The sequence below is a fragment of the Bradyrhizobium sp. genome, assembly GCF_035935975.1.
Classification (GTDB): Bacteria; Pseudomonadota; Alphaproteobacteria; order Rhizobiales; family Xanthobacteraceae; genus Bradyrhizobium.
Genome location: NZ_DASYWN010000041.1, coordinates 340040 through 449292, shown reverse-complemented (window position 1 = coordinate 449292; position 109253 = coordinate 340040). Strand labels below are relative to the sequence as shown.

Sequence of the window (109253 nt, the reverse complement as noted above, 5' to 3'; positions counted from 1 at the left end):
CTCCTCCCGTTCCAAGGTCTTCGACTGGATCGAACGGCGCAAGCCGCAATGGCTCGATCCGTCCGCAGCCAAAAATGATCAATCATGACCGAATTCATCACCGCTGATGCGCTGACCGCGCTGCTTCAAGTCGTCCTGATCGACCTCGTCCTTGCCGGCGACAATGCCGTCGTCATCGGCCTTGCCGCCGCCGGCCTGCCGGCCGAGCAGCGCCGCCGCGCCATCATCGTCGGCATCATCGCCGCGACCGCGCTGCGTATCGTCTTTGCCGGCGTCGCGACCCAGATCTTGCAGGTGATCGGCCTGCTGCTCGCCGGCGGCATATTGCTACTCTGGGTGTGCTGGAAGATGTGGCGCGAGCTGCGCGAGCAGGCGGCGCATTCCAACCAGCTTGCCTTCGGCCATGGCGGTGGCAGCAACGCTGCGCCAGCACCGCGGAAAACCTTCGGGCAGGCGGCGCTGCAGATTGTCGCAGCCGACGTGTCGATGTCGCTGGACAACGTGCTGGCGGTCGCGGGCGCCGCGCGCGAGCACCCTTACATCCTGGCCTTCGGACTGCTGCTGTCGGTCGCTCTGATGGGCGTCGCCGCCGATCTGCTCGGCCGCGTGCTGCAAAAGCAGCGCTGGATCGCCTATGTCGGTCTCGCCATCATCGTTTACGTCGCCTTCGAGATGATCTATCGGGGCTCACTCGAGCTTGCGCCCGTCATCGCGAGTCTCTGAGGCCCAATTCTTAGGCGACGCATCCTGCCTGCAATCCGGAGTGACCCATGACGTCCGAACCCAAAGCACATTCGGTCGCGGCTTCGCCGCGGCCGCAAATCGGTCCGTTCGCCCAGTTGATCTTCGGCTCGCGCTGGCTGCAGGTGCCGCTCTATGTCGGCCTTATCGTCGCCCAGGGCGTGTACGTATTCCTGTTCCTCAAGGAGCTCTGGCACCTCGTCCTGCACTCCTTCGACGCCAGCGAGCAGCAGATCATGCTGGTCGTGCTCGGACTGATCGACGTCGTCATGATCTCCAACCTGCTGGTGATGGTGATCGTGGGCGGCTACGAGACCTTCGTCTCGCGCCTGAACCTGAACGGCCATCCGGACGAACCGGAATGGCTGAGCCACGTCAATGCCAGCGTGCTGAAGATCAAGCTCGCGATGGCGATCATCGGCATCTCCTCGATCTCGCTGCTCAGAACCTTCATCGAGGCCGGCAATCTCGGCACCTCGCGCAGCAATTTCACCGAGAGCGGCGTGATGTGGCAGGTCCTGATCCATTTGACCTTCATCATCTCCGCGATCGGCATCGCCTGGGTCGACCGCCTCAGCGAGAACGGCCACCGCAAGCAGAACGCTCACCACTGATGTGCGGGGGATCAGAGACGCCGGCTGCGCGCCAGCGTCTCTGACGGTGACTCGCCAAAAGTCATCTTGTAGCCCCGCGAGAAATCGCCGAGGTGCCAGAAGCCGTTGCCGAGGGCCGCGGACTTGACGCTCAACCCCGGGCGGCCGGTCATGAGCTGCATGCGGGTCGACCACAGCCGCTTCAGACGCAGATAGTGATGCAGGCTCACGCCGTGCACCGCGTGCGTCGCGGTCTGGAGCGTGCGCACGGACGCGCCGAGCGCACGTGAGAGGTCGTCGCTGTAAAGCGGCTTGCTGCCGAACAGCGCAGCGACTTCGTCGAGATGCGCGACCAGCTTGCGGTGCTTGTCGAACGATCCGCGCCGCGCGGCCAGCCCGTCGGCCGGCACCAGAGTGTCGTCGAGGCAGGCGAGCAGCGTCTCCTGGATCGGCCGGTTTTGTGCTTCGAACTGCCGGGGGTCGGCGGCGTCCGAGGCCAGGCAAAACATGTTCAGGATCGTCGCTCGCAGGCGCGCCATGGCCACGTCATGCGAGCGAAAGAAGCCGAGCCCGCTGTCGTAATCCGCCCAGCCGCGATGGCGCATGTCCGAGTTGAACCGCATCATCAGATAGGTATTGGGTTGGCGCTCGATGCACCTTACGGGCACCCTGCCGCGCGCGACGTTCACCGTCGAATTGTCGATCTCGCGCCCATTGGTGACGGAGTGAAACGCGAACGGGATCGTGAGGCCGACGCCATGGTCGGTGCCGACATCGACCTCGAGGCGGCGGGCGAAGGCGCGCTGGAGCACGAAGAGCCCGTCCTGGAGCGGCAGGATGGCGCGGGACAGCGAGAACTCGCGCGGATGAAGCGGCGTGGAGGTGCCGAGCCCGAGCACCTCATTGGCGCGAAATTCACCGAAGTCCGAGAAGCGCTCGATGCCGAGGACTCGCGAAGGCTTGAGCCGGCTTAGCGGCATCTTGGAATCCTCGGGCGTGAGCGGATTGAATCCGCCGAAGGTAACAGACGGCCGACCGTCACCCCTATTCCGGAAAACTACTGCCAGATTTCATCACGCGGTGAACGGATACGCCGCGTTCTCGCGCCGCTCTCGCTCGCCCAATTCGCGCACCAGCTCCTGGAGAAACGACTCCGTGTAGGCCGGCAGCGTGCGCTCGGCGCGGACATAGATGCCGAGATCCGACCAGACCGGGCTGCCGGCATTGTCGAGCGGCAGGAACACGAGCTGTGCGTCGCGTGACAGCCTGTTGATGCCGAGTTGGGTCTGGAAGGCGACGCCGACGCCACGCGCGGCGAGCTCGCGCATCAGGTCGATCGAATTGGCCTGGATCGCCGGCTCCGGCGTCTCGGAGAGCTGCGCGATCAGCGGCTGGAGCAGATGATAGATCGACAGCTCCGGCAGCGCGTGGATGACGGGGAAGGCGAGACACTGCGCCAGCGTGACGGTCTTGCGGCGCGCCAGCGGATGTTCGCGCGCAACGAGGGCACCGAGGCGAAAGCGCTTCAGGGCGACCTGGCGCAGGTCCGGCGGATGCTTGAGCGCGATGGCGATGCCGATGTCGGCCTCGCCGCGGCTCAGCGCCTCCAGCACGTCCGAGGATCCCTTGACCTCGGTGGTGAAGCTGACGCGGCGCGCCCGGCCGCGATGCGAGGCGATCAGGTCCGGCAGCACCGACTCGGTGAGCGACTCGATGCAGGCAATGCTGACCGTGCCGTGCCAGGCGCCTGAGAGCGACGCCACGTCCGAGCGGAAGCGGTCGAGGTCCTGCAGCACGTTCATAACGTGGCGGGCCAGCATCTCGCCGACCGTCGTCAGCGTCAGGCCGCGCGCATTGCGCTCGAATAGAGGCGATCCAACCTCTTGTTCAAGCTTGAGAATCTGGCGGCTGACGGCCGAGGAGGCAACGTTCAGGACGCGCGCTGCGGCCCGGATCGAGCCGGTGCGGCGGACCGCGTGGAAATATTGGATGGCCGGTGAATGAAAGCGCATGGGACCCCCAACGGCGACTATAGCCGTTGCCGAAACGGCATCAACATGTACGAAATTCTCTGCTTTTCGAGAGCGCTGCTCGCCCCTAGGTTCGCCGCCGGCTCGGACGGGCCCCGGTAGGGGCCGCGCCCGGCCTTGCGCAACGATGCGCCAGGGGATTTGGGGTGGACGAGAACATCGCTTGCGAGCTGGAGCCCGGGCCGGACACCCGGCTGGTCGATCGCCGCCGCGCGGCTGCCTATGTCGGCGTGACCGCGGGGCGCTTCGAGCAATTGGTGCGCGACAATGTCGTGCCGCCGCCGGTCATGGTGGACAACAAGCGGCGCTGGCCGATCGCATTGCTCGATGTCGCGAAGGACGCGGTCGTCAGCAGCATGCCGTGCCTGCCGCCTGTGATGGCCGAAGTCACGCCGGAGGCGCGCCCCTGCGAGCGGGATCCGGCGCCGGTCGCGCACGAACTGCCTGATCAAGCCTGGTTCGAGCAGCGCGCGCGGTTCGTGCAGCGCGTGCGCCGGTCGCTGCTCTCGGGCAACGAGATCCGTCTGCTCCGCGAGTTCAAGCTGCTCAAGCAGAGCCGCATCAGCATGTTTGGCTATTACGGCAGCTTCGAAGCGCTGATGGTGCGCGGCTACATCGTCGAGATCGATCGCAAGCCGCCGTCGAGCCGGCCGCTCGTGACCTATCGCCTGACCGACCGCGGCGAGCAGGTGGTGTCGGCGCTCAAGGACGAGCCGCTGATCTGAGCCTCTATTTGAGAATCTCGCACACCGTCGGATGCTCATCGACGATCGGATGCGCGTCCTGGTCCTGGGCCGAGACAGCGTGCCACCACGCGTCCAGCGCGCCGCGATCGCAACCGAGCTTGACGCTCATGCCGCCGGCGAACTTGATCCAGTCGGCGAAGTGATCCTTGCCGACCGCGATCACCACGGGAATGTCGGCGTCGAGCGCGCGCTCGATCAGATAGGACAGGCCCTTGCCGTCGCGCTCGCGCTTGCCGAAACGATTGATGATGACGAGATCGGCGCCGTAGGCGAGGGCGTCTGCGATCCGCACTCCGGCATTCTGCAGGCGCGCGAGATCGAGCCGGCAGCCTTGCGCGGCTGGATCGAAATCCTGCGCCAGCAGCAGCTTCTCGCCGTTGTGAAGCAGGATGGCGGAGAGGCTGGAGTCGGCGCACTGGCCGGCCTGCACCATGCCGACGACGCGCGCGCCGCGCGCGTTCAGGTCGGCGGCGAACTCGCAGGACCGCGTCGGGATCCTGATGCGGTGCGTAGACGAGGGCGGCGAGGTCGCATTGCGCATCGAACATGGTCCGCCTCCGTTTCCATCACACATGAAGAAGGGGCCGCGGCGGTTCTGCCGCGGCCCCGGTTTTCAGATCAGGCCGCCGGCGGGCCGTTGATGATCTGGAGCTGGGTGAATTCGGCGAGGCCTTCCTCGGCGAACTCGGTGCCGATGCCCGACTGCTTGGCGCCGCCGAACGGAATGTGCGGGGCCATGTCGAGATGCTTGTTGATCCAGACCGTGCCTGACTCGAGCTGGGTCGCGACTTCATGCGCGCGCTTGATGTCGGACGACCAGACCGAGGCGCCGAGGCCGTAGGTGGTGGCGTTGGCACGGCGGATCACGTCGTCCTTGTCGGAATATTTGATCAGCGGCAGCACCGGACCGAACTGCTCCTCGTCGACCAGCTTCGAGCCCTCCTGGATGTCGCGCACAATGGTCGGCTCGATGAAATAGCCGGGGCGGTCCATCGCGGCGCCGCCGGCAACCACCTTGCCGTTCTTGTGCGCGTCCTCAAGGAACGCCTTCACCTTCTCGTACTGCATCTTGTTCTGCAGCGGCCCGAGCTTGGTGCCCTGCTTGGAGCCGTCGTCGACCACCGTGTTCTTGGCGATCGCGACCAGCTCGTTGCAGAGCTCGTCATAGACGGACTCGTGCACATAGAGCCGCTTGATGGCGAGGCAGACCTGGCCGGAGTTCTGGAACGCGCCTTCGAAGATCCCGGGCGCGACCTTCTTCGGATCGACGTCGTCGAGCACGATGCCGGCATCGTTGCCGCCGAGCTCGAGCGTGATGCGCTTGAGCGTCTGCGCCGCGCTCGCCATCACCTTCTGCCCCGTCGCCGTCGAGCCGGTGAAGGAGATCTTGCGGATGTCAGGGTGCTTGGTCATCTCGCCGCCGAGATCGTTGGCGTCGGTGATGAAGTTGAGCACGCCCTTCGGCACCACGTCCTTGATCAGCTCGGCAAAGCGCAAGGTCGCCAGCGGCGTGGTCGGCGCCGGCTTGACCACGAGCGTGTTGCCGGCGAGCAGCGCGGACGGCAGCTTGAAGGCGAGGATCAGAAGCGGATAGTTCCAGGGGATGATGGCGCCGACGACGCCGAGCGGGCGGCGATAGGCCTCGACCTTGCGGTCGCCGGAATTCTCGATCACCTTCATCGACAGTTCGAGCGACCCGAGATAGCGGAAGAAGGCGGCCATGCCGAGCACTTCGCCGGTCGCATCCGCCAGTGGCTTGCCTTGTTCCGAGGTGAGCAGGCGCGCAAGCTCGCCCGAATTGGCCTCGATCACGTCAGCCATCTTGATCACGACCTTGCGGCGATCTTCCATCGGCGTCGCGGCCCAGGCGGGGTAGGCGGCCTTCGCCGCGGCCACGGCCGTATCGAGCTGCGACTTCGAGGCGCGCGGGCACTGGGCCAGCACCTCTTCGGTCGCGGGATTGAGAACCGGCATGGTCATGTCGCCGGGCACCATCTTGCCGTCGATGAGAAGATTGAAGTCACTCATTGGCTTTGCGCTCCCTTGCAGAAACGGGCCGTTCGGGCCTCGTTATATCGCACTATATATCACGCTTCCGGTTGGCCGGCCATGGCGGCCGGCTCGATCAATTCCAGAAAAGCGGGCTGGACGCGGGTGGACATATCGATATATCGTGATGGATATAGCGAATTGGGTTCCGGGACTGGCGATGGAAATCAAGGTGAGGCAGCTCACGACCTGCGAGGTGGCCCCCGACGGCGGCGCGATCTCGCTGGGCTTCGAGGACGTGGCGGGCAATCCCGCGGCCGTCAGCGTCTCGCTCAACCAGGTCGGCGCGCTGATCATGACGCTTCCGGGATTGCTGGAGGCGGCGCTCAAGGCCCGCTACGGCGATCAGAGCCTGCGCTACGCCTATCCGCTGGCATCCTGGGCGATCGAGCAGTCGACCGACACGACCCAGCGCATCATCACGCTCCAGACCGAGGACGGCTTCAAGGTCCGCTTTGCGATTCCGAGGGACGAGCAGAGCCTGCTGGGTGAAGCGCTGACCCAGCCGATGCCGGAAATGGTGCGGCCGAACTAGGCGGCTTAATCGGCCTTCGCGCGTTCAATTTCGCTCAAATAAGCGGCCCACTCGAATTCAAAGGGTCCGAGGTCGAGCTTAGAGGCCGCATCAAATCCATTTTCATACGCGAAATCAGACCACTGAACACCGCGCTCGGTTCGCGAAACACGAGCGGTAATGGCGCCACAAGCGACGTCGCCACACTCCGGGCAGACAAACAGAGCCACACGGTGCCCGCCGATAGGCACATCCGAAGTCAGCATAGCAGCCGTTCTTTGATTGACCCGCTGAGCTATCTCTCGTTCGAACAAAGGATTCGAGAGAGAGCCGCACATATCGTATTTGATAGCCTGGGTGGCTTCGAAGAGAGACGCCCCATTGACGACGAAATCAAACGAGTGCCGCTCCCGCTTCTGCGGATTTGCGCTATCGATCCGATGAAGGGCCACAAGCCCTATCTGATCCGCCAACTCAGCAATCCGTTCACGATTTGCGGGAACGGGCGATGTCGCTCTTGAGCGCTTCCAGTTCCTTGTGCACGGCGCGGGCGGCGTCGCGCTCGATCTTGCGGTAGCGGGCGACGAGTTTTTCGCCGAAGGGGGTGAGCATCGCGCCGCCGCCGTTCTTGCCGCCGGCCTGCGGCTCGACCACGGGGTTTCCGCAGATGCGGTTGACCTCGTCCACGAGGTCCCAGGCGCGCTTGTAGGACATGTCCATGGCGCGGCCGGCCGCCGAGATCGAGCCTTGCTCGCGGATCTGCTCCAACAGCTCGATCTTGCCGGGCCCGATCCGATCCTCGTTGTCGAGGTCGATCCGAAGGCTCAGTTGGGGAAGCGATTTGGCGCTCGCGCGCGACATGTTCGGATCTCTCGGGGCAATGGCGGCAGATTGCCACTCTTGCCTGTCGCGGACAAGGTGAAGCGGGCCGATATCCGGAATGCATCCGGCGCTGGGCGCGATCAGATATGATTCACGATCAGCTTGAGCGAGCCGGCGAAGGATGGCCGCTGCCGATAGTACCCGTAGCGCGCATCCCACCGGCCCGATGCGAGGTCGTTGCCGAGCCGGTCCTCGAAACGCCTGACAACGTCCTCGGCAACGAAGCTCCAGGCCGAGCAGGCGAGCCGCGCGGCCGGATCGAGCAGCATCTCGGGGCGGCCGTAATAGGCCTCGTTGAAGCCGTCGGTGCAATCAAGCGGGATCGGGACCGGCAGCACGTCGGTGGTGCCCCCTAACCCTTCCGCGATCGCCGGGATCGCGGGATACCTGACAGCCTCGACTGCGATCACCTCCGGGCAATAGGTATTGAGCCAGAAGCGATCGAGCTCGTCGGGGTCGCAGGTCATGATCGCGATCGGGCCGCGCGTCACCCGCCGCATTTCGGAGAGGCCCGCGCTCAGGTTCTTCCACTGATGCACCGAGAAGGTGGACATGGCAGCGCCGAACGTGGCGTCGGCGAAAGGCAGCTTTTCCGCGACCGCATCGATCGCTGGAGGCAGATGCGCCGGCCGCTGGGCGCGCATCGATTGCGACGGCTCGACCGGCGTCACCGTGCGGCCGACCGGCTCATAGGAGCCAGCGCCCGCGCCGACATTGAGGACCGTGCGGGCCTCGCTGAGCGCCGCGTCGATCAACTCCGCGATGCGCGGGTCGGGCCGGCGGAAGTTTGCGTAGCCCTTGCCGATCGTGCCGTAATTGGCATCGCCGGCGCTGCCGTCCCGGTGGCGTGGTGCGTTGTCCTGCATCATGAAGACTCTGCCCTTACCTTGCTTGCGCGGTCGTGCTTATTGCGGTGTCGAGCTGGCTCAGCCAGCTCGTGAAGATGCGGTCGGCTTGGCGCGCGACGATCTTCGAAACTTCTGCCGTCTTTGCTCGCAGCTCCCGCACCGAAATCCTGGCGGATGCAAGCTCGACGGCGTGGCCGACATACCATTCCTCGAGCTGCCGCGGGTCGGCCTCGAGGTGAAACTGCAGCGCCAGCGCATTGTTGCCGAAGGCGAAGGCCTGGTTCTCGTAATTGCCGTTCGAGGCGAGCCGCACGGCATGATCCGGCAGATCGAAGGTGTCGCCGTGCCAGTGCAGGACCGGCGATCCCGCGCCGAGCGGCATCAGGCTGGAGGCGCGGCCGGCATCCGGCAGCGCCACCGATCCCCAGCCGATCTCCTTGACGCCGCCGGCATAAACGCGCGCGCCGAGCGCCTTTGCCATGAGCTGCGCGCCAAGGCAGATGCCGAGAGTCGGCAGGCCCTGCGCGAGGCGGCGCTCCAGCAGGTCAATTTCGCGTATGAGGAACGGATAACTATCCGTCTCGTACACGCCGATCGGGCCGCCAAGCACGATCAGGAGGTCGGCATCCCGGATCGAGGAATGGCCGAGATCGTCGACCGGCGCCTCGCAGAACGACACGTTCCAGCCCTCGCGCTCCATGATCGGGGCGAGCAGGCCGAGATCCTCGAAGGCGACGTGACGAAGCGCGACGGCCGATCGGCGGCGTTGAAACATCCACAAAACCCTGTTGCGCGGCGCCATCCGGTATCCGCTATATTCGAGTTGATATAACGTATGCCGGGCCTCGTCCAGCCGGTTGCGCGGACGGCTTGTCCAGCATGCATGCCCCGCATGCGGCATCACCGCACGGCGTGCATCTCCAGGAATGCCTTCACGCCGGTGACTTCGCCCGTGTCCGATGCCGTGTAGCCGGGCAGGGTGGCGATCGCCGCGCGAAAATCGTGACTGCGGATGATCTCGAGGATGCGCCGCATCGGCTCCGTCTCGAGAAAGGCGCGCTTGCAGACGAAGAAATAGTCCTCGGTCAGAATCCGGATGAAATCGAGTCCGAACTGGCGGGCGGCCGCCTCGACGCCGAAGCACGCGTCGGCCATGCCACTGGCGACATAGGCGGCAACCGCTGCGTGGGTGAACTCGATCTGCTGTGCGCCGTTGATCCTGCTCTCGTCGATCCCATTCGCGGCGAGCAACTGGTCGAACAACAGGCGCGTGCCGGAATCGTTGTCGCGGTTGACGAAGCGGACCTTTGGTTTGGTAAGGTCGTCGAGCGAAGCGATCCGCAGCGGATTGCCGCGCGCGACCATCAGGCCCATCTCGCGGGTGACGAAACTGATGATGCGGTCCTCGCGCGGATCGAGCCATTCGCGCGCCGCCTTGATGCCTTGCGCCCGCAGCGCGCCGTGCGGCAGATGCAGGCCGGAGAGGTCGCAGGCGCCTTGCGCCAGCGACACCAGCGAATGCTGGTTGCTGACATAGCGCAGATCGACGCCGATGCCGGGCTCGCGGTCGAGAAATTCGCGCAGCTTGGCCACCGCAAAGCCATGGCTGGCATGGACGCGGATCACGGACGGCCGCTGTTCGAGGAACGGCTTGATCTCGCTCGCGAGCTCCTGCGCGAGGTTCTCGAGCTGCGGCCCGAGCCGGGCCTGCATGCGCTCGCCGGCCCACACCAAGCGCTCGCCGAACTGTGTGAGCTTCGAGCCCTTGCCGCGCTGGGTCTCGACCAGAGGCGTTCCGAAGAACTCCGACCATTGCTCGATCAGATTCCAGACATGCCGGTAGGACAAATGCGCGTCGCTGGCCGCGCTCGTGATCTTTCCGGTCTTCCGGATCTCATTGAGCACGCCGAGCATGATGACGGCGGTGCGCGGGCTGCCCTCCCGGCGAAACCGCCAGACGGCCTCGATCTCGATCTGGAGCATCGGCCTTCCTTATGAACTGCGCTTCATATATCGGACGTCCATTTGCAAACCATATCATATTTACTCCAGCCAATAGGCGCTTAGTCTGGTATACCAGAACAGGAGGAAATATGATGTCTGTTGCATATGACTTTGCGCATTCGCCGGCGACCGAGTTCATGGCCCGGCCGCAGCATCTCCTAATCGACGGCCGCCGCGTCCCCGCCGGTTCCGGCCGCACCTTCAAATCCCTCAATCCCGCCACCGGACAGGTCATCGCCACCATCGCCGAAGGCGGCGAGGCCGATGTCGAGCTTGCCGTGGCCGCCGCGCGCCGGGCGTTCGAAGGCCCGTGGCGCACGATACGCGCCTCCGAGCGTGGCCAGATCCTGATGCGCTGGGCCGACCTGCTCAAGCGCAACGCCGACGAGATCATCGAGCTGGAGTCGATCGACGCCGGCAAGCCGATCTCGGCGACAATGCGCCAGGACTTTCCGGCCGCGGTCGACACGCTGATCTATTACGCCGGCTGGGCCGACAAGATCAGCGGCGACGTCGTGCCGGTGCGTGACGATGCCCTGACCTATACCGTGCGCGAGCCGGTCGGCGTGGTCGCGGCGATCGTGCCGTGGAATTTCCCGCTGATGATCGGCATGTGGAAGCTTGCGCCTGCGCTCGCCTGCGGCTGCACCATCGTGATGAAGCCGGCTGAATTGACCTCGCTGTCGGCGCTGCGCATTGCCGAGCTTGCGCTAGAAGCGGGGCTGCCGGCGGGCGTCTTCAACGTCGTGACGGGACCCGGCCGCGTCGTCGGCGACGCGCTGGTCAATCACCCCGACGTGGACAAGGTCACCTTCACCGGTTCGCCCGGTGTGGGCCGCGGAATCATGAAGGGCGCGGCCAGCAACTTCAAGCGCGTCTCGCTCGAGCTCGGCGGCAAGTCGGCCAACGTGATTTTCGACGACGCCGACCTCGAAGCCGCCAGCAAGGCTGCGGCCTCCGGCATCTTCTTCAATGCCGGCCAGGTCTGCTCGGCCGGCTCCCGCGTGCTGGTACAGGAGAAGGCCTATGACGAGGTCGTCGAGCGGCTCGCCGCGCGCGCCAAGTCGATCAGAATCGGCGATCCGCTGGACCGCAAGACTGCGCTCGGCCCTGTCATCTCCGAGAAGCAGATGAAGTCGATCCTCGACTATGTCGATATCGGGCAGAAGGAAGGCGCGAGGCTCGTCACCGGCGGCGAACGCATCGGCGAGCGCGGCTATTTCATCAGCCCGACCGTCTTCGCCGATGTCGCGCACGAGATGCGGATCTCGCAGGAGGAGATCTTCGGCCCGGTCGTCAGCGTCATCAAGTTCAGGGACGAGGCCGATGCGCTGCGTATCGCCAACGGCACGGCCTACAGCCTCGCCGCCGGCGTCTGGAGCCGCGATATCGGCAAGCTGCAGCGCTTCGCCAAGCGGGCGCGCGCCGGCACGGTCTGGATGAACACCTATGGCTACACCGACGTGCGCCTTCCCTGGGGCGGCGAGCGCGACTCCGGCCTCGGCCGCGAACACGGCACCGCCGCGATCGACAATTTCACCGAGCCCAAGGCCGTGTGGATGAATCTGGCCGTCTGATAACCTCCCGATCGGCCAATCCTGGGCCCGCCTGATCCGGTCAGGCGGGCTCTTTTTTATGATCGATAAAATTGTCTGTAATCCGCTCAGCGGTGGCAAACCCTGCGGACAAGAAGGCCGTGGCCATAAACCTCGGCTTTGGAACCGGCATGCATCCTCACCGCAAAAGGTTGGGGCATTGTTATGTCAATTTTCAAGGAGATCGTCGTGGCGGTCGTGGGAGTCTATGCACTCCTGTTCGTCTGCGACGCATTGTTCGGCGTCGCCGAGACGCGCTTCGATGATTCCTATTACAGCGCCAGCTTCTACGCACCGAAGCCGAAGGAATTCCGCTTCGCCGACGGCACCACGCCGGCCGCACGCGTCAGCGATGCCTTCGCACAGTTTTCGGCCGGCGAAGCCAAACCCAACAAGCGCTACTCGTCGTTGACCACGATCATCCGGTAAGCCTCACTCGCCCTGGATCCATTCCGCCACGCCGCGCCAGAGCGTGTCGCGGTGATCGGGGCGGAAGAAGCCGAAATGGCCGATTGCCTTGGCGCCGACGTCTGATGGTTTCACCGTCAGCACCTCCGGCTTGGTCGCGGTGAAGCCGCTCGTGAGCAGTTCGACGGCGGGCCGCGTCGCCCAGGGATCGTCGGAGAAGCAGAGCGCGCGCAGCTCGCCCTTGAAGTTGGCGAAATTCTCCAGCGCCGGCAGCTTTGAATCGAACAGATAGCGCGGGCTCGACACCCAATCCGCCCATTGCAGGAACACGCCCTTGGGCAGGTCCTCGCCGATGCCGGCCCAGCCGGGCGCATAGCCGAGCGCGTGGACCAGCGGCACGCCGACAAAATTCATGAAGGCGTAGATGCGGTATTTTTCCGGTGAGGTCATCAGCCGCCAGGTCGCGGCCTGCGAGGCCACGAATGCGGCGCGCGCGATCTCATTGTTGTTCGCGATCAGCCCCAGCGCCTGGCCGCCATAGGAGTGGCCGACATAAGCGAGCGGCAGGCCATGATAGCGCTCACGCATCCAGCGCACCGCGGCGGTGACGTCGAGCGCGGCCCAGTCCGACATCGAGGCCTTGAAGCCGACCAGCGATTTCGGCTGGTTGTAGCCGACCATCGCGGGCAGGCGGGAGCCGCCGATGCCGCGATAGTCGTAGGTCAGCACCGCGCAGCCGCGATGGGCGAGGTAGGAGGCAAAGCCGCGATAGATCTTTCGCGGGACGGCTGTCGCCGAATTGATCAGCACGGCATGGCGCTTGGTCCCCCGTGGCAGGAACAGGGTGCCGCTCAGCGCATACCCGTCGGTCGCCGGGAAGCTGATCTCGTCGATGAAAACGTCGTCGCGCGCCGCGTCCATGGACGGAAGGTGTCCTGCCAGTTTCTTGCCTATCCTTAGCAAATGCGAATTTGGCTTTACCCGCAAGGGTTTGCAGTGCGAAAGGGATTTACAACTAGCGATGTCGCTTTAGCCTGTGTATAAGGCGGCCCTCTCAACCCACAGATCAGGTTGTGCTTTTTTGCTTCACGGAGAGATTGCGATGTCCGAGCGGTGGACGCCCGAGTCCTGGCGCAGCAAGCCGGTGCTACAGGTGCCCGAATATCCCGACGCCAAGGCCCTGGCCGACGTCGAGGCGCAGCTTGCGACCTTTCCGCCGCTGGTGTTCGCGGGCGAGGCGCGCAATCTGAAAAAGGCCCTGGGCCGGGTTGCGACCGGCGAGGCCTTCCTGCTCCAGGGCGGCGACTGCGCCGAGAGCTTTGCCGAGCATGGCGCCAACAACATCCGCGACTTCTTCCGCGTGCTGCTGCAGATGGCGGTGGTGCTGACCTATGCCGGCGCCGTGCCGGTGGTGAAGGTCGGCCGCATCGCCGGCCAGTTCGCCAAGCCGCGTTCCTCGCCGACCGAGAAGCTGAACGGCATCGAGCTGCCGAGCTATCGCGGCGACATCGTCAACGACATCGCCTTCACCAAGGAAGCGCGGGTGCCGGATCCGCAGCGCCAGCTGATGGCCTATCGCCAGTCGGCCGCGACGCTGAACCTGCTCCGCGCCTTTGCCACCGGCGGCTACGCCAATCTCGGCAGCGTGCATGAATGGATGCTCGGCTTCCTGAAGGACAGCCCGCAATCCCGCCGCTACAAGGAGCTGGCCGACCGCATCTCCGACGCGCTCAACTTCATGCGCGCGTGCGGCCTCGATCTGGAGAGCCATCCCGAGCTGCGCGCCACCGATTTCTACACCAGCCATGAGGCACTGCTGCTCGGCTACGAGCAGGCCATGACCCGCGTCGATTCCACGACCGGCGACTGGTATGCGACCTCGGGCCACATGATCTGGATCGGCGATCGCACCCGCCAGCTCGATCACGGCCACATCGAATATTTCCGCGGCATCAAGAACCCGATCGGTCTGAAGTGCGGCCCGTCGCTCAAGCCCGACGAGCTCCTGAGGCTGATCGACGTGCTCAATCCCGACAACGAGCCGGGCCGCCTGACGCTGATCGGCCGCTTCGGCTCGGACAAGGTCGGCGAGCATCTGCCGAACATGGTCCGCGCGGTGAAGCGCGAGGGCAGGGTGGTGGTCTGGTCGTGCGATCCCATGCACGGCAACACCATCACCTCGACGTCCGGCTACAAGACGCGGCCGTTCGACCGTATCCTGTCCGAAGTGAAGTCGTTCTTCGCGATCCATGCCGCCGAAGGCACCCATGCCGGCGGCGTGCATCTGGAGATGACCGGCAAGGACGTCACCGAGTGTCTCGGCGGCGCCCGCGCGATCACGGACGAGGATCTCAACGACCGCTATCACACGGTCTGCGATCCCCGCCTCAACGCCGAGCAATCCATCGATATGGCTTTCCTGGTCGCCGAGCTGCTCAAACAGGAACGCGCCGGCAAGGTCAAGCCGATGCCGGCCGCAGCGGGGCTCTAGGACCTTGCTGCGGATCTGGAAGGCCACGATCAACTCCCGTAACGGTCTGGCCTTTGCGTTCCGGTCGGAGCAGGCCGTCCGCGAGGAGATCTTTGCGCTCCTGCTGTCGCTGCCGCTGGCCTGGTTCGTCGGAGCGACGGCAATGCGCGCGGTCGAGCTGGTCTGCTCGGTGGCGTTCGTGCTGACGGTCGAGCTGCTCAACACCGCGATCGAGAAGCTCGCGGACCGCCTCACCATGGATCACGACAAGCAGATCGGGCGGGTCAAGGACATGGGATCCGCCGCGGTCGGTGTGGCGCTGCTGATGGCCGGCGCGTTCTGGATCATCGCCATCATCGAGCGATTGGGGTTCCTCTAAAGCGCGATGAGATTAGTTGAATCGTCATCGCGCTTCAGGTTGTTGTTTGAGCATGATCTCTTCGGAAAACCGCTGCGCTCTTTTCCGGATCATGCTCTAGCCCAGGGATAGGCGGCCATGACCGAACGTCTCAACGCATTCGCGGTCACGCTCGCCCAGCTCAATCCGACCATGGGCGACATCGCGGGCAATGCCGCCAAGGCACGGGCCGCGCGCGTGCAGGCGGTCGCCGACGGCGCCGACCTCGTGCTGTTTCCGGAATTGTTCATCGCCGGCTATCCGCCGGAAGACCTGGTGCAGAAGCCGGCGTTCCAGGCTGCCTGCCGTGCCGCGATCGAAAGCCTCGCGCGCGAGACCGCGGATGGCGGGCCGGCCATGCTGGTCGGCACGCCCTGGGTCGAGGAGGGCAGGCTCTATAATGCCTGCGCGCTGCTGGACGGCGGCCGCATCGCCGGGCTGCGCTTCAAATGCAATCTGCCGAATTACGGCGTGTTCGACGAGAAGCGGCTGTTTTCACGCGGGCCTGCGGCAGGCCCGGTGACCGTGCGCGGCGTGCGCATCGGCGTGCCGATCTGCGAGGACATCTGGCTGGAAGAGTCGGAAGACTACGAGAACGTGGTCGAGACGCTGGCCGAGACGGGCGCCGAGATCATCCTGGTGCCGAACGGCTCGCCTTATGCCCGCGACAAGAACGACGTGCGCCTGTCGGTGGCGGTGGCGCGCGTCACCGAGAGCGGCCTGCCATTGGTCTATCTCAATCAGGTCAGCGGGCAGGACGAGCTGGTGTTCGACGGCGCCTCCTTCGTGCTCAACGGCGATCTGTCGCTGGCGGCGCAATTGCCGGCGTTCGAGGAGAGCATCACGACGCTGCGTTTCACCCGCAACGGCGAGGACTGGCGCTGCGCGGGGCCGATCGCAGAGCTGCCCGAGGGCGACAAGGCCGACTACGCCGCCTGCGTGCTGGGCCTGCGCGACTACGTCGCCAAGAACGGCTTCCCCGGCGTGCTGCTCGGCATTTCCGGCGGGATCGATTCCGCGCTGTGCGCAGCGATCGCGGTCGACGCGCTCGGCGCCGATCAGGTGCATGGCGTGATGCTGCCTTATCGCTACACCGCCGCGCACTCGATCGCGGATGCCGGCGAGCTCGCCGGCCATCTCGGCATCCGTTACGAGGTGCTGCCGATCGCGGAAGCCGTGACCGGCTTCGAGACCATCCTGTCCGGCATCTTCAAGAACCTGCCGCCTGACATCACCGAGGAAAACCTGCAGGCCCGCACCCGCGGCACGCTGCTGATGGCGATCTCCAACAAGACCGGCCTGATGGTGGTCACCACGGGCAACAAGTCGGAAATGTCGGTCGGCTACGCCACGCTCTATGGCGACATGAACGGCGGCTTCAACCCGATCAAGGACATCTACAAGACGCAGGTGTTCCGGCTGGCAAGCTTACGCAATGGCTGGAAGCCCGAGGGCGCGCTCGGGCCTGCGGGCGAGGTGATCCCGCCCGATATCATCACGCGTCCGCCGAGCGCGGAGCTGCGCGAGAACCAGACCGACCAGGACTCGCTGCCGCCTTACGACGTGCTCGATTCCATCCTCGAACGCCTGGTCGAGCGCGAGGAGCCGCTCGACAAGATCATCGCGGCCGGCTTCGATCGCGAGACGGTCAGTCGCATCGACCATCTCCTCAACGTCGCCGAATACAAGCGCCGCCAGGCCGCGCCAGGCGTGAAGGTGACGCGCAAGAACTTTGGCCGCGACCGCCGCTATCCCATCACCAACCGTTTTCGCGACAAGGGCGAGACGTTGCCGTCGGCGGACGAGACGCTGGTCTCGCGCGGCAGCCGGGCATCGATCGACGCGTTCGAGGGCTGAATTTCAGTCTTGAGCGACGGCGGGCCCTATGACGGGGTTGCGAAGAATAGCACCCGAAGCAAATGAGTGTATTCGGATTCGAGAACCATGATGGTCACAAACACCAGCACCGCGATCGGTGGCAGCAGGATAGCATAGGCCAGCGCCAGCCGCTCCCAGGCCATGTGCATGAAGACGGCGACGATCAGGCCGGCCTTCAACATCATGAACAGCAGGATCAGCGACCACCTGAGATAGCCCTGTAGGCCAAAGTAGTCGACGAGGTAGGAGCACGTGCTGAGGACGAACAGCCAGCCCCAGACCACGAGGTAGAGCTTGATCGGGTGCTGTTGCCCCTTGGCATGCGCGGCTCCTGTTGCGGCTGCGCCGTGCGCCGGAGCGTGGAGCTGTCCTTCCACGTGTACTGTCGCGTTTGTCATGCGCCGACCTCACCAAAGATAGAAAAGCGCGAAGATGAACACCCACACCAGATCGACGAAGTGCCAGTACAGGCCCATGATCTCGACGATCTCGTAGTATCCTTTGCGGCTTGTGAAGAAGCCGCGCCTGCCGACGTCGAAGTCTCCGCGCGCGACCTTGCGTGCGATCGCGATCAGGAAGATCACGCCGATCGTCACGTGGGTGCCGTGGAAGCCGGTGATCATGAAGAAGCTCGAGCCAAACTGCGCCGCGCCCCATGGATTGCCCCAGGGCCGGACGCCCTCCATGATCAACTTGGTCCATTCGAAGGCCTGCATTCCGACGAAGGTTGCACCGAAGGCTGCGGTGACCAGCATCAAGGCTGCGGTTCTGGCGCGATCGCGGCGGTAGCCGAAATTGACGGCCATCGCCATGGTGCCGCTGCTGCTGATCAGGATGAACGTCATGATGGCGATCAGGATGAGCGGGATGTGCCTGCCGCCGAAGTTGAGTGCGAAGACTTCGCTGGGATTCGGCCACGGCACGGTCGTCGACATGCGCGCCGTCATGTAGGAGAGCAGGAAGCAACTGAAGATGAAGGTGTCGCTGAGGAGGAAGATCCACATCATGGCCTTGCCCCAGGACACGTTCTTGAAGGCGCGCTGATCGGACGCCCAGTCGGCGGCGATGCCGCGCCAGCCTTCGAGCCGTGCAGGCGATTGGCCCGAATGTGTCAGTACGGTCTCAGCCATCTGGTCTCGCCTCCCTAGCTCAGCAATTGGCGACAGATGTTGACGAAATCGTCGGTCCAGCCCGTGAGAAGCCCGAGCAGGACAAGCCAGACCAGCAGCAGGAAATGCCAGTAGATGGCGCACAGCTCCACGCTCAGGCGGGTGTCGGCGATCTCGGAGCTGCGCCACACCTTGGCCGAGGTTCGCCCGAGGGCCACCAGGCCGCCCGTCAGATGCAGCCCGTGCACCGCCGTCAACAGGTAGAAGAAGGAATTCGCCGGATTGGACGCCACGAAATATCCGGCAGCCCCGAGCCGTTGCCAGGCCAGGAGCTGTCCGGCGAGGAAGATCACGGCAGATGCGCCGCCAGCGAGCAGCCCGATCTTGACGTTCTCGGTATCGTGTCGCCCGGCAGCCACGTACGACCATTGCAGCGCGACACTGCTCAGGACCAGGACGCCCGTGTTGACCCACAGCAGCCGCGGCACCGGCAGCGGCCGCCAGTCCACCACACTCATGCGCATCGAGTAGGCGCTGATGAAGAGGACGAATAATGTGCTCGCGACGGCGAGAAACACGCCAAGTCCGACCTTCGCTGCAGGCCAGGACATGCTATCGCCGCCGGGGAAGTCACCGACCGGGCCTTCCTCCAGCCAGGGCTTGGCCGTCAGCCGCTGCTGCGACAGCCACCATCCGGCGATCACCGCAAGCACTGCCAGGAACAGGATGATGGCGCTCACGAAGCAGCTCCCTGAACGAGCTGCGTCGCGCGTGGCGGCTGGTTCTGCGGAATGAAGTCCTCCGCGGCGCCGGGCACACTGTAGTCATAGGCCCAGCGGTACACGACCGGCAGCTCCTTGCCCCAGTTGCCGTGTCCGGGGGGCGTCTCCGGCGTCTGCCACTCCAGCGTCGTCGCCCGCCACGGATTGCCGCCCGACGCCTCACCTTTGAACAGGCTCCAGGCAAGATTGAACAGGAACACCATCTGGCTGAAGCCGACGGTCAAGGCCACCACGGAGATGAAGGCATTCAGCGAATGGGCCGAGGACGGGATGAACGCCGTGTCGCCGAGTTCGAAATACCGGCGCGGAACCCCGAGCAGTCCAAGATAGTGCATGGGAAAGAAGATCAGGTAGGCGCCGAGGAAGGTGACCCAGAAGTGAAACTTGCCCAGGACGTCGTTTAGCATCCGCCCCGTGACCTTGGGGTACCAATGATAGATCGCGCCGAGCACGACCATGATTGGCGCCACGCCCATCACCATGTGGAAATGCGCGACCACGAACATGGTATCCGAGAGGGGAACGTCCACGACGACGTTGCCGAGGAAGAGGCCGGTGAGGCCGCCATTCACGAAGGTGATGATGAAGCCGAGGGCGAACAGCATCGGCACCCTGAGATGAATGTCGCCGCGCCACAAGGTCAGCACCCAGTTGTAGACCTTGATCGCGGTGGGGATGGCGATGATGAGCGTCGTGGTGGCGAAGAAGTACCCGAATTGCGGGAACATGCCGCTCACATACATGTGGTGCGCCCATACGACGAAGCTGAGCGCGCCGATGCCCACGATCGCCCAGACCATCATGCGGTAACCAAAGATGTTCTTGCGCGCATGCGTGCTGATCAGATCGGAGACGATGCCGAAAGCGGGCAGGGCGACGATGTAGACCTCGGGGTGGCCGAAGAACCAGAACAGGTGCTGGAAGAGCAGCGGGCTGCCGCCGCCATATTTCGAAAGCGTGCCCATCTCGACGAGGGAGGGCATGAAGAAGCTGGTTCCCAAGAGACGGTCGAGCAGCAGCATGACCGAGGCGACGAAGAGCGCAGGGAACGCCAGCAACGCCATGACGGTCGCCGTGAAAATGCCCCACACCGTCAGCGGCAGGCGCATCAACGTCATGCCGCGGGTGCGCGCCTGGAGCACCGTGACCACGTAATTCAGCCCGCCCATGGTGAAGCCGATGATGAACAGGATCAGGGACGACATCATGAGAATGATGCCCCAATCCTGCCCGGGCGTTCCGGAGAGGATTGATTGCGGCGGGTACAGGGTCCAGCCGGCGCCGGTGGGGCCGCCGGGCACGAAGAATGTCGAGGCCAGCACCAGGACTGCGAGCAGGTAGACCCAGTAGCTCAGCATGTTCACATAAGGGAAGACCATGTCCCGGGCGCCGACCATCAGCGGGATCAGGTAGTTGCCGAAGCCGCCCAGGAACAATGCGGTGAGCAGATAGATCACCATGATCATGCCGTGCATGGTGATGAACTGGAGGTACTGGTTGGCATCGATGAAAGAGAAGGTGCCGGGGAATCCCAGTTGCAGCCGCATCAGCCACGACAACACCAGGGCCACCAGCCCGATGGCCGAGGCCGTCAGCGAGTACTGAATGGCGATCACCTTGGCGTCCTGCGAGAAGACATACCGTGTCCACCAGCTCCTTGGATGATAGAGCTCGACATCAGGTACTTCGGCAGGCGGGATGCCTGCGATCCCTTCATATGGAATATCGACCATAGAAACCTCCTCGGTCGTTTCCATCGGGGGTGAGGCGTTGGCCTCGTGCACCCGATCTATCTTCGCAGCGGCAGCTTGCTACTTGCCACCGGATTGGTACGTCGCCTTCACGACAGCTTTTGCCGGCGACAATTCGGCAAACGTCTTTTGTTGCTCCAGCCAAGCGTGATATTCGCGCTCTTCGTCGACGATGACCTTGGCCCGCATCTGATAATGAGCAGCGCCACAAAGCTCCGCACACAGAACATCGAACGTTCCGGTTCGGATCGGCGTTATCCAGAAGTAGGTCACCATGCCAGGAACCATGTCCATCTTGGCGCGGAATTCGGGCACGTAGAAATCGTGCAGGACATCAACCGAGCGGAGGAGAACCTTGACCGGCTTTCCCATTTGAAGGTGCAGGTCGCCGTTCTCGATCACGACGTCGTCCTGCGCGTGCGGGTCGTCACGATTGAGTCCCATCGGATTGTCGGAAGCGATGTTGCGGACATCGGATGTGCCGAGCCGCCCATCCTTGCCCGGAAGGCGGAAGCTCCATTGCCATTGCTGGCCCATGACCTCGACCTCGGTGGCATCGGCAGGCACCGTCACGAACTGGTGCCAGACCACGAGGCCAGGCGCCAGCATCGCCGCGACGCCGATTCCGGTCCCGACGCTCAGCCACCATTCGAGCCTTTTGTTTTCCGGATTGTAGTCGGCCCGTCGTCCCTCCTTGTGGTGAAAGCGGAAGACGCAATAGGCCATGAAGGCGATAACAGCGACGAAAACGAAGCCCGTGATCCAGAAGGTGATGTTGATGGTGTGGTCGATATAGGCCCAGTTCGTGGCGATCGGCGTCCACCACCACGGGCTGTAGAGGTGAAACAGCACCGAGCCGATCGCAACCAGAAGCAATATCAGTGCGACAGCCATCCTGATCCATCCTTGCCATCGAAGGCTGCGGATACGAATCCGGGGCGGAGCTCACGTCTGTCGCGATGGCTGCGTTGGCCGACACGCCATCGCTGCGCCTCTTGCCTCGCCCATTCCAACGGTCACGAAATCAAGAGAAACGTCGCGACCGCCAATCTCATCGGAGCTGGGGGCGTCTATACGTTTAAAATGATCCCCGCCGCAGCCCGCGTCAATAGCGCATGCTGCCGTTCATTTGGCGTGGACGAACTGCACTGCCACGCAACGCGGCAGGGGCAGTTGCCAAACGTCGTTCGCTTGCGCAGCGCACAAATCCACGTAGATGCACAATTCACCCAACCGTGAGTGCAGCCATGCCTCGCGCGCGCTAAGCTTGCGAGGCAGGTCGCGACGGGTTCCGTCCGGCCAGGCTCGTTTCGCTGAACCTGGGTTGCCGTACTCGGCCCATCGCGTTTCTCGCTCGTGAGGCGGACACGCGTGGCTGCAAAGCGCGCGGTATCACCGCCGCGGCTTACAGCACGGGAGGGTGCGTTCATGGCCACTCTGTACTCCCAGGGCATGTTGAGGCGGCACGTATTCGGCGAAGCGGCCTCTTATCCCATTCGCAAGATCAGTCTGTCCGACCTGACCGAGGCGCTGCGCCTTGGTTGGGAGGATTTCCAGGCGATGCCAAGTCACGCCATCGTCGTCTGCGTGATCTATCCCGTTCTCGGTCTCGTCCTGTTCAGGACGGTCCTTGGCTATTCGGTCCTGCCGCTACTGTTTCCGCTGGCCGCCGGCTTTGCCCTGATAGGACCCTTTGCCGCGATCGGTCTCTACGAGCTCAGCCGTCGCCGCGAACGCGGCGAGGAGGTCGGGGCATGGGACGCGATCAAGGTGCTGCGCGCACCGTCGTTCGGCGCCATGTTCGAGCTCGGCGTGCTCCTGCTCGTCCTGTTCGGGGCCTGGATCGGTGTCGCGAACGCAATCTACGTCACGATTTTCGGTCACGCTCCGGCTGCAAGCATTCCCGACTTCGCAACGCGCGTGCTGACGACGCCGGAAGGCTGGTCGCTCATCATCGTCGGTTGCGGTGTCGGCTTCCTGTTTGCGGTTGTGGCCTTGTGCGTCAGCGTCGTGTCGTTTCCGTTGATGCTCGACCGGCATGCGACTGCGATCGACGCGATCCGCACGTCGCTCCGAGCGGTGGTGGAGAATCCGGTTGCGATGGCCGCCTGGGGCCTCATCGTCGCGGCGCTGCTCGTGATCGGCTCGCTGCCGTTCTTCGTCGGTCTCGCTGTCGTGCTGCCGGTGCTCGGTCATGCCACCTGGCACCTTTATCGGCGGGTGGTCGAGCCAAATCCGAATCCACCGGACGAGCCGCCGCCGCCCCCGAAGGGAAAGCGCTACGCGGCGGACTTTCCGGCCAATCTCTTCCCGTGGAGCCGCGAGGGCGAGTAGTGCGGGCGAAGCGGCCGCGCTTGGCGGCCGCGTTCGCGGGACACGACGGAGAGTGGCGGCCTACTTCTGCTGCTGCGGCAGGAAGGTCGGGCCGACCGAGCGGATCGGCTTGTTCTCCGACGAGGTCGCGGGGACAGGATCCGCAGGCGGCGTCGCAGCCGGCGCGGTTGCCGTCGTCGGCGCGGGCGCTGCGCCCTTCTTGGCATTGGCAGGCTGCGGCGTGCCCTTGCTCAGGCGCTGCTGCTGCATCTTCCTGGCGCTCTCCTCGGTGACGATGATGTCACCCTGCTGCTCGGCCGCGGCCTTGTCGTCGGCCGATTTCAGCGCGTCGGCCCAGGTCTGGCCCGCGGCCTTGCACGAGCAGGACGGGTTGAACTCGCTGCGGAATTTGAAGGCGGTCGGCAGCGCCGTGTAGGGTTGTCCGCCGATCGACACGGCCGAGTTCATGTCCTCGCCGGGATTGCGATGGGTGTAGAGCACGGCTTCCGCGGCCGGGCACAGCGCCTTGCAGGTCTTCTCGTCGTCGGGGAAGCGCGCCGGCACGGTGGCGAACGAGATCGGGAAATAGGCGCCGTCGCAGGTGCGCACGCACACGGTGCGATAGGTGCCGGATTGCGGACCGAGATCGGAGGGCGGCACGCCTTGCGGATTGTTCGGGTTGTTGCCGCCGAACAGATTGTTCAGGAAATTGCCGCCGCCTTGCGACTGCGCGGCGTTGGCATATTGCGGGCCGCAACTGTTCTGCGCGAGCGCCATCAGCACCGAGCGGCGCTGGTTGTCGCGCTCCGGGCTGAAGCCGCCGCCGCGCAGGCGTTCGAGATTGCCGGTGATCTGGTCCAGATTGGCGCGCATCTGCTGGATCTGGGTGTTGACCGGGCCGCACTGCGCCTGCTGGCCGTTGAACAGCGAGAAGAAGCCGGAGGAGTCGCAACCCATGCGCTTGGCCTGCATGGTGACGCGGTCGAGCTCGGCCTGCTGCTTGGCCTGGGAATCCTGGTAGCGGCGGATCTGCTCGTCGCGCGCGGGGTCGCCACCGCCGCCGCCACGATCGAGCGCGGCGAGCTGGCCCTCCAGCCGCGCGCACATCGGATTCGGACCAAGTCCGTTCTGGCCCGGCTGAGGCGGCGGGCCGGGCGGACCAGCCTGCGCGAAAGCGCTATTGGCGAGCACGACCGTGCTCAGAAGCATGGTGCAGGCAAGGATCGAGCGGGTACGGGAGAGAGACAAAATTTCAGGCATATCCGCCATTCTAGCGAGGTCACGGCCCGGCGTGATTTAGGGGGCCGAAGCGCGCCCTCCAATAGCCGCTTCCTGCGGCATCGTCACGTCGTTTCAGGGGCCGAAGACCGGTCCTAAGGTCCGCCAGCTCCGAGGGAATTCAGCGTTGGCAGGTGATTGCGACATATTCGTCGCAATGGCCATGGGAGCAGTTTGCGCCGGTTTTAGGGACAGAGCCGGTAATTTCGTCGGGATCGACCCGGCGATAGGCTGATGCCTGGGCAAAATCCCGTGACTGGCAGTAGGTCCGTGCGACCTGCGCGCCGCATTTGTCGCCCTTGGCCAGGCATTTGTCGATGCCGTAGCCGTCGGCCTGATTGGCGATGATGAAGACGCGGGTCTCGGCAAAGGCGCCGGATGCCGCGACGAGGGAGCCGCAAAGGACGAGCGCGAACAGGGATCGCATGGGTGCACCGGGGACTTCAGAGGACCGCCGGGTTCCAAGTAAACTCAAAAGGTTAAGGATGATGGAACCATCATGGCGGGCCGGCGCGCTTTGCGGGCATAAGACGGCATTTTCGCGGCTCCCTTGACGCGGGGCCGCCTCATAGCCCATATGTTCCCGCATGAACGGTCTCCTCGCCATTTGCATCATTTGCGAGATTACGAGCTAGCGATTCGCTGGCTGGAGCCGTCTTTTCTCAAACACATTGAGAGCACTGGACGCCCGGCCAACAGCCGACGGGTATCCATATGGAATTACGCCTCTACGATACGCTGAGCCGGGACAAGCGCACCTTCGTGCCGCTCGATGCCAAGAACGTCCGCATGTATGTTTGCGGACCGACCGTCTACGACTTCGCCCATATCGGCAATGCGCGGCCGGTGATCGTGTTCGACGTGCTGTTTCGGCTGCTGCGCCATCTCTACGGCGAGGCGCACGTCAAATATGTTCGCAACATCACCGACGTCGACGACAAGATCAACGACCGTGCCGCGCGCGATTTTCCCGGCCTGCCGCTGAACGAGGCGATCCGCAAGGTCACCGAGCAGACCGGCAAGCAGTTTCACGCCGACGTCGATGCGCTTGGCGCACTGCGGCCGAGCGTCGAGCCGCGCGCGACCGAGCACATCGTCGAGATGCGCGAGATCATCGAACGGCTGGTCAAGGGCGGCTTTGCCTATGCCGCGGAGGATCACGTGCTGTTCTCGCCGCAGGCGATGAACGCGGCCAATGACGGACTGCCGCGCTATGGCGCGTTGTCGAACCGCTCGCTGGACGAGATGGTCGCCGGCGCCCGCGTCGACGTCGCGCCCTACAAGAAGGGCAACACCGACTTCGTGCTGTGGAAGCCGTCGAAGCCCGGCGAGCCGTCATGGCCGTCGCCGGCCGGCATCAAGGCCGAGGGCCGTCCGGGCTGGCACATCGAGTGCTCGGCCATGGCCTGGAAGCATCTCGGCGAGTATTTTGACATCCATGGCGGCGGTATCGATCTCGTGTTTCCGCATCACGAGAACGAGGTCGCGCAGACCTGCTGCGCCTTCCACCGGGAGCGCATGGCGAACTACTGGATGCACAACGGCTTCCTGCAGGTCGAGAGCGAGAAGATGTCGAAATCGCTCGGCAACTTCATCACGATCCATGAACTGCTCCAGGACTGGCCGGGCGAAGTGCTGCGCCTGAACATGCTGAAGACGCATTACCGCTCGCCGATCGACTGGACCATGAAGTCGCTGGAGGAGAGCGCCAGGACGCTCGACGACTGGTATCGCGTCGCCGCCGATGTCGAACCCGGCAAGCCGGCCGCGTCCGTGGTCGAGCCGCTGCTCGACGACCTCAACACCTCGCTTGCGATCGCAGCGCTGCACAGCCTGCGTGGCAGCGATGTGCCCGCACTGGCGGGGTCGTTGCGGCTGCTCGGATTCCTGTCCGAGACCGCGGCGCAGTGGGAAGGTCGCAAGCAGCAGGCGAGCGGCGTTGATGCCGCTGAAGTCGAACGCCTGATTGCGGAGCGAACCGCCGCGCGTGGCCGGAAGGACTTCAAGGAGTCCGATCGGATCCGCGATCTGCTCGCCGCGATGGGCGTCGCGATCAAGGATTCCAAGGACGGGACGACCTGGGAGGTGACGCGATGAGCCGCCCCGACACGCCGTTCCCGCGGCACTGGCTCTATTACATCGCGCTGAAAATCCTGCTGCTCGGCGCCGCCGTAGCGATCGTGCTGAAACTCTATGGGATGTGGTGAAGACGATGGGACAGACTTTGCCGAAGCCCGGCTTGCGGCCCTTCCTGCCGGATGACGTGCCACTGCTCGCCGCGATCTTCACCGCCAGCATCGAGGAGCTGACCGGCGACGATTACAGCGAGGCGCAGCAGCAGGCCTGGATGGAGGCGGCCGAGGACGAAGAGTTCGGCAAGCGGCTCGCCTCCGACCTGACGCTAATCGCGACGCTCGAGGGCTCGCCGGTCGGCTTTGCCTCGCTGCGCGGCGCCGACCACATCCGCATGCTCTATGTGCATCCGGCCGTCGCCGGGCAGGGCATCGCGGCCATGCTGATCGACGCGCTGGAGAAGCTCGCCGGCGGCCGTGGTGCTGCGGCGCTCACGGTCGACGCCAGCGACACCGCGCAGGGCTTTTTCGCCAAGCGCGGCTATGCCGCCCAGCAGCGCAACAGCGTCGCCATCAATGACGAATGGCTCGCCAACACCACCATGAAGAAGACGCTCGGAGCAGCGCCATGAGCAGGGAGCGCCTCTATCTGTTCGACACCACGCTGCGCGACGGCGCGCAGACCAATGGCGTCGATTTCACGCTGACCGACAAGCAGGTCATCGCGGCGATGCTCGACGATCTCGGCATCGATTATGTCGAGGGCGGCTATCCCGGCGCCAATCCGCTCGACAGCGAGTTCTTCGGCTCCAGGCCGAAGCTCAAGCACGCGCGCTTCACCGCCTTCGGCATGACGCGCCGGGCAGGGCGCTCGGTCTCCAACGATCCCGGTGTCGCCGGGCTGCTGGAAGCCAAGGCGGACGCGATCTGCTTCGTCGCAAAGTCCTCCGCCTATCAGGTGCGCGTCGCGCTGGAGACGACCAAGGAAGAGAATCTCGCCTCGATCCGCGACAGCGTCGCGGCGGCGAAAGCCGCCGGCCGCGAGGTCATGCTCGACTGCGAGCATTTCTTTGACGGCTACAAGGAAGACGCGAGCTTCGCGCTCGCCTGCGCCAAGGCCGCTTATGAGGCGGGCGCGCGCTGGGTGGTGCTGTGCGACACCAATGGCGGCACCATGCCGAACGAAGTCGAGGCCATCGTCAGTGAAGTGACAAAGCACATCCCCGGCGATCACGTCGGCATCCACGCCCATAACGACACCGAGCAGGCGGTGGCCAATTCGCTGGCCGCGGTGCGCGCGGGGGCGCGGCAGATCCAGGGCACGCTGAACGGTCTCGGCGAGCGCTGCGGCAACGCCAATCTCTGTTCGCTGATCCCGACGCTGAAGCTGAAGAAGGAGTTTGCCGAGGCTTTCGAAATCGGTGTCACCGCCGAGAAGCTGGCGACGCTGGTCAAGGTCTCGCGCACGCTCGACGACATGCTCAACCGCGTGCCGAACCGGCATGCGGCGTATGTCGGCGAAAGCGCCTTCGTCACCAAGACCGGGATCCATGCTTCGGCCGTGATGAAGGATCCGCAGACCTACGAGCATGTCTTGCCCGAGCTGGTCGGCAATCACCGCAAGGTGCTGGTGTCCGACCAGGCCGGCCGCTCCAACGTCATCGCCGAGCTCGACCGCGCCGGCATCCCCTACGAGAAGAGCGATCCGAAGCTGACGCGCCTCGTCGAGGAATTGAAGGAGCGCGAGGCGGCCGGGTACGCCTATGAATCCGCCAATGCTTCGTTCGACCTGCTGGCGCGCCGCACCCTCGGCAAGGTGCCGCATTATTTCGAGGTCGAGCAGTTCGACGTCAATGTCGAGCAGCGCTACAATTCGCAGGGCGAGCGCGTCACCGTGGCGCTTGCGGTGGTGAAGGTCGATGTCGCCGGCGAGCATCTGATCTCGGCTGCCGAAGGCAACGGCCCCGTCAACGCGCTCGACGTGGCGCTGCGCAAGGATCTCGGCAAGTACCAGAAGTTCATCGAGGGGCTGACGCTGATCGATTACCGCGTGCGTATCCTCAATGGCGGCACCGGCGCGGTCACGCGCGTGCTGATCGAGAGCGAGGACGAGAACGGCGATCGCTGGACCACGGTCGGCGTGTCCCCGAACATCATCGATGCGTCGTTCCAGGCGCTGATGGATTCGGTGATCTACAAGCTCGTGAAGTCGGGCGCACCGGCGTAGGCGAGATGCTGTAGCCCGGATGAGCGAAGCGATATCCGGGACGATCTGCGCTGCGGAGAAAGCGTTCCCCGGGTGTCGCTTCGCTCATCCGGGCTACGGGAGATCGAGGAGGGGGCAAACATGATCGACCACATCTCCGTCGGCGTCAGCGATCTCGATCGCTCCGCAAAATTCTACGAAGCCACGCTCGCCGTGCTCGGCCTCACGCGCCTCGTCACGCGGCCGCGCACGGTCGGTTTCGGCAAGGCCTATCCGGAGTTCTGGATCAACTTACGCGAGGCCATGCCGCGCGTCGCGCCTGAGAGCGGCGTGCACATCTGTCTGCGGGCGAAGACGACTGGCGAGGTCGATGCGTTCCATGCGGCCGCGCTTGCGACCGGAGGGGGCTCCGACGGTGCGCCGGGTCTGCGTCCGCATGACCGCGTGCGTTACTACGCAGCCTTCGTCACCGACCCCGATGGTAACCGGATCGAGGCGGTGACGTTCCCGCAGGAGTGATCAGAGCTTGCGCGCGACTTCCGGGGCGAGTTGCGTTTCTGACTCGGCGATCTGGGCCGCGGCCGCCTTCAGCTTCGGCAGAATATCCTCGACGCGATCCGCCTTGAGGATGTCGACCGACAAGCCGGCGCGGATGAACTCGGTCTGGCGCATATGCGACAGCAGCGAGAATAGCGGCTCCCAGAAATTGTCGATATTGGCGAGCAGCACCGGCTTGGCGTGACGGCCGAGCTGCTTCCAGGTCAGCTGCTCGACCAGCTCCTCCAGCGTGCCGACGCCGCCCGGCAGCGCCACGAAGGCGTCGGAGCGCTCGAACATCAGCCGCTTGCGCTCGTGCATGTCGGGCGTGACGATCATTTCCTGCACGCGGGTCAGCGCATTCTCGCGCTTGCGGAGGAATTCGGGAATGATGCCGGTGACGGAGCCGCCGTGGTCGAGCACGGAGGTCGCGACCGAGCCCATCAGGCCGAGCGAGCCGCCGCCATAGACCAAGCGAATGTTGCTCTCGGCGAGCGCCTTGCCGAACGCCTTGGCGCCTTCGGTGAAGCGGGGATTGGTTCCGGGGCCGGAGCCGCAATAGACACAGACGGTTTTAATGGTGCTCATTGGTGTCATGATGCATTGCAGCGAAGAGGCGTCAAGCCCAATCGGTGATTCGGATCACCCGGAAATCTACCGGTAAATGGCGACAAACAATCAAAGATTCGCCATCTGGCGGGGTGCGCTGGCATCGGGAAGGCTTTATATGACGGGCGAAAATCGCAAATCGTAACGCGGCTCGCATCCGGCGGGCCCTCAGGCTTCTTGATGGACCAACCTCAATCGTTCGACGGCGCCGACGTTCCCGATCCGCCCGCGGGGGGACCGCAGGCCGGGGCCACGCTGATGGGCACGCTGGCGCATTTGTGGCCCTATATCTGGCCGGGCGACCGCTTCGACCTGAAGATGCGGGTGGTCTGGTCGATGGTGCTGCTGCTCGCCGCCAAGCTGATCACGCTGACCGTGCCGTTCAGCTTCAAATGGGCGACGGACGCGCTGACCGGTGCCAACACCGCGCCGGTCGCGGCCGACAATTGGCACCTCTGGGTGATCGCCTCGCCGCTGCTGCTCACCGCGAGCTACGGTGCGATGCGCATCCTGATGGCGGTGCTGACGCAATGGCGCGACGGCATCTTCGCGCGCGTCGCCATGCATGCGGTGCGCAAGCTCGCCACCATCACCTTCGTCCACATGCACGAGCTGTCGCTGCGCTTCCACCTCGAGCGCAAGACCGGCGGCCTGACGCGCGTGCTCGAGCGCGGCCGCGAGGGCATCGAGGTCATCGTGCGCATGGTGATCCTGCAGTTGATTCCGACCATCGTCGAGGTCTCGCTGCTGATGGCCGTGCTGCTCTGGCAGTTCGACTGGCGCTACGTGGTCGCAACCCTGATCACGGTCACGGTCTACATGTACTACACCTACATCGCGACCGAGTGGCGGATCGGCATCCGCCGCAAGATGAACGATTCCGACACCGAGGCGAACACCAAGGCGATCGACTCGCTGCTCAACTACGAGACCGTGAAGTATTTCAGCGCCGAGACCCGCGAGGCGCAGCGCTATGACAAGTCGGTCGCGCGCTACGAGGAGGCAAGCGTCCACACCTATACCTCGCTCGCCGTGCTCAACACCGGCCAGGCCGTGATCTTCACGCTGGGCCTGACCGCGACCATGCTGATGTGCGCGATCGGCGTGCGCAACGGCACCAACACGGTCGGCGATTTCGTGCTGGTCAATGCGATGATGATCCAGCTCTACCAGCCGCTGAATTTCATGGGCATGGTCTATCGCGAGATCAAGCAGGCGATCATCGACATCGAGAAGATGTTCGGCGTGATCGGCCGCGAGGCCGAGATCAAGGACGCCCCGGGTGCGCAGCCGCTGACTGTTTCCGCCGGCACGGTGCGGTTCGAGGATGTGCGTTTCGCCTATGAGCCGACGCGCCCGATCCTGAAGGGGATCAGCTTCGAGGTGCCGGCCGGCAAGACCGTCGCCATCGTCGGCCCGTCCGGTGCGGGCAAGTCGACGATCTCGCGCCTGTTGTTCCGTCTCTATGACGTCTCCGGCGGCAAGATCCTGATCGACGGCCAGGACATCCGCGAGGTCACGCAGGCGAGCCTGCGCGCCTCGATCGGCATGGTGCCGCAGGACACGGTGCTGTTCAACGACACCATCCGCTACAACATCCGCTACGGCCGCTGGGACGCCGGCGATGCTGAGGTCGAGGAGGCGGCACGCCTCGCACAGATCGACAATTTCATCCGCATGGCGCCGAAGGGCTACGAGACCCAGGTCGGCGAGCGCGGGCTGAAGCTGTCGGGCGGCGAGAAGCAGCGCGTCGCCATCGCGCGCACGGTGCTCAAGGCACCGCCGATCCTGGTGCTGGACGAGGCGACCTCGGCACTCGACACCCACACCGAGCACGAGATCCAGGGCGCGCTCGACCGTGTGGCCAAGAACCGCACCTCGCTGGTGATCGCGCACCGGCTCTCGACCATCGTCGGTGCCGACGAGATCATCGTGCTGGATCAGGGCCGCATCGCCGAGCGCGGCACCCACGCCAAGCTGCTGGCGCAGGGCGGCCTCTATGCCAGCATGTGGAACAGGCAGCGCGAGGCCGAGGCGGCGCGCGAGAAACTGGCCCAGATCGCCGACAGCAGCGAGGCCCCCAACCGGGAGCCGCCGCCGGTCGACGACGCCCTGACGGCGCCCGCGGCCGCGGAGTGACCTTGTCTCCGGTCCCAACTCTGGCCTAAAGAGGCCCACCGCACCGGGAGATACCCGCGTGCCATCAACCCTGAGCGGCAGATAGCGATGTCCATTCTCGATTCGATCCAGCGTCAGATCCCGCCGATCCACAAGGAGGGCTATCCCTTCATCGGCGGTTTCGCGCTGGCAAGCCTGATCCTGTTCTGGCTGTGGTCGCCGCTGGGCTGGATCGGCACGATCCTGACCGTCTGGTGCGCGCTGTTCTTCCGCGACCCCGTCCGCGTGACGCCGGTGCGTGAGGGGCTCGTGGTGTCGCCGGCCGACGGCCGCGTCTCGATGATCACCATGGCGCTGCCGCCGGCCGAGCTCGGGCTCGGCGACCGTCCGCTGCCGCGCATCTCGGTGTTCATGAGCGTGTTCAACTGCCACGTGAACCGCAGCCCGATCGCGGGCAGGGTGGACCGCATCGCATACCGCCCCGGCCTGTTCATCAATGCCGAGCTCGACAAGGCGAGCGAGGATAACGAGCGCAACTCGCTGGTGATCACCACGCCGACGGCGCGGATCGGCGTGGTCCAGATCGCAGGCCTCGTCGCCAAGCGCATCGTCTGCTTCGTTAGGGAAGGCCAGGCGATCGGCGCCGGCGAGCGTTTCGGCCTGATCCGCTTCGGCTCCAGGCTCGACGTCTATCTGCCGCTCGGCACCAAGGCGCTGGTGTCGGAGGGACAAACCGCGATCGCGGGCGAGACCATTCTGGCCGATCTTGCCGGTGACGACCCGAGCCGCGCCTACCGCGCCAATTAACCAAAGCCGGTCCAAAGAGGGCCTTCCGCCGCGATGGCGGAGGGGGACCCGGCTTGCTATATCTCGCCTTGAGGTGAGGACCAGCCATGACGCCCTACGACTTCAAAGACCCTGACGTGCGCCGCCGGCGATTCCGCCCGATCCCGGTGCGGATGCTGGTGCCCAATGTCATCACGCTGCTGGCGATCTGCGCCGGCCTGACCTCGATCCGCCTGTCGATCGAGGGGCGGATGACGCTTGCCGTCTACGCCATCGTGTTCGCAGCCGCGCTCGACGGCATCGACGGCCGCATCGCGCGCATGATCAAGGGCCAGTCCAAATTCGGCGCCGAGCTCGACAGCCTCGCCGACTTCGTCAATTTCGGCGTGGCGCCCGGCTTGATGTTGTATTTCTGGCAGTTGCACGAACTCGGCAACGCCGGCTGGATCGCGGCCATGGTGTTTGCGATCTCCGGCGGCCTGCGTCTGGCGCGCTTCAACGCCACCATGGACGATCCCAACAAGCCGGCCTTCGCTGCCAATTTCTTTACCGGCGTGCCGGCGCCGGCCGGCGCGATCACGGTGCTGCTGCCGATCTATGTCGCGTTCCTCGATCTCGGCCGCTGGCCTGCGGCGGTGACGGCAGCCTACACGCTGCTGATCGCCTTCCTGATGGTGTCGCGCCTGCCGGTGTTCTCCGGCAAGACCAAGCGCATGCGCGTGCCGCCCGAGCTGGTGCTGCCGGCCTTCGTCGCGGTGGTCGTCTTCATCGCGCTTCTGATCGCCTATCCCTGGCACGTGCTCTCGATCGGCACGGTGCTGTATCTGCTCTGCCTGCCGCTCGGCTACAAATCCTACCAGGATCAGGCGCGCGCGATGGCCGCCACGGAGCCATCGGGCGAGGTCTCCTCGCCACCGTCCGCGCCGACCTTGGCGAACTTGTCGGAGCCGCCGCACGACGAGGACGACCGTCCCGGCCGGCTGCACTGAACGGTTTTCGCGGATATCTGCCATGAAGGCGTCCGAGTTGGGTTGAGGCCCGATCTCGGCTATATCGCCCAGTGCCGGCGGCACCGCGCCAACAGCGGCCGCCAATCTGGGAGAGAACGCTGTGACCAATTCCGCGACCGGGCCGCTGCCCGCTTCCGTCCTCGAAGCGCTGGGCCGCTATGACACGCCGACGATCTGCAACGCCATGGAGATCGTGGCGCCCGAGCGCCGCCTGATCGGCTACACCACCAAGCAATTGGTCTGCCCGTTCCCCAACCTGCCGCCGATCGTCGGCTATGCCCGCACGGTTGCGATCCGCTCCGTGCTGAAGTCCTCGCTGCCGCCGGAAGAGCAATCCAGGCGCCGCATCGAATATTACGAATATGTCGGCACCGGCCATGGTCCACGCATCTCGGTGATCCAGGACATCGATGGTCCTGACGTCGGCTACGGCGCGTTCTGGGGCGAGGTGCAGAGCAACGTGCACAAGGCGCTCGGCTGCCTCGGCGTCATCACCGACGGCTCGATCCGCGACATCCCGCAATGGGCCCCGGGTTTCCAGGCGCTGGCCGGCTCGATCGGCCCGTCGCACGCCTGGGTGCATGCGGAGAGCTTTGGCGGCGAAGTGCGCGTCGCCGGCATGACCGTGAAGTCGGATGACCTGATCCACGCCGACCAGCACGGCGCCATCGTGATCCCGCTCGACATCGCCGCAAAGTTGCCCGAGGCCGCCGAGCTCTGCGGCCGTCGCGAGACGCCGATCCTGGAGATCGCCCGCAGCCCCGACTTCTCGCTGGAGAAACTCAAGGCCGCGCTGAAGCGCTCGGCGGAGATTCACTGAGCGCTATCGCGATATCGGCCGCGGGTCGCCTTGTTCGGTCAGAAACAGGGCGGCCTGGTCCGGTTCGCCGAAGACGGCGGCGGCGCATCCGATCAGGGTGAAGCCGCCGGCGAGATCCCACAGGGTGATGTTGTCCGCATCATCGGGAACGTGAATCAGGCGCGCTGCGATCACGGCGAAGGCGGCCTCGATAAACAGCAGCACGCTGAACGCCGGCAGGACCAGCTCCGGCTCAAGCAGATGGACCGCCAGCACCGCCGGCAGCGCGGTGAGAAGACCGAACAGCGTCAACATTGCAAGTCGGCTCCTGTGATGGAGCATGCCGCACGGCCATAGAATACTGCATCGTCTCTCGCCGCGGATGTGGCGCAGGGCCGCAGTCGGAGAGCGAACAATGAACATGAATGGCAAGACGGTCTTGATCACCGGTTCCACCGATGGTGTGGGCCGCTACGTCGCACGCCGGCTGGCGGAGGAAGGTGCGAAGGTCCTGATCCACGGCCGCGACGCGGCGCGCGCGAAGGCGCTGAGCGACGAGATCGTGAAGGCCGGCCACGCGGCGCCAATTTTCTACCAGGCCGATTTGTCGTCGATGTCGGGCACGTGTGCGCTGGCCGAGGCCGTTATGCGCGATCATAAACGCCTCGATGTGTTCGTCAGCAATGCCGGCATCGGCTCGCAGAACGACGGGCCGCAGCGCCAAGTCAGTGCCGACGGCCACGAGCTGCGCTTTGCCGTGAACTATCTCTCGGGTTTCCTGCTGGCCCATCGGCTGCTGCCGCTGCTCAAGGCCGCGGCGCCATCGCGGATCGTCAATGTCGCTTCGCTCGGACAGCATCCCATCGATTTCGACGATGTCATGATCACGAAGGGCTACAGCGGTTCGCGCGCTTATGCGCAGAGCAAGCTCTCGCAGATCATGTTCACGATCGATCTCGCCGAGGAGCTGAAGGGGGCCGGCGTCACCGTCAACGCGCTGCATCCGGCGACCTATATGAACACCACGATGGTGCGTGCCGGCGGTATCTCGCCGATCTCGACGGTGGAGCAGGGCGGCGCCGCGATCCTGCATCTGGTCGAAGGCGACGACGTCGCAGGCAAGAGCGGCCTGTTCTTCAACGGCATGAACGAGGCCCGTGCCAATCCGCAGGCCTACGATGCCGACGCGCGCAGGCGCCTGCGTGCGCTCAGCCTGACGCTGACAGGACTGTCGTCTTAACGCGCGGCAATAATGGTTAGCGAAGTGTTGAGATTCCTGTCGGCGTTCGGCAAAGCCGGCGCCCTTTCAGCGTGCTGAGCCGATCTGGCGGACCGGCCCAACTTAACCTTTACGCGGCTTTAAGGGCGGCGCTCTAGGGTTTCCGATGCGGTTCGGGGTTGGGCCGCGCCAGCGGCCAGGACGGCCGTTGTTGCGTACGCGTTGGAGTATCCCATGGATATTATGACGAGCGTTGGCCTCATTGCAGGCATCATCGTCATCACGGCGATGATCTTCATGGGCGGCGACCTCCACATGTTCGTCTCCGAACATGCCATGATCATCATCTTCGGCGGTTCGATCTCCGCCACCATGATCCGCTTTCCGCTCTCGGCGCTCCTGCACGGCCTTCCGCTCGGCGCGAAGTTCGCCTTCACCATGAGCCGCCTGTCGGCCCACGACCTCGTTGACGAGCTCGCCCGCATCGCCGAGATCGCGCGCAAGCAGGGCCCGGTCGGCCTCGAAAAGGTCGAGACCGACGAGCCGTTCCTGGCCAAGGGCATCCGCTACGTCGCCGACGGCTACGACCTCGATTTCATCCGCGACAACCTCGAGCGCGACCGCGACAACTTCCTGATGCATCTCGACGAGGGCAGCAAGATCTACCGCGCCATCGGCGATTGCGCCCCGGCGTTCGGCATGATTGGCACGCTGATCGGCATGGTGCAGATGTTCGCGAACATGACCGACCCCTCCAAGCTCGGCCCGTTCATGGCGACCGCGCTGCTGGCGACGCTTTACGGCGCGCTGGTCGCGAACCTGTTCTGTCTGCCCATCGCCGACAAGCTGCACGGCAAGCTGCTCGACGAGGAAACCAACCGCACGCTGATCATCGACGGCATCCTGATGATCCGCGACTCCAAGAGCCCGACGCTCGTGCGCGAAATGCTGCTGGCCTATCTGCCGGAGAAGCATCGTCACGCCGAAGGCGAGCCGGTGCCGGCCTAAGGTCGCCCGGTCCGGATATTGAGAGATGGCCAAGAAGAAGCGCGGCGATGCTCACGGCGGTGGTCACGGATGGTTCGTGACCTTCGCCGACCTGATGGGCCTGATGATGAGCTTCTTCGTGATGCTCGTCGCGTTCTCGACGCAGGACGCCAACAAGCTGAAGATCGTTGCCGGCTCGATGCGCGACGCTTTCGGCGTGCAGAGCGAGGCGCGCTATGCCGGCATCGTCGAATCCGATGGCCTGCCGACACGCCCGCGGCTGAAGAACGTCGACCACATCCAGCCCGAGGATGCCTCAAACACACCGACCCCGGATCAGGACGACCGCGACAAGACGTCGGGTGCGAAGATCAAGGTCGACCGCAATTTCGCGCTGGCCGCGGCTTCGCTGCGCCAGGCGCTGCAGGACATGCCGGAACTGACCGAGATGTCCAAGCACATCATGTTCGAGGAAACCAAGCAGGGCCTCAACCTGGAGATCGTCGACCAGGATGGCCGCTCGATGTTCGCTGACGGCTCCAAGGTGCCCTATGATCGCACCCGCCGCCTGATCGAGAAGCTCGCGATCCCGCTCAAGGCGACGCCGTTGCGCGTCTCCATCGCCGGCCACACCGCGGCCGGATTCGTGCCGACCCGCAGCGACTACGGCGCCTTCGACCTGTCGGCCGACCGCGCCAATGCCGTGCGCCAGATCCTCGAGCGCGAGGGCCTGCCGCCCTCGCACATCTTCGCTGTCTCCGGCAAGGCGGACACCCAGCCGCTGTTTCCGGACGATCCCTCGCTCGCCGCCAACCGGCGCGTGACCATCACCCTGATGCGCGAAGATCCGCCGCTGCCGCCGAATCTGAAGCCGTAACCCCCTTGCGCTACCATCTTACCTGAGGCATGTCGTCGCGCAGGCGACGAGCGTGGCCGCGCCGTCACAGCATCCGGCTCCGCGCCTGCTAAGGTGGGGTGCCGATTGACACGCGCGCCGGAAGCGTCAAAAGGCGCCGGATCAAATTCAGGGACGAAGCGTTTTCCATCTTCATGACGGCGAGCATCACACAGGCCGAGACCCAGGAAGGGCCGGTCACTTCGGGCTTTTGGTCCCTCACGCTCGGGAGCATCGGCGTCGTCTTTGGCGACATCGGCACCTCGCCGCTCTACGCATTCCACGAGGCAGTACGCGGCGCGGCCCATGGCGAGCCGGTGTCGCGGGTGATGGTGCTCGGCGTGCTCTCGCTGATCCTGTGGGCGCTGCTGATTGTCGTCACCGCCAAATATGTCCTGCTGCTGCTGCGCGCCGACAATAACGGGGAGGGCGGCACGCTCTCGCTGATGGCGCTCGGCCAGCGCGCGCTGGGGCGGCGGAGCTGGTTCCTGCTCGCGCTCGGCGTGGTCGGCGCGTCCATGTTCATCGGCGATTCCATGATCACGCCGGCGATCTCGGTGCTCTCGGCGGTTGAGGGCCTCAAGCTCGCAACGCCCGCGTTCGAGCACTATGTCGTGCCGCTCACCGTCGCCATCCTGGCGCTGCTGTTCGCGGTACAGAGCAAGGGCACGGCGCTGGTGGCCTCCGCCTTCGGGCCGGTGATGGTGGTCTGGTTCGCGGTCCTGGCGGTGATGGGCGCAGTCCACATCGCCGACGATCCTTCCGTGCTCGCGGCGATCAATCCCTATTACGCGCTGCAATTCCTGCTGTCGCACGGCACGATCGGGCTCGTGACGCTGGGTGCCGTGTTCCTGGCGGTGACGGGCGGCGAGGCGCTCTACGCCGATCTCGGCCATTTCGGGCGTAAGCCGATCCAGTCGGCCTGGATGTTCTTTGTGCTGCCCGCGCTCTTGATCAACTATTTCGGGCAGGGCGCGCTGGTGCTGTCCGATCCGAGCGCGATCGAACATTCCTTCTACCGCATGGTGCCGGAGCATCTGGTGCTGCCGCTGGTCGGGCTTGCAACCGCCGCGACCGTGATCGCGAGCCAGGCGGTGATCACCGGCGCCTATTCGCTGGTCTATCAGGCGGTGCAGCTCGGCCTGTTGCCGCGCTTCGAGGTCCGCTACACCTCCGAAACCCATGCCGGCCAGATCTATCTGCCGCGCGTAAATCGTCTGCTGCTGATCGGCGTAATGCTGCTGGTGCTGCTGTTCCACACCCCCAGCAACCTCGCGTCGGCCTACGGCATCGCGGTCTCCACCACCATGGTCGCCGACGGCGTCATGGGTTTTGTGGTGATCTGGAAATTGTGGAACTGGCGCGCCGCGACGGCCGCCGCCGTGATCGTGCCCTTCGTCGTCGTCGACATCAGCTTCTTCAGCGCCAATCTGCTCAAGCTGCTCGAGGGCGCCTGGGTGCCGCTGCTGTTCGGCGTCGCCATGGCCGGGACGATCTGGACCTGGCGGCGTGGCTCGGGAATCCTGATCCAGAAGACGCGCCGCATCGAGGTGCCGCTGGACGATCTGATCCGGAGCCTGGAGAAGCGGCCGCCGCACATCGTCAAGGGCACCGCAGTGTTCCTGACCAGCGATCCCGCCTTCGTGCCGACCGCGCTGCTGCACAACCTCAAGCACAACAAGGTGCTGCACGAGCATAACGTGATCCTGACGATCGAGACCGCGCACACGCCGCGGGTCGATCTGTCCGAGCGGTTCCGCATGGAGAAGATCAGCGACAAGTTCTCGAAGGTCCGGCTGCGCTTCGGCTACATGGAGCAGCCGAACGTGCCCAAGGCGCTGGCGATCGCGCGCAAGCAAGGCTGGCAGTTCGACATCATGTCGACGTCGTTCTTCGTGTCGCGAAGGTCGCTGAAGGCCTCGGCGCAGTCAGGCATGCCGCTGTGGCAGGACCATTTGTTCATCGCGCTGAGCCGGTCCGCCAACGACGCCACCGACTATTTCCAGATCCCGACCGGGCGGGTGGTTGAAGTCGGAACCCAAGTGACTATTTGAAACGCAACTGGCAAACCCATGCAAATTTCGCATGGCGAGGGCCCGGAATCGGGCTAGGCTATGCCGCCAGCGCGGGACTATAAGCCCGCGCTCTTCCGCCGTTGTGCAGTGAAGCATTTTTAGAGGCCATCAGGCTCTCCCATGACAAGTGACGTAGCAGTTCCCGCCCCGGAAACGGCGGCGGCCAACGGGCATGGCGATGCCCACACCACCGCCGGTTTCGGCGCCCTGACGCTCGGCAGCATCGGGGTCGTCTACGGCGATATCGGCACCAGCCCGCTCTACGCGTTCCGCGAGGCGGTGATGGCGGCCTCGGGTGCGGAAGGCGCCCCGACGCCGGCGGCCGTGCTCGGCGTGGTCTCCCTGATCCTGTGGGCGCTCATCGTCGTGGTGACGCTCAAATACGTCGTGATCCTGCTCCGCGCCGACAACAATGGCGAGGGCGGCACGCTGGCGCTGATGGCGTTGGCCCAGCGCGCGGTCGGCACCGGCGGGGCGACCATCGTCCTGCTCGGCATCATCTCGGGCGCGTTATTCTACGGCGATGCCGTGATCACGCCGGCGCTCTCGGTGCTGTCGGCGATCGAAGGCATGAAGGACGTCACCTTGACGTTCGAGCCCTACATCGTGCCGCTGACCGTGATCATCCTGGTTGGCCTGTTTGCCGTGCAGTCGCGCGGCACCGCCCGCGTCGCTGCCTTCTTCGGCCCCGTGATGTGCGTCTGGTTTGCGGTCATCGCGGGCGCGGCGATCCACCCCATTATCGCGCAGCCGCAGATCCTGTTCGCGCTGAACCCGCTCTATGCGGTGTCCTTCATGCTCCACCATGGCGTCATTGGCTTCGTGACGCTGGGCGCGGTGTTCCTGGCGGTCACCGGCGCCGAGGCGCTCTATGCCGACCTCGGCCATTTCGGCAAGCGGCCGATCCAGACCGCCTGGCTGTTCATCGTGCTGCCGTCGCTGGCACTGAACTATCTGGGGCAGGGCGCGCTTGTTCTCGGCGATCCCGGCGCGATCGTCAGCCCGTTCTTCCAGCTCTTCCCGCAAGGCTTTGTCCGCGGCAGCATGGTCGTGCTGGCGACCGCCGCGACCGTGATCGCGAGCCAGGCCGTCATCACCGGCGCCTATTCGCTGACGCGCCAGGCGATTCAGCTCGGCCTGCTGCCGCGCTTCGAAATTCGCCATACATCTGAAGCCCATTCCGGCCAGATCTTCATCCCGCGCATCAACCAGCTTCTGCTGGTTGCGGTGGTCCTGCTGGTGCTGCTGTTCCGCTCCTCCAGCGCGCTGGCCTCGGCCTATGGCATCTCCGTCACCGGCACCATGGTGGTCACGGCGATGATGGGCTTCGTGGTGATCTGGAAGGGCTGGCGCTGGAGGCCGCTTGCGGCCGCCGCGCTGATCGCCCCGTTCCTGTGCCTCGATTTGACCTTCCTGACCGCGAACCTGCTCAAGGTGTTCGAGGGCGGCTGGGTGCCGCTCGCGCTCGGCGCGCTCATGATCATCCTGATGTACACGTGGCGACGCGGCAGCCGGCTTTTGTTCGAGAAGTCGCGCAAGCTCGAATTCCCGCTCGCCGACCTCGTCGCCATGCTGGAGAAGCGGCCGCCACAGCGGGTGCCCGGCACGGCCGTGTTCCTGACCTCGGACCCGCTCAGTGCCCCGACCGCGCTGATGCATAGTCTGAAGCACTACAAAGTGCTCCATGAGAAGAACGTTATTCTCACCATCGAGACCGCGCAGACCCCGCGCATCGACCCGGCCGAGCGGGTGCGGCTGGAACAGATCTCGCCGACCTTCTCCAAGGTGACGCTGAAGTTCGGCTTCATGGAATCGCCCAACGTGCCGAAGGCGCTCGCCATCGCCCGCAAGCTCGGCTGGCAGTTCGACATCATGTCGACCTCGTTCTTCCTGTCGCGCCGGGCGCTGAAGCCTGCGGCCCATTCCGGCATGCCGCGCTGGCAGGACCGGCTGTTCATCTCGCTCAGCCGCTCCGCCAACGATGCCACCGACTATTTCCAGATCCCCTCGGGCCGCGTCGTCGAGGTCGGAACGCAGGTGACGATCTAGGCGGACCAGCCGGGTCTAAAGCGCGATGAGATTTGGTTGAATCGTCACCGCGCTTTAGGTTGTTGTTTGAGCATGATCTTTTCGGAAAACCGCTGCGCACTTTTCCGGATCATGCTCTAGGATTCAAAGCACACTTCAAGCCGCTGCGATTTAGCTTTAACTTGCGCAAGGCAGCTCAAGCCTTTGTAGCGCTTGATTTTTGGTGCCTGAGAGGCGAGGTTGCCGCCCGCCGGGATCGCCCCGGCAGGCTGCTCGCGACGTTGGAGGATGATGTGGCACATCAAGTACAGGATCTGACCCCGGACGAGGTCTCCAAGGGTGTCGCGGAAGGACGCTATCTGCTCGTCGACGTGCGCGAGCCGAACGAGGTCGAGGCCGAGGCCTACCCTTACGGCGTCGTGGTGCCGCTCTCGACCTTCGATCCCAAGGCGATCCCCGATCCCGCCGGCAAGGAGGTCGTGTTCGCCTGCCGCTCGGGCAAGCGCTCGGTGACCGCCTCGCTCGCGGCGCAGGCTGCGGGCCTGCCTTACGACAAGCATCTGGCCGGCGGCATGCTCGGCTGGAAGGCGGCGGGGCTTCCCAGCAAGGTCGGTGGCTGATCCGACCGATGTCCAAGAGCTCTTCGCTGAACAAGGTCTTCGCCGACCTTCCCGTCACGATCTTCGAGGCGATGTCGCAGGCCGCGCGCGACAACAACGCCATCAATCTCGGCCAGGGCTTTCCTGACGATCCCGGTCCCGAGGACATCCGCCGCGCCGCGGCCGAGGCCTCGCTGAACGGCTACAACCAGTACCCCTCGATGATGGGCCTGCCGGAGCTGCGCCAGGCGATCGCGACCCATTACGACCACTGGCACGGCCTCAAGCTCGATCCGATGAGCGAGGTGATGGTGACCTCCGGCGGCACCGAGGCGCTGACCTCGGCGATCCTCGCGGTGGTCCAGCCCGGCGACGAAGTCGTCTGCTTCCAGCCGGTCTACGATTCCTATCTGCCGATCATCCGCCAGGCCGGCGGCATTCCGCGCCTCGTCCGCCTCGAGCCGCCGCACTGGCGACTGAACGAAGACATGCTGAAAAGCGTCTTCAATTCAAAGACCAAGGCGGTGCTCTTCAACAATCCTCTGAATCCCTCGGCGGTGGTGTATCCGCGCGAGGACCTCGAGCTCTTGGCGCGCTACTGCCAGGAGTTCGACGTCATCGCGATCTGCGACGAGGTCTGGGAGCACGTCACCTTCGACGAGCACAAGCACGTCCCGCTGATCACCATCCCCGGCATGCGCGATCGCACCATCAAGGTCGGCTCGGCCGGCAAGATCTTCTCGCTGACGGGGTGGAAGATCGGCTTCGTCTGCGCCGCGCCGCCGCTGTTGCGCGTCGCTGCCAAGGTGCACCAGTTCCTCACCTTCACCACCGCGCCGAATCTGCAGGCCGCCGTCGCCTACGGCCTCGGCAAGTCCGACGACTACTTCCTGTCGATGCGCAAGGATTTGACGCGGAGCAGGGACCGTCTGACCAAGGGGCTCGAGAGCCTCGGCTTCCCGGTGCTGAAGTCGCAAGGAACCTACTTCCTCACGGTGGACCTGTCGCCGCTCGGGCTGAACGAGAGCGATACCGAGTTCTGCTGGCGCATCGTGAAGGACTACAAGGTCGCCGCGATCCCGGTCTCGGCCTTCTACGAGCAGGACCCGGTGACCTCGGTGGTGCGCTTCTGCTTTGCCAAGAAGGACCAGACCCTCGATACCGCGCTGGAGCGGCTGTCGGACGCGGTGCGCGGACGCAAGAGGTAGGACACATGACGAATGTCAGCCGGTCGGGGTTACGCCTCGGTTTTGCAATCGCCGCCGCGCTGACCTTGCTTTCCGCCCCTGCGAGGGCCGAGGAGCGGGTCGTCAACTTCTACAACTGGTCCAACTACATGGCGCCGGACGTCCTTGAGGCCTTCACCAAGGAGACCGGCATCAAGGTGGTCTACGACACCTTCGATGCCAACGAGACGCTGGAGACGCGCCTGATGGCCGGCAAATCCGGCTACGACGTCGTGGTGCCGACGGCCTACTTCCTGCAGCGCCAGATCAAGGCCAACATCTTCCAGAAGCTCGACAAGGCGAAGCTGCCGAATCTCGCCAATGCCTGGCCGATGGTGACCAGGCATCTTGCGACCTACGATCCCGGCAACGACTTCGCCGCCAATTACATGTGGGGCACCACGGGCATCGGCTACAACGTCGCCAAGCTAAAGGCGATCCTCGGGCCGGACGCGAAGGTCGACAGCTGGGACATCGTCTTCAAGCCGGAGAACCTCGCCAAGTTCAAAGACTGCGGCGTCCACATGCTCGATTCCGCCGACGACATCTTTCCGGCGGCGCTGAATTATCTCGGGCTCGATCCGAATTCGACCAAGCAGGCCGACCTCGAGAAGGCCGCCGATGTCGTCGCAAAAGTCCGCCCGTCGGTGCGCAAGTTCCACTCGTCCGAATATCTCAGCGCGCTCGCCACCGGCGAGATCTGCTTCGTGGTCGGCTGGTCCGGCGACATCATGCAGGCCCGCGCGCGGGCGGCGGAGGCCAAGAAAGACAACAGCAGTGGCATCGAGATCGGCTACGCCATCCCGAAGGAGGGCGCGCAGATGTTCTTCGACAATCTCGCGATCCCCGCGGATGCCAAGAACGTCAAGGAAGCCTACGAACTGATCAACTATCTCTACCGCCCCGAGGTCGCCGCCAAGAACTCGGACTTCCTGTCCTACGCGAGCGGCAACCTCGCCAGCCAGAAGCTGGTCGATCCAAAGATCCTGAACGACAAGAACATCTATCCGGACGAGGCGACGCTCGCAAAATTGTTCGTCATCACCGCCCGCGATCCCGCCACCCAGCGCATCATCAACCGGCTCTGGACCAAGGTGAAGACGGGGCGCTGAGGCGCTGCGATCCAGCCCTTTACCGCCACCTGCGGTGCAGCCAGAGCCACTGCTCGGGATGCTCGCGCACCCAGCTCTCGACTACACTCGTGATCGCCTGCGTGGTGCCCTGGATGTCGATCTTGCCGTCGGCGTCGCGCACCGGCGGGACTTCTTCCGTCAGCTCGGCGGTGAAGCGGCCGCCGGGGAGGCGGATGACGCGGACGCCGTGGATCGGGCATTCGACCTGGCGGAGCAGGCGCGCCAGCATCGGGTTGGCGCGGGTCTTGCGGCCGAAGAAGGTGACCTCGACGCCGCCGGTCAGGTACTGGTCGATCAGCATGGCGACGTGCTTGCCGTCCTTCAGCGCCTGCGCGAGCCGAAAGGGCGCGTCGCGGCCCGCCGGGATCAGCGTGCCCATGTTGACCTGGCGCATCTCCTGGATGATGCGGTCGGCGGAGGCGATGTTGGGCCGGCGGTAGAGGATCGCGGCATCGAGCCCGTGCGAGACGGCGGCGAGCGCCGGCAGCTCCCAGTTCGACAGATGCGCGGCGAAGATCAGTGCCGGCTTGCCGTCGTCGCGGATCTGATCGAACAGCTCGATGCTGCGCTTGGGCAATTCGATCCGGCTGTTTTTCGAATGGGCGCGATCGTAGTCCCAGACATGGTCCATATGGGCGAATTCGGCGCCAACGCGGCCGAGATTGTCCCATACGCCCATCAGGATCCGTTCGATCTCCTCCGGCGACTTCTCGGGAAAGGCCGCGGTAAGATTGGCACGGCCGATGCGGTGCTCGCGCAGGCGCGGGCCGATCGTCTTCACGACGCGCGCGAAAAAGTCCGAGGTCTTGACCGGATCGAAATAGCGCGTGGTGCGCAGCATGCCGACGGTGGCAGCCCCGATCAGGCTGCCGCCGATCGACTTGGCCGCCTCCCGCGCGCGGGCCTTCGTGCTCGCAGGAAGCATGCGTCCGGTCAGGCCGGTTCGCGGGTCAGGATCAGCGAGGCGTTCTGGCCGCCGAAGCCGAACGAGTTTGACATCACCGCCGTGACGCGGGCATCGCGCGCCTTGTTGCCGACGACGTCAAACAGGATCGTGGGATCCGGATTGTCGTAGTTGATGGTCGGCGGAATGCGCTGATGCTCGAGCGTCAGCAGCGAGAAGATCGCCTCGACCGCGCCTGCCGCCGAGATGGTGTGGCCGACCATCGACTTGTTCGAGGTGACGGGAATCTTCGAGACGAGATCGCCGAACACGGCCGATGTCGTGTTGTACTCCATCTTGTCGTTCTCGGGCGTCGCGGTGCCGTGCGCGTTGATGTGGTCGATCTGGTCCGGCGTCATACCGGCATCGGCCAGCGTCTTGTTCATGCAGCCGATGATCGGCTTGCCGTCGGGCGAAGAGCGGGTGCGATGGAAGGAATCGGTCAGCTCGCCGCAACCTGCGATGACGCCGAGGATCTTTGCACCACGCGCGGTGGCGGCTTCATAGCTTTCCAGCACGAGGGCGCCGGCGCCTTCGGCCATGACGAAGCCGTCGCGGTTCTTGGAGAAGGGGCGGGAGGCCGCCTGCGGCGGATCGTTCTGGGTCGACAGCGCCGAGAGCAGCGAGAAGCGCACCAGGGCTTCCGGATTCACGGTGCCGTCGGTCGCAACGCACAGCGCAGCGTCGGTCTCGCCGCGGCGGATCGCCTCGACGCCGAGCTGGATCGAGGTCGCGCCCGAGGCGCAGGCCGTCGACAGCGAGATCGGCGAGCCCTTGGTGCCGAAGGTCTCGGCGAGATGGGCTGCGACCGAGCCGAACATGAAGCGATGGTGATAGGCGCTGTACTTGCCGCCGCCGGAGATGCGCAAGAGATCGTCATAAGTGATGTCGAGCGCACCGACGGCGCGGCCGAGCTCGCGGCGCTGCGGCCATTCGACTTCGACCGGCGCGACCGCGAGGAAGAGGGGACCCGGGAAATCCGCCTTGGCGCCGATGCCGGACTGCTCGAGCGCTTCCTCCGTCACGAGCTCGGCCATCCGCTCGGACAGGCCGGTGGAGGAGAACGGATCGACGCTGACGAAATCGACGGTGCCGGCCATGGTGGTCTTGAGGCCATCGACCGGAAAGCGCGTGACGGTGCGGATGCCGGATTCGCCGGCGACGAGCTTGGCCCAATTGTCGGCCTTGCCGGCGCCGAGAGAGGTCATGATGCCCATGCCGGTGACGACGACGACGGGACGCCCGAGTTTGTCGCGTAGTGCAGTCATGTCGATCCCCCGATAGAGCTACAGCGTTATCCGGCCAGAGCGCGGGTGCGCTTCAGCCGACAGCCTCGACCAGCGCCATGCCTTCGCCGCGCCAGTGTCCGGCCCCCACCACCACAATCTGGGTGGGCGCCCCCTGCATTTCAATCTCGGTCCCCGTCGAATCGTTCGGCGGGAACAGCGCGCCACGCGAGATCGAGAGCGCGGCGAGCGCGAGGCCAAGCGGGAATTGCGTTTCCATGGTGTGGCCGAACATCGTGCCGGTCGAGCGCACCGGGAAATCGGCATGGCCCTTCAGGAAGCCGCGCTCCTCGCTCGTGGCGGGCTCCGCGCCGGTCGCACCGGTGATGATCGCGCCCTTGCCCTCGCGCCTGGGCAGCTTGTCCCAGAGCTTCTCGAGCGTTGCAGCCATGTCGCCGGGCTGCTTGCGCCGGGCGAGGTCGGCAACGACGCTCGACAGCTTTGCGAACGGCTTTGCGCCGCGCGCTTCGGCATGCGCCTTCGATTCCAGCACCAGGAAGGCGCCGGCCGAGCCGAGCGCGAAGCCGGCGTGATCCTTGCGCGCCCACACGGGAGCGAATTTGTCCTTCAGATTGAAGTCGCCGAATTCGTAGAGGACCATCAGGTCCTTGCGCTCGCCATTGTGCGAGCCGCCGACGAGGGCGATGTCACTCTCGCCCGAGGCGATGCGCGCCAGCGCGATGCGCGCGGCATCGGCGCCCGCAACCTCTTCGCCCATGAAGGTGCGCGAGGTGCCGCCAAGACCGTGCACGATGGCGATGTTGCCGGCGAGCAGATTGGAGAGCTGCGCCAGGAACAGGGTCGGGCGCAGATCGCTCATCAGGCGTTCGTTGAGGAAGCCGGGCGCATTCGCCCCCTTGGCCTCGGCCGTGAGCACGCCGGAGTCGACGTTGAGATCGCGCTCACCGCCGCCGGCGGCGACCACCATGTCGATCTTCGACAGAATGTCCTTGTTGCCCTTGATCCCGGCGGAGTCGAGTGCGAGGCCGGCCGCATAGGTGCCGATGCGCTGCCAGGCCTCCATCTGGCGCTGGTCGCCCTTCTTCGGGATCTGGGTGTCGAAAGAGACCGGCATCAGGGGATGCACGATGCAGGGCGCAAAGCCCTTCTCGTCGACATTGATGCGCTTCTCCTGAAGCGCGTCCCAATTGGCGTCGAGGCCTTCGCCGAGCGAGGTCGCAAGCCCAATGCCGGTAATCCAGACTTCCGTCTGGCCGGACTTAGAAGTGGTGTCGGTCATGGCGTTACGGCCTGTTGCGGAAAGCCGATGCGTTTGGCGAAGTCGTCCATGTAGCCGCGCATATCCGCATTGGGGAAGGGAATCTGCGTAAAGGTGAGCGTCGAATTCGCGCGCAGCTTGCCGCCGACCCGGATCTTGGCTTCGGTCATCGCGTAGCCCGACCCTTCATGCGCCAGCTTCGCCTCGATGCTCATGAGGTCGCCGGGGAACACCGAGCCGCGGACCTTGGCCTCCTTCACGGCGGCCAGGATCGGCATGCGCTCGAACTTGAGCACGCCGAGCTGGAGCCAGCCCGAGGCCTGCGCCATCGATTCGATCAGCAGCACGCCGGGCATCAGGGGATAGCCCGGGAAGTGCCCCTCGAAGATGGTGCTCTCCTTGGGGACCTGGGCCTCGACGACAATCGTCTTCGCGTCGACGTTGAGGTCGACGACGCGATCGATCATGTGGAAATATTCGAGCCGCATGACTGCGCGCTTAGGCGCTCGCGCCCTTGGCCGCAACCAGTTCGTCGATGCGGGCGCACAGATTCTTCAGCACGAAATACTGTTCCGTGGTCGCCTTGCCGTCGTTGACCTCCTGGGTCCACTTTTCCAGCGGCAGCTTGATGCCGAACTGCTTGTCGATCGCAAAGGCGATATCGAGGAAATCGAGGCTGTCGATGCCGAGGTCATCGATGGCGTGGCTATCCGGCGTGATCGTGTCGCGCGGGATGTCGCAGGTTTCAGCGATGATCGTAGCGACCTGATCGAATGTGGATGACATCACTAAGCCTTTGATATATTGCGGGTATTTGTCAGGTTTTCCAGAGTGGAACGGTGGGTGGGCATCGCGCCCCGATGACGCCCTCAAACCCCCCTCTGGCCGGGTCGAAAGCCCGTATATCGGAGCGCCGCCCTGAGTTCAATGGAGCCGGACGGGGTGGGCGACAGGGCTGGGGATGCCTGCCGGAGGTCGTTTTGGCCGGGGCACCGGCGGCGGGCGCGCCTAGATCTGCGGCGTCGTGATCTTGACGCAGTCGCGGCGGCCCATCAGCACGCAATCCTGGGTCCGGCGCAGGTCGGCGATGCTCACGGCGAGCCAGATCCCGATCGCGGTCAGCGCGATGGTGAAGGCGAGCGCCGCGATGTTGGCGAGCATGCGATTGCGGAAATCGTCCGGCTCGGGACGGGGCTGCTCGTAGCGCGACAGGTCGAGCGGCTCGGGTGCGACGCGCAACGGCTGCACGGTGCCGCTGCCCCGGTGGACGGCCGGGGAAGGCGAGGTGCGCGGCCTGAACTGGAGCACCCGGTGCTCGTCATCCGAGCTGATGGGCCGCTGGGTTGTCATGGTGTGAGGATCACTCCGAAGCGCCGATTTTTGATAGCACACGTGGTGAACGCGTTGCAGAAAATCTTCTCAGCGTGCACGTGCGTTGCGGCTTTGCATTATCTTTCATGAGGCGCTGCGAACGACCGTGACGCGGGCTGTCAGCCCGGTGTCAGGAATGCGTCCGTTGCGTTGCAGCAACCGACATCGGTGCTGCGCGCGCGCCCGTGAACAGCGGCTTGTGATCCCCATCCTGGCTGAACGCATTTTGCCGTCGCGGTGCTCGTGGCATAATCGCGGGAACCCGGCTCGCCGGTCCAACGATGTGAGGGGCCCTTCGACCATGACCACCACCAACGCGCGCGAACCGAGAGTGCACCCGGTGCCGATCCTGTCGCTTCGGCCGACGCAGATGACGGTCGGCATGCGTGAGGTCAAGGAGAAGCGCAGGCGCTGGCGCGAGCACGGCAAGAAGAAGCAATCCGACCTGCTCGGCAGCCACATGATCCCCGTCGTCTACGGCCCTGACGAGCGCTACTACGTGATCGATCATCACCATCTCGGCCGCGCGCTGCATGACGAGGGCATCAAGGAAGTGCTGGTGACCGTCGTCGGCGATCTGCGCATGGTCGAGCGCGAGGCGTTCTGGGGCGTGATGGACAACAAGCGCTGGGTCTATCCCTACGATTCCAAGGGCGAGCGGCGACCGTTCCGCGATCTGCCGAAATCGGTCGTCGATCTCAAGGACGATCCGTTCCGCAGCCTTGCCGGCGAGCTCCGCCGCATGGGCGGCTTCGCCAAGGACACGACTCCGTTCTCCGAATTCTTGTGGGCAGACTTTTTGCGCCGGAAGCTGACGCGCAAGGCGGTGGACGCCAATTTCGACAAGGCACTGGAAAAAGCGCTGGCCGCGGCCAAGAGCAAGGATGCGATCTATCTGCCCGGCTGGTGCGGTCCGGCGTCGGACGATTAGGCGCGACCGCTCAGTCGCGCTGGAAGATCTTGGCGCCGGGATAGGCGCGGCGGGCGTAGGTGACGACCAGCGCGCGGTCCTGGGTGTCCAGGAAGGGCGTTCGGATCTGGCTCGATCCGACGATGAGGTGCCACAGCCCATTCAGCTTCCTGATGACGATCTTCATTTGAGTTGTCCTTGACGACTCCGCATTCCAGCCAGCGCTGTCGCGGCCGTCCTTCCATTCACGATCGTGATGCGGCTTGCAAAATTCCCGGCACGACCCGCTGCAAGACAGCAGCAACACTTATTAGTTGGTTACGGCGCGCGGCCCGATAAGCCGGATCTGATCACAGCCGCTTGAGCGAAATCATTTTCCGAGGCGATGAAACCGTCCTGAAACAGAGCGGTCCCATCTCTGTGGGGTAGTCGAGCCCACATAGGAGGCGGACATGCGCCGTCTGTTTTTCGCAATTGCCTTGCTCGCGGTTGCTTCAGCTGGAATCTCGGCGTCGTTCGCCGCGGTCCATCACACCAGGTCGTTGACGTTCGCCGAGCGCTTTGCGCCGGCGCTCGACCTGATGGCAAAGCAGTAGCCGCAACGTGCCCCGTGGCCGCGCGTGATCACTTCGGAGTCTGTTGGTCCGGAGACGATAGCAGCCGCTCCATCTCGGCGGCGGCTTCGCCGTCGCGCACCTTCTGCAACAGAGCGTGACGCTCGGCGCCGGCCGGCAGCTTTTTGGCCGCGGCGCGAGCTTCCTGCGTGAACTTGTTCAGGCGTTCCTGGAGCGTCAGGTCCGGTCGCGTGCGATTGCGCTTCTTGGTCATGATTTGCCTTTTCAGGCGCAAAGCAGACCATGCACGGGCAAGCTCCGTCCTTAACTTTTGTTGGAACCCGGAACGCGGATTGCGGTTTTTACCCGCGACGGCGCTATGGCGCCATGAGTTCCATATCCAGGACCGGAGCCAATCGAAGTGCCCAGCGATGCGATACGCGCGGCGCTCATCAGACGCTTGCGCATTTCCTCAGGGATCTCGGAAGAGGACATCAACGAGATCGAGGCCCTTCCGATCTCGGTCCGGCACTTTCCGGCCGAGACGCTGGTGGTGCGCGACGGTGAGCGCGCGACCAACTGCTGCCTGATCGCGGATGGATTCTGCGCGCGGTCCAAGACGATCGCGAGCGGAAAGCGGCAGATGCTCTCCCTCCACATCCCCGGCGAAATCCCCGATTTGATGAGCCTGTTCCTGCGTGTGATGGACCATGATCTGTCCACCCTGACGCCGGCGACACTCGGTTTCATCAGCCACGAGACCCTGCAAAAGCTGCATCGGCGCAGGCCGGTCGTCGCCGAACTGTTCTGGCGGGACACGCTGATCGACGCCGCCTTGTTCCGTGAATGGATCGTCAATGTCGGCCAGCGTCCTGCGCCGGCGCGGCTCGTCCATGTCATGATCGAATTGCGCGAGCGCCTCAGGATCATCGGGCGCATCGACGGCAACAATTTCGAGATGCCGCTGACTCAGGAGCAGATCGGCGAAGCCCTCGGGATCACCGCGGTGCACGCTAACCGGGTCATCAAGCAATTGCGTGAGGACGGCATCGTCGAGCTGCATCGGGGGCGCGTGACCGTGCTCGACGAGCGAAGATTTTTGGAACTGGCGGATTTCGACGGTCGTTATCTGCACCAGTCGCCGACGCTTTGAGCATCCGATGCCAAAATTTCATTTCGACATTCACGAGAACGGCCGTGTGATTCCCGACGAGCACGGGCAGGATCTCGCGAGCGAGAACGACGCCCGCAAGGAGGCGGTCATGACCGGCGCCTCCATCGCCCGCGACGCCTTCGTTTCCGGCGGCGTGCAGCGCGTTGTCGTCGACGTTCGCGAGACGGGCGCGCCTTTCCTGAAAGTGTCGATCACGCTCGAGGTCGAGGAAGTATAGGCGGCCTGAGCCATCGCAGATGCGGCGACGCCGCGGCCGGACCTGCGGCGAGGCGGCGCAGGCGGACTTGACGTATCGCAAATCGACGCTGGCGCCGGCCGCTAAGGTTCGCCAGCATGACTGCCGAACCAGCGTTGCGCTCCTGCGTCGCCAGATTCGCTCCCGATCATGCCGACCTGGAGACGCCACGATGAGCCTGATCCTTCGCGTTCTATTCGTTCTCGCCGGCGCCATCACCGCGCTGTTCGTCGCGCGGGATGCGCTCAACTTCAGCATCATCCAGACTTTCGTCGCCGTTCTGCTCGTGACTGCCGTCGTGCTGGCCGCGGGCCTCTGGAGTGCGCGGCGGAAGACGTGAGCGCTGCCTTCCTCAATCCGTGATGGGGACAAGCGGAAGCGCATTGGTGTCGATCGGCCGCGTCGGGAATTCATGCAGCTCGCGGCATGCACAAGCAGGACAGCGGCGCCTGTTCATTAGAACGGATCCAGTCTGTATCGATTCCAGCACGCAAACGTCCAAAACTCTTTGATTGTGCGTTCAGAGTTTTTGCATGGTCGTCCCCGTGAATTCGGGGACTGGGAATGCTGGAATTTGTGTTTGACGCGCGCGCAACGAAGCGCGGGCGAGTGTTGATGCTGTGCAATCTTCTTGCACTTCCGCCTGCCATCGCCTTCGGCGGTGAGGCACATGCCCAGAGTGCGAACGGAGCGTCGGCTATTCCCCCGGTCGTGGTCGAGCAAAGCCGTACCAACAAGCGCCAGGTCACGACAACGCGCAATGCGCGATCCGCGAATGCCAGACGTATACGGTCGCGTGCGGCAGGTCAGGCGCCCCAGGCGGCTGCGCAACCAGCCGCAGCTGCCACGGAACGCGGTACGGATCCGGTGAGGGGTTTTGTACCTGTCGTCAGCTCGGCTGCGATGAAATCGGACACACCGATCCTCGAGACACCGCAGTCCGTTTCCGTCGTCAGCCGCGATCAGCTCGATGCCCGCTCGGTCACGACGCTGGTCGAAGGATTGCAGTATGTCGCAGGTCTCGCCATCCAGCCGGGTGGCAAGGATCCACGCTTCGACAACGTCTTCATCCGCGGCTTCGACAACAACGGTTACGGTGCTTATCGCGACGGACTTCGCGAGGTCGGCGATCCCAACTTCTTCTCGCTGTTCCGCAACGAGCCTTACGGTTTCGAGCGCATCGACGTCATCAAGGGGCCGAGCTCGGTCATGTACGGGCAGGGTGCGCCGGGCGGTCTCGTCGACGTCATCAGCAAGCGGCCGCCCGAGCAGGCCTTCGGCGAGATCGCCGGACAGTTCGGCAATTACGACCGGTTTCAGGGCGCATTCGACTTCGGAGGTCCCGCGACCAAGGATGGCACGCTGCTTTACAGGCTGACCGGCGTGTTCCGGGATTCCGACGCGCAGATCGCCAATTTCTCGAATTTCGTCAAGGACAACCGAACCTACATCGCGCCGGCCGTGACCTGGAAGCCGACCAACTATACGACGCTGACCATTCTGGCCGATTATACCCACGACCTGACAGGAAATGCCTTTCCGCTGTCGATGGCTCATGTGAGCGGCGGGAAGATCACCGGCGTCACGGCGCTGCCGCTGTTCCTGGGCGACCCCAGCTACAACAAGTTCGACCAGGAGCAGGAGCGCATCGGCTATCAGTTCGAGCACCGCTTCAGCAACAATCTGATCTTCGAATCGAAGGCCCGCTACGGCCACAGCGAACTCGACTATCGCTACCTGACGTACAACATCGCAAGTCCGGTCGATACGCTCACGATCTTTCCGCGGCGTGCGGTGCGTACGCTGGAGCAGACCGACTCGCTGTCAACCGACAACCATCTGATCAGCAAGTTCAGCATGGGGCCGCTTCAGCATACGGTGGTCTCCGGCGTCGACTATCTGACGTTCAACATGACTGACAGGACGTATGGCGGAAGTGCACCGTCGCTCAGCAAGATCAATCCGGTCTATGACCAAACGATCGCCATGCCGACCACGCTCAGCAACCCGTCGGTGAACCAGTCGATCGATCAGGTCGGTGTCTATGTGCAGGACCAGATGAAGCTCCAGAACTGGATCTTCACGCTGGGCGGCAGATATGATTCGTCCGAACAGAACAGCTACACGTTGGTGACCAACAAGACCACCGACGCGAAGGACACGGCCTTCAGCAAGCGAGGGGCGGTCTCCTATGTGTTCGATTCCGGTGTGGCTCCCTATTACAGCTACTCGGAGTCGTTCCTGCCGACGCCGGGCACCGATTTCGGGGGAAGCCCATTCAAGCCGACCACGGCGCAGCAGCACGAAGTCGGCGTCAAGTATCAGCCGTCGCGAACCCTGCTGATGACCGTGGCGCTCTATGATTTGACGCGGCAGAATTCGCTCACGACCGATCCGTCACATCTCGGCTCCTCGGTGCAGCTCGGCGAGGTGAACTCGCGCGGCGTCGAGTTCGAGGTGCTGGCGCAGATCGTGCCGGGGCTGAACCTCGTGGCGACCTATACCAATATGGATGTGAAGGTGACGGAAACCACCGTCGCCGCTGACCTCGGCAAGGTGCCAACGTCGGTAGCCCGCCAGCTCGCATCGGCCTACGTCGACTACACCGTCCAGGGCGGCATCTGGGATGGCTGGGGTCTTGGCGGCGGCGTCCGCTACACCGGGCCGACCTTTGCCGATACCACCAATACCATCGTCAACGAAGGTTACGTGGTGTTCGATGCAGGCCTGCATTATCGCCAGCCGAAGGGCGTGAGCCTGGCGCTGAACGTGAAGAACATCGCCGATCGCGTCACGCTCGCCTGCACGACGGGTGGTGGTTGCCAGTACACCAGCCCGCGCACCATCACGGGCACGGTCAGCTATCGCTGGTAGACGCATGGTTCAGGCACGCACGATCCGCCTCTGGTCCCGCATTCACACCTGGACATCGCTGGTGTGCATGCTGTTCCTGCTGATGCTGTGCGTGACGGGGCTTCCGCTAGTCTTTCACGACGAGATCGACGACCTGCTCGAGGATGAGATCACTGCTCCCGTCCTGCCGGAAGGCACGCCGCGCCTCTCGCTCGACCGGATGATCGCGGCAGCCCAGGCGCGCTTTCCCGGTCAGTACGTATTGTTGCTCAATCTGAAGCAGAGCGAGCCTTTGGTGACGGTCGCGGTTTCTCCGACCGCGGTCCCGGCACCCGGCAACTTCCATCGCCTGACCCTCGATGCGCGTACGGCCGAAGTACTCGGCGAGGAGGCCCCGCATCAGGGCGTCATGGACATCGTGCTGCGGATTCACAAGGACATGTTCGCGGGCCTGCCCGGCGAATTGTTTCTCGGGGCGATGGGTCTTGTGTTCGCGGTTTCGATCATATCCGGCGTCGTGGTCTATTGGCCGCTCATGCGGCGGCTCGATTTCGGCACGATCCGCCGGCGGTCCTCGCCCCGGGTCAAATGGCTCGACACCCATAATCTTCTCGGCATCGTCACCGTCACCTGGACGATGGTGGTGGGTCTTACCGGCATGATCAACACGCTGGCGACGCCACTGTTCGACCTGTGGCGAGCGCAGCTGATTCCCGTTTTGCTGGCGCCGCATCTGGGCAAGCCCGTGGCTCCAATCCCCTCGGTTCAGTCCGCCGTCGAGCTGGTCCGCGCGAGATTTCCGGATCGTCTGGTGACCTCCGTGACGATGCCGACGTCGGCGCGCTTCGGCAGTCCGCAGCACCTCGTCGTCTGGACCAAGGGGGCGACCCCGTTCACGGCACGCATGCTTCAGCCCATGCTGGTCGATGCCAATGACGGCAAGACGATCGTGGCCCCCGAAGTGCCCTGGTATCTGAAAACGCTTCAGGTCTCGCGCCCGCTCCATTTCGGCGATTATGGCGGGCTGCCGCTGAAGATCGTCTGGGCGCTGCTGGACATCATCACCATCATCGTTCTGATCAGCGGAATCTACCTCTGGGCGCCGAGGAGAAGGTCCTCGTCGCTGCGTGGCAAGCCGCTTGGCGCGGATCGGACCGCAGCGGTTGGTGTCTAGTCCTATGGCCGCTCCCGACAGGCCGATCAGGGCTCGGCACTACAGAAGTGCCTGGAATGTGTTTCGGATGCCGCTGCTCACAGGCGTGGTCTGCGCCGCGGGGCTCGGTTTGGCGCTCGTCGGAGACGGAATCTGGGACGGCCTGTCGTGGCTGGCACTTTCGTTGCCGGTTGCGCTTGCGCTCTTTTATTGGCGCCGTGCTGGCCGTCCACGCTGAGGGCGGAGCCGTCGGGCGCTCACTATGGGCGGCGATCTCCCAAGCCGCTTTCGACATCGTGGCGCTCCTCCTTGCCACCGAGCATCCGGTGCAGCCTGCGCTCGATGGGGCGACCGACGGTGAGCAGGACGAAGGCCAGCACAAGCGCGACCGTGACGATCTTCCATTGCCCGGCGCCGCAGACGATGCCGAGGCAGGCCGCAAGGAAGGTGCAGGCGGCGCTGGTCAGGCCGCGAACGCGAAAGCCCGCGCTCTGGTGCACGATGACGCCGGCACCGAGAAAGCCGATGCCGGTGAGGATGCCTTGGATGACGCGGCTCGCCGCGTCGGTGATTTTGCCGGGCTCGGCGAACTGTACGGCTAACAGCACCATGGCCGCGGTGGAGAGCCCGACGATGCCGAGCGTCTTCAGTCCGATCGGCTTGCCGTGCAGGTCGCGGTCGAGCCCGATCGCGCCGGCGGCGGCCGTCGCGATGCCGAGACGCGCGATGATTTCGGGCCAGTCGAGCTCGCTCATTTCTTCGGCAGGCGTCCCATCAGATAGAACTCTTCGTTCGGTCGCATGCCGGTGAAATTCGCCAGGCGATTCGACAGCGCGAAGAAGGCGGAGATCGCGGCGATGTCCCAGATGTCGTCGTCGCTGAAGCCGTGCGGCGCAAGCGTTGCGAAATCATCCTCCGAGACGCGCTGCGCGTCGGCCGAGACCTTCATCGCGAAATCGAGCATCGCCTGCTGACGCGGCGTGATGTCGGCCTTGCGGTAGTTCACCGCGACCTGGTCGGCGATCAGCGGGTTCTTGGCGCGGATGCGCAGGATCGCGCCGTGGGCGATGACGCAATACTGGCACTGGTTGGCCGCCGAGGTCGCCACCACGATCATCTCGCGCTCGGCCTTGGTCAGGCCGCCGTCCTTCTCCATCAGCGCGTCGTGATAGGCGAAGAAGGCGCGGAACTCGTCCGGCCGGTAGGCCAGCGTGAGGAACACGTTCGGCACGAAGCCGCTCTTCTCCTGCACGGCGAGCAGTCGCGTTCGGATGTCGTCGGGCAGGCTGTCGATTGCGGGAGCGGGGAAGCGTTGCGGGGCGGGTTTTGTCATGGGCATGGATTTCCGGCTTTGGGGGCGGGAAACATAATCCATGCGGGCGGGCCGCTCCAGAGGCGTCGCGAGGTCTCGTGCCCCGGACGCGGCGCAGCGCTTCTCCAGCGGTGCGCTGCAGAGCCGGGGCCCATGTTTCCGCGAGTGCAGTGGGTGTGGCGTGGGTCCCGGCTCTGCGCAGCAACGCAAAGGGCGTTGCAGCGCGTCCGGGACACGGGAGTCCTTACCGCAGCGGCTTCTTCAGCAGCGAGAAGCGGTCCGGGTCGAGCCCCATCGAGGGCTGCAGCATCGGGGCTTCGGCCGCGCCGAGCGTCTTGGCGGGCGGCGCCTGGAACACCGGATCGTTCGGCGCGGAGTCGCGGTTCGAGGTCGCGCCGCGCCAGCGTTCGAGCACGGCACTGACGAAGTGCATGTCGTGGCCGGCGGTGACGGACGGCACGCTCGAGATGGTGGCTTCGCCGCGCGGCAATTGGTGGGGCGGCACTTCCTTGAAGCGAAGGCGGGTCGGCAGCGCGACGCCTTCGCCGAACGCCAGCACCTCGCGGGTGCCGAGCGACGGCACGAAGGACAGCAGGTTCGCGGCGGCGTCCGACACCGCGGCGCGCAGCAGCGCCTGGTCGCGGTCGTTGGCAAGGCGCATCGTGAACAGCGTGTTGCACTGGGAGATGATGGTGGCGTCGAGCTCGGCCGGACGCTGTGTGATCAGGCCGAGATAGACGCCGTATTTGCGGCCTTCCTTGGCGATGCGCGACACCGCCTTGCGGGTCGGGCCGAAGCCGACATTGCGGTCGGCGGAGGCGTAGCGATGCGCTTCCTCGCAGACGAACAGCAGCGGCGAGACGCCGTCGCTCCACAGGCCGAAGTCGAAGGCCATCCGGCAGAGCACCGATACGACGGAGTCGATGACTTCGGCCGGGAAGCCGGCGAGCTGCATCACCGTCATCGGCTTGCCGTTGGCGGGCAGGCGGAACAGATGGCTGATCACCTCGGCCATGGTGTCGCCGCCGACATTGGCGTTGTCGAACATGAAGGCGTAGCGCGGATCGTTGCGCACCGCCTCGATGCGCGAGATCAGCTTGTGATAGATGATGCGCGAGGAGCGGTTTTCCAGCTTGCCCATGCGCTCGTCGATCAGCGACATCAGGTCGACGAGGCGGTAAGGCACCGGCGTGTCGACGGTGTAGCCGACCTGCTTGGGATCGATGCGCTTGAGGCCGATGCGGTCGGCGTTCTGGTACTGGGTGTAGACGCCCTTGGCGAGCGGGATCACTTCGGCGAGGATGTCGAGCTCCTCGGGCACGCCGGCGCGGCCGCCGAACAGCACGTCGACGATTTCCTCGAAGTTGAACAGCCAGAACGGCAGCTTCAGATTGCGCGGGTTGAGCACCAGCGCGCGGTCGCCGAAGCAGCGGCCATATTCGTTGTGGACGTCGAGCAGGAAGATGCGCAGGTTCGGGCGCGCCTTCAGGATCTCGTTGAGCAGCAGCGACACGCCGGTCGATTTGCCGACGCCGGTCGATCCCAGTACGGCGAAATGCTTGGACAGCATTTCCTCGACGTCGACATAGGCGACGACCGAGCGGTCCTGCTGGAGGAAGCCGACATTGATCTGGTCCGAGCCGGTCGGCGCATAGATCGTGCGCAGCTCCTGGCTGGTGATCAGGTCCACGGCATCGCCGATGGTCGGATAATTGGTGACGCCGCGCTGGAATTTGGCCTTGTCGGCGGCATTGAGGATCTCGCCGAGCAGATCGACGGAGGCGATGGCGATGTAATTGTCGTTGCTGCCCAGGTTCTCGCAGGAGACCTCGGTGATCATGGCGACGATCACCGAGCTCGCGCAACGAATGCTGACGAAGCGGCCGACGGTCGCCCGAACTTCCGAGATCGACAATTGGTTTGCCGCCAAAAGCCCGACCCGGGCGAGCGATCCGCGAACCGAAATCACGCGTCCAAACGATGTCACTGGAATGAACCTGGCAAGAGCGAGGAATTTAACCCCGACTATGCGCGGCCGGGGCTGCACAAACGGTTAAACGGGAGGCGCGGCCGCTTCGTTAAATCCGCGACAATTCGGCCAGGAAGTTTGTTGCTAATGCATACTTGTCGGCGGAAACGTCCGGAAATTGGCGCTTTTCTGGGCCGTTGAGGCCGGGCGCACTTAAGGAAGATTTTACCATCCGGGCAGTCTGTCCGCCGTTTCGGGGATTGCCGGTTCCCCTTGGGGCGCCGTGATGACGGTGCATGATTTGTTGACGGGACCTAATCATTTGTACATTAGTACAAATGAACCCGCGGCCCCGATGCCGCCCCGGGCGCACGAGCCCTTTGTAGCTCCGCGCTCGATTGCACGATCCGCCGCAGCGGATCGCCAGCTTCGCCAGGAGGAAACCATGCAGCCCGAACCGATCCTCGATCTCGCCCATCTCGGCCACATGGAGCTGCTGACGCCGAAGCCCGACGAGAGCCTGAAATTCTTCGTCGACGTGATGGGCATGACCGTGAGCGGACAGAAGGGCGAGTCGGTCTATCTGCGCGGCTGGGACGATTACGAGCGCTATTCGCTCAAGCTCACGGCGTCGAAGACCTCGGGCATGGAGCACATGGCGCTCCGCGCGCGCAGCCAGCAGGCGCTTGAGCGCCGCGTCGCCGCGCTGAAGGGCTCCGGCTTCGACATCGGCTGGATCGACGGCGACATGGGGCAGGGGCCGACCTTCCGCTGCCGCGACCCCGACGGCCACATCGTCGAGCTCTATTACGAGACCGAATGGTATCAGGCGCCGCCGGAGCTGAAGCCGGCGCTGAAGAACCAGGCGCAGCGCTTTCCCGCGCGCGGCGTCAATGTCCGCCGCCTCGACCACCTCAACTGCCTCGCCGTCGACATCAAGGCCAACCGCGAGTTCTTCGAGAACTATCTCGGCTGCCGCCTCACCGAGCAGATCGTGCTCAATGACGGGCGGGAAGCCGCGATGTGGCTGACGATGTCGAACAAGAGCTACGACTTCGCCTATTCGCTCGACCATTCCGGCGTGCCCGGCCGCTTCCACCACGTCACCTACGCGCTCGACAGCCGCGAGGAGATTCTGCGCGCGGCCGACATCTTCCTCGAGAACGGGGTGCACATCGAGACCGGCCCGCACAAGCACGCGATCCAGCAGACCTTCTTCCTCTATGTCTACGAGCCCGGCGGCAACCGCGTCGAGGTCGCCAACGCCGGCGCCCGCCTCATCCTCGCGCCCGACTGGAAGCCGATCGTATGGACCGAGGAGGAACGCAAGAAGGGCCAGGCCTGGGGACTGAAGACGATCGAGTCGTTCCACACCCACGGCACGCCGCCGGTGGAGGCGAAGAAGCACGCGTGATTGCGTGCTTCTTCTAAAGCGCGATGAAATTGGGATGAATCGTCATCGCGCTTTAGGTTGTTGTTTGAGCATGATCTTTTCGGAAAACCGCTGCGCACTTTTCCGGATCGTGCTTTAGTGCGCCGACGCTCGCACCCGCGCGATCGTCTCACGGACGCCGGTCCAGGCCGGCTTATCCGGTGCGAACTGCTTGCGCAGGAAGCCGACGAGGTCTTCGACCTGCGCGTCGCTCATGCTGTTCCTGAACGCGGGCATGTAGCCGAGATCGCTGGACACGGGTTCAGCGATGCCGTGCAGGATCACCTGTACGAGATTGTCCGATGTCGCGCTGTGGAGATTACTGTTGAGCGCAAGCGAGGGCCGGGAGCCGAACAGCGGCAGGCCGCCGACCTCGTGACAGACGGCGCAGGCGCCCTGATAGAGCCGCGCACCGGTGGAGGAGGCAACGGTCACTTGCGTTGCGCTCTCGAGCTTGGCAGCGAGTGCGGACGTATCGGCCGCGGTGTCATTGAACGAGCCGAGATAGACCGCCATCGCGCGGATGTCCTGGTCGGGCAGGGTCTTGAGGTCCCTGACGACAGGCGCCATCGGGCCGGCGGCGACGCCGTGATAGCGCGAATGGCCGGTGCGCAAATAGGCGAACAGCTCGTCCTCGCTCCACGGGATCGGCGCGTGCGAGAGCGAGGATAGCGGCGGCGCTTCCCAGCCCTCGGCAAAGCCGCCGGCGAGATAGGCGTTGCGCTGCTCGGCGCCGAGCGCATTGCGCGGCGAATGGCAGCCGCTGCAATGGCCGAGACTTTCGACAAGATAGGCGCCGCGATTCCAGGCCTCGGACTTGGCGGGATCGGGCTTGAACTCCTTCGTGTCGTGGAACAGCGCGTTCCAGCCTGCGAGCAACGGGCGGAGATTGAAGGGGAAGGCGAGTGTGTTCGCCGGTGCGTTCGAGGGCACCGCGGGTTGCGCCATCAGGTAGGCGTAGAGGGCCTGCATGTCGGCGTCGTTGGTCTTCGCAAAGTGTGTGTAGGGGAAAGCGGGATAGAGCTGCCGTCCGTCGCGATGCAAGCCATCGCGCATGGCGCGCTCGAAGGCGGGATAGGACCAGGCGCCGATGCCGGTCTCGACGTCGGGCGTGATGTTGGTCGAGTAGATGGTGCCGAACGGCGTTTCCAGCGCACGGCCGCCGGCGTTGAGCACGCCGTTGATCGTGGTGTGGCACTCCGCACAATTGCCGAGCGCAGCAAGCTGCTGGCCGCGCGCGATGGTCGCTGCGGAATAGACCGAGGCGTCGGGCCGCGCGATCGGCGCGATGGCGCGGCCGGGCAGGAGCGCAGCACCGATGCCGATCGCGGCGGTGCAGGCGGCCGCGATCGTCGCGACAAGGCCGGCGCGTTTGGCGAAGGGATTTTCCCAGATGCGTGACGGTTTTGTTGCAGCAGGCGCGGGCAGGGCCTGCGGCACCGGCGACGTTTCACCATGCAATCCTCTAAGGATGCGCTCCGGCGTGAACGGCGGCTCGCGAAAGCGCACGCCGGTGGCATCGAAGATCGCGTTCGCAATCGCCGCCGCGCTCGGGACTGACGCGGACTCGCCGACGCCGAGCGGCGGCTGGTCCGGCCGCGGCAGCATCAGGACGTCGATCTCGGGCACGTCGGGGAAGGGGATGATCGGATAGGCACCCCACTCGCGCGCCGCCACCGCGCCGCGCTCGAACGAGACCTCCTCCATCAGCGCGCGGCTGGTGGACTGGATGACGTTGCCGTGGATCTGGTGGCGCACGCCGTCCGGATTGATCATCAGGCCGGAATCCTGGCCCGCGACGACGCGGGTGACGCTAACGTCGCCGGTGGATTTGTTGACCGCGACGTCCGCGATCCAGGCCGACCACGCCGCGCCATAGCCCGGAAACTTGCTGTGGACGTAGAGCGCATAGGCAAAGCCGCGTCCGTGCACGACCTCGCCATCTTTCTCTTCGCGGACGGGCCGCGGCGTCCAGCCCGCGCGCTCGGCGACCGCATTGACGAGATCGACGGCGCGCTGGTCCTTCAGGTAACGCAGGCGGTATTCAATGGGATCGACGCCGGCCTCGGTCGCGGCCTCGTCGATATAGGATTCATGCGCAAAGGTGTTCGGGAGCGCCGAGACACCGCGAAACCAGGAGGCGCGCACGATCGGCGGCGTGTCATGCGCGACCACGCGCATGTTGTCGTAGTCGTAGGGCGGGATCGCGGTACGGTCGCCCATCTGCAGCACGGCAGCCTCGGACGGAATGCGCCCGGTGAGCAGCAGCGCCAGCGTCGGCGCGGCGTTCGAGGGATAACGCGTGGCGAGATCGTAGCCGGCGATGCCGCCCTCGGCGTCGAGGCCGCCATTGACGTCGATGAGCTGCGCGGTGCCCTTGGGCTCCCAAACATGCTCCTGCTCGCGCGTCAACTGCACGCGCACCGGCCGGCCGACCGCGCGCGACAGCAGCAGCGCGTCGGCCGTGACGTCATCGGCGCAGTTGCGGCCATAGCAGCCGGCGGCTTCCAAGCGGATGAGCTCGATCTCGCTCTCGGGCCGTTCGATCAGCAGCGCGAGGTCGGCGCGCAGCACGTGCGGATTCTGCGTGCCCGACCAGACGCGGATGTTGCCGTGCTGGAAATCGGCGACCGCACAGGACGGGCCGATCGAGGCGTGCATCTGATACGGCCAGACGTAGGTCCTCTGCATCGGCTTGGCGGCGCCTGAAATCGCCGCATCGACGTCGCCCTTGTCGATCAGCGTGCGCGGCGTCGACGGATTGGCGCGTAGCGCGGTCTCGACGTCAGAGAGGTCGGTCAAATCAGGCGTCGGCTTCCAACTCACCGCGAGCTGTTCCGCTGCGCGGATCGCGTTCTCCTCGCGCTCGGCGACGACGCCGACGAAATCGCCGATATGCACCACGGCGATGATCCCAGGGATGTCGCGGATCGAGGACTCGTCCACGGCGATCAGGCTGGTGCCGACGAACGGCCCGGCATCGACTCCGGCATAGGGCGGGCGCACCACGCGGCCGTGCAGCATGCCGGGCACGCGGATGTCGTGCACGAAGGTCAATTCGCCCGTGGCCTTGGCGGGCAGGTCGACGCGCGGCATCGACTGGCCGACGATGGCATAGTCGCCGACGGGCTTGACCGCGACGTCGTCGGCAAGCTCGAGGCGAATGGTCTCGCCGCCGATCAATTCGCCATAGCTGACGCTGCGATTATGGCCGCGCACGAGACCGTCTTCGATTTTCAGCTCGGCGGCGGGCAGCTCCAGCCGCTCGGCCGCGCGTGCGATCAGCAGGTGGCGCGCCTGGGCCGCGGCCTTGCGCAGGGGAACGGCGGTGATCTGGATGGTTTCGCTGGCGATGGTCGCGCCCTGGTTCGGCACCAAAGCGGTATCGCCGAGCACGACGATGACGCGCGCAAAGGACACGTCGAGCTCTTCGGCGACGATCTGGCCGAGTGCGGTGCGAATACCGGTGCCGAGATCGACATGGCCGTTATAGGCCGTGACCGATCCGTCCGCGGTGATGCGGATGAAGGTTTCCGATGTGACCTCGTCCACTGTGCGGACGACGACGAGCGAGCCCCGCTCAGCTCCGTTCGAGAGAGAAGAGGCCATCAATCAGCGGCCTCGGCGAGCCGGCCCGATGCGCGCATCACGGCGCGCAGGATTTCGAGATGGGTGCCGCAGCGGCAGAGATTGTAGCGCAGCGCCGCCAGCGCCTCCTGCTCTGTGGGCTGCGGGTTGATCGCAAGCAGCGCCTTGGTGGTCATGATCATGCCGTTGAGGCAATAGCCGCATTGCGCGGCCTGCTCGTCGATGAAGGCCTGCTGCACCACATCGGGCTTGTCGCGCGTGCCGAGGCCTTCGAGCGTCACGATGTCGCGCCCGGCGCAGCCGCCGATCGGAACGACGCAGGAGCGTGCGGCGGCACCGTCGATCAGGACAGTACAGGTGCCGCATTCACCAAGGCCGCAACCGTATTTCGGACCGTTGAGCGCGAGATCATTGCGCAGCACGTAGAGCAGCGGCGTATCGCGCGCCGCTGTGACCTCGTGGATCCCTCCGTTCACGGTGAGGCGGATCGGTGCCTGCGTCATCCTCGTTCCCAAGCCCAACGACCAATCATAAAAATCCAAGTCGCTCGAAATCTACGTCGCGACGATACCGTTTGTACACAAACGTGCAAGCCGGGCATGCCGCAGTGCAGCGCGACTGCCTTGTTTGTGGACAGAGCGGATAGGCAAATGAGGTTTTATGCGGCAGCGGCATCTTTTGCGGCGCACCGCCGCTTGACAGCCGCGGGGGAGCGCGCGCAACATCGTTCGTATACGAATGATAACCGCGATTGTCCGCTGGCTTTGACATGGTGATGGAAACAACGAGCGCTGCCATCGACAAGATCCGCTGCGATGCCTGTCCGGTGATGTGCTACATCAAGCCGGGTGCGGCAGGCGCCTGCGACCGCTACGCCAATCACGACGGCAAGCTGGTCCGCGTCGATCCGCATGTCATCCTGGAGCGCACCGTCGAGCACGGCGGCAAGCTGGTCCCATTCAGTCGCACTGAAGACTGGGACGGCAAGATCGTCCACGAGCCCTCGACCTTCGTGACCGCGATCGGCGCGGGCACGACCTATCCAGACTACAAGCCGGCTCCGTTCATCGTCTCCGCCGAGGTCGACGGCGTCGACATGGTGACCGTGGTCACCGAGGGCATCTTCTCCTATTGCGGCATCAAGGTGAAGATCGACACCGACCGCTATCTCGGGCCGGAAACCGCGACCGTTCGCGCACAGGGCGAGGCGGTCGGCCATGTCACCACCAGCGAATACGGCTCGCAGATGCTGTCGCTCGGTGGCGTGCATCATCTCACCGGCGGCTCCAAGAAGGAGGGCCGCGTCACCTGCGACACGCTGATGGACCTCGCCAATTGCAAGGCGGTGGAGCTGACCATCGACGGCGGCGCCAGCGTGGTGGTGCAGGCCGGCCAGCCGCCGATCGTCAACGGCGCGAAGGAAGAGCGCATGCGCGTCGGCTGCGGCTCGGCGACGATCGGCATGTTCGCAAAGCAGTGGCACGGCAAGGTCGACGAGGTCGTCGTCGTCGACGACCACATCACCGGCGTGCTCAGCGAGCACCAGGCCGGCAAGCTGCTCGACATCGCCGACACCGGCATCAAGATGAAAGGGCGCCGTTCGACGCCCGGCCGCTATTTCCAGGTCGCCGATCCCGGCACCGGGTGGGGCGGCACCAACATCTCCGATCCGCTCTCGATTCTCGGGCCGTTCGACGCCAAGGAGGCCAAGGCCGGCCTCTCGATGCTGATGGTCTCCACGACAGGTGAGCATTCGTCCTACTACGTGCTCGACGAGGCCTTGAAGCCGGTCGAGACCGAAATGCCCGCCGATTTGAAATTCTCGGTTGAGCGCATCCAGGAGAATTGCGAGCCGGCGCTGTGCACGGTGCTGTTCATGGCGGGCGCGGGCGGGTCGCTGCGCGCGGGCGTGACTGACAATCCGGTGCGGCTGACGCGCTCGGTGAAGGACGCGCTGACGCGGGTCACCAGCGGCGGTGCGCCGGTTTATGTCTGGCCGGGCGGCGGCATCACCTACATGGTCGATGTGACGCAGATGCCGGCCGGCGCGTTCGGCTATGTTCCGACGCCGGCGCTGGTCGCGCCGATCGAGTTCACGATGAAGCTGTCGGACTACGCCGCGCTCGGCGGTCACATGGATTACGTCAAGCCGTTATCCGAAGTTCAGAACGGCGAGGACGTTCGCCAACTGCCCTGGCAGAATCCGATCCCGGGACGTCGGGCATGACCAGGCTCCCGCAAATCGCATTGCTGTCTGATGGCCGGCGGCTGCATTTGCAGGATGGACCGATTGATCTGATCGTCGAGGCGAGGGGGCGTACGGACGAGGTGCGCGCGGCTTATGAGGCTGCGGCACGACGTTTCACCGGATTGCTCGACGAGCTCTGTGCGGAATTGCCGGAACTGCGGGTGGCTGCTGGAGCGCGGACCTCGATGAAGGGCGTAGTGGCGCGTCGGATGCACGCCGCGGTCGCGCCCTATGCGGCCGATTGCTTCATCACGCCGATGGCTGCGGTGGCCGGCAGCGTGGCGGAGGAAGTTCTGGGCGCGATGCTCGGTGCTGCGACGCTCGATCAGGCCTACGTCAACAATGGCGGCGATATCGCGCTTCACCTCGGCCAGGGCGAACATTTTTCCGTCGGCTTGATGGATCGCCCCGATCGCGACGGCGTGATGCGGGCGATGAAGGTCGATTCGAATGATCCCGTGCGCGGCATCGCGACCAGTGGCCGCCACGGCCGCAGCTTTTCGCTCGGCATCGCCGACGCGGTGACGGTGCTGGCGGCGACGGCCTCGCAAGCCGACGCGGCAGCCACCGTTATTGCCAATGCCGTCGATCTGCCCGGGCATCCCGCCATTATCCGGCAACCCGCGAACGAGCTTCAGCCCGACAGCGATCTCGGCGCGCGTCTCGTCACCCGCGATGTCGGCGAACTGTCGCGGAACGAGATCGCCGCCGCGCTGGAATCTGGCGCGGAATGTGCACGGCAATTATTCGATCGCGGATTGATCGAGGGTGCCGTGCTGCGGCTTTGTGGTGATATGCTTGTCATCGGAACCAAGGATATAGAAGAGCAACGATCGCGCCCGCTTGAGCTGGAGAACGCGGTCGATGCCTGAACAGGGAAGCGAAGCATGAGCGCGATCATCCGCAAGATCGTCACCGTCGTCGAAGAAACGCAGATGGAGATGGGCCGCCAGGTCTCGCCGCCGACCCGGCGCGCCGCGGCGATCGCCGTGATCGAAAATCCCTTCGCCGGAAAATATGTCGAGGACCTCTCGCCGCTGATCGCGATCGGCGAGGAGCTCGGCGAGCTTCTGTCGAAGCGCGCGGTGGCCGCGCTCGGCATCAACGGCGCCAAGGCGCAGAGCTACGGCAAGGCCGCCGCCGTCGGCGAGAACGGCGAGCTGGAGCATGCCGCCGCCATCCTCCACCCGAAAATGGGCGCGCCGGTGCGCAAGGTTCTGAGCAAGGGCGCGGCGCTGATCCCGTCGTCGAAGAAGCGCAGCGGCCCCGGCACGACGCTCGACATTCCGCTCGGGCACAAGGACGCGGCCTTCGTGCGCAGTCATTTCGACGGCATGGAGGTGCAGATCAACGACGCGCCGCGTGCCAACGAGATCATGGTTGCGGTCGCGGTCACCGACAGCGGCCGTCCGCTGCCGCGCGTCGGTGGCCTGACGGTTGCTGAAGTGAAGGGCGAAGACGGTTTGAGATAGAGCTCGAGCCGGGGAGGCGGGCACAGCCTCTCCGGCAAGATCGCGCTGAAGGCGTCAAGATCACGTTGAAGACGTAAAGAGTTCAAAACTGGAGGTTGGGATGCGAGCAAGAAACTATTTCGTCGGCGCGGCCTTCGCGCTTCTGGCGGGCGGCATGGCTCAGTCGGCCATGGCGCAGGACATCAAGATCGGCGAGATCAACAGCTACTCGCTGCTGCCGGCGTTTACCGAGCCCTATCGCAAGGGCTGGCAGCTCGCGGTGGAAGAGATCAACGCCGCCGGCGGCATCAACGGCAAGAAGCTTGTCGTCATCTCCAAGGACGATGGCGGCAAGCCGGCGGACGCGCAGACCGCGGCCAATGAGCTCGTCTCCAGCGAAGGCGTCGCGATGCTCGCGGGAACGTTCCTGTCGAACATCGGTCTGGCCGTCAGCGACTTCGCCAACCAGAAGAAGGTGTTCTTCCTCGCGGCCGAGCCACTGACGGACGCCGTCACCTGGTCGAAGGGCAACAAGTATACCTTCCGCCTGCGTCCCTCCAACTACATGCAGGCGGCGATGCTGGTCGAGGCCGCTGCAAAGCTCCCCGCCAAGCGCTGGGCGACGATCGCGCCGAACTATGAATACGGCCAGTCGGCGGTGCAGGTGTTCAAGAAGCTGATGTCGGAGAAGCGTCCTGACATCCAGTGGGTCGACGAGCAGTGGCCGCCGCAGGGCAAGATCGACGCGGGTCCGGTGGTGCAGGCGGTTGCCGCCGCCAATCCGGAAGCGATCCTCAACGTCACCTTCGGCGCGGACCTTGTGAAGCTCGTGCGTGAAGGCAACACCCGTGGCCTGTTCAAGGGCCGCGAGGTCGTCTCGTTCCTGACCGGCGAGCCCGAATATCTCGACCCGCTCAAGGACGAGACGCCCGAGGGTTGGATCGTCACCGGCTATCCCTGGTACTCGATCAAGACGCCCGAGCATGATGCGTTCCTGAAGGCCTACCAGGCCAAGTACAACGACTATCCGCGCCTCGGCTCGATCGTCGGCTACCAGACCATCAAGTCGGCGGCGGCGATCCTGGCGAAGGCCGGTTCGACCGATCCGGAGAAGCTGATCGCCGCGGCGGAGGGGCTCTCGATGCCGTCGCCGTTCGGCGAGATCACCTTCCGCAAGATCGACCACCAGTCGACGCTCGGCGCCTATGTCGGCAAGACCGCGCTGAAGGACGGCAAGGGCGTGATGGTGGATTCCATCTACAAGAAGGGCTCGGACTATCTGCCGAGCGACGCCGAAGTCGAGAAGCTGCGGCCGAAGGACTAATCGCCGCTGCCGTAGGGTGGGTTAGCCCCGCGGACTGCGCGTAGCGCGGGCCGCGCGGCGTAACCCACCACTTTCGGTGCCACACGAGAAAAGATGGTGGGTTACGCTTCGCTAACCCACCCTACGACTTCACCTAACCCGGACCGCCGATGGCCTTTTACGTCGTACAGTTTCTGACAGGTCTTGCCAGCGCAGCGTCGCTGTTCCTGGTGGCCTCGGGCCTGTCGATCATCTTTGGCGTGACGCGGATCGTGAATTTCGCGCACGGCGCCTTCTACATGATCGGCGCCTACATCGCCTTCACGCTGACCGAGCGGCTGTCGGGCGCATTCGGCTTCTGGGGTAGCATCGTGCTCGCCGCGCTCGCGGTGGCGCTGATCGGCGTGCTGGTCGAGATGGTGCTGCTCCGTCGCATCTATCACGCGCCGGAACTGTTCCAGCTGCTGGCGACCTTCGGCCTGACCCTGATGGTCGAGGACCTCGTGGTGCTGATCTGGGGGCCGGACGATCTCGTCGGCCGCCGCGCGCCGGGCTTCAAGGGCGCGATCGATTTCTTCGGCCAGAACATCCCGAGCTATGATCTGTTCCTGATTGTGCTCAGTCCCGTCGTGCTCGGCATACTCTGGCTGCTGTTCCAGCGCACGCGCTGGGGCGTGCTGGTGCGCGCCGCGACGCAGGACCGCGACATGGTCGCAGCGCTCGGCGTCAACCAGAAATGGCTGTTCACGTCGGTGTTCGCGGTCGGTGTCTTCCTCGCCGCCCTCGGCGGCGCGCTCCAGATCCCGCGGGATGCCGTGCATCATGCGATGGATCTGCGCATCATCGTCGAGGTCTTCGTTGTCGTCGTGATCGGCGGCCTCGGCAGCATCGTCGGCGCCTTCGTCGCGGCCGTGCTGGTCTCCGAGCTCAATGCCTTCGGCATCCTGATCTTCCCGAAGATTTCCATCATCCTGGTCTTCCTGGTGATGGCGGTGGTGCTGATCGTCCGGCCATGGGGCCTGTTCGGCAAGCCCGAGGCGGCCGCGCGAAAGACGCCGGGGCTGTCAGTCAATCCCTGGCGACCGCTGACCTCGAACGAGCGGCTGGCCTCGCTGGCGGCGCTCGTGATTGCTGCGACGCTGCCGCTGTTCGCCGGCAATTATGTCCTCACCGTCGGTTCGGAGATCGCGATCTTCGTGATCTTCGCCGTCAGCCTGCACTTCCTGATGTCGGTCGGTGGGCTCGCCTCGTTCGGCCACGCCGCCTATTTCGGCCTTGGCGCCTACGGCGTCGCGTTCCTCGCCAAGATGGCGGGGCTGCCGATGATCGTCTGCCTGCTGCTCGGACCGCTGCTCGGGTGCATGGGCGCCGCCGTGTTCGGCTTCTTCGCCGTGCAGCTCTCCGGCGTCTATTTTGCCATGCTGACGCTCGCCTTCGCGCAGATCGTCTGGTCGATCGCGTTCCAGTGGGTGAGCGTGACAGGCGGCGACAACGGCATTTTGGGTGTTTGGCCCGACAAGTGGGCGGCAAGCCCGTCGCATTTCTATTGGCTGGCGCTCGGCGTCGCCGCGCTCGTCACGATCGCGCTGCGCATCATGGTGTTCTCGCCGTTCGGCTACGCGCTCCGGGCCACGCGCGATTCGCTGCTGCGCAGCGAGGCGGTCGGCATCAATGCCAAGCGCATCCAGTGGACGGCCTTCGTGATTGCTGGCACAACCGCCGGCATCGGCGGCGCGCTGTTCGCGTATCTGAAGGGCAGCGTCTTCCCCGACAATCTCGGCATCTCGCTCTCGGTCGATGCCCTGGTCATGGTGCTGCTCGGCGGCGTCGAGACGGTGTCGGGCGCGGTGATCGGCGCCATCGTCTACAAGGCCCTCAACATCTGGCTGGTCAGCCAGACCGATCTGTCAAAGCTCGTGCTCGGCGGCTTCATCGTGCTGATCGTCGTCGTCTTCCCCAAGGGCATCGTCGGCATGCTGGAGATGCTGGCGCAGCGCCGCAGGAAGTCATCGCCGCCGGGATCCTCCTTGCTTGCCAAGCCGATCGAGTCCGCCGAATGAGCGTCGCACCCCCACTTCTCGCGGTCGAAGGGCTGACCAAATCCTACGGCGGCATCCATGCCGTGCGCGGCGTCTCGTTCTCGCTGCGCGCCGGCGAAATTCTGGCGCTGATCGGTCCGAACGGGGCGGGCAAGAGCACCTGCTTCGACATGCTCAACGGCCAGAACCGGCCGGATAGCGGCCATGTCCGTCTGCTCGGCGAAGAGACCACCGGCAAGAAGCCCCGCGACATCTGGCGCATGGGCGTGGGGCGGACGTTCCAGATCACGGCGACCTTCGCCACCATGACGGTGCGCGAGAACGTCCAGGTCGCGCTGATCTCGCATGGCAAGCAGCTCTTCAATCTCTTCGGCTCGGCGCCGAATTTCGATCGGGGCGAGGCCGGCCGTCTGCTCGAGCTGGTCGGCATGGGCGGCTACGCCGATCGACCCTGCGGCGAGCTTGCCTATGGCGATCTCAAGCGGCTCGAACTCGCCGTGGCGCTGGCCAACCAGCCGAGACTGCTGCTGATGGACGAGCCGACCGCAGGCATGGCGCCGCGCGAACGCGTCGAGCTGATGCGGCTCACGGCCCAGATCGCGAAGGAAAAGTCGATCGGCGTGCTCTTCACCGAACACGACATGGACGTCGTGTTCGAGCACGCCGACTGCATCATCGTTCTCAATCGCGGCACGCTGATCGCCGAGGGCTCGCCGGCCGAGGTGCGCGGCAATCCGCAGGTGCAGGCGATCTATCTCGGCGAGGGCCTTCTCTATGATGCCCAGCATCGCGAGGGAACCTCGGCATGAAGCTCACGGTGCAAGACCTCAACAGCCATTACGGCCCGGCGCACATCCTGTTCGACATCGGCTTCGAGGTCGGCGAGGGTGAGGTCGTGGCCCTGCTCGGGCGCAATGGCGCCGGCAAGTCGACCACGTTCCGCTCGATCGTCGGCCTCGTGGCGCAACGGACCGGCCGCATCACGTTCGAGGGCAAGGACGTCACGGCGCGTCCGACGCACGAGATCGTGCGCGAAGGCCTCGGCTACGTGCCGGAGGAACGGCGCATCTTCACCGATCTCACGGTGGAGGAGAATCTCGAAGTCGGCCGCCAGCCGAAGCGAGCGAACGCACCGCACTGGACGCGCGAAAAGCTGTTCGCGCTGTTTCCGAACCTCGGCGAGATGAAGGGCCGTCCGGGCGGCCGGATGAGCGGCGGCGAGCAGCAGATGCTGACCATTGCGCGCACGCTGATGGGCAATCCGTCGCTGGTGCTGCTCGACGAGCCCTCGGAAGGCCTGTCGCCGAAAATCGTGGAGCAGATGGTGGATGCCATCCTGACCATGAAAAAGGAAGGCGTCAGCATCGTCGTCTCCGAGCAGAATCTGCATTTCGCGCGGTTGATCTCCGATCGCGCCTACATCATCGAGCGCGGCCGCATCTGCTTTGGCGGCACTATGGCCGAGCTCGACGCGCGTCCGGACATCCGCGACGCGCATCTGTCGTTGTGAAGGGCGGGACAGGGATGGCGAGAAGCGTTGCGGCGAAGAAGAGCGTCAAACCGGCGAAGCCGCCTTACGTGCTCGACGATCAGGTCGGGTTCATCCTGCGCCAGGTCTGGCAGCGCCACAGCTCGATCTTCTCCCGCGACATCGGCACCAATCTGACGCCGACGCAATGGGCAGCGCTGTCGAAGCTCGCCGAGACCGGCGCGTGCTCGCAGAACCAGCTCGGGCGCCTGACCGCGATGGACGTCGCGACCATCAAGGGCGTGATCGATCGCCTGACGGCACGCGGCCTGACCGAGACCAGCCAGGATCCCGAGGATGGCCGGCGTCTGCTGGTGAGCCTGACGCGCGCCGGCCAGCAGCTTGCGGAAAAGCTCGCGCCGAATGCGCTCGCGATCACACGCGAGACGCTGGCGCCGCTCGACGCCAAGGAGCGGGAGACGCTGATGGCCCTGTTGAACAAGCTGCGGTGACGACGGTCTCGTAGGGTGGGTTAGCCCTGCAGATGCGCTTCGCGCATCTGCTCGGCGTAACCCACCAACTTTGATCCGCTCGGAAAGCAAAGAGGTGGGTTACGCCTTCGGCTAACCCACCCTACGGCACCGTTTTTCCCGACTACTTCGCCACCACCTCCGGCACCCGGCCGGCCGGCGGGGTGTTGCGGCTGCGCTGGGTGCGCACGATGCCGTCGATGATGGTCATGCCGATGCCGGGGAGGTCGCCGAGCTGGACGCTCTCCAGAATGGTCTTGCCGGGCGAGTGCTGCGCCTTGTCCATGATGACGAAATCGGCGGATCGGCCGACCTCGATCAGGCCGCAATCGAGCTGCCGCATCCGCGCGGTGTTGCCGGTGGCGAGACAAAATGCGAGTTCGGCCGGAAGATCGCCGAGCGAAGACAGCATCGAGACCATGCGCAGGATGCCGAGCGGCTGCACGCCGGAGCCGGCGGGCGCGTCGGTGCCGAGGATGACCCGGTGCAGGTCGCCCATTTCGCGCGCGATGCGCAGCGTGTAGAGCGCCGAGCGCTCATTGCCGTTGTGAACGATCTCGAGGCCGCGCTTGCAGCCCTCGCAGATGCAGCGGATCTGGTCGTCGGGCAGGGCGGTGTGGCCGCCATTGATGTGGCCAACCACGTCGGTGTCGGCCTCCAGCACCACGTCCTTGTCGATCAGGCCGGAGCCGGGGATCGAGGGGCCGCCGGTGTGGATCGTGCTCTGGATGCCGTATTTGCGGGCCCAGCCGACCATCTTGCGCGCGGTGGGGCCGTCCTTGACGCCGCCGAGGCCGACTTCGCCGAGCAGCTTGACGCCGGCCGCGGCCAGCTCCTTGAAATCCTCCTCGACCATCTCGCATTCGATCACGGGGGCGCCAGCGTGAACCTTCACGCCGCCGGGCCGCAAATTCCAGAAGGCGCGCTGGGCGAAGACGGCCATGGCCTTCAGGCCGACGACGTCGCGCGGGCGGCCGGGCATGTGAACCTCGCCGGCGGAAATCATGGTGGTGACGCCGCCATGGAGATTGCTGTCGATCCAGCCGATCTGGTTCTGCCGCGGCGTCCAGTCGCCGGCGACGGGGTGGACGTGGCTGTCGATCAGGCCCGGCGCCACCGTGGTGCCGTTGGCCTCGACGATGGTGGTCGCGTCGTCGGTGTTGACGTCCTTGAAGCGGCCGATCGCGGTGATCTTGCCGTTCTCGGCGACGATTGTGTCGCCGTCCAGGATCGGCTTTTCCAGCGCGCCGGACAGGATCAGGCCGATATTCCGGATCACCAGCTTCGAGGGTCCGGTGGCCTGGGGTGCGTCATGCGCCATGGAAGGGGCTCCTTATTCCTAACTGCAACGCTTTCGATCTTGGGCAGCCTTGACCGCGGGATCAAGCAGGATTATTCATTAGTATACGAATGATCGTGTACAAACGACGCATAGCTGCCCGCCTCGGAACCGCAATTGACGCGACAGGGAAGGTGAGATGAGCAATTTCAATCAGGAAAGCGTTTTGAGCGTCCACCACTGGACCGACACGCTGTTCTCCTTCAAGACCACCCGCAGCCCGACCTTCCGTTTCCGCAACGGCGAGTTCACCATGATCGGGCTCAAGGTCGGCGAGAAGCCCTTGCTGCGGGCCTACAGCGTCGCTAGCGCCAATTACGAAGACACGCTGGAATTCTTCTCGATCAAGGTGCCGGATGGCCCGCTGACCTCGCGGCTCCAGCATCTGAAGCAAGGCGACGAGATCATCGTCAGCCGCAAGGCCACCGGCACGCTGGTGATCGACAACCTCGAAGAGGGCCGCAACCTCTACCTGATCGGCACTGGCACGGGCCTCGCCCCGTTCCTGAGCGTGATCAAGGATCCCGAGACCTATGAGCGGTTCGAGAAGGTGGTGCTGCTGCACGGCTGCCGGCACGTGAAGGAGCTCGCCTATGGCGAGATGATCACCGAGCACCTGCCGAAGGACGAGCTGATCGGCGAGTACATCCGCGAGCAGCTGATCTACTACCCGACCGTGACCCGCGACCCCTTCCGCAACCGCGGCCGCATCACCGACCTCATCACGACAGGCAAGCTGTTCAGCGATATCGGCCTGCCGGCGCTGGAAGCCGCCCATGATCGCGTCATGATCTGCGGCAGCCCGGCGCTGGTCGCGGACACCCGCGTGCTCCTCGGCGAGCGCGGTTTTGTCGAAGGCAATCACGGCGAGCCCGCCCAGTTCGTGGTCGAAAAGGCCTTTGCCGAGCGGTAAGCTCGGAATATCCGCGCATAAAGACCGTATTTTCGCCGTCGGGCGGGCGTTGCCCCGCCGATTCGGCGCTTGATACACTATGGGAACGAATCAGCGGAGTTCCCACATGGTTGCGGACAGCGACAGCAATATCGCCTGGCACCGGGTCCAGTTGAAGAAGAACCGCGCCGAGTTGAAGGCGCTGGAAACCGCGCGCTTCACGATGGGCGAGATCGCGTCCTCGAAGCGCAACGGCCAGACCCAGAAGGCCATCGCGGAACTCAAGCGCAAGATCGCGCAGTCGGAACGCGTGATCGCTGATCACGACAAGCGCACGCGCCGTCCGCTCGGCACCGACCTGCAGAGTCTGAGCAACGGCAGCTGGAGCCATTGGGACTCCTACACCAACCAGCAGCAGCGCAAGACCGGCCCGCGTTCGGGGCGAGGCTAGACCGCCCTTCATAATGTGAGGCGAGGTGGTTCCGGCCCTTGCGCGGGCTGCCCCGCATCCCATCTGGTTGAGGCGTTGCCAACCATTCGGTGATCCCATGACGCCGCGCCTCGATTTCACCAGCGAGGCCTTCTTTCGCGATCCGCCCAAGGCCATCGCCGCGTTGCGCGCGCAGGGCCCCGTGGTGGCGACGCGCTTTCCACTCGTTGGCAACGTCTGGATCACGACCACGCACGACGCCACCGCGCAGGTGCTGAAGGACAGTGCGACCTTCACGCTGCGCAAGGAGGGCGGCGATGTCGCGGGTGTCCGCTGGTGGATGCCGAAGCTCGTCACCACCATCGCCAACAACATGCTGACGATGGACGAGCCGGACCATACGCGGCTCCGCAGCATCGTGGACGAGGCCTTCCGCCGCCGCGCCATCGTCGCCATGGAGCCGCGCATCCGCGCCATTGCCGATGATCTTGCCGCGGGTCTGTTCGCAGACGGAAGCCCGGCTGATCTGGTCGAACGCTACGCGCGCATCCTGCCGCTGTCGGTCATCTCGGAGCTGCTCGGCCTTCCCATGGCCGATCGTCCCAGGTTCATCGCCTGGGCCCATGCGATGGCTTCGCTGACGAATATCGCGAGCTTCGTCCGCCTGCTGTTCGCGCTGCGCAAGATGCGGCGTTATCTGGAGGGCCAGTTGCAGCATGCGCGCGAGCACGGCGGCGAGGGGCTGATCGCCGAGCTGGTCCAGGTCGAGCGCGAAGGCGGCGGGATCACGCCGGACGAGATGGTGGCGATGGTGTTCCTGCTGCTCGCGGCAGGCTCGGAGACGACGACGCATCTCATCAGCGGATCGGTCTACGAGTTGCTGAAGAACCCGGGCTTGCGCGACTGGCTGGAAGAAGACTGGAGCCGTGCTTCGCTCGCTGTCGAGGAATTCCTGCGGTTCGTCTCGCCGGTGCAGTTCTCGAAGCCGCGCTATGTGCGGCGGAATGTCGAGCTTGCAGGCGTGCGCCTGAAGAGAGGCGACCGCGTGATGGTGATGCTTGCTGCCGCGAACATGGATCCGGCGGTGCACGACCAGCCGGAGCGGCTCGATCTCGAACGCAAGCCCAATCGCCACATGTCCTTCGGCACGGGAATCCATTTCTGCCTCGGACACCAGCTCGCGCGGATCGAGGCGACTTGCGCGCTGCAGGCCTTGTTCACGCGCTGGCCGCGGCTTGGCCTTGCGGTCGAGCCTTCCGAGATTCACTGGCGCAAGCGGCCGGGGATTCGCATGATTGCGAAACTGCCCGTCATTGCCGATGCCGGTGAGCGACGGCAGCCGCGCGAGGTGGAGCAATTGCTCGCAAGCTGAACGGGAACCGCGATCGGCGTTCCCTCATGCAACCCGCGAAACAAACAAGGTGGTGCAGGCGTTGGACCAGTGCTGACAACAATGATGGAGCAATCCATGCCCCACGGAGGCAAGACGCATATCGGTTCAGGCGCGCACGGCAAGGGCGCAGGCAATGGCGCGATGACGGACATTCTTAAGGACAAGATCGGCGACAACATGATCCTGTCGAACCGCGACAAGGCGCAGCATTCCGACATCAGAGGCATGGACAGCAAGTTCATCCAGACCGAGCAATATCAGGACCATTCGGCCAACCGGCTCACCGACGACGAGGAGCCTGACGAGTAAGCGCGCTCAGGAACCGGTCGACTTCCTCGCCGCGACCAGATCGCGCTCCCAGCCGAACACGGAGCGGCCGTCGAGATCGGGTGAGGCGGCGCGCTCGCCGGCAATGTAGGCTTCGACCGAAGGCCCGCGCGCGGTGCGCTCCAGCCGCCGCGCCTGGTCGTCGAGGCGCTTGATCGCCTGCATCTCTTCCTCGCGTCCGAGTTTTGCGCTCTGGATTGCGCCCTTGAGTACGCGGATGGTCTCGTCATAGACCTTGATCGGGACGGGGTAGGGATGGCGGTCCTTGCCGCCGTGGGCGAGCGAGAAGCGCGCGGGATCCTTGAACCGATAGGGCGCGCCGTGCACGACCTCGGCGACCATCGCCAGCGAGCGCACGGTGCGCGCGCCGACGCCCGCTGTCAGCAACAGCTCCGGAAAGTCGACGGGGCCGCGCTCGGCCGCAGCGGCGAGGGTGCCGTGTAGGCGCCGCGCGAACACGTCCTTGGGCCGGACGTCGTGATGCGCTGGCATGATCAGATGCGGCAGCATCGCCTGCGCCGGTTCGACCGCCGTGCCGGTCAGCCGTTCGAATTCGGAGAGGATGCGGTCGGGGCCGAGATCGGCGAGCAGCTCGAGCTGCGCGGTGCGCGAAACATCGGCGCGATGGTCGGTGAGATTGACGATCTCCCCCTGCTGCGGCCCGTCGATCGCGCTGTGAGGGGCATCGACGAAACTTTTCAGTGCCTCCGAATGCCAGTGATAGCGGCGGGCCTGCCGTTTGTCGCCGTTCATGCCCTGTTGCACCACCGTCCACTTGCCGTCTGCGGTGACAAAGAAGCCGTGGAGGTAGAGATCAAATCCGTCCTGTACGGCGGCGCTGTCGACCTTCGCCACCAGGCGGCTGGCACGCGTGAGGCTCACGCCGTCGAAGCCGACACGGTCGCCGAGCTGCAACAGCTCGTCCGGCGTCTTGCGCGAATGCTGGCCGCGGCCGCCGCAGACATAGATGCCGAGCTCGTCCTGGAGCGGACCGAGCCCGCGCTTCAGGGCGCCGATCACGGAGGTCGTGATGCCCGAAGAATGCCAGTCCATCCCCATCACGGCGCCGAACGACTGGAACCAGAATGGGTGTGACAGCCGCTGCAGGAACGCGTCGCGGCCATAATGAAGCACGATCGCCTGCGTGACGATCGCGCCCAGCGAGGCCATGCGGCTCGCCAGCCACGGCGGAACTCGTCCGGTGTGGAGAGGAAGATCAGCGCTGCCGGTTCGTCGAGTCATATGCCCCAAATTAGCGCAATTTGAGCCGCGGGGTAAGCGCTACGCCGCCTCGACCATCGCGGGCTGCCGATCAGCGCGCCGTCGTGGTTTGCGCAGTTTCCGCCGCGCCCAGATCAGGAGTCCCGTCGACAGCAGCGTCAGGAGTGCGATGGAGGTGATGACATTGAGCGGCGAGGCGATCAGGGCCGACCAGTTGCCCTCATGAATCAGGCGCGGCCAGTTGCGCGGCAGCGGTGTGATCCCTGATGCACTGATCGCAAAGGCACGCAATTCTCCGCCCTCGTAGATACGCGCCATCATGCGACCGCCGCGCGCGCCGATCGAGATCACATGCGTGAGATCATGCGCGCCTGCGACCATGCGAACCGCATCGGGCAGGGCAACGGGACGGCCGCCGGCCGGAGCGACTCCGCTCTGGAACGTCAGGCCGAACGCCAGGCACAGCCCGGTCAGCGGGCTCAGCAGGATCAGCGGCAACGCGAACCATGCGGTGCCCTTGTGCCATCCGGACAGCGTGTTGCGCAGCCGCGGCAGCCCCATGAGAAGGCCGAGCAGCATCAGGAACACCATGGCGATGGTCGAGCTCGTCACCAGCCAGGCCTGACCGAGCAACCGTTCGTGCGTGAAGCGCGCCCACAGAAAGAGATCGGCAAGGCTCGCGCCTGCCGCGGCGGGCTCGCCGGTTGCAAGGTCGATCGCCGGGGCGCCGGCGCCCTGCAGCGTCATGCGCTGGCTCGCGGCATTGATCGAAAGCCCGCGTGCCTTGCCATCGGGATCATGTCGTTTCAACAGCTCGACGACGTGACCGGTGTCGATCGCCGGACCGTAGATGCTAGTGACTTGCACCAGCGGCTCGAACGACAGGATCAGTCCGGTGGCGATGATCGCGAGCAAGGGCAGGGCGAAGACCAGCGTGATCCAGCGATGCAGTGTCAGCAGAAGCGGCTTGCTCATTCTCGGTCTCCGGCGATACGCTGCCTTGGTTGCCCAACGCTGCGCCGAAGACAAATGACGCTTTGTCCATGTCGCCCGCGTTGATTTGCAGCAAACCGATTCAGCTTTGTCGCCGATCGCTAATCGTTCGCAGGCTCAAGTGTCGTCAGCAATTTGTGCAGCAGCCGCGTTGAGCGCTCGATGTCGGCGTCCGATAAACCGCCGCGCACCATCTTGTCGCCGTGCTTCAGGACATCAGCCATCACGCGCTCGGCAAGCGCGCGCCCCTTGGCCGTCAGCCGCACCGGCTTGCTGCGCTTGTCCGCGGCGTCCTCCGCGCGCGTGATGAATCCGCGGTCCTGCAAGGCGTTGAGCACCTTGGTCAGGCCGCCCGACGAGATCAGGATGGCCGGATAGAGCTCGGTCGGAATCATCTCGTAGGGTGGAGCGGCGCCACGGAGCGTGATCAGCACCTCGAACTCCATGAACGACAAATCGTGCGCGGCGATCTGCTGCGCGACGCTGTCGCGCATCAGGCTGTTCAGGCGGTAGATGCGCACCATGAACTCGCCGACGGCGGTCACGGATTCGGGCCAATGCTTCTTCCGGAGGGTGAGAAGCTTGTCCGCGGAATGGCGCGGTTCGGTCACGGCTGGTCTCCTTGCGCAAAGATCATCTTACGAAGAGTTCATCGGCAGATGTCTTGCCAGAAAGATATCTGCAATATATCTTCCTAGAAAGATAACTAGCCGGCTGCTGCCGGCCGGTGAGAATCTGGACATGAGCCGAACGCGCGCGGGAAGCCGGTGCGTGAACGGGAGAGCTTTTGCCAAAATGGAGCGTGACATGATCAAGCGATATCTGACGCTGACCCTGACTGCGGCGGCGATCCTGGCCGCGCCGACTGCTTTCGCGGCGAGCGGTCAGGCCAAGACGGCCGCGAAGGTCACCAAACAGGCGGCTGCACGGCAGGCTTTCGCGGCCGCACCGGTCGCCACCACGACGAATTCCGCTGAAAGCGTGGCTGTTGCGCGTCCGCCGGCGCAGCCCGGCGCCTGGTAATTTGAGGCATGCGCGTCGCCGCGCGGGCCGGCATGGATGCCGGCCTTCTGGCCCGTCGGTTTTTTGATTGTCCGGCGACATCGCCCGGCGACCCTCACGGCAACATTAGCGCAAGTAGCTTGCTGGCAAGATACCTGCGGCCTACATGGCCGTGCAAGACGGACGTCTGGCGTCATCCGCGTGAAAGGAGATCCCCATGAATCATTCCGTGGCCGAGATCACGACCGAACGGGCCAGCATCTACCTGCAGCAGCTCTGCAAGCATTTTGCGCACAAGCTCGCGGTGGAGTTCACGCCCGAGCAGGGTACGATCCCGTTTTCGATGGGGACGTGCCGGCTCCAGGCCGTGGGCGACAAGCTCACGATGAAGGCTGAGGCAGAGAGTGCCGAGCTTCTCGCTCAGGTCGAAGGCGTCGTCGAGCGGCATCTCGTTCGCTTCGCCTTCCGCGATCCACCGGACATCGTCTGGCGGAGCGCGGAGCAGGCGGCGAATTAAGACCTATTGGCGCGTCGCCTTGGTCGCGCCGCGCAGGCCGGCCTGCTGCTGGATCGTGTCCAGCGCGCCGGAGGATTGCTCGTCCGTCACGAAACGGTTGAGCAGGGGAAGCGCGTCCTCGCGTCCCTTGGGGATCGCGATCGCCATGTGCTCGAGCCCCCAATTGCCGTCGAGGATCTTTGCGCCCGGCATCTGGTCGGACATCTCATACAGCGTCGGCTTGTTGGTGGCGTAGAGGTCGATCTCGCCGCGGCCGAACATCGCGATAGCGACCTTGACGCTTTCGGCGGGGACGATGGTTGCGCTCTTGAACTTCACCGGCAGCGTCCGCTCGGAGGTCGAGCCCTTGGTGACGCCGATCTTCACGCCCGGCCGGTCAATATCCTCGACCTCGCCGATCGGCGAATTCGCCGGGACGAGAAAGCCGAGCTCGATCGCCAGCACGGGCTGGGTGAAGCTGACGTCATTGGCGCGAGCCGGCGTGGCGTTGGTCACGGTGAAGTCGACCTGGCCGTCGTGGATTGCGGTGACGATGTCGGCGACGCGCTGAAACCGGACATAGTCGATGCCGACGCCGAGCTGCTTTGCCAGCTCGCCGCCGAGATCGTAGGCGAGGCCGTGCGGCTTGCCGGTGGCGTCCGTCACCATCGAGGTCGGACTGCCGGGATAGATGCCGACGCGCAAGGTGCCGCTCGGCGCCAGCAATTTTGCTTCGCCATCGGCGCGCGCGGGCGCGCCGATGAGGCCCATGATCGCGAACATGATCGCGGCCGCGAGCAGGGCGGTGCGCGCAAGGCGTCCAGAAGAGGTCCTCATGGGACGAGCCTCACTGTGCGCGGATGTTGGCGGCCTTCAGCACCGGCTCCCATTTGGTCACCTCGGCGTGCATGTAGGCGTCAAAGTCCTTGGCGGAGGAGCCGACCGGAGCAGCGCCGATCTTGCCGAGCGTCGACAGCACGCTTGCGTCCTGCAGGGCGGCCTTGAGATCGGTTTCGAGCTTCGCCACGATCTCGGGCGGCATCTTTGCCGGTCCAAGCACGCCCCACCAGACCGAGACGTCGTAGCCGGGCACGCCGGCTTCGGCCACGGTCGGCACGTCAGGCAGCGCCTTGGAGCGCTCGGCCGAGGTCACTGCGAGCGCGCGGACCGGGCCACCTTCGAGCTGGCCGATGGCTTCGGCAAGCGGATTGATGCTGAGCGGGATTTCGCCCGCGATCACCGCCGTCAGCGCCGGCGCGCCGCCCTTGTAGGGGATCGCGACGATCTTGGTGCCGGACATGTGCTTCAACAGCTCGCCGGCAAGATGCGCCGACGTGCCGTTGCCGGACATGCCGTAGGAGAGCTTGTCCGGCTCCTTCTTCGCCGCCGCCAGGAGATCGCCGAGCGTCTTGTACGGGCTGTCCTTCGCGACCACGATGGCCAGCGGGGAGGAGGCGACCTCGGTGATCGCGGTAAAATCCTTGAACGTGTCGTAGGGCACGCTCGGATAGATGAACTGGTTGAGCGGATGCCCGCTCGCGACCAGGATCAGCGTGTAGCCGTCGGGCGCGGCCTGCGCCAGCGTCTGCGAGGCGACGATGCCGCCGGCGCCGGGACGGTTGTCGATCACCGGCTGCTGGCCCCAGGTCTTTGCGAGGGCTTGGCCCAGCGTGCGGGCGAGGACGTCGACCGCGCCGCCGGCGGCGTAGGGCACGAGGATGTGGACCGGCTTGCTCGGATAAGTGTCGGCGGCCTGCGCGGCGCCGCCCGCGAGCAGAATGCCGGCGCCCAGCATCAAAGCGCCGATCTTCGTTTTCAAACCCAGCATTATCCAGCACTCCTTGAGGGCATTCGCGTCCCGGCCCGAGGTCCTTCGGGCCGTTCCGGACGCTGCCCATCGTTTTTGTTGACGAGACCTGATCTTTTGTACGATAGTACAAATCACATGGTAAGCAAGCCCACCAGCAAGGAAACGGCCCGCAAGCCGAATATGCGCGAGGCGATCCTCGCCGCGGCCGAGGAGCTGTTCGCCACCAACGGCTTCAATGCCGTTTCGGTGCGCGACATCGCGCAGGCCGCCGGCGCCAATCCCGGCAGCGTCACCTATCATTTCAAGACCAAGGACGGTCTGCTGCTGGAGATCTATCGGCGCCATTGCGGGCCGATGAATCTGCGCCGCTCCGAGCTGCTCGCCGCCGCCAAACGCGTGCGCGACCTGCAGGACCGGCTGGAAGCGATCGTGCGGGCCTATGTGGTGCCGGCCTTCACCTCGGGCAGCGATCTCGCCGGCGGCGGGGCGCGCTTCACGCGGCTGCGCGCGGTGATGTCGGCCGAAGGCAACGAGGTCGCGCGAAAGATCATCGCGCAGACCTTCGACGACACCAGCCACGCCTTCATCGACGCGATCCACGAGAGCCTGCCGCACATTCCGCGCACCGACATCGTCTGGCGCAGCCACTTCCTGCTCGGCGCACTCTATTACTCGCTGGTGACGCCGGATCGCGTCTCGCGCCTGTCGCGCGGCGAGGCCGACGGCAGCGATGCCGCCAATGCGATCGAGCAATTGGTGCAGGCGACCGTTGCCGCATTCCAGGCGCCGGCGCTCGACCAGGCGGCACCGGCGCGCCGCCGGGCCGTTGTCAGCAGCAAGACCTGAAAGAAACCGCCCGAGGGGAGGCGCGTAACAGCGCTTCCGCTCGCAAGTGGACATGTGATGGGGTGTTTTGGGACATGAACAGGCGGGAGTGCTTGCATCTCTTGACCGGACTGGCCGGCGCGGCGCTCGTGGGCGAGGCATCCGCGCAAGGGGCCGAGCCGAAGGCGATTCCCACGATCATGCCGCCGGATTCGAATCCCAAGATGCCGTCCTTCAAGCTGCCGCCAAAATCCTGCGACACGCATACGCATATCTTCGGGCCGGCGTCGCGTTACCCCTTTGCCGAGAAGCGCCCGTACAACACGGCCGATGCACCGCTGGAGACGTTCCGCAGCCTGCACGAGAAGATCGGCGTCGAGCGCTGCGTGATCGTGAATGCCACGGTGCACGGCACCGACAACCGCGTCGTCACCGACGCCATCGCCCAGAGCGAGGGCGCCTACAAGGGCATCGCCAACGTCAATGACGAGATGAACGAGAAGGAACTGGCGTCGCTCGACAAGGGCGGCATCTGCGGCTGTCGTTTCGCCTTCCTCAAGCGCCTCGGCGGCGTCGGTGACATGACCAAGTTCCAGCGCATCGTGCATCGCGTCGCCGAACTCGGCTGGCACATCGACGTCTATTTCGAGCCCGGCACGATCGCCGAATTCGCGCCGATCCTCACCGCGCTGCCGGCGCCTTACGTGATCGACCATATGGGCACGGTGCAGGCCGGGAAGGGCCTGGACGACCCCGGCTTCACCGCGCTGCTCGACCTGCAGAAGAGGGACGAGAAGTGCTGGGTCAAGATTACCGGCCTGGAGCGCGCCTCCGCCGCCGGCAAGCCGTTCCACGATGCGGTGCAGTTCGCGAAGGCGCTGATCGACAATGCGCCCGACCGCGTCATCTGGGGCACCGACTGGCCGCATCCCAACGTCAAGATCATGCCGAATGACGGCGATCTCGTCGACCTCATTCCCCTCTACGCGCCCGATGAGAAGGTCCGGCAGAAGCTGCTGGTCGACAATCCCGCCCGCCTGTTCAAGTTCAGCTCATGACGATGATGTACACGCCCACCATTCCGCCGCCCGATCCGAACACGCGCACGCCGAAGTTCAAGCTGCCGAAGCTGTCCTGCGACGCGCATTGCCACATCTTCGGCCCCGGCTCGAAATACCCTTACGCGCCCGACCGCTCCTACACGCCGCCGGATGCACCGTTGGAGGACTTCCGCACCCTGCATGCCAAGCTCGGCGTGGAGCGGGCCGTCATCGTCAATGCCAGCGTGCACGGTACCGACAACACGGTGGCGCTCGACGCGATCGCGCAGAGCAACGGCGCCTATCGTGCCGTCGCCAATATCGACGACACCATCACCGAGCGCGGGCTCCAGGTGCTGCATGACGGCGGCTTCCGCGGCTGCCGCTTCAATTTCGTCCGCCATCTCGGCGGCGTTCCCGACAAGAGCGTCTTCAACCGCGTTATCGCCATGGTCGCGCCGCTCGGCTGGCACATCGACCTGCATTTCGACGCGATCGACCTGCCCGAATATGCCGACATGCTGGCAAGGTTGCCGCTGAGCTACACCATCGACCACATGGGCCGGGTGAAGGCGTCCGAGGGGCTGGATCAGCTTCCGTTCAAGATCCTGATCGAGCTGATGCAGCGCGACGAGAAGTGCTGGGTCAAGATCTGCGGCTCCGAACGCGTCTCCTCGGCCGGGCCTCCTTTCACGGACGCTGTACCTTTCGCGCGAAAAATCGTCGAGACCGCGCCTGACCGCGTCATCTGGGGCACCGACTGGCCGCATCCCAACGTCAAGGTGATGCCGAATGACGGCGACCTCGTCGACCTGATTCCGCTGTTCGCGCCGGAGCCGGAGTTGCAGCAGAAGATTCTGGTCGACAATCCCGCACGCCTGTTCGAGTTCGACCGATGACGGCGATGGCGATCGACAAGCCGCGCGGGCGCGCCTGGTGGAAGGAACTCTGGATCCAGGTGCTCATCGCCATGGCGGCCGGCATTGCGCTTGGGATCGTCAATCCCGAGGCGGGCGCCAAGATGCAGCCGCTCGGGGACGCCTTCATCAAGGCGATCCGGATGCTGATCGCCCCGATCATCTTCTGCACCGTCGTGCATGGTATCGCGCATATGGCCGACATGGCGCGGGTCGGGCGCGTCGCGGTCAAAGCCATCGTCTATTTCGAGATCATGACCACGATAGCGCTGATCATCGGTCTCATCGCGGTCAACCTGCTCAAGCCCGGCCTCGGCATGAACATCGATCCCGCCAGCATCAATGCGAGCGCGATCGAGCCCTACGTCAAACAGACCGGCGCGATCGGCTTCGTGCCGTTCCTGATGAACGTCGTGCCGGCGACCTTCATCGGCGCCTTCGCGGAAGGAAATATCCTCCAGGTACTGTTCATCTCGGTGCTGTGCGGCTTCGCGCTGGTGCAACTCGGCGAGCGCGCCGCGCCGCTCCTCCATCTGATCGACATCGCCGCAAAGATGGTGTTTGCCGTCGTCGGCTTCGTGATGTGGGCGGCGCCCATCGGCGCGTTCGGCGCTATCGCCTTTACGGTCGGCAAGTTTGGTGTGGGCTCGCTGGCCTCACTCGGCAAGCTGCTGGGCGGCTTTTACCTCACCTGCGCGGTCTTCATCATCGTGGCGCTCGGCCCGGTCGCGCGGCTCTGCGGCTTCTCGCTGCTCAAGCTGATCCGCTATATCTGGGAAGAGCTACTGATCTGCATCGCCACGACGTCGTCCGAGACGGTGCTGCCGCGGATGCTGACCAAGCTGGAGAAGGCCGGCTGTGAGAAGAGCGTGGTCGGGCTCGTGATCCCGACCGGCTATTCCTTCAATCTCGATGGTACCTGTTTGTATCTCGCCGCCGCCTCGGTATTCCTGGCGCAGGCGACCAACACGCCGTTCGGGCTCGCCGAGCAGATCGAGCTGCTGCTGATCCTGCTCGTGACCTCCAAGGGTGCGGCGGGCATTGCGGGCGCCGCCTTCGTCGTGCTCGCAGCGACGCTGTCCGCGACCGGGACTATACCGGTGACGAGCGTCGCGCTGGTGCTCGGCATCCATCGTTTGATGTCGCAAGGGTTGACGCCGACCAATCTGATCGGAAACGCGGTTGCGACCATCGCAATTGCCAAGTGGGAAGGGGCGCTCGATGGCGAGCGCCTGAAACGTGTGCTCGACGGCGAGGAACAAGCGACTGTTGCCGCCTGATGAATTGGCTTCCTGCATGAAGTGGGGAGCTTATGATGCTTACGAACGAAAGAGGGGAGTAGTCCCATGAAAACAGGTCTTGTCGTCACCGCCCATCCCGGCGACTTCGTCTGGCGCGCCGGCGGTGCCATCGCGCTGCATGCGAAGAAGGGCTATCGCATGAAGATCGTCTGCATGTCCTTCGGCGAACGCGGCGAGAGCCAGTTCGCCTGGAAGGAAAAGGGCGCGACCCTGGAATCGGTCAAGGCCGGCCGCAAGGACGAGGCGGAGCGGGCCGCAAAGCTGCTAGGGGCCGAGATCGAGTTCTTCGATTGCGGCGACTATCCGCTGAAGCTGACCGAGGCGCATTTCGACCGCATGGTCGACATCTACCGCGAGCTCAATCCGAGCTTCGTGCTGACCCACGCGCTGGAAGATCCCTATAATTTCGACCATCCGAATGCCGCGCATTTCGCGCAGGAGACCCGCGTGGTCGCGCAGGCGATGGGCCACAAGCCCGGCGCGCAGTACAAGTATTCGGCGCCGCCGGTGTTCCTGTTCGAGCCGCACCAGCCGGAGCAGTGCAATTACAAGCCGGATCTGCTGCTCAAGATCGACGAGGTCTGGAAGGAGAAGTACGAGGCGTTCCAGATCCTGGCCGCGCAAAAGCATCTCTGGGGCTATTACGAGCGCGTTGCGCTCAACCGCGGTATCCAGGGCAGCCGCAACACCGGCGTGCCCATGACCTATGGCGAGGCCTATCAGCGCCTGTTCCCGACCGTTGCGGAGGAGCTGGCATGAAGCCCGTCGTCGTTCGCAACATCAAGCGCGCCGATCCCGCCGGCATGGCGGAATACGGCGTCTCGACTGTGCACGAGGCCTATGGCCGTATCGGTCTGATGAAGCCGTATCTGCGGCCGGTCTGGGCGGGGGCGTCGATCGCCGGCCCCGCGGTGACCGTGCTGGCGCAGCCCGGCGACAACTGGATGATCCATGTCGCGGTCGAGCAGTGCAAGAAGGGCGACATCCTCGTCGTCGGCTGCACCACCGACAATACCGACGGCATGTTCGGCGAGCTGCTGGCGACCTCGCTGCAAGCGCGCGGCGTGCAGGGGCTGATCATCGATGCCGGCTGCCGCGACGTCAAAGCGCTGCACGAGATGAATTTTCCGGTGTGGTCGCGCGCGGTCTCGGCCAAGGGCACGGTCAAGGCGACGCTGGGCTCGGTCAACGTCCCCGTGGTCTGCGCCGGCGTCAATGTCGATCCCGGCGACATCGTCGTCGCCGATGACGACGGCGTCGTGGTGGTGCCGAAGCGCTATGCTGCCGAGGTCGCGGAGAAGGCGAAGAAGCGCAATGCCGACGAGGGCGGCAAGCGCAAGCGTTTGGCTTCGGGCGAGCTTGGCCTCGACATGTACAGCATGCGCGAGGCGCTGGCGAAGGCCGGGCTCGTCTACGTCGACAATCCCGAGGACGTCTGAAGCGAGAAGCGGAGCGGGCGGATGGATCGTCTCAAGCTGAAGGCCGTGCTCGGCAGTCATCCGCACGTCAAGGCGGTGAAGAGCGGCGAACTCCGCTCCGACCTCTTCGACCTCGACTTCATCGAGTGCACGCCGACCAACACGGCGTTCAAGCCGATGGTGCGCGAGCAGGCGTTCGACGTCTGCGAGATGGCGATCGTCACTTTTCTGATGGCGAAGGCGCATGGCAAGCCGCTCGTGTTGCTGCCGGCGACGATGATGGGCCGCTTCCAGCATTCCTATGCGCTCTATAATCCTGAAAAGGGAACGCTCGGGCCGTCCGATCTCGAAGGCAAGCGCGTCGGCATCCGCTCGTTCACGACCACGACGGGCGCCTGGATCAGGGGCATCCTCGCCAACGACTACGGCGTCAATCTCGACAAGATCAAATGGGTGACGTTCGAAGATCCGCACGTCGCCGAATATGTCGACACCACTGAGCGCGCGCCCAAGGACAAGAGGGTCTTGCAGATGCTGCTCGACGGCGAACTCGACGCCGTCCTCGGCGAGACCTCCGATAATCCCAAGCTGAAGCCGCTCTTCCCCGATCCCGCCGCGGAAGCCGCCAAATGGTATGCGCGCCGCGGCGTCGTGCCGGTCAATCATCTCGTGGTCGTGACCGAGAGCCTTGCGAAATCGCGCCCTGACGTGGTTGCGGGCGTCTATGATCTCCTCAAGCGGAACAAGGAACTGGTGGTACCGGCGGCGACGCCTGATCTCGTCCCGTTCGGGATCGAGGCCAACAGAAAGCCGTTGGAGCTGATCGTCGACTATGCATTCCAGCAGGCGCTGATCCCGCGCCGCTATGCGGTCGAGGAGCTCTTCGACGCGACGACACGAGGATTGAACTAATGGCGGATCCGAAGCGCTGGCAAATCGGCTTGATTGGCTATGGCGAGGTCGGCCGTATCCTGGCCGAGGATTTGCGCCAGCAGGACATCAAGGTTTCAGCCTACGACATCAAGCTCGGGGGCGAGCAGGGCGCGCCGCTGAAGGAGCATGCGGCCAAGCACGGCGTGACGCTTGCCGCGTCTCACGCCGAGCTCACCGCCAAATCCGATTTCATCATCTCCGCCGTCACCGCAAGCCAGGCCGTTCCGGTCGCAAGGGCCTGCGCGGCCGCGATCAACCAGGGCACCTGGTTTCTCGATTTCAACTCGGCCTCACCGGGCGCAAAGCAGCGTGCTGCTGCGCTGATCGACGGCGCCGCGGGACGTTATGTCGAGGGCGCGGTGATGACCTCGGTGCCGCCGTATCGCATCAAGGTGCCGCTGCTGCTCGGCGGTCCCGGCGCGCGAGAATTGGAGCCGCTGCTGAATGCGATCGGCTTTGCCGCGAAGGTTGCGAGCGACAAGCTCGGCGTGTCCTCGGCAGTGAAGATGTGCCGCAGCATCATGATCAAGGGCCTCGAGGCCATGGTGATCGAGAGCTTTACGACTGCGCGCGCCTATGGCGTCGAGGACGCCGTGCTGGCTTCGCTGACCGAAACCTTTCCCGCCATCAACTGGGAGAAGCAGGGCGCCTATTTCTTCCAGCGCGTGATCGAGCACGGCCGCCGCCGTGCCGAGGAGGTGCGCGAGGTCGCCGAGACCGTGCGCGAGGCGGGGCTGACACCGTGGTCGGCGCAGGGAACGGCTGAGCGTCAGGCCTGGGTTGCAGATCTCGCCGATGAAGGCCTGTTCGGTGCGAAGGGCACAAAGGAATTCGCCCGCAGCGCCGATTGGCGCACGGAGGCGGACCGTATCCTCGCGAGGATCAAGCGCGAGAAGTAGTGCGGCTTCAGTTCAGGATCGTGTCGCGAGAGTTCAAGACCTCGCCGCGGGCCTGCTCGATCAGATCGATCAGGTTGCGCGATTTGCGGATGAGCTGGTCCGCGCCCGGCTGCACGCGGAATTCGGCCACCACGGCGCGGACACATTTGACGGCCGCGTCGAGCGTCCAAAGCGTGCGGTTGACGTCGTCCTGGGTCTGGATCGCCGAGATATCGAGATCCGACAGGACGTGTCCGATGCCGTCGAGGCGCTTGGCGGCGGCGTCAACGGGAGTTCGCGTCCGGATCGAGTCGCAATCGATGCTGCTGAATGCGCTGAACATATCCATAACTTCCCCAAAAGAACGCAGATGGTCAGTGCGCACGTTCTAGTATGATCAGCGCGGCCTGCCTCGCAACGCGGGGAGCTACGGTCCGGGATTTTGCGGGACCGGGATTTGGGGCGAATTGGCGGTGAATCGGACCGGAAAGGCCCAGTGATCAGCGCTGTCTCCCGATCATCTTACCGTCAGACGCAACGAGCATACCTGCCTTGTAAACAGCGCGGCCCTGCGGCACCGCCACCACGGCCTCGGGAACATGCGCCGCGTTCAGCGTCACGAAATCGGCCTTGGCGCCGACATGCAGCCCATAGCCCTCGAGCCGCAACGCCTTGGCGCCGGCCGCAGTGACGACATCGAAGGCGGCGCGCAGCTCTTCGTCGATATTGAAGCCGGAGCGATAGCCGAGGGTGGTTGCCCGGCGCAGCATGTCGCCGTCGCCATAGGGCCACCAGGAGTCGCGGATGTTGTCGTTGCCGCTGAAGACGGTGACGCCGGCATTGCGCAGCGCGAGGATCGGCGGGAAGGGCCGGGCGCCCGGTGCGTTGGTCATGATCGCCACGCCCGACCGGGCCAGGATGTCGGCAATCTTCTTGAGGTAATCCGCGGAAATGTCGCCGAGCCCGTAGGCGTGGCTGATCGCGACATGGCCCTCCATGCCGAGCGCGCTGGTGCGGGCCGCGATCTGCTCGATCTCGAAAGCGCCGAGCGTGCCCATGTCGTGCAGATGAATGTCGACATCGACGCCGTGCTTGCTGGCGACGCCGAACACGACGTCGAGATGCTTTTCGACGTCGCGGTCGAAGCTCGCGGGATCGAGCCCGCCGACGAGATCGGCGCCGAGGCCGATGGCCTCGTCCAGCAATTGCGGTGTACCGGGGCTTGCCAGAATGCCGCTCTGGGGGAAGGCAACGAGCTGAATGTCGATCAAGCCCTTGTATTCGTCGCGTACGCACAAGATCGTCTCGAGCGATTTCAGGCCGACCGAGCCGTCGACCATGACGTGACTGCGCATCTGCGTGGTGCCGTGTCCGATGCAAAGATCGAGCTGGTTGCGCGCACGCACGTCCATCGGCGCTGCCTCGGCCATGTTCTCGGCCTGGAAGGCGACGCGCTCATGCACGTTGAACCCGTTGGTGCATGGCTTGTGCGGCCGCCAGACATCGCCATAGAAACTGGTGTCGAGATGAATGTGGCCTTCGACGAAGCCGGGCACGATCAGGGCGTTGTTGAGGTCGATCGTCTCCGCACCCGCCGGCGGCTGGTCGATGGGCGCGATCGCAGCGATGCGGCCGTCCTTGACCGCGATGTGATGGCAGGCACCGCCGTCGAAACGCGCGTTCAGGAAGACTGTGTCGAAGGCCATTTTGGTTCCTCCGTTGATGGATTGCGACGAGTGTCGCGCAGGCCGCGCGTCAGGCGCAAGACGCAGGGTGGCGAGGGCCGTTCAGCGTCCGGGACGGAACAGCGTTGGGCGCTGCCGCTCAAACGTCTGCCGTCCCGCCTTGAAGCCCATCACGATGTCGGGCAGCTCGGCGATCGCAAAGCGGCTGTCCTGCGTGTCCAGCACGACGAGATCGGCGGGGTTGCCGACCTTGAGGCCGTAATCGCCGAGGTTCATCAGCCGTGCCGGCAGGTCGGTGACGAGGTCGAGGCAGGTGTCGAAATCGCTGACCGAGGCATGCGCGACGTTGGCGTAGAAATTCGCCATCCGCAGCAGCGAGGCATCGCCGAACGGCGTGAACGGGTTGAGCACGTTGTTGGTCGCGACCGAGCACAGCACGCCGTCGTCGGCGAGCTTGTGGGCGAGCGTCAGCCCGCGCGGCGCGTTGTGGGTGGCGTCGCGGCCCATGAGGTAAAGATCGGTCGCAGGCAGCACGGTGACGGCGACGCCCGCCTTTGCCAGTTGAGCGGTGGCCGCCTTCAGCCGCTCCGGCGGCAAGGCCGACAGCTTCGTGGCATGGCCGACCGCCACGCGTCCCTGATAGTTGCGCCGCTCGGTTTGTCGGCAGACTTCGTCGAGATGCCACCAGGAGGGATCGAGGTCGAAGTCGAGATGGAGATCGACGTCGACGTCGAATTCCTGGGCGAGATCGAAGATGCGTTCGAGATGGGCGTTCGGGTCGGTGTCCATGTAGGGACAGCCGCCGATCGCTTCGCCGCCGTTGCGCAGCGCCTGGATCAGCAACTCCTCGGCGCCGGGATCGTTGGTCAGGCCCTCCTGCGGGAAGACGCAGAGCGACAGATCGATCGCCCAGGCGTAGTCGCGCTTCAGCGACTTGACCGCCTCGAAGCCGCGCAACCCGATGCGCGGGTCGATCTCGACATGCGTGCGCATCCGCGTCGTGCCGTGCATGATCGCCCGTTCGAGCACGCGGGCGCCGCGCGCGTAGACGTCCTCGACGGTAAAATCCTTCTTCATCCCGGCAACGGCGCGGATGGCTTCCGAGACACTGCCGTGATTGTGCCCGCAACGGCCGAGCAGGCAGGCCTTGTCGAGATGGATGTGGGTGTCGACGAAGCCGGGCAGGGCAAGGTGCCCACCGAGATCGATTTCGACGGCCTCGCAGGCCAGATGGGGCTCGATCGCGGCGATCCGCCCGCCTTTCACGCCGATATCGACGGGTGCGGCGGATGAGCGCAACAGCGCGTTACGGAAGATCAGGTCGAAGGCGGTCTGCGTGGTCATGGCATCAAATTCAGCTGTGATAGCCTAGCGGAAGGCCTTGGGGCGGGCAGCTCCAGATTGTGTGCAGTTCTGCCACCAAAATGTTCAAAAAATGTGCATGCAGTTTGATGCGCGAATTGTAGAATGCCGGCAGCCCGGAGACCCCGTCATGTCCGCCCCCGCCAAAGCCGCGCGCCCGATGACCGATGCCGAGATCGTGGAAGCCTATCTGACGGCCTCGATGATACCCGATCCCGACGCAGCCGCGGCCTATATGAAGCCGGGCACGGTGATCACCTTCACCGGCGGGCGCGAGTTCGATCATCCGCGCGGGCCGACCGGCTTCAACGCCAAACGCTATCGCTGGGTGAAGAAGAAGATGGACCGGTTCGACGTCTGTCCGGGCCCTGACGAGACCGTGGTCTACAGCGTCGGCACGCTCTATGGCGAGTGGATGGACAGCACGCCGTTCGAGGGCAACCGCTATGTCGACCGCTTCGTCGTCAAAGGCGGCCAGATCGTGAAGATGGACGTCTGGAACGACAGCGCCGAGCGCATCCTCGTCCAACGCGGCATTGAAGCCTAGCCTCGTCGTGCGACCTTCGGCAGCTTGACCACGCGGTCGCTCGTGACCTCGTCCGCATAGGGTGCGAGGATATCGAGCAGGTCGCGGCCGCGCTGCGGGGTGGGAGCGACCAACGCGCGATTGGCCACGGAATCGAGGTGATGATGCATCAAGTCCATCACCTTGGCCTCGTCGCCCTTGGCCAGCGCTGAAATGATCGCGCGGTGCTCGTTGATGGCGCATTCGGTCGAGTGCGGCCGGCTGTAGAGCGACAGCGTCAGGCAGCAGCGATAGGCGACCTCGCTGACATAGCGCACCAGGATCGGGCTGTTCGTCATCTGCGCGAGCAGGATGTGGAATTCGGTGGCGAGCCGGATCGAGACCGCATCGGTGCCGCCACGTGCGTCGTCCTCGGCGTCGACATGGGCGTTCAGCTCGGCGATTTGCGCCTTGGTCAGCTTGCCCGCGAGCTGGCGGACGACGAGGCCTTCGAGCTGGATTCGGATATCGAAGGCATCGCGCGCCTCCTGCCAGCTCGGCGTCGCCACCACCGCGATGCGGTTGCGGCGGAGCTCGACTAGGCCTTCGGCGGCGAGCTGCCCCAGCGCGTGGCGGGCGATGGTGCGGCTGACGCCAAAGCGCTCGCCGAGCGAATCCTCCGGGAGCTTAGCGCCGGGCTCGAGCGCCTGCTCGATGATCGCGCGCCTGAGGGCGCGGCAGATCACGCTGACCTTGTCGGATGATTCAGAGGTCTTGCTGGTGGGGCGCGCCGCCATCGGCGAATCCTTGGAGGGAAAGTCGAAATCTCTCTGTAGCACAGCCCCGGCGCAATCCAGCGCTCCAATTGCATGCAGTTTGACCTCCCGATTGCCTAAATCGAATCCGGCCATCCGGCGGGGCATTTGGCAAATCCTTGATTTTACGTTGGCTGACGATTGGCACCTAGCTTGCATGCACTTTGGCTGTGATGCGCATGCAACCCAACGCCCAGTTTGACGGCCAGCCCGTTCCCGAAGGTCCGGCCGCGACCGCCATCGAGCTGTCGGAGGCCTCCGTGACCTTCGGTCGCGGCGACCGCGCCGTGCCCGCTCTGTCGAAGACCACGCTTCGGATCGCCGACGGCGAGTTTGTCGCACTGGTCGGCCCGTCCGGATGCGGCAAATCGACCATCTTGCGTCTCGTCAGCGGCCTGGTGCAGCCGACCAGCGGCGTCGTGATCGTCGGCGGCCGCGAGGTCGCGGCGCGGGCGATGCGGGTCGGCATGGCGTTCCAGAATCCGACCATGCTGCCGTGGATGACGATCGAGCGGAACATCATGCTGCCGCTGAAGATCGTCGAGCCGTTCCGCTCGAACTTCCGCAGGCTGCGCAAGACCGAGTTTCGCGACAAGGCCAATGCGCTGCTGGAGCAGGTCGGCCTTAGGGGATTTGGCAATCGTTATCCCTGGCAGCTCTCCGGCGGCATGCTCCAGCGCGCCAATCTCTGCCGCGCGCTGATCCACGAGCCGCGCATGCTGCTGCTGGACGAGCCGTTCGGCGCGCTCGACCAGTTCACCCGCGAGGAGCTGTGGGCGATCCTCCAGAATCTCTGGATGACCCACAAGCCGACGGTGCTGCTGGTCACCCACGATCTGCGCGAGGCCGGCTTCCTGGCCAGCCGCATCTGCGTGATGAGCGCGCGTCCCGGTCGCATCCTGGACGACAGCCGCGTCGATTTCGCGCGGCCGCGCACCGTCGCCATGACCTTCGAGCCGGATTTCGTCGCGCTGAACCAGAAGCTGCGCGCCTTCATCGAGGATGCGCGCAGCGCAGCCCAGCAGGGGACAGGCTGATGTTCGGGATCGATATCAGGCAGAAGGCGTGGTCGGCCGGGCTGATCGTGCTGTTCTTCGTCGCCTGGGAGCTGTTCTGCCTGATGACGGGCATGTCGGACCTGGTGCTGCCGCGGCCCTCGCAGGTGTTCGTGACGCTGTTTCAGCGCTTTCCGGTGCTGTGGCCGCATATCGTGCAGACGCTTGCGACCACGATGTTCGGCTTCGTCCTTGGCGTCGCGCTCGGTGTGGCCCTTGGCGCCATCATCGGCGTTTCCAAAACCGCCTATGACACCTGCTATCCGCTGCTGATCGGCTTCTCCTCGATCCCCAAGGTCGCGGTGGTGCCGATCTTCGTGCTGTGGTTCGGCTCGGGCACGGTGCCGGCGGTGCTGACCGCGCTGTCGATCTGCTTCTTCCCGATCGTCGTCAACATCGCGACGGGCCTTGCCACCACCGAGCCCGAGCTCGAGGACGTGCTGAAGGCGCTCGGCGCCAGCAAGCTCGACATCCTCTGGAACGTCGGCCTGCCCAGGACCATGCCGTTCTTCTTCGCCTCGCTGAAGGTCGCGATCTCCTATGCCTTCGTCGGCGCGGTGCTGTCGGAGACAGTCGCCTCCAACCGCGGCATCGGCAACGTCATGATGACCGCGTCGTCCAATTTCAACGTGCCGCTGGTGTTTGCCGGCCTGTTCGTGCTCGCCGGTCTCGGCGTCGCCCTCTACGTCGTGTTCTCGCTGATCGAAGGGCGCGTCACCGGCTGGGCCACGCGCAAGAACGACGTGATCGCCACCTGATTTTTCCAACCGTCACGCAACGAAGCTGAGGAGGTCTCGATGTTGAGAAAAGCAACTGCCGCGCTGCTGGGATTGGCCCTGTCCACGGGCGCCGCGATGGCCCAGGAAACCACGATCAAGTTCACGCTGGGCTGGAAGACCCAAGGCAGCGATGCCGCGTTCTTCTACGCCAAGGACAACGGCTACTTCAAAGAGGAAGGCCTCAACGTCGTCATCGACCAGGGCGAGGGCTCCGGCGCGACCGTCACGCGCATCATGTCGGGCGCCTATGACGCCGGCTTCGGCGACGTCAACGCCATCATCCAGAACGCCTCGACCAAGCCGCAGGATGCGCCCGTCATGGTCTACATGATGTGGAACCAGCCGCCCTTCGCGATCGTCGCCAAGAAGACCAGCGGCATCAACACCATCAAGGATTTCGAGGGCCACACCCTCGGCGGCGCGCAGGGCACGCCGACGACGCGCCTGTTGCCGGTGTTCACGCGCAAGAACGGCCTCGACAACGAGAAGATCAAGATCTCCAACATGGCGCCGAACCTGCAGGAGCCGATGCTGATCAAGGGCGACATCGATGCCGCGCTGGTTTTCAACATCACCAGCTATTTCAACCTCGTGCTCAACCGCCAGGACCCCGACAAGGACTTCAAATGGTTCTCGTTCGGTGAGTACGGGCTCGATCTCTATTCCAACGGCGTGATGGTCTCGAAGAAGCTGATCGCATCCAACCCGAAGGCGGTGGCCGGCCTCGTGCGGGCCATCAACAAGGGCGCGATTGCGGTGGCCAAGGACCAGAACGCCGGCATGAAGGCGGCGCTGAACTACGACAATCTGATCGACGTCGCGGTCGAGAAGCGCCGGCTGCAATATTCCTTCGACAAGCTGATCGTCTCGCCGGAGATGAAGGAGATCGGCATCGGCGACATCAAGGACGACCGCATGACGCGCGCCATCGGCATCGTGGTCGAGGGCTATCAGCTCGCCCGCGCGCCGACGCCGGCCGAAGTGTTCTCGCGCGAGTTCCTGCCGCCGCGCGCGGAACGGGAGCTGGTGTATACTGCCAACTGAACCTGGAGAGACGATCATGGCCACGGAGATTTCGGCAACCAGCCTGTTCCGTGGTCCTGATCGCGGCGTCAGCGACAACGTCGTGCTGCGGCACGACGGCGGTGTGGTCACCGGCATCTCGGAAGGAGCGGGGGCCCCAAGCGGTCCGCGCTCCTTCGTCATTCCGGCTTTCGTCAACGCGCACGACCACGCCCGCGCCACCGCGTCGTCCTTCGGCGCGGTCGGCATGCCCCTGGAAAGCTGGATCCTGCGGACTGCGCTTGGCACGCCGGTCGATCCCTATCTGACGGCGGCGTCGGCGCTGGCCCGTTCGGCCAAGGCCGGCTGCGCGGCCATGATGGTGCACTACACCCGCCCGAGCGGGACAATGCCGCTGCTGGACGAGGCCAAGGCGATTGCCAGGGCCGCATCCGACGTCGGCATCCGCATCGCCTTTGCGCTCGCGGTGCGCGACCAGAACCCCATTGTCTACGGCGATGCCGAGCCGTTGCTCGCGGGCCTTCCCGGCGACGACCGCAAGACGATCGAAGACCTCTTCGTCCGCGCGCCGATGTCGCCGAAGACCTATATCGAGCTGACCGACTCGATTGCCGCGGCCATCGCCGGTCCGATGGTCGACGTGCAGCTCGGGCCTGCCGGCGTGCAATGGTGCTCGAAGCCGTTGCTGGAAGCGGTGGCGGAGAACTCGGCGCGGACCGGCCGCCGCATTCACATGCATCTGCTGGAGACCGTCTATCAGCGCGCCTGGGCCGACCAGAACTTTCCGGACATGGTGCGGTGGCTGCGCGACATCGGCTTCCTCTCGGAGCGGCTGACGCTTGCGCATTGCATCCATGCAAGGCCGGACGAGTTGGAGATGATCGCGGCGTCAGGCGCGCGCATCGTCACCAATTTCAGCTCGAACATGCATCTGCGCTCGGGCCTCGCCCCGATCGCCGCCGCCCACAAATGCGGCTGTGCCATCGCGGTCGGCGTCGATGGGCTGGCGCTGGACGAGGACGACGACATCCTGCGCGAGATGCGGCTGGTGCAGATGGTTCATGGCGGCCTCGGCTTCAGGCAGACGTGGACGCCGACCGAGCTGTTCGCGCTCGCCATCCGCAACGGCCGCCGCGCCACCGGTGCGCCCGGGAGCGGCGAGCTCGTTGCCGGCAACCCCGCCGATTACGTCGTGATCGACCTCGACCGGCTCGACCGCGACCGGATCATGCCGGTCGATCCCATGGCGCTGCTGTTCGCGCGGGGCAATGCGTCGCTGGTGCAGGAGGTCGTGGTCGCCGGCAAGACGATCGTGAGGGATGGAGCCTGTCTCGGAGTTGACCTGCCGGCGATCGAACAGGAATTGCGGAGCATGTACGGCGCCAATGTCGGCAAGCTCGAAAACTTTCAGCGGATGTGGGTACCGCTGTCGGAACGGCTGGGCGGCTGGTTCGAACAGCAGCTGACATGCCAGTGACGCAACCGGGGATTACGCGACCTGGTTGTATATAAAAGAGCGATAGCTGATAGACGCCGCCTCGTCTGGCGGCGGACGCTCGTCTGGGCTAACACCTCCGCGTCTCGACACGAGTCGATGACCCCATCAAGGAGCCCCCGATGCGTCTTCCCACCGTTCTCCTGGCCGTCACCTGTCTTGCCGGCGCAGCGTCTGCCGAAGACCTCACGGGCACGCTGCAGAAGGTCAAGGAGACCAAGAAGATCACGCTGGGCTATCAGGAAGCGTCGGTCCCGTTCAGCTATCTCGACGGCAACCAGAAGCCGGTCGGCTTCGCCATGGACATTTGTCTCAAGATTGTCGACGCCGTGAAGAAGCAGCTCGCAACGCCCGACATTGCCGTCGACTACGTCGCCGTGACCTCGTCGAACCGCATCCCGCTGATGGTCAACGGCACGCTCGACCTGCATTGCTCGGCGACCACCAACAATGCCGACCGCCAGAAACAGGTCGCCTTCACCAACACGCACTTCCTCAGCGCGACGCGCTTCGCCGCCAAGAAGGCTTCGAAGATCAACACGATCGACGATCTCAAGGGGAAGGCGGTCACCGCCGTGGCGGGCTCGGTCAACCTGAACCAGCTCGCCAAGGTCAATACCGAGCGCAATCTCGGCATCAGGATCATGCCGGCGGTGGATCAGGCCGAGGCGTTCCTGCTGCTCGAGACCGACCGCGCCCAGGCCTATGCGCTCGACGACGTCCAGCTCGCGGTCGCCATTGCGCGCTCGAAGGAGCCGGCGCTGTACATGATGAGCGAGGAGGCGTTCGCGAAGGCCGAGCCCTTTGGGATCATGCTGCGGCGGGAGGATGCGCCGTTCAAGGTGCTGGCCGACCGCGCCACCGCCGAACTCTATGCAAGCCCGGAGATCGAGGTGCTCTATCGGAAGTGGCTGGAATCGCCAACGCCGCCGAACGGCATCAACTATAACGTCCCGATGTCGCCGGCACTGCGCAACGCCTTCAAGAACCCGAGCTCGAGCGCCGATCCGGACGTGTACGTGGTGAAGTGAGGCGAGGGCGGTTTTCACCTCTCCCGTAAGCCATCGCGTAGGCGCGGTCTGAGCGAGCGCCTCGTCCTTCGAGACGACCGCTCCGCGGTCTCCTCAGGATGAGGCTGAGCGGCAGCCTGTCGAAATTGCGGCCTCGCACTCCGTCCTCATCCTGAGGGCCCGCCGAAGGCGGGCGTCTCGAAGGATGTGCTGCGGGCGAGCATCCCGCCACGTTCTTCATGCGTCGGCTTGATCTATGTTACCGCGTCCGCGGCGTATCGAGCAGTTGCCCCGCCAGCGCCGCGCCGATCGCTGCGATGGCGGCCATGGCGAGAGCCCAGGTCGCGAACAATCGATGACCGATCAGCGCGCCGCTCAGCAGCGGGGCGCTGATATTCGCGCCTGACATCAGCGACTGGTTGAGGCCCATGATCATGCCCTGGCGGTTGATCGCGGTCGAGCGCGACAGCTCCGCCGTCAGCGTACTCCGCGCGAACATGGTGCCGACGATGATCAGCGTCAGCTCGATGGCGAGCAGGCTGACATTGCTGCCGGCCGCAAGGCCCGCGAAACCAAGACCCATGCAGGCGAACGCCGCCACCACGATGTTGCGGTCGGAGGCAATGATGTTCGCACGGGTGATCAGAAGACCCTGGACCACCATGTTGATGAAGCCGGCATAGGCGAACATCCAGCCGAGCTCGCGCGCGCCGAAGGGATGCCCGTCCCAGGAGAATCGCGCCGACAGGAACAGGCCGATCTGCGACAGGAACATCGAGTTGACGAAGAAGAACACGATGAGCAGGCCAAGCAGCCGCCAAGCATAGCGCATGCCGAAGAGGCTGCGAGCCAGCGTCGGCTCCGGCACGCGGTGCTGGTAGAGCGGCTCGGCGCCCGGGTGATCGGGCGGGAGCAGGGCCATGGTCGCGAAGATGCTGATCAAAGAGAGTGCGGCCGCGGCCCACACCGGCGCGGTCTGGCCGTAATGGACGAGGAAGCTCGACAGAGCGGGGCCGAGCAGCAGCCCGGTGCCGATGGCGCCGCTGGTCATGCCGAGCGCCTGCTTGCGGGTGGCCGGCGCGCTGTGCTCGGCGGCATAGGCGTGCGCGACCGAGATGTTGCCTGAGGTCAGGCCGTCGATGATCCGCGCCAGAAACACCAGCGTGAGGTTGCCCGCGAGCGCGAGCAGGACGAAGCCGATCAAGGTGCCGATCTGGCTGACGAGCAGGACCTTCCGCCGGCCATAGCGGTCCGAGAGCATGCCGACCACGGGGCCGGCGATGAGCTGGCACACGGCATAGGCCGAGATCAGGGCGCCGATCATGAAGGGCGTCGCGCCGAGCCGCTGCGAATAGAACGGCAGCAGCGGCAGGATGATCCCCATGCCCGTGGCATCCACGGCGACGACGACGAAGGTCGGGATCAGCGTCAGTGCGCTGTCGCCGGCGGTCGTCTCTGCTGCCTGTGCCGGGAAACCCGGTCCCATCCTTGTCCTCGTTCGCTTTTGCGTGATCGCTGCGGCGATACCGGGTTATATAGTTGCACCCTAATAGTTCGTGTCCTATCTAATTTGCATGGCACCCTCGCAAGGCTTTATCCACGCCGAGATCGGCCGGCTCATCACGCGCCTTGGCCGGATCTGGCGACGCGAGTCGGATCAGGCGCTGTCCGATCACGGCCTGTCCTATGCGACCGCGATTCCGCTGCTGGTGCTGTCGCGCCAGGGCGAAAACGTGCGCCAGGGCGTGCTCGCCGATGAGCTCGGCATCGAGGGGCCGTCGCTGGTCCGGCTGATCGACCTGCTGCAGGCCGAGGGCCTCGTGGAACGCCGCGAGGACCCGACCGACCGTCGTGCCAAAACGCTACATTTGACGAAGGCGGGCGAGGCCAAGGTCGAGGAGACCAACCGCGTGCTGCGGCGGGTGCGGGCCAGCCTGCTCAAGGATATCGGCGCGGACGAACTTGCGATAACCTTCGAGACGCTTCAGCGCATTGAACAGCGGGCCAGTCGCCTGCATGACCTAAAGACTGGTCCCGAGGCGAAATAGCCATGCGCACGGATGAGTCGTTCCTGGTCCGCCACGCGGACCTGATTTTTGCTTTGAAGACGTTCGCGGCGTCGATGCTGGCGCTCGTCATCGCGCTCGCCATGGATCTGCCGCGGCCCTATTGGGCGATGGCGACCGTCTACATCACCTCGCAGCCGCTGGCGGGCGCGACCAGCTCGAAGGCATTCTTCCGCGTGATGGGCACGCTGGTCGGGGCCACCATGACGGTGGCGCTGGTGCCGAACCTGATCGATGCCCCCGAATTGCTGTGCCTCGCCATCGCGCTCTGGGTCGGGCTCTGCCTTTATCTGTCGCTGCTGGACGGCACGCCGCGCAGCTACGTTTTCATGCTCGCCGGCTACACCGTGGCGCTGATCGGCTTTCCCTCGGTGTCCGAGCCGGGCGCCATCTTCGACACCGCGGTGGCAAGGCTCGAGGAAATCTCGCTCGGCATCATCTGCGCCAGCCTGGTCTCGACCATCGTGTTTCCCCGCAGCGTCGCGCCGGCGGTCGCTCACCGCGTCGATACCTGGCTCGCGGACGCGCGCCGCCTCAGTCAGGTCGTGCTGCTGCAGGAGGGCACCAACGAGACCCGCCGCGGCAAGCGCCTCAAGCTTGCGACCGACATCGTCGAGATCGACACGCTGTCCACCCATCTTGCCTATGATCATCTGACCGACCGCAATGCGGTTACGGGCCTCGGCGAGATCCGTCTGCGTATGCTGATGCTGCTGCCCGTGATTGCCTCGCTCGAGGACCGGCTGGCCGCGCTGGGGGAGGAGGCCCTGCGCCGGCAACCCGAGCTGAAGCGGCTCCTGGAAGATCTTGCGCAATGGATCGTGAGCGACGTCAGCGCACGCCAGCCGGCCGAGCGTATCAAGGCCATGATCGCGGAGCAGCAGGCGGTGCTCGATGACAGCGCGTCCTGGGAGCGAATCATCACCACCAGCCTGTTATCGCGGCTGCGCGAGCTGGTCGATCTCTCGCGCGATTGCCGTGAGCTGACCGAGGCGATCGCCGACAACCGCAACGTCTCGACCCTCGACCTGGCCTTTCACTCCGAAGCCGGCGCCGCGCCCGTGCGCCACCGGGACCGCGGCCTGGCGCTGTGGTCGGCGGCGGGCGCTGCCGCGGCCATCCTGATCTGCTGCGCGTTCTGGATCGGGACCGGCTGGCCGGACGGCGCATCGGCGCCGATGATGGCCGCCGTTGCCTGCTCGTTCTTCGCCGCGCAGGACGAGCCCGCGCGCTTCATCCGCAGTTTCGGCTTGTGGTCGCTGGTCGCCATCATCGTCGTCGCGATCTATCTATTTGCGCTGGTTCCGGCGATCTCCCATCTCGAGGTCCTCATCGTCGCGCTGGCACCGACCTTCCTGCTCTATGGCTTCCTGATCGGCCGGCCGGCGACGGCGGGCACCGGCATGGCGCTCGCGGCGAACACCGCGACCTTGCTCGCGATCCAGACGACCTACAGTGCGGATTTCGCATCCTACGCCAATTCCGCCGTCGCCTTCTTCGTCGGCGTCCTCATCGCCGAGATCGTGACGCGGATCGCGCGCGGGGTGGGGGCGGAGTGGATCGCCAACCGCCTGGTGCTGTCGAACTGGAAGACGATCGCGGTCGCGGCCGAGCGGCGCGGCAAGCGAGATCGCGCGGAGTTCGCCGGGCTGATGCTGCACCGGCTCGGGCTCCTGGTGCAGCGCATCGCGTTCCTCTCGGAGAGCGATCGCCGCGACACCGACAGCCTCGTGCAGCTTCGCATCGGCATCAACATCATCGATTTGCGTCGGGCGCGCTACGGCCTTGCAGTGTCGACCATCGCCGTCATCGACGACATGCTCGACCAGCTTGCCATTGCCTGCCGCAGCTATGCAGGCGAGGGGATGCCGGCCGCGCTGCTGACGAGCGTCGACAGGGCGCTGGCCCAGGCCGTGAAGGACCCGAACGACAGCGCGCGCGAGGACGCCCTGATCGGTCTCGTCGGCATCCGCCGCGGCCTGTTCCCGGATGCGCCGGCCTATCGGCCGCGCGCGGAGAGTGTTGCGGCATGAGATATGTGATCGACATTTACGGCGTGCTGGTGCCGGCGTTGCTGCTGTGGATCATCGTCGCCTACGTGCTGAGCGCAATTCTGCGCCGTCTCATGCAGCGATTCGATCTCTACCGGCTGGTCTGGCACCGCGCGCTGTTCGATTTCTCGATTTTCGTCTGCCTTCTGGGCGTCGTCGTCTATCTCTCGGAGTATCTCTCATGAAGGGGAATTTCGCCTGGCTTGCCCGCCTCGCGCTGACCATCCTCGCCGTCGTCGCCGCGATCGGCGTCGGCCGCGAGCTCTGGGTCTACTACATGGAGTCGCCATGGACCCGCGACGGCCGGGTGCGCGCCGACGTCGTCCAGGTCGCGCCCGACGTATCGGGCTTCGTCACCGAGGTGCTGGTCAAGGACAACCAGAAAGTTCGCCGCGGCGATGTCCTGTTCAGGATCGATCGCGAGCGCTTTGCGCTGGCGCTGCGGCAGGCCGATGCGTCGGTCGCGGGTCATCAGGCCACGCTCGATCAGGCCAACGCCGATTTGAAGCGCTATAGCGCGCTCACCACCGATGCGGTGTCGCAGCAGAAGCAGGAGCAGGTGCTGGCGACCCAGCTCCAGGCCAAGGCGGCCTTCGATGCGGCGGTCGCAGACCGGGCCGTTGCCCAGCTCAACCTCGATCGCAGCGAGGTCCATGCGTCCGTGAACGGCGTGATCACCAACATGGATTTGCGCCCCGGCGCCTATGTCACGGCCGGGAAGGGCGTGATGGCGCTGGTCGACACCGACACGCTGCACGTCGAGGGCTATTTCGAGGAGACCAAACTGGCGCGCATCCGCATCGGCGACAGGGTGCAGGTGCGCCTGATGGGCGAGAAGGTCACGCTGTCAGGCCGTGTCGAGAGCATCGCCGCCGGCATCGAGGACCGCGACCGCGCCGAAGGTGCGAGCATGCTCGCCAACGTCAATCCCACGTTCAGCTGGGTGCGCCTCGCCCAGCGCGTCCCGGTGCGCATCGCGCTCGATCCGGTGCCTGAAGCCATGTCGCTGGTCGCCGGACGTTCGGCGACGGTGGAGGTGTTGAACTAGGTGGCGGCGATAGCGCTGCAGATCATGCGTTCGAATACTTCTTCAGCTCGAACCGAGCAATCTGGTTGCGATGGACCTCGTCCGGTCCATCGGCCAACCGCAGCAGCCGCGCCGTTGCATAGGCCTGGGTCAGGCCAAAATCGTTCGACGTGCCGCCGCCGCCATGGGCCTGGATCGCCCAGTCGATGATCTGGCATGCCATGTTGGGCACGGCGACCTTGATCATGGCTATCTCGGCTTTCGCGACCTTGTTGCCGACGGTGTCCATCGCATAGGCCGCATTCAGCGTCAGCAGCCGGGCCTGCTCGATCATGATGCGGGCTTCCGCGATCCGCTCCTGCGTCACGGTCTGCTCGGAGACCGGCTTGCCGAAGGCGATGCGGCTGCGCACGCGGCGGCACATCTTTTCCAGCGTGCGTTCGGACAAGCCAATCAGCCACATGCAATGGTGAATGCGGCCCGGGCCGAGGCGGCCCTGCGCGATCTCGAAGCCGCGGCCTTCGCCGAGCAGCATGTTCTCCTTGGGCACCCGCACATCGGTGAAGATGACTTCGGAGGCCCGGTCAGGCACGCCGTAGAAGCCGAACACGGGCAGGGGCCGCTTGACCTCGATGCCTGGCGTGTCCATCGGCACCAGGATCATGGATTGCTGCTTGTGGCGGTCGGCATTGTCAGGGTCGGTCTTGCCCATGAAGATGCAGATCCTGCAGCGCGGGTCGGTCGCATTCGTCGTGTACCATTTGCGGCCATTGATGACGTAATGGTCGCCGTCGCGCACGATCGAGCTTTCGATGTTGGTCGCATCCGATGACGCGACCGCCGGCTCGGTCATGGCGAAGCAGGAGCGGATCTCGCCCGCCAGCAGCGGCTTCAGCCAGCGCTCTTTGTCCTTCTCCGAGCCGTAGCGTTCCAGCACCTCCATGTTGCCGGTGTCGGGCGCCGAGCAGTTGAACACTTCGGGGGCGAGATGCGAGCGGCCCATCACTTCGCAGAGTGGGGCATATTCGAGATTGGTGAGGCCGGCGCCGTGACTGGACTCCGGCAGGAACAGGTTCCAGAGGCCTTCGGCGCGCGCCAGCGGCTTCAGCTCCTCGACGACGGGATAGACTTTCCAGGGCCCGAGCTCTTCAGCCTCGCGATAGAACCGCTCCTCGTTCGGATAGACGTGCCGGTCCATGAAACTTTCGAGCTTGCGCTTGAGCTCGACGACTTTCGGCGACATCGGGTAGAGCATCTTCGTCTCCTTGAGCGATCGGCGAATTTTCTTGAGCGTAATCTTCCGGAAAACCGCGGCACACTGTTCCGGATCACGCTCTATGCGATTTCCAGATAGTCCGGGCCGGGCAGTTCCGGGAAGGGCGCCGTCGGCAGGGTCTGGTACCAGAACGCGACCGAGGCGATGTCGTCCTGCAACGGCAGATATTTTCCTTCCCTCGCGCCGGGCAGCCAGCCCAGCGCCTGGATCGTTACGCGCAGGTCGCTCTGGAAGCGCACGGGGTCGGGGATGTGCCAGCGATACAGGCCAAAGCGCTGCTGCGACCTGTAGACGCCGTCCGGGCGGATCACCTGCGGCAGGCCGGCATAGGGCGTGGTGAATTCCAGATAGCGCGATTGCTTCGCCTCGCCCTGGCCGGAATGGGCGACATGGGGATCGAAATTATACGCGCCGCAGAAATAGTCCTCGGTGCCGGTGCCGCAGATGGTCGGGAACGCGCCGTCGCCGTCGATGAAGAACTTGATCTCGCCTTCGCCCCACCAGCCATTGTTATTGACGCCCCAGGCCATGTAGGTGCCGACATAGTGGCCGGCACCCTTGATGCCATCGAGGATGGCGTAGACCTCCTTGTAGGGCAGCGGATTGGTGCGCCGGAACTGGGCGTGGAAATAGGCGCAATCTTCCGGCACGTCGGTCAGGGTGTAGTTGATCTGATAGTAGATCGTGATCTGCTCTTCGCTGCGGTTCTCCAGCGTGAAGCGCGCGCGCTTGCGGAACGGCATCTCCCAATAGCAGTTGAAGGCGCGGCCGGGATTGACGCAGACCGCGAGCGAGGAGACCTGCGCGAACTCCTCCCAGCCGCAGGCGAAGAAATCGCCGGCCGGGCATTCCACGCTCGGTTGCGTCTGGTCGTCCCAATAGACGCGCAGGATCGAATGGCGCAGCCGTCCGCGCGCCAGCGTCATCCAGATCTGCTGGATCGCGCCCTGGCCCTCGATGTCGGCGAGGGTGAAGGTCGCGCCGGGCTCGATCTGAACATAGGGCGAGACCTTCCAGCCCTGTCCGAGATCGCGCGCCTGGCGCGCCGCGGGGCCGTCGACGGACATGCCGCCTTTGCCCTTTTCGCCCGAAAAGTTCTCCGGGCTGATCGAGCGCGACTGCGCGTTCGACAGGCGCGACAGATTGCCGAGATGCAGGCCCAATCCGGAAAACGCCATGATGTCCTCGATAAGGGGTTAGCGATGTCGAGATATATAGCTCCCGAACTGACCAAAAGATGAAGACGATCGCGCGCGAAAAGACCTTGTGCCGCCTTCGTAGCCCGGATGGAGCGCAGCGCAATCCGGGATGCGTCCACACGGGCGGTCGTGCGATGCGGTTGGTCTGGCCCCGGATTACGCTGCGCTCCATCCGGGCTACGGGCCTGATCGCACGCGGTTCAAGCGACGCGATACTCCTTGAACTTCTCGCGCAGCGCCGACTTGAGCACCTTGCCGGTGCCGGTCATCGGGAATTCGTCCAGAAATTCGACGGCGTCGGGCATCCACCAGCTCGCGATCTTCGGCCGCATGTGGTCGAGCAGGGTCTTGCCGTCGACGGTCGCGCCCTTCTTGCGGACGACCAGGAGCAGGGGGCGCTCCTGCCATTTCTCATGTGCGATGGCGACGACAGCGGCTTGCAGCACGTCCGGATGGGACAGCGCGATGTCCTCGAGCTGGATCGAGGAGATCCATTCGCCGCCGGATTTGATGACGTCTTTCGAGCGGTCGGTCAGCGTGACGTGGCCCTGCGGATCGATCACGGCCATGTCGCCGGTGATCAGCCAGCCGTCGCGATCGAGGCCTTCGTCGAGCTTCATGTATCCGGACGCGACCCAGGGACCACGCGCGCGCAGATGGCCGACGGTCTTGCCGTCGCGCGGCAGCTCGGCGCCGCCATCGTCGACGATGCGCAAGGCGGTGCCGAAGCAGGCGCGTCCTGAGACCTGGCGCCGGTCGAATTTTTCCTTTTCGCCGAGATGCTCCGAGCCGGGCCGCAAGCCCGGCATCGAGCAGCCCAGCGCCTCGGTCATGCCCCAGGCCTGGATGTAGTCGATGTTGTAGTCGCGCTTGAGCTTCTCGACCATCGCGCGCGGCGGCGCCGAGCCCGACGACAGCGTTGCGCGCAGCGTCGTGAATTTGTTGCCGGTGCGGCCGAGCCAGTC

113 protein-coding genes (2 of these 113 running past the window's edge) are annotated in these 109253 nt (G+C 64.8%); 67 read left to right on the top strand and 46 right to left on the bottom strand.

Features of this window, described 5'->3' with window-relative positions:
* The 3 genes in view from VGR99_RS24945 to VGR99_RS24935 are tightly spaced (at most 47 nt apart) and all read left to right on the top strand, a layout consistent with a single transcriptional unit that may run on beyond the window.
* Positions 1-88, top strand: partial view of a hypothetical protein gene (locus tag VGR99_RS24945; RefSeq protein WP_326902214.1) — the final stretch only. It extends 275 nt beyond the left edge of the window; 88 of the gene's 363 nt are visible here — the last part of the coding sequence; its start codon lies off the left edge, out of view; the stop codon is at positions 86-88.
* Entirely contained in the window at positions 85-723 is a 639-nt protein-coding gene (locus VGR99_RS24940; protein WP_326902213.1) for a TerC family protein, read from the top strand. The genes VGR99_RS24945 and VGR99_RS24940 overlap by 4 nt, the downstream gene beginning before the upstream one ends.
* Positions 724-770: 47 nt before the next feature.
* The gene (locus VGR99_RS24935; protein ID WP_326902212.1) at positions 771-1355 is read left to right on the top strand and encodes a TIGR00645 family protein; all 585 of its coding nucleotides are present in this window, start codon (positions 771-773) and stop codon (positions 1353-1355) included.
* 11 nt (positions 1356-1366) lie between these two features.
* On the opposite strand, the gene VGR99_RS24930 is transcribed toward VGR99_RS24935, so the two are convergent.
* Positions 1367-2314, bottom strand: a complete 948-nt coding sequence (locus tag VGR99_RS24930; protein WP_326902209.1) for a helix-turn-helix domain-containing protein — start codon at positions 2312-2314, stop codon at positions 1367-1369.
* 93 nt (positions 2315-2407) lie between these two features.
* Positions 2408-3346 carry a LysR family transcriptional regulator gene (locus VGR99_RS24925; protein ID WP_326902208.1) on the bottom strand — a complete coding sequence of 313 codons (939 nt, stop codon included), beginning with the start codon at positions 3344-3346 and terminating at the stop codon, positions 2408-2410.
* Positions 3347-3510: 164 nt separating this feature from the next.
* On the opposite strand from VGR99_RS24925, the gene VGR99_RS24920 reads away from it, so the two are divergent.
* On the top strand, positions 3511-4089 hold the full coding sequence (locus tag VGR99_RS24920; RefSeq protein ID WP_326902206.1) for a hypothetical protein: 579 nt from the start codon (positions 3511-3513) through the stop codon (positions 4087-4089).
* A gap of 4 nt (positions 4090-4093) precedes the next feature.
* Here VGR99_RS24920 and VGR99_RS24915 read toward each other — a convergent pair whose 3' ends face one another.
* Entirely contained in the window at positions 4094-4651 is a 558-nt protein-coding gene (locus VGR99_RS24915) for a DUF2478 domain-containing protein (RefSeq protein ID WP_326902205.1), read from the bottom strand.
* Between the two features lie 77 nt (positions 4652-4728).
* On the bottom strand, positions 4729-6138 hold the full coding sequence (locus tag VGR99_RS24910) for an aldehyde dehydrogenase family protein (protein ID WP_326902203.1): 1410 nt from the start codon (positions 6136-6138) through the stop codon (positions 4729-4731).
* Positions 6139-6319: 181 nt separating this feature from the next.
* Here VGR99_RS24910 and VGR99_RS24905 point away from each other — a divergent pair, with 181 nt between their 5' ends.
* Complete coding sequence (locus tag VGR99_RS24905; protein WP_326902442.1) at positions 6320-6694, top strand: hypothetical protein; 375 nt, start codon at positions 6320-6322, stop codon at positions 6692-6694.
* A 5-nt stretch (positions 6695-6699) separates the two neighbouring features.
* On the opposite strand, the gene VGR99_RS24900 is transcribed toward VGR99_RS24905, so the two are convergent.
* The 5 genes from VGR99_RS24900 to VGR99_RS24880 form a co-directional block, all read right to left on the bottom strand.
* A complete protein-coding gene (locus VGR99_RS24900; protein WP_326902202.1) occupies positions 6700-7146 on the bottom strand; it encodes a hypothetical protein in 447 nt (148 codons plus the stop codon).
* 13 nt (positions 7147-7159) lie between these two features.
* The gene (locus VGR99_RS24895) at positions 7160-7534 is read right to left on the bottom strand and encodes a winged helix-turn-helix domain-containing protein (protein ID WP_326902200.1); all 375 of its coding nucleotides are present in this window, start codon (positions 7532-7534) and stop codon (positions 7160-7162) included.
* Positions 7535-7635: 101 nt separating this feature from the next.
* The gene (locus VGR99_RS24890; RefSeq protein ID WP_326902198.1) at positions 7636-8424 is read right to left on the bottom strand and encodes a class I SAM-dependent methyltransferase; all 789 of its coding nucleotides are present in this window, start codon (positions 8422-8424) and stop codon (positions 7636-7638) included.
* 13 nt (positions 8425-8437) lie between these two features.
* Positions 8438-9178, bottom strand: coding sequence for a glutamine amidotransferase (locus VGR99_RS24885; protein ID WP_326902196.1), 741 nt, complete (start codon positions 9176-9178; stop codon positions 8438-8440).
* A 125-nt stretch (positions 9179-9303) separates the two neighbouring features.
* Complete coding sequence (locus VGR99_RS24880; protein ID WP_326902194.1) at positions 9304-10386, bottom strand: substrate-binding domain-containing protein; 1083 nt, start codon at positions 10384-10386, stop codon at positions 9304-9306.
* Between the two features lie 113 nt (positions 10387-10499).
* On the opposite strand from VGR99_RS24880, the gene VGR99_RS24875 reads away from it, so the two are divergent.
* Both VGR99_RS24875 and VGR99_RS24870 read left to right on the top strand, forming a co-directional pair.
* Positions 10500-11984, top strand: a complete 1485-nt coding sequence (locus VGR99_RS24875; RefSeq protein WP_326902440.1) for an aldehyde dehydrogenase family protein — start codon at positions 10500-10502, stop codon at positions 11982-11984.
* Between the two features lie 207 nt (positions 11985-12191).
* Positions 12192-12431 (top strand): hypothetical protein, encoded by a 240-nt coding sequence (locus VGR99_RS24870; protein WP_326902193.1) that lies wholly within the window; start codon positions 12192-12194, stop codon positions 12429-12431.
* Positions 12432-12434: 3 nt separating this feature from the next.
* Here VGR99_RS24870 and VGR99_RS24865 read toward each other — a convergent pair whose 3' ends face one another.
* Positions 12435-13331 (bottom strand): alpha/beta fold hydrolase, encoded by an 897-nt coding sequence (locus VGR99_RS24865; RefSeq protein ID WP_326902191.1) that lies wholly within the window; start codon positions 13329-13331, stop codon positions 12435-12437.
* A gap of 181 nt (positions 13332-13512) precedes the next feature.
* Between VGR99_RS24865 and VGR99_RS24860 the strand changes: the two genes are divergently transcribed.
* The 3 genes from VGR99_RS24860 to VGR99_RS24850 all read left to right on the top strand — a co-directional run bounded on the left by VGR99_RS24860 (position 13513) and on the right by VGR99_RS24850 (position 17134).
* Entirely contained in the window at positions 13513-14901 is a 1389-nt protein-coding gene (locus VGR99_RS24860; RefSeq protein ID WP_326902190.1) for a class II 3-deoxy-7-phosphoheptulonate synthase, read from the top strand.
* Between the two features lie 4 nt (positions 14902-14905).
* Positions 14906-15259 (top strand): diacylglycerol kinase, encoded by a 354-nt coding sequence (locus tag VGR99_RS24855; protein WP_326902188.1) that lies wholly within the window; start codon positions 14906-14908, stop codon positions 15257-15259.
* Positions 15260-15376: 117 nt separating this feature from the next.
* Positions 15377-17134 carry an NAD+ synthase gene (locus VGR99_RS24850; RefSeq protein ID WP_326902186.1) on the top strand — a complete coding sequence of 586 codons (1758 nt, stop codon included), beginning with the start codon at positions 15377-15379 and terminating at the stop codon, positions 17132-17134.
* A gap of 26 nt (positions 17135-17160) precedes the next feature.
* On the opposite strand, the gene VGR99_RS24845 is transcribed toward VGR99_RS24850, so the two are convergent.
* From VGR99_RS24845 to VGR99_RS24825, 5 genes are all read right to left on the bottom strand, one after another.
* Entirely contained in the window at positions 17161-17553 is a 393-nt protein-coding gene (locus tag VGR99_RS24845; protein WP_326902183.1) for a cytochrome C oxidase subunit IV family protein, read from the bottom strand.
* A 9-nt stretch (positions 17554-17562) separates the two neighbouring features.
* A complete protein-coding gene (locus tag VGR99_RS24840) occupies positions 17563-18285 on the bottom strand; it encodes a heme-copper oxidase subunit III family protein (RefSeq protein ID WP_326902182.1) in 723 nt (240 codons plus the stop codon).
* Between the two features lie 14 nt (positions 18286-18299).
* A complete protein-coding gene (locus tag VGR99_RS24835) occupies positions 18300-19004 on the bottom strand; it encodes a cytochrome c oxidase subunit 3 (RefSeq protein ID WP_326902179.1) in 705 nt (234 codons plus the stop codon).
* Positions 19001-20779: a cbb3-type cytochrome c oxidase subunit I gene (locus VGR99_RS24830; protein ID WP_326902178.1), complete on the bottom strand. Its 1779-nt coding sequence runs from the start codon at positions 20777-20779 to the stop codon at positions 19001-19003. Before VGR99_RS24830 ends, VGR99_RS24835 begins: the two co-directional genes overlap by 4 nt.
* A 78-nt stretch (positions 20780-20857) precedes the next feature.
* Positions 20858-21691 carry a cytochrome c oxidase subunit II gene (locus VGR99_RS24825; RefSeq protein WP_326902177.1) on the bottom strand — a complete coding sequence of 278 codons (834 nt, stop codon included), beginning with the start codon at positions 21689-21691 and terminating at the stop codon, positions 20858-20860.
* A 534-nt stretch (positions 21692-22225) separates the two neighbouring features.
* Here VGR99_RS24825 and VGR99_RS24820 point away from each other — a divergent pair.
* Positions 22226-23131 carry a DUF2189 domain-containing protein gene (locus VGR99_RS24820; protein WP_326902176.1) on the top strand — a complete coding sequence of 302 codons (906 nt, stop codon included), beginning with the start codon at positions 22226-22228 and terminating at the stop codon, positions 23129-23131.
* 60 nt (positions 23132-23191) lie between these two features.
* Here the strand turns inward: VGR99_RS24820 and VGR99_RS24815 are convergent, their stop codons facing one another.
* Together VGR99_RS24815 and VGR99_RS24810 are read right to left on the bottom strand one after the other, a co-directional pair.
* Positions 23192-24379: a DUF2865 domain-containing protein gene (locus VGR99_RS24815; protein WP_326902174.1), complete on the bottom strand. Its 1188-nt coding sequence runs from the start codon at positions 24377-24379 to the stop codon at positions 23192-23194.
* A gap of 130 nt (positions 24380-24509) precedes the next feature.
* Positions 24510-24815 carry a hypothetical protein gene (locus tag VGR99_RS24810; protein WP_326902438.1) on the bottom strand — a complete coding sequence of 102 codons (306 nt, stop codon included), beginning with the start codon at positions 24813-24815 and terminating at the stop codon, positions 24510-24512.
* Positions 24816-25102: 287 nt separating this feature from the next.
* Between VGR99_RS24810 and cysS the strand changes: the two genes are divergently transcribed.
* From cysS to VGR99_RS24790, 4 genes are all read left to right on the top strand, one after another.
* On the top strand, positions 25103-26485 hold the full coding sequence (gene cysS, locus VGR99_RS24805; RefSeq protein WP_326902172.1) for a cysteine--tRNA ligase: 1383 nt from the start codon (positions 25103-25105) through the stop codon (positions 26483-26485).
* Positions 26486-26600: 115 nt separating this feature from the next.
* Positions 26601-27092, top strand: coding sequence for a GNAT family N-acetyltransferase (locus tag VGR99_RS24800; RefSeq protein WP_326902170.1), 492 nt, complete (start codon positions 26601-26603; stop codon positions 27090-27092).
* Positions 27089-28687 (top strand): citramalate synthase, encoded by a 1599-nt coding sequence (gene cimA / locus VGR99_RS24795; protein WP_326902168.1) that lies wholly within the window; start codon positions 27089-27091, stop codon positions 28685-28687. Before VGR99_RS24800 ends, cimA begins: the two co-directional genes overlap by 4 nt.
* Positions 28688-28807: 120 nt before the next feature.
* Positions 28808-29185, top strand: a complete 378-nt coding sequence (locus VGR99_RS24790; RefSeq protein ID WP_326902166.1) for a VOC family protein — start codon at positions 28808-28810, stop codon at positions 29183-29185.
* Here the strand turns inward: VGR99_RS24790 and VGR99_RS24785 are convergent, their stop codons facing one another.
* On the bottom strand, positions 29186-29791 hold the full coding sequence (locus VGR99_RS24785) for a TIGR00730 family Rossman fold protein (RefSeq protein ID WP_326902165.1): 606 nt from the start codon (positions 29789-29791) through the stop codon (positions 29186-29188).
* A gap of 201 nt (positions 29792-29992) precedes the next feature.
* Here VGR99_RS24785 and VGR99_RS24780 point away from each other — a divergent pair, with 201 nt between their 5' ends.
* From VGR99_RS24780 to VGR99_RS24765, 4 genes are all read left to right on the top strand, one after another.
* Positions 29993-31951 (top strand): ABC transporter ATP-binding protein/permease, encoded by a 1959-nt coding sequence (locus VGR99_RS24780; protein ID WP_326902163.1) that lies wholly within the window; start codon positions 29993-29995, stop codon positions 31949-31951.
* 81 nt (positions 31952-32032) lie between these two features.
* Positions 32033-32737, top strand: a complete 705-nt coding sequence (locus tag VGR99_RS24775; protein ID WP_224581007.1) for a phosphatidylserine decarboxylase — start codon at positions 32033-32035, stop codon at positions 32735-32737.
* An 86-nt stretch (positions 32738-32823) separates the two neighbouring features.
* Positions 32824-33705: a phosphatidylcholine/phosphatidylserine synthase gene (locus VGR99_RS24770; RefSeq protein ID WP_326902161.1), complete on the top strand. Its 882-nt coding sequence runs from the start codon at positions 32824-32826 to the stop codon at positions 33703-33705.
* 121 nt (positions 33706-33826) lie between these two features.
* Positions 33827-34546, top strand: a complete 720-nt coding sequence (locus tag VGR99_RS24765) for an RraA family protein (protein ID WP_326902159.1) — start codon at positions 33827-33829, stop codon at positions 34544-34546.
* 3 nt (positions 34547-34549) lie between these two features.
* Here VGR99_RS24765 and VGR99_RS24760 read toward each other — a convergent pair whose 3' ends face one another.
* Complete coding sequence (locus VGR99_RS24760) at positions 34550-34840, bottom strand: hypothetical protein (protein WP_326902157.1); 291 nt, start codon at positions 34838-34840, stop codon at positions 34550-34552.
* A 100-nt stretch (positions 34841-34940) separates the two neighbouring features.
* On the opposite strand from VGR99_RS24760, the gene VGR99_RS24755 reads away from it, so the two are divergent.
* The 8 genes from VGR99_RS24755 (at position 34941) to VGR99_RS24720 (ending at position 44666) form a co-directional block, all read left to right on the top strand.
* A complete protein-coding gene (locus VGR99_RS24755) occupies positions 34941-35765 on the top strand; it encodes an SDR family NAD(P)-dependent oxidoreductase (RefSeq protein ID WP_326902155.1) in 825 nt (274 codons plus the stop codon).
* A 213-nt stretch (positions 35766-35978) separates the two neighbouring features.
* Positions 35979-36752: a motility protein A gene (locus VGR99_RS24750; protein WP_212482318.1), complete on the top strand. Its 774-nt coding sequence runs from the start codon at positions 35979-35981 to the stop codon at positions 36750-36752.
* 25 nt (positions 36753-36777) lie between these two features.
* Positions 36778-37608 carry a flagellar motor protein MotB gene (locus VGR99_RS24745; RefSeq protein ID WP_326902151.1) on the top strand — a complete coding sequence of 277 codons (831 nt, stop codon included), beginning with the start codon at positions 36778-36780 and terminating at the stop codon, positions 37606-37608.
* 173 nt (positions 37609-37781) lie between these two features.
* Entirely contained in the window at positions 37782-39680 is a 1899-nt protein-coding gene (locus tag VGR99_RS24740) for a potassium transporter Kup (RefSeq protein WP_326902150.1), read from the top strand.
* Positions 39681-39821: 141 nt separating this feature from the next.
* Positions 39822-41750, top strand: a complete 1929-nt coding sequence (locus VGR99_RS24735; protein WP_326902147.1) for a potassium transporter Kup — start codon at positions 39822-39824, stop codon at positions 41748-41750.
* 272 nt (positions 41751-42022) lie between these two features.
* Positions 42023-42349, top strand: a complete 327-nt coding sequence (locus tag VGR99_RS24730; RefSeq protein ID WP_220007747.1) for a rhodanese-like domain-containing protein — start codon at positions 42023-42025, stop codon at positions 42347-42349.
* Positions 42350-42357: 8 nt separating this feature from the next.
* Complete coding sequence (locus VGR99_RS24725; protein WP_326902140.1) at positions 42358-43536, top strand: aminotransferase; 1179 nt, start codon at positions 42358-42360, stop codon at positions 43534-43536.
* A gap of 5 nt (positions 43537-43541) precedes the next feature.
* The gene (locus VGR99_RS24720; protein WP_326902138.1) at positions 43542-44666 is read left to right on the top strand and encodes a polyamine ABC transporter substrate-binding protein; all 1125 of its coding nucleotides are present in this window, start codon (positions 43542-43544) and stop codon (positions 44664-44666) included.
* Between the two features lie 19 nt (positions 44667-44685).
* Here VGR99_RS24720 and VGR99_RS24715 read toward each other — a convergent pair whose 3' ends face one another.
* From VGR99_RS24715 to VGR99_RS24690, 6 genes are all read right to left on the bottom strand, one after another.
* Positions 44686-45612, bottom strand: a complete 927-nt coding sequence (locus tag VGR99_RS24715) for a lipid A biosynthesis lauroyl acyltransferase (protein ID WP_326902136.1) — start codon at positions 45610-45612, stop codon at positions 44686-44688.
* An 8-nt stretch (positions 45613-45620) separates the two neighbouring features.
* Positions 45621-46898, bottom strand: coding sequence for a beta-ketoacyl-ACP synthase (locus tag VGR99_RS24710; RefSeq protein WP_326902134.1), 1278 nt, complete (start codon positions 46896-46898; stop codon positions 45621-45623).
* 52 nt (positions 46899-46950) lie between these two features.
* Positions 46951-48156, bottom strand: a complete 1206-nt coding sequence (locus tag VGR99_RS24705) for a beta-ketoacyl-ACP synthase (protein WP_326902132.1) — start codon at positions 48154-48156, stop codon at positions 46951-46953.
* On the bottom strand, positions 48153-48623 hold the full coding sequence (locus tag VGR99_RS24700; protein WP_326902130.1) for a 3-hydroxyacyl-ACP dehydratase FabZ family protein: 471 nt from the start codon (positions 48621-48623) through the stop codon (positions 48153-48155). The genes VGR99_RS24705 and VGR99_RS24700 overlap by 4 nt, the downstream gene beginning before the upstream one ends.
* A 10-nt stretch (positions 48624-48633) precedes the next feature.
* Positions 48634-48921 (bottom strand): acyl carrier protein, encoded by a 288-nt coding sequence (locus VGR99_RS24695; RefSeq protein WP_007592476.1) that lies wholly within the window; start codon positions 48919-48921, stop codon positions 48634-48636.
* Positions 48922-49143: 222 nt separating this feature from the next.
* On the bottom strand, positions 49144-49485 hold the full coding sequence (locus VGR99_RS24690) for a hypothetical protein (protein ID WP_326902096.1): 342 nt from the start codon (positions 49483-49485) through the stop codon (positions 49144-49146).
* A 322-nt stretch (positions 49486-49807) separates the two neighbouring features.
* Between VGR99_RS24690 and VGR99_RS24685 the strand changes: the two genes are divergently transcribed.
* Positions 49808-50437: a ParB-like protein gene (locus VGR99_RS24685; protein WP_326902093.1), complete on the top strand. Its 630-nt coding sequence runs from the start codon at positions 49808-49810 to the stop codon at positions 50435-50437.
* Positions 50438-50447: 10 nt separating this feature from the next.
* Here VGR99_RS24685 and VGR99_RS24680 read toward each other — a convergent pair whose 3' ends face one another.
* Positions 50448-50603 carry a hypothetical protein gene (locus tag VGR99_RS24680; protein ID WP_235547089.1) on the bottom strand — a complete coding sequence of 52 codons (156 nt, stop codon included), beginning with the start codon at positions 50601-50603 and terminating at the stop codon, positions 50448-50450.
* Between the two features lie 265 nt (positions 50604-50868).
* Between VGR99_RS24680 and VGR99_RS24675 the strand changes: the two genes are divergently transcribed.
* Positions 50869-51012 carry a hypothetical protein gene (locus VGR99_RS24675; RefSeq protein ID WP_326902091.1) on the top strand — a complete coding sequence of 48 codons (144 nt, stop codon included), beginning with the start codon at positions 50869-50871 and terminating at the stop codon, positions 51010-51012.
* A gap of 28 nt (positions 51013-51040) precedes the next feature.
* Here VGR99_RS24675 and VGR99_RS24670 read toward each other — a convergent pair whose 3' ends face one another.
* Positions 51041-51244 carry a hypothetical protein gene (locus tag VGR99_RS24670; protein ID WP_326902089.1) on the bottom strand — a complete coding sequence of 68 codons (204 nt, stop codon included), beginning with the start codon at positions 51242-51244 and terminating at the stop codon, positions 51041-51043.
* Between the two features lie 186 nt (positions 51245-51430).
* Between VGR99_RS24670 and VGR99_RS24665 the strand changes: the two genes are divergently transcribed.
* The 5 genes from VGR99_RS24665 (at position 51431) to VGR99_RS24645 (ending at position 56406) form a co-directional block, all read left to right on the top strand.
* A complete protein-coding gene (locus VGR99_RS24665; protein ID WP_326902088.1) occupies positions 51431-52123 on the top strand; it encodes a Crp/Fnr family transcriptional regulator in 693 nt (230 codons plus the stop codon).
* Positions 52124-52130: 7 nt separating this feature from the next.
* Positions 52131-52361: a DUF6894 family protein gene (locus VGR99_RS24660; RefSeq protein WP_326902087.1), complete on the top strand. Its 231-nt coding sequence runs from the start codon at positions 52131-52133 to the stop codon at positions 52359-52361.
* Between the two features lie 190 nt (positions 52362-52551).
* A complete protein-coding gene (locus VGR99_RS24655; RefSeq protein WP_326902086.1) occupies positions 52552-52719 on the top strand; it encodes a hypothetical protein in 168 nt (55 codons plus the stop codon).
* Positions 52720-53282: 563 nt separating this feature from the next.
* A complete protein-coding gene (locus VGR99_RS24650) occupies positions 53283-55253 on the top strand; it encodes a TonB-dependent siderophore receptor (RefSeq protein ID WP_326902085.1) in 1971 nt (656 codons plus the stop codon).
* 4 nt (positions 55254-55257) lie between these two features.
* On the top strand, positions 55258-56406 hold the full coding sequence (locus VGR99_RS24645) for a PepSY-associated TM helix domain-containing protein (RefSeq protein WP_326902083.1): 1149 nt from the start codon (positions 55258-55260) through the stop codon (positions 56404-56406).
* A gap of 239 nt (positions 56407-56645) precedes the next feature.
* Here the strand turns inward: VGR99_RS24645 and VGR99_RS24640 are convergent, their stop codons facing one another.
* The 3 genes from VGR99_RS24640 to VGR99_RS24630 all read right to left on the bottom strand — a co-directional run bounded on the left by VGR99_RS24640 (position 56646) and on the right by VGR99_RS24630 (position 59684).
* Positions 56646-57140 (bottom strand): MgtC/SapB family protein, encoded by a 495-nt coding sequence (locus VGR99_RS24640; RefSeq protein ID WP_326902082.1) that lies wholly within the window; start codon positions 57138-57140, stop codon positions 56646-56648.
* Complete coding sequence (locus VGR99_RS24635) at positions 57137-57718, bottom strand: peroxidase-related enzyme (protein ID WP_326902081.1); 582 nt, start codon at positions 57716-57718, stop codon at positions 57137-57139. The genes VGR99_RS24640 and VGR99_RS24635 overlap by 4 nt, the downstream gene beginning before the upstream one ends.
* A 223-nt stretch (positions 57719-57941) precedes the next feature.
* Entirely contained in the window at positions 57942-59684 is a 1743-nt protein-coding gene (locus VGR99_RS24630; protein ID WP_326902080.1) for an ATP-binding protein, read from the bottom strand.
* A gap of 427 nt (positions 59685-60111) precedes the next feature.
* Here VGR99_RS24630 and VGR99_RS24625 point away from each other — a divergent pair, with 427 nt between their 5' ends.
* Positions 60112-61080 (top strand): catechol 2,3-dioxygenase, encoded by a 969-nt coding sequence (locus VGR99_RS24625; protein WP_326902079.1) that lies wholly within the window; start codon positions 60112-60114, stop codon positions 61078-61080.
* 114 nt (positions 61081-61194) lie between these two features.
* On the opposite strand, the gene VGR99_RS24620 is transcribed toward VGR99_RS24625, so the two are convergent.
* Both VGR99_RS24620 and VGR99_RS24615 read right to left on the bottom strand, forming a co-directional pair.
* The gene (locus VGR99_RS24620; protein WP_326902077.1) at positions 61195-64707 is read right to left on the bottom strand and encodes a molybdopterin cofactor-binding domain-containing protein; all 3513 of its coding nucleotides are present in this window, start codon (positions 64705-64707) and stop codon (positions 61195-61197) included.
* Entirely contained in the window at positions 64707-65189 is a 483-nt protein-coding gene (locus tag VGR99_RS24615) for a (2Fe-2S)-binding protein (protein WP_326902076.1), read from the bottom strand. Before VGR99_RS24615 ends, VGR99_RS24620 begins: the two co-directional genes overlap by 1 nt.
* Before the next feature lie 266 nt (positions 65190-65455).
* On the opposite strand from VGR99_RS24615, the gene VGR99_RS24610 reads away from it, so the two are divergent.
* The 8 genes from VGR99_RS24610 to VGR99_RS24575 all read left to right on the top strand — a co-directional run bounded on the left by VGR99_RS24610 (position 65456) and on the right by VGR99_RS24575 (position 73707).
* Positions 65456-66913 carry a 6-hydroxynicotinate reductase gene (locus VGR99_RS24610; RefSeq protein ID WP_326902436.1) on the top strand — a complete coding sequence of 486 codons (1458 nt, stop codon included), beginning with the start codon at positions 65456-65458 and terminating at the stop codon, positions 66911-66913.
* Positions 66910-67806 carry a UPF0280 family protein gene (locus tag VGR99_RS24605; protein ID WP_326902075.1) on the top strand — a complete coding sequence of 299 codons (897 nt, stop codon included), beginning with the start codon at positions 66910-66912 and terminating at the stop codon, positions 67804-67806. Before VGR99_RS24610 ends, VGR99_RS24605 begins: the two co-directional genes overlap by 4 nt.
* Before the next feature lie 15 nt (positions 67807-67821).
* Positions 67822-68406 carry an amino acid synthesis family protein gene (locus VGR99_RS24600; protein ID WP_326902074.1) on the top strand — a complete coding sequence of 195 codons (585 nt, stop codon included), beginning with the start codon at positions 67822-67824 and terminating at the stop codon, positions 68404-68406.
* A 100-nt stretch (positions 68407-68506) separates the two neighbouring features.
* The gene (locus VGR99_RS24595) at positions 68507-69709 is read left to right on the top strand and encodes an ABC transporter substrate-binding protein (protein ID WP_326902072.1); all 1203 of its coding nucleotides are present in this window, start codon (positions 68507-68509) and stop codon (positions 69707-69709) included.
* Between the two features lie 149 nt (positions 69710-69858).
* Positions 69859-71748 (top strand): ABC transporter permease, encoded by a 1890-nt coding sequence (locus VGR99_RS24590; RefSeq protein ID WP_326902071.1) that lies wholly within the window; start codon positions 69859-69861, stop codon positions 71746-71748.
* On the top strand, positions 71745-72536 hold the full coding sequence (locus VGR99_RS24585) for an ABC transporter ATP-binding protein (RefSeq protein ID WP_326902069.1): 792 nt from the start codon (positions 71745-71747) through the stop codon (positions 72534-72536). Before VGR99_RS24590 ends, VGR99_RS24585 begins: the two co-directional genes overlap by 4 nt.
* Complete coding sequence (locus tag VGR99_RS24580; protein WP_326902067.1) at positions 72533-73237, top strand: ABC transporter ATP-binding protein; 705 nt, start codon at positions 72533-72535, stop codon at positions 73235-73237. The genes VGR99_RS24585 and VGR99_RS24580 overlap by 4 nt, the downstream gene beginning before the upstream one ends.
* Before the next feature lie 14 nt (positions 73238-73251).
* Entirely contained in the window at positions 73252-73707 is a 456-nt protein-coding gene (locus VGR99_RS24575; RefSeq protein WP_326902066.1) for a MarR family transcriptional regulator, read from the top strand.
* 142 nt (positions 73708-73849) lie between these two features.
* Here VGR99_RS24575 and VGR99_RS24570 read toward each other — a convergent pair whose 3' ends face one another.
* Positions 73850-75046: an amidohydrolase family protein gene (locus VGR99_RS24570; RefSeq protein ID WP_326902065.1), complete on the bottom strand. Its 1197-nt coding sequence runs from the start codon at positions 75044-75046 to the stop codon at positions 73850-73852.
* A gap of 157 nt (positions 75047-75203) precedes the next feature.
* Between VGR99_RS24570 and VGR99_RS24565 the strand changes: the two genes are divergently transcribed.
* The 4 genes from VGR99_RS24565 to VGR99_RS24550 all read left to right on the top strand — a co-directional run bounded on the left by VGR99_RS24565 (position 75204) and on the right by VGR99_RS24550 (position 78088).
* Complete coding sequence (locus tag VGR99_RS24565; protein ID WP_326902064.1) at positions 75204-75977, top strand: ferredoxin--NADP reductase; 774 nt, start codon at positions 75204-75206, stop codon at positions 75975-75977.
* A gap of 106 nt (positions 75978-76083) precedes the next feature.
* Positions 76084-76407: a hypothetical protein gene (locus VGR99_RS24560; protein ID WP_326902063.1), complete on the top strand. Its 324-nt coding sequence runs from the start codon at positions 76084-76086 to the stop codon at positions 76405-76407.
* A gap of 97 nt (positions 76408-76504) precedes the next feature.
* Positions 76505-77758, top strand: a complete 1254-nt coding sequence (locus VGR99_RS24555) for a cytochrome P450 (RefSeq protein ID WP_326902062.1) — start codon at positions 76505-76507, stop codon at positions 77756-77758.
* A gap of 96 nt (positions 77759-77854) precedes the next feature.
* Positions 77855-78088 (top strand): hypothetical protein, encoded by a 234-nt coding sequence (locus tag VGR99_RS24550; RefSeq protein ID WP_326902060.1) that lies wholly within the window; start codon positions 77855-77857, stop codon positions 78086-78088.
* 6 nt (positions 78089-78094) lie between these two features.
* Here VGR99_RS24550 and VGR99_RS24545 read toward each other — a convergent pair whose 3' ends face one another.
* The 3 genes from VGR99_RS24545 to VGR99_RS24535 all read right to left on the bottom strand — a co-directional run bounded on the left by VGR99_RS24545 (position 78095) and on the right by VGR99_RS24535 (position 80931).
* On the bottom strand, positions 78095-79348 hold the full coding sequence (locus VGR99_RS24545; protein ID WP_326902059.1) for a DUF763 domain-containing protein: 1254 nt from the start codon (positions 79346-79348) through the stop codon (positions 78095-78097).
* 39 nt (positions 79349-79387) lie between these two features.
* Complete coding sequence (locus tag VGR99_RS24540; protein WP_326902058.1) at positions 79388-80302, bottom strand: PepSY domain-containing protein; 915 nt, start codon at positions 80300-80302, stop codon at positions 79388-79390.
* A gap of 119 nt (positions 80303-80421) precedes the next feature.
* Entirely contained in the window at positions 80422-80931 is a 510-nt protein-coding gene (locus tag VGR99_RS24535; protein ID WP_326902056.1) for a MarR family winged helix-turn-helix transcriptional regulator, read from the bottom strand.
* A gap of 196 nt (positions 80932-81127) precedes the next feature.
* Here VGR99_RS24535 and VGR99_RS24530 point away from each other — a divergent pair, with 196 nt between their 5' ends.
* Positions 81128-81343: a hypothetical protein gene (locus VGR99_RS24530; RefSeq protein ID WP_326902054.1), complete on the top strand. Its 216-nt coding sequence runs from the start codon at positions 81128-81130 to the stop codon at positions 81341-81343.
* Positions 81344-81539: 196 nt separating this feature from the next.
* Positions 81540-81839, top strand: coding sequence for a DUF2218 domain-containing protein (locus VGR99_RS24525; protein WP_326902053.1), 300 nt, complete (start codon positions 81540-81542; stop codon positions 81837-81839).
* A 3-nt stretch (positions 81840-81842) separates the two neighbouring features.
* Here the strand turns inward: VGR99_RS24525 and VGR99_RS24520 are convergent, their stop codons facing one another.
* Together VGR99_RS24520 and VGR99_RS24515 are read right to left on the bottom strand one after the other, a co-directional pair.
* A complete protein-coding gene (locus VGR99_RS24520; RefSeq protein WP_326902052.1) occupies positions 81843-82655 on the bottom strand; it encodes an ABC transporter substrate-binding protein in 813 nt (270 codons plus the stop codon).
* Positions 82656-82665: 10 nt separating this feature from the next.
* Positions 82666-83646, bottom strand: coding sequence for a tripartite tricarboxylate transporter substrate binding protein (locus VGR99_RS24515; protein WP_326902050.1), 981 nt, complete (start codon positions 83644-83646; stop codon positions 82666-82668).
* A gap of 117 nt (positions 83647-83763) precedes the next feature.
* Between VGR99_RS24515 and VGR99_RS24510 the strand changes: the two genes are divergently transcribed.
* From VGR99_RS24510 to VGR99_RS24475, 8 genes are all read left to right on the top strand, one after another.
* Complete coding sequence (locus VGR99_RS24510) at positions 83764-84474, top strand: TetR/AcrR family transcriptional regulator (RefSeq protein ID WP_326902049.1); 711 nt, start codon at positions 83764-83766, stop codon at positions 84472-84474.
* Positions 84475-84548: 74 nt separating this feature from the next.
* Complete coding sequence (locus VGR99_RS24505; RefSeq protein WP_326902048.1) at positions 84549-85511, top strand: amidohydrolase family protein; 963 nt, start codon at positions 84549-84551, stop codon at positions 85509-85511.
* Positions 85508-86392: an amidohydrolase family protein gene (locus VGR99_RS24500; protein ID WP_326902047.1), complete on the top strand. Its 885-nt coding sequence runs from the start codon at positions 85508-85510 to the stop codon at positions 86390-86392. The genes VGR99_RS24505 and VGR99_RS24500 overlap by 4 nt, the downstream gene beginning before the upstream one ends.
* Positions 86389-87690, top strand: a complete 1302-nt coding sequence (gene dctA, locus VGR99_RS24495; RefSeq protein ID WP_326902046.1) for a C4-dicarboxylate transporter DctA — start codon at positions 86389-86391, stop codon at positions 87688-87690. The genes VGR99_RS24500 and dctA overlap by 4 nt, the downstream gene beginning before the upstream one ends.
* A gap of 66 nt (positions 87691-87756) precedes the next feature.
* Entirely contained in the window at positions 87757-88470 is a 714-nt protein-coding gene (locus tag VGR99_RS24490) for a PIG-L deacetylase family protein (RefSeq protein ID WP_011086622.1), read from the top strand.
* Positions 88467-89150 carry a 4-carboxy-4-hydroxy-2-oxoadipate aldolase/oxaloacetate decarboxylase gene (locus VGR99_RS24485; protein ID WP_326902043.1) on the top strand — a complete coding sequence of 228 codons (684 nt, stop codon included), beginning with the start codon at positions 88467-88469 and terminating at the stop codon, positions 89148-89150. Before VGR99_RS24490 ends, VGR99_RS24485 begins: the two co-directional genes overlap by 4 nt.
* Positions 89151-89171: 21 nt before the next feature.
* Positions 89172-90041, top strand: a complete 870-nt coding sequence (locus VGR99_RS24480) for an ABC transporter substrate-binding protein (protein WP_326902042.1) — start codon at positions 89172-89174, stop codon at positions 90039-90041.
* Positions 90041-90961: a DUF1932 domain-containing protein gene (locus VGR99_RS24475; RefSeq protein ID WP_326902040.1), complete on the top strand. Its 921-nt coding sequence runs from the start codon at positions 90041-90043 to the stop codon at positions 90959-90961. Before VGR99_RS24480 ends, VGR99_RS24475 begins: the two co-directional genes overlap by 1 nt.
* A 7-nt stretch (positions 90962-90968) precedes the next feature.
* On the opposite strand, the gene VGR99_RS24470 is transcribed toward VGR99_RS24475, so the two are convergent.
* The 3 genes from VGR99_RS24470 to VGR99_RS24460 form a co-directional block, all read right to left on the bottom strand.
* On the bottom strand, positions 90969-91283 hold the full coding sequence (locus VGR99_RS24470) for a hypothetical protein (protein ID WP_326902039.1): 315 nt from the start codon (positions 91281-91283) through the stop codon (positions 90969-90971).
* Between the two features lie 157 nt (positions 91284-91440).
* Positions 91441-92646: an amidohydrolase family protein gene (locus VGR99_RS24465; RefSeq protein ID WP_326902038.1), complete on the bottom strand. Its 1206-nt coding sequence runs from the start codon at positions 92644-92646 to the stop codon at positions 91441-91443.
* Between the two features lie 81 nt (positions 92647-92727).
* Complete coding sequence (locus VGR99_RS24460; RefSeq protein ID WP_326902037.1) at positions 92728-93969, bottom strand: amidohydrolase family protein; 1242 nt, start codon at positions 93967-93969, stop codon at positions 92728-92730.
* Between the two features lie 148 nt (positions 93970-94117).
* Between VGR99_RS24460 and VGR99_RS24455 the strand changes: the two genes are divergently transcribed.
* Positions 94118-94534 (top strand): nuclear transport factor 2 family protein, encoded by a 417-nt coding sequence (locus VGR99_RS24455; protein WP_326902036.1) that lies wholly within the window; start codon positions 94118-94120, stop codon positions 94532-94534.
* Here VGR99_RS24455 and VGR99_RS24450 read toward each other — a convergent pair.
* On the bottom strand, positions 94531-95289 hold the full coding sequence (locus VGR99_RS24450; RefSeq protein ID WP_326902035.1) for a GntR family transcriptional regulator: 759 nt from the start codon (positions 95287-95289) through the stop codon (positions 94531-94533). The two genes, VGR99_RS24455 and VGR99_RS24450, sit on opposite strands and share 4 nt — an antisense overlap.
* Before the next feature lie 197 nt (positions 95290-95486).
* Here VGR99_RS24450 and VGR99_RS24445 point away from each other — a divergent pair, with 197 nt between their 5' ends.
* The 5 genes from VGR99_RS24445 (at position 95487) to VGR99_RS24425 (ending at position 100690) form a co-directional block, all read left to right on the top strand.
* Complete coding sequence (locus VGR99_RS24445; protein ID WP_326902034.1) at positions 95487-96344, top strand: ABC transporter ATP-binding protein; 858 nt, start codon at positions 95487-95489, stop codon at positions 96342-96344.
* Complete coding sequence (locus VGR99_RS24440; protein ID WP_326902033.1) at positions 96344-97120, top strand: ABC transporter permease; 777 nt, start codon at positions 96344-96346, stop codon at positions 97118-97120. Before VGR99_RS24445 ends, VGR99_RS24440 begins: the two co-directional genes overlap by 1 nt.
* Before the next feature lie 39 nt (positions 97121-97159).
* Positions 97160-98185 carry an ABC transporter substrate-binding protein gene (locus tag VGR99_RS24435; protein WP_326902031.1) on the top strand — a complete coding sequence of 342 codons (1026 nt, stop codon included), beginning with the start codon at positions 97160-97162 and terminating at the stop codon, positions 98183-98185.
* A 16-nt stretch (positions 98186-98201) separates the two neighbouring features.
* Positions 98202-99641: an amidohydrolase family protein gene (locus VGR99_RS24430; RefSeq protein WP_326902029.1), complete on the top strand. Its 1440-nt coding sequence runs from the start codon at positions 98202-98204 to the stop codon at positions 99639-99641.
* A gap of 140 nt (positions 99642-99781) precedes the next feature.
* Complete coding sequence (locus tag VGR99_RS24425) at positions 99782-100690, top strand: amino acid ABC transporter substrate-binding protein (RefSeq protein WP_326902027.1); 909 nt, start codon at positions 99782-99784, stop codon at positions 100688-100690.
* A gap of 238 nt (positions 100691-100928) precedes the next feature.
* Here VGR99_RS24425 and VGR99_RS24420 read toward each other — a convergent pair whose 3' ends face one another.
* Positions 100929-102155, bottom strand: coding sequence for an MFS transporter (locus VGR99_RS24420; RefSeq protein WP_326902026.1), 1227 nt, complete (start codon positions 102153-102155; stop codon positions 100929-100931).
* Positions 102156-102243: 88 nt separating this feature from the next.
* Here VGR99_RS24420 and VGR99_RS24415 point away from each other — a divergent pair, with 88 nt between their 5' ends.
* From VGR99_RS24415 to VGR99_RS24400, 4 genes are read left to right on the top strand one after another with little or no spacing between them, the layout of a single operon-like run.
* Positions 102244-102717 carry a MarR family winged helix-turn-helix transcriptional regulator gene (locus VGR99_RS24415; RefSeq protein WP_326902025.1) on the top strand — a complete coding sequence of 158 codons (474 nt, stop codon included), beginning with the start codon at positions 102244-102246 and terminating at the stop codon, positions 102715-102717.
* Positions 102718-102719: 2 nt separating this feature from the next.
* The gene (locus VGR99_RS24410; protein WP_326902023.1) at positions 102720-104768 is read left to right on the top strand and encodes an FUSC family protein; all 2049 of its coding nucleotides are present in this window, start codon (positions 102720-102722) and stop codon (positions 104766-104768) included.
* Positions 104765-104971, top strand: coding sequence for a DUF1656 domain-containing protein (locus tag VGR99_RS24405; protein WP_326902021.1), 207 nt, complete (start codon positions 104765-104767; stop codon positions 104969-104971). Before VGR99_RS24410 ends, VGR99_RS24405 begins: the two co-directional genes overlap by 4 nt.
* Positions 104968-105834, top strand: coding sequence for an HlyD family secretion protein (locus VGR99_RS24400; RefSeq protein WP_326902019.1), 867 nt, complete (start codon positions 104968-104970; stop codon positions 105832-105834). The genes VGR99_RS24405 and VGR99_RS24400 overlap by 4 nt, the downstream gene beginning before the upstream one ends.
* A gap of 22 nt (positions 105835-105856) precedes the next feature.
* On the opposite strand, the gene VGR99_RS24395 is transcribed toward VGR99_RS24400, so the two are convergent.
* From VGR99_RS24395 to VGR99_RS24385, 3 genes are all read right to left on the bottom strand, one after another.
* Positions 105857-107068 carry an acyl-CoA dehydrogenase family protein gene (locus tag VGR99_RS24395; RefSeq protein WP_326902017.1) on the bottom strand — a complete coding sequence of 404 codons (1212 nt, stop codon included), beginning with the start codon at positions 107066-107068 and terminating at the stop codon, positions 105857-105859.
* An 80-nt stretch (positions 107069-107148) separates the two neighbouring features.
* Positions 107149-108267, bottom strand: coding sequence for a glycoside hydrolase family 172 protein (locus VGR99_RS24390; protein ID WP_326902016.1), 1119 nt, complete (start codon positions 108265-108267; stop codon positions 107149-107151).
* A 221-nt stretch (positions 108268-108488) separates the two neighbouring features.
* A protein-coding gene (locus VGR99_RS24385; RefSeq protein WP_326902015.1) for a long-chain fatty acid--CoA ligase crosses the window boundary here: on the bottom strand, positions 108489-109253 show its 3' portion. 861 nt of this gene lie beyond the right edge of the window; 765 of the gene's 1626 nt are visible here — the last part of the coding sequence; the start codon falls outside the window, past its right edge; the stop codon is at positions 108489-108491.

Excerpts from the sequence above, each read along its gene's own strand:
- VGR99_RS24940 (WP_326902213.1), top strand. The coding sequence starts at position 85 with ATGACCGAATTCATCACCGCTGATGCGCTGACCGCGCTGCTTCAAGTC.
- VGR99_RS24935 (WP_326902212.1), top strand. The coding sequence starts at position 771 with ATGACGTCCGAACCCAAAGCACATTCGGTCGCGGCTTCGCCGCGGCCG.
- VGR99_RS24930 (WP_326902209.1), bottom strand. The coding sequence starts at position 2,314 with ATGCCGCTAAGCCGGCTCAAGCCTTCGCGAGTCCTCGGCATCGAGCGC.
- VGR99_RS24925 (WP_326902208.1), bottom strand. The coding sequence starts at position 3,346 with ATGCGCTTTCATTCACCGGCCATCCAATATTTCCACGCGGTCCGCCGC.
- VGR99_RS24915 (WP_326902205.1), bottom strand. The coding sequence starts at position 4,651 with ATGCGCAATGCGACCTCGCCGCCCTCGTCTACGCACCGCATCAGGATC.
- VGR99_RS24910 (WP_326902203.1), bottom strand. The coding sequence starts at position 6,138 with ATGAGTGACTTCAATCTTCTCATCGACGGCAAGATGGTGCCCGGCGAC.
- VGR99_RS24905 (WP_326902442.1), top strand. The coding sequence starts at position 6,320 with ATGGAAATCAAGGTGAGGCAGCTCACGACCTGCGAGGTGGCCCCCGAC.
- VGR99_RS24895 (WP_326902200.1), bottom strand. The coding sequence starts at position 7,534 with ATGTCGCGCGCGAGCGCCAAATCGCTTCCCCAACTGAGCCTTCGGATC.
- VGR99_RS24890 (WP_326902198.1), bottom strand. The coding sequence starts at position 8,424 with ATGATGCAGGACAACGCACCACGCCACCGGGACGGCAGCGCCGGCGAT.
- VGR99_RS24885 (WP_326902196.1), bottom strand. The coding sequence starts at position 9,178 with ATGTTTCAACGCCGCCGATCGGCCGTCGCGCTTCGTCACGTCGCCTTC.
- VGR99_RS24880 (WP_326902194.1), bottom strand. The coding sequence starts at position 10,386 with ATGCTCCAGATCGAGATCGAGGCCGTCTGGCGGTTTCGCCGGGAGGGC.
- VGR99_RS24875 (WP_326902440.1), top strand. The coding sequence starts at position 10,500 with ATGTCTGTTGCATATGACTTTGCGCATTCGCCGGCGACCGAGTTCATG.
- VGR99_RS24865 (WP_326902191.1), bottom strand. The coding sequence starts at position 13,331 with ATGGACGCGGCGCGCGACGACGTTTTCATCGACGAGATCAGCTTCCCG.
- VGR99_RS24860 (WP_326902190.1), top strand. The coding sequence starts at position 13,513 with ATGTCCGAGCGGTGGACGCCCGAGTCCTGGCGCAGCAAGCCGGTGCTA.
- VGR99_RS24850 (WP_326902186.1), top strand. The coding sequence starts at position 15,377 with ATGACCGAACGTCTCAACGCATTCGCGGTCACGCTCGCCCAGCTCAAT.
- VGR99_RS24845 (WP_326902183.1), bottom strand. The coding sequence starts at position 17,553 with ATGACAAACGCGACAGTACACGTGGAAGGACAGCTCCACGCTCCGGCG.
- VGR99_RS24840 (WP_326902182.1), bottom strand. The coding sequence starts at position 18,285 with ATGGCTGAGACCGTACTGACACATTCGGGCCAATCGCCTGCACGGCTC.
- VGR99_RS24830 (WP_326902178.1), bottom strand. The coding sequence starts at position 20,779 with ATGGTCGATATTCCATATGAAGGGATCGCAGGCATCCCGCCTGCCGAA.
- VGR99_RS24825 (WP_326902177.1), bottom strand. The coding sequence starts at position 21,691 with ATGGCTGTCGCACTGATATTGCTTCTGGTTGCGATCGGCTCGGTGCTG.
- VGR99_RS24820 (WP_326902176.1), top strand. The coding sequence starts at position 22,226 with ATGGCCACTCTGTACTCCCAGGGCATGTTGAGGCGGCACGTATTCGGC.
- VGR99_RS24815 (WP_326902174.1), bottom strand. The coding sequence starts at position 24,379 with ATGGCGGATATGCCTGAAATTTTGTCTCTCTCCCGTACCCGCTCGATC.
- VGR99_RS24810 (WP_326902438.1), bottom strand. The coding sequence starts at position 24,815 with ATGCGATCCCTGTTCGCGCTCGTCCTTTGCGGCTCCCTCGTCGCGGCA.
- cysS (WP_326902172.1), top strand. The coding sequence starts at position 25,103 with ATGGAATTACGCCTCTACGATACGCTGAGCCGGGACAAGCGCACCTTC.
- VGR99_RS24800 (WP_326902170.1), top strand. The coding sequence starts at position 26,601 with ATGGGACAGACTTTGCCGAAGCCCGGCTTGCGGCCCTTCCTGCCGGAT.
- cimA (WP_326902168.1), top strand. The coding sequence starts at position 27,089 with ATGAGCAGGGAGCGCCTCTATCTGTTCGACACCACGCTGCGCGACGGC.
- VGR99_RS24790 (WP_326902166.1), top strand. The coding sequence starts at position 28,808 with ATGATCGACCACATCTCCGTCGGCGTCAGCGATCTCGATCGCTCCGCA.
- VGR99_RS24785 (WP_326902165.1), bottom strand. The coding sequence starts at position 29,791 with ATGAGCACCATTAAAACCGTCTGTGTCTATTGCGGCTCCGGCCCCGGA.
- VGR99_RS24780 (WP_326902163.1), top strand. The coding sequence starts at position 29,993 with ATGGACCAACCTCAATCGTTCGACGGCGCCGACGTTCCCGATCCGCCC.
- VGR99_RS24770 (WP_326902161.1), top strand. The coding sequence starts at position 32,824 with ATGACGCCCTACGACTTCAAAGACCCTGACGTGCGCCGCCGGCGATTC.
- VGR99_RS24760 (WP_326902157.1), bottom strand. The coding sequence starts at position 34,840 with ATGTTGACGCTGTTCGGTCTTCTCACCGCGCTGCCGGCGGTGCTGGCG.
- VGR99_RS24755 (WP_326902155.1), top strand. The coding sequence starts at position 34,941 with ATGAACATGAATGGCAAGACGGTCTTGATCACCGGTTCCACCGATGGT.
- VGR99_RS24750 (WP_212482318.1), top strand. The coding sequence starts at position 35,979 with ATGGATATTATGACGAGCGTTGGCCTCATTGCAGGCATCATCGTCATC.
- VGR99_RS24745 (WP_326902151.1), top strand. The coding sequence starts at position 36,778 with ATGGCCAAGAAGAAGCGCGGCGATGCTCACGGCGGTGGTCACGGATGG.
- VGR99_RS24740 (WP_326902150.1), top strand. The coding sequence starts at position 37,782 with ATGACGGCGAGCATCACACAGGCCGAGACCCAGGAAGGGCCGGTCACT.
- VGR99_RS24735 (WP_326902147.1), top strand. The coding sequence starts at position 39,822 with ATGACAAGTGACGTAGCAGTTCCCGCCCCGGAAACGGCGGCGGCCAAC.
- VGR99_RS24725 (WP_326902140.1), top strand. The coding sequence starts at position 42,358 with ATGTCCAAGAGCTCTTCGCTGAACAAGGTCTTCGCCGACCTTCCCGTC.
- VGR99_RS24720 (WP_326902138.1), top strand. The coding sequence starts at position 43,542 with ATGACGAATGTCAGCCGGTCGGGGTTACGCCTCGGTTTTGCAATCGCC.
- VGR99_RS24715 (WP_326902136.1), bottom strand. The coding sequence starts at position 45,612 with ATGCTTCCTGCGAGCACGAAGGCCCGCGCGCGGGAGGCGGCCAAGTCG.
- VGR99_RS24710 (WP_326902134.1), bottom strand. The coding sequence starts at position 46,898 with ATGACTGCACTACGCGACAAACTCGGGCGTCCCGTCGTCGTCGTCACC.
- VGR99_RS24705 (WP_326902132.1), bottom strand. The coding sequence starts at position 48,156 with ATGACCGACACCACTTCTAAGTCCGGCCAGACGGAAGTCTGGATTACC.
- VGR99_RS24700 (WP_326902130.1), bottom strand. The coding sequence starts at position 48,623 with ATGCGGCTCGAATATTTCCACATGATCGATCGCGTCGTCGACCTCAAC.
- VGR99_RS24695 (WP_007592476.1), bottom strand. The coding sequence starts at position 48,921 with ATGTCATCCACATTCGATCAGGTCGCTACGATCATCGCTGAAACCTGC.
- VGR99_RS24690 (WP_326902096.1), bottom strand. The coding sequence starts at position 49,485 with ATGACAACCCAGCGGCCCATCAGCTCGGATGACGAGCACCGGGTGCTC.
- VGR99_RS24685 (WP_326902093.1), top strand. The coding sequence starts at position 49,808 with ATGACCACCACCAACGCGCGCGAACCGAGAGTGCACCCGGTGCCGATC.
- VGR99_RS24680 (WP_235547089.1), bottom strand. The coding sequence starts at position 50,603 with ATGAAGATCGTCATCAGGAAGCTGAATGGGCTGTGGCACCTCATCGTC.
- VGR99_RS24675 (WP_326902091.1), top strand. The coding sequence starts at position 50,869 with ATGCGCCGTCTGTTTTTCGCAATTGCCTTGCTCGCGGTTGCTTCAGCT.
- VGR99_RS24670 (WP_326902089.1), bottom strand. The coding sequence starts at position 51,244 with ATGACCAAGAAGCGCAATCGCACGCGACCGGACCTGACGCTCCAGGAA.
- VGR99_RS24660 (WP_326902087.1), top strand. The coding sequence starts at position 52,131 with ATGCCAAAATTTCATTTCGACATTCACGAGAACGGCCGTGTGATTCCC.
- VGR99_RS24655 (WP_326902086.1), top strand. The coding sequence starts at position 52,552 with ATGAGCCTGATCCTTCGCGTTCTATTCGTTCTCGCCGGCGCCATCACC.
- VGR99_RS24650 (WP_326902085.1), top strand. The coding sequence starts at position 53,283 with ATGAAATCGGACACACCGATCCTCGAGACACCGCAGTCCGTTTCCGTC.
- VGR99_RS24645 (WP_326902083.1), top strand. The coding sequence starts at position 55,258 with ATGGTTCAGGCACGCACGATCCGCCTCTGGTCCCGCATTCACACCTGG.
- VGR99_RS24640 (WP_326902082.1), bottom strand. The coding sequence starts at position 57,140 with ATGAGCGAGCTCGACTGGCCCGAAATCATCGCGCGTCTCGGCATCGCG.
- VGR99_RS24635 (WP_326902081.1), bottom strand. The coding sequence starts at position 57,718 with ATGACAAAACCCGCCCCGCAACGCTTCCCCGCTCCCGCAATCGACAGC.
- VGR99_RS24625 (WP_326902079.1), top strand. The coding sequence starts at position 60,112 with ATGCAGCCCGAACCGATCCTCGATCTCGCCCATCTCGGCCACATGGAG.
- VGR99_RS24620 (WP_326902077.1), bottom strand. The coding sequence starts at position 64,707 with ATGGCCTCTTCTCTCTCGAACGGAGCTGAGCGGGGCTCGCTCGTCGTC.
- VGR99_RS24615 (WP_326902076.1), bottom strand. The coding sequence starts at position 65,189 with ATGACGCAGGCACCGATCCGCCTCACCGTGAACGGAGGGATCCACGAG.
- VGR99_RS24610 (WP_326902436.1), top strand. The coding sequence starts at position 65,456 with ATGGTGATGGAAACAACGAGCGCTGCCATCGACAAGATCCGCTGCGAT.
- VGR99_RS24605 (WP_326902075.1), top strand. The coding sequence starts at position 66,910 with ATGACCAGGCTCCCGCAAATCGCATTGCTGTCTGATGGCCGGCGGCTG.
- VGR99_RS24600 (WP_326902074.1), top strand. The coding sequence starts at position 67,822 with ATGAGCGCGATCATCCGCAAGATCGTCACCGTCGTCGAAGAAACGCAG.
- VGR99_RS24595 (WP_326902072.1), top strand. The coding sequence starts at position 68,507 with ATGCGAGCAAGAAACTATTTCGTCGGCGCGGCCTTCGCGCTTCTGGCG.
- VGR99_RS24590 (WP_326902071.1), top strand. The coding sequence starts at position 69,859 with ATGGCCTTTTACGTCGTACAGTTTCTGACAGGTCTTGCCAGCGCAGCG.
- VGR99_RS24585 (WP_326902069.1), top strand. The coding sequence starts at position 71,745 with ATGAGCGTCGCACCCCCACTTCTCGCGGTCGAAGGGCTGACCAAATCC.
- VGR99_RS24580 (WP_326902067.1), top strand. The coding sequence starts at position 72,533 with ATGAAGCTCACGGTGCAAGACCTCAACAGCCATTACGGCCCGGCGCAC.
- VGR99_RS24575 (WP_326902066.1), top strand. The coding sequence starts at position 73,252 with ATGGCGAGAAGCGTTGCGGCGAAGAAGAGCGTCAAACCGGCGAAGCCG.
- VGR99_RS24570 (WP_326902065.1), bottom strand. The coding sequence starts at position 75,046 with ATGGCGCATGACGCACCCCAGGCCACCGGACCCTCGAAGCTGGTGATC.
- VGR99_RS24565 (WP_326902064.1), top strand. The coding sequence starts at position 75,204 with ATGAGCAATTTCAATCAGGAAAGCGTTTTGAGCGTCCACCACTGGACC.
- VGR99_RS24560 (WP_326902063.1), top strand. The coding sequence starts at position 76,084 with ATGGTTGCGGACAGCGACAGCAATATCGCCTGGCACCGGGTCCAGTTG.
- VGR99_RS24555 (WP_326902062.1), top strand. The coding sequence starts at position 76,505 with ATGACGCCGCGCCTCGATTTCACCAGCGAGGCCTTCTTTCGCGATCCG.
- VGR99_RS24550 (WP_326902060.1), top strand. The coding sequence starts at position 77,855 with ATGCCCCACGGAGGCAAGACGCATATCGGTTCAGGCGCGCACGGCAAG.
- VGR99_RS24545 (WP_326902059.1), bottom strand. The coding sequence starts at position 79,348 with ATGACTCGACGAACCGGCAGCGCTGATCTTCCTCTCCACACCGGACGA.
- VGR99_RS24540 (WP_326902058.1), bottom strand. The coding sequence starts at position 80,302 with ATGAGCAAGCCGCTTCTGCTGACACTGCATCGCTGGATCACGCTGGTC.
- VGR99_RS24530 (WP_326902054.1), top strand. The coding sequence starts at position 81,128 with ATGATCAAGCGATATCTGACGCTGACCCTGACTGCGGCGGCGATCCTG.
- VGR99_RS24525 (WP_326902053.1), top strand. The coding sequence starts at position 81,540 with ATGAATCATTCCGTGGCCGAGATCACGACCGAACGGGCCAGCATCTAC.
- VGR99_RS24520 (WP_326902052.1), bottom strand. The coding sequence starts at position 82,655 with ATGAGGACCTCTTCTGGACGCCTTGCGCGCACCGCCCTGCTCGCGGCC.
- VGR99_RS24515 (WP_326902050.1), bottom strand. The coding sequence starts at position 83,646 with ATGCTGGGTTTGAAAACGAAGATCGGCGCTTTGATGCTGGGCGCCGGC.
- VGR99_RS24510 (WP_326902049.1), top strand. The coding sequence starts at position 83,764 with ATGGTAAGCAAGCCCACCAGCAAGGAAACGGCCCGCAAGCCGAATATG.
- VGR99_RS24505 (WP_326902048.1), top strand. The coding sequence starts at position 84,549 with ATGAACAGGCGGGAGTGCTTGCATCTCTTGACCGGACTGGCCGGCGCG.
- VGR99_RS24500 (WP_326902047.1), top strand. The coding sequence starts at position 85,508 with ATGACGATGATGTACACGCCCACCATTCCGCCGCCCGATCCGAACACG.
- dctA (WP_326902046.1), top strand. The coding sequence starts at position 86,389 with ATGACGGCGATGGCGATCGACAAGCCGCGCGGGCGCGCCTGGTGGAAG.
- VGR99_RS24490 (WP_011086622.1), top strand. The coding sequence starts at position 87,757 with ATGAAAACAGGTCTTGTCGTCACCGCCCATCCCGGCGACTTCGTCTGG.
- VGR99_RS24485 (WP_326902043.1), top strand. The coding sequence starts at position 88,467 with ATGAAGCCCGTCGTCGTTCGCAACATCAAGCGCGCCGATCCCGCCGGC.
- VGR99_RS24480 (WP_326902042.1), top strand. The coding sequence starts at position 89,172 with ATGGATCGTCTCAAGCTGAAGGCCGTGCTCGGCAGTCATCCGCACGTC.
- VGR99_RS24475 (WP_326902040.1), top strand. The coding sequence starts at position 90,041 with ATGGCGGATCCGAAGCGCTGGCAAATCGGCTTGATTGGCTATGGCGAG.
- VGR99_RS24470 (WP_326902039.1), bottom strand. The coding sequence starts at position 91,283 with ATGTTCAGCGCATTCAGCAGCATCGATTGCGACTCGATCCGGACGCGA.
- VGR99_RS24465 (WP_326902038.1), bottom strand. The coding sequence starts at position 92,646 with ATGGCCTTCGACACAGTCTTCCTGAACGCGCGTTTCGACGGCGGTGCC.
- VGR99_RS24460 (WP_326902037.1), bottom strand. The coding sequence starts at position 93,969 with ATGACCACGCAGACCGCCTTCGACCTGATCTTCCGTAACGCGCTGTTG.
- VGR99_RS24455 (WP_326902036.1), top strand. The coding sequence starts at position 94,118 with ATGTCCGCCCCCGCCAAAGCCGCGCGCCCGATGACCGATGCCGAGATC.
- VGR99_RS24450 (WP_326902035.1), bottom strand. The coding sequence starts at position 95,289 with ATGGCGGCGCGCCCCACCAGCAAGACCTCTGAATCATCCGACAAGGTC.
- VGR99_RS24445 (WP_326902034.1), top strand. The coding sequence starts at position 95,487 with ATGCAACCCAACGCCCAGTTTGACGGCCAGCCCGTTCCCGAAGGTCCG.
- VGR99_RS24440 (WP_326902033.1), top strand. The coding sequence starts at position 96,344 with ATGTTCGGGATCGATATCAGGCAGAAGGCGTGGTCGGCCGGGCTGATC.
- VGR99_RS24435 (WP_326902031.1), top strand. The coding sequence starts at position 97,160 with ATGTTGAGAAAAGCAACTGCCGCGCTGCTGGGATTGGCCCTGTCCACG.
- VGR99_RS24430 (WP_326902029.1), top strand. The coding sequence starts at position 98,202 with ATGGCCACGGAGATTTCGGCAACCAGCCTGTTCCGTGGTCCTGATCGC.
- VGR99_RS24425 (WP_326902027.1), top strand. The coding sequence starts at position 99,782 with ATGCGTCTTCCCACCGTTCTCCTGGCCGTCACCTGTCTTGCCGGCGCA.
- VGR99_RS24420 (WP_326902026.1), bottom strand. The coding sequence starts at position 102,155 with ATGGGACCGGGTTTCCCGGCACAGGCAGCAGAGACGACCGCCGGCGAC.
- VGR99_RS24415 (WP_326902025.1), top strand. The coding sequence starts at position 102,244 with ATGGCACCCTCGCAAGGCTTTATCCACGCCGAGATCGGCCGGCTCATC.
- VGR99_RS24410 (WP_326902023.1), top strand. The coding sequence starts at position 102,720 with ATGCGCACGGATGAGTCGTTCCTGGTCCGCCACGCGGACCTGATTTTT.
- VGR99_RS24405 (WP_326902021.1), top strand. The coding sequence starts at position 104,765 with ATGAGATATGTGATCGACATTTACGGCGTGCTGGTGCCGGCGTTGCTG.
- VGR99_RS24400 (WP_326902019.1), top strand. The coding sequence starts at position 104,968 with ATGAAGGGGAATTTCGCCTGGCTTGCCCGCCTCGCGCTGACCATCCTC.
- VGR99_RS24395 (WP_326902017.1), bottom strand. The coding sequence starts at position 107,068 with ATGCTCTACCCGATGTCGCCGAAAGTCGTCGAGCTCAAGCGCAAGCTC.
- VGR99_RS24390 (WP_326902016.1), bottom strand. The coding sequence starts at position 108,267 with ATGGCGTTTTCCGGATTGGGCCTGCATCTCGGCAATCTGTCGCGCCTG.